General features: G+C 39.3%; 110 protein-coding genes and 1 pseudogene (1 of these 111 running past the window's edge). 72 read left to right on the plus strand and 39 right to left on the minus strand.

Annotation, left to right across the window (positions count from 1 at the left end):
* Nucleotides 1-1,361, minus strand: a 1,361-nt coding sequence (locus HR060_RS03635) for an Ig domain-containing protein (RefSeq protein WP_174198922.1), incomplete at its 3' end; no start/stop codon positions are given.
* A 171-nt stretch (nt 1,362-1,532) separates the two neighbouring features.
* On the opposite strand from HR060_RS03635, the gene HR060_RS03640 reads away from it, so the two are divergent.
* Both HR060_RS03640 and HR060_RS03645 read left to right on the plus strand, forming a co-directional pair.
* Complete coding sequence (locus HR060_RS03640) at nt 1,533-2,111, plus strand: acyltransferase (protein WP_174198923.1); 579 nt, start codon at nt 1,533-1,535, stop codon at nt 2,109-2,111.
* Nucleotides 2,104-3,357: a right-handed parallel beta-helix repeat-containing protein gene (locus tag HR060_RS03645; protein ID WP_174198924.1), complete on the plus strand. Its 1,254-nt coding sequence runs from the start codon at nt 2,104-2,106 to the stop codon at nt 3,355-3,357. Before HR060_RS03640 ends, HR060_RS03645 begins: the two co-directional genes overlap by 8 nt.
* Here the strand turns inward: HR060_RS03645 and xrtA are convergent.
* From xrtA to HR060_RS03665, 4 genes are read right to left on the minus strand one after another with little or no spacing between them, the layout of a single operon-like run.
* Nucleotides 3,314-4,798, minus strand: coding sequence for an exosortase A (gene xrtA / locus HR060_RS03650; RefSeq protein ID WP_174198925.1), 1,485 nt, complete (start codon nt 4,796-4,798; stop codon nt 3,314-3,316). The genes HR060_RS03645 and xrtA overlap by 44 nt on opposite strands.
* 7 nt (nt 4,799-4,805) lie before the next feature.
* Nucleotides 4,806-6,035 carry a TIGR03087 family PEP-CTERM/XrtA system glycosyltransferase gene (locus HR060_RS03655; RefSeq protein WP_174198926.1) on the minus strand — a complete coding sequence of 410 codons (1,230 nt, stop codon included), beginning with the start codon at nt 6,033-6,035 and terminating at the stop codon, nt 4,806-4,808.
* Nucleotide 6,036: 1 nt separating this feature from the next.
* The gene (locus HR060_RS03660) at nt 6,037-6,882 is read right to left on the minus strand and encodes an XrtA system polysaccharide deacetylase (protein ID WP_425487447.1); all 846 of its coding nucleotides are present in this window, start codon (nt 6,880-6,882) and stop codon (nt 6,037-6,039) included.
* Between the two features lie 3 nt (nt 6,883-6,885).
* Complete coding sequence (locus tag HR060_RS03665) at nt 6,886-8,307, minus strand: TIGR03013 family XrtA/PEP-CTERM system glycosyltransferase (RefSeq protein ID WP_174198927.1); 1,422 nt, start codon at nt 8,305-8,307, stop codon at nt 6,886-6,888.
* 186 nt (nt 8,308-8,493) lie between these two features.
* On the opposite strand from HR060_RS03665, the gene HR060_RS03670 reads away from it, so the two are divergent.
* The 12 genes and pseudogenes from HR060_RS03670 (at nt 8,494) to HR060_RS03725 (ending at nt 23,593) form a co-directional block, all read left to right on the plus strand.
* Nucleotides 8,494-9,135 carry an XrtA/PEP-CTERM system exopolysaccharide export protein gene (locus HR060_RS03670; protein WP_425487448.1) on the plus strand — a complete coding sequence of 214 codons (642 nt, stop codon included), beginning with the start codon at nt 8,494-8,496 and terminating at the stop codon, nt 9,133-9,135.
* Nucleotides 9,136-9,158: 23 nt separating this feature from the next.
* Complete coding sequence (locus HR060_RS03675; protein WP_174198928.1) at nt 9,159-10,772, plus strand: XrtA system polysaccharide chain length determinant; 1,614 nt, start codon at nt 9,159-9,161, stop codon at nt 10,770-10,772.
* Nucleotides 10,769-11,749, plus strand: coding sequence for an XrtA-associated tyrosine autokinase (locus HR060_RS03680; RefSeq protein WP_174198929.1), 981 nt, complete (start codon nt 10,769-10,771; stop codon nt 11,747-11,749). Before HR060_RS03675 ends, HR060_RS03680 begins: the two co-directional genes overlap by 4 nt.
* A gap of 22 nt (nt 11,750-11,771) precedes the next feature.
* Nucleotides 11,772-13,259, plus strand: coding sequence for an outer membrane beta-barrel protein (locus HR060_RS03685; protein ID WP_174198930.1), 1,488 nt, complete (start codon nt 11,772-11,774; stop codon nt 13,257-13,259).
* A gap of 332 nt (nt 13,260-13,591) precedes the next feature.
* Complete coding sequence (locus tag HR060_RS03690) at nt 13,592-14,050, plus strand: hypothetical protein (protein WP_174198931.1); 459 nt, start codon at nt 13,592-13,594, stop codon at nt 14,048-14,050.
* Between the two features lie 493 nt (nt 14,051-14,543).
* Nucleotides 14,544-15,140, plus strand: a complete 597-nt coding sequence (locus HR060_RS03695) for an HprK-related kinase A (protein ID WP_246283074.1) — start codon at nt 14,544-14,546, stop codon at nt 15,138-15,140.
* A 56-nt stretch (nt 15,141-15,196) separates the two neighbouring features.
* The gene (locus HR060_RS03700; protein ID WP_174198932.1) at nt 15,197-16,255 is read left to right on the plus strand and encodes a nucleotidyltransferase family protein; all 1,059 of its coding nucleotides are present in this window, start codon (nt 15,197-15,199) and stop codon (nt 16,253-16,255) included.
* A gap of 107 nt (nt 16,256-16,362) precedes the next feature.
* A complete protein-coding gene (gene prsK, locus HR060_RS03705) occupies nt 16,363-18,408 on the plus strand; it encodes an XrtA/PEP-CTERM system histidine kinase PrsK (protein WP_174198933.1) in 2,046 nt (681 codons plus the stop codon).
* Nucleotides 18,409-19,764: pseudogene (gene prsR / locus HR060_RS03710) on the plus strand (PEP-CTERM-box response regulator transcription factor).
* Between the two features lie 11 nt (nt 19,765-19,775).
* On the plus strand, nt 19,776-22,520 hold the full coding sequence (gene prsT, locus HR060_RS03715; protein WP_174198934.1) for an XrtA/PEP-CTERM system TPR-repeat protein PrsT: 2,745 nt from the start codon (nt 19,776-19,778) through the stop codon (nt 22,518-22,520).
* A 119-nt stretch (nt 22,521-22,639) separates the two neighbouring features.
* Nucleotides 22,640-23,218, plus strand: a complete 579-nt coding sequence (locus tag HR060_RS03720; protein WP_217434860.1) for a GNAT family N-acetyltransferase — start codon at nt 22,640-22,642, stop codon at nt 23,216-23,218.
* 105 nt (nt 23,219-23,323) lie between these two features.
* Nucleotides 23,324-23,593: a hypothetical protein gene (locus tag HR060_RS03725; RefSeq protein WP_174198935.1), complete on the plus strand. Its 270-nt coding sequence runs from the start codon at nt 23,324-23,326 to the stop codon at nt 23,591-23,593.
* 9 nt (nt 23,594-23,602) lie between these two features.
* Here the strand turns inward: HR060_RS03725 and HR060_RS03730 are convergent, their stop codons facing one another.
* The 5 genes from HR060_RS03730 to HR060_RS03750 are packed head-to-tail and all read right to left on the minus strand — an operon-like array spanning nt 23,603 to nt 27,126.
* Nucleotides 23,603-24,022, minus strand: coding sequence for a DUF2069 domain-containing protein (locus HR060_RS03730; protein ID WP_174198936.1), 420 nt, complete (start codon nt 24,020-24,022; stop codon nt 23,603-23,605).
* 18 nt (nt 24,023-24,040) lie between these two features.
* Nucleotides 24,041-24,622: an NAD(P)H:quinone oxidoreductase gene (gene wrbA / locus HR060_RS03735; RefSeq protein ID WP_174198937.1), complete on the minus strand. Its 582-nt coding sequence runs from the start codon at nt 24,620-24,622 to the stop codon at nt 24,041-24,043.
* On the minus strand, nt 24,622-24,969 hold the full coding sequence (arsC, locus tag HR060_RS03740) for an arsenate reductase (glutaredoxin) (RefSeq protein ID WP_174198938.1): 348 nt from the start codon (nt 24,967-24,969) through the stop codon (nt 24,622-24,624). The genes wrbA and arsC overlap by 1 nt, the downstream gene beginning before the upstream one ends.
* A 2-nt stretch (nt 24,970-24,971) precedes the next feature.
* Nucleotides 24,972-26,423, minus strand: coding sequence for a M48 family metalloprotease (locus HR060_RS03745; protein ID WP_174198939.1), 1,452 nt, complete (start codon nt 26,421-26,423; stop codon nt 24,972-24,974).
* Between the two features lie 40 nt (nt 26,424-26,463).
* Entirely contained in the window at nt 26,464-27,126 is a 663-nt protein-coding gene (locus HR060_RS03750) for a hypothetical protein (RefSeq protein WP_174198940.1), read from the minus strand.
* 87 nt (nt 27,127-27,213) lie between these two features.
* Between HR060_RS03750 and HR060_RS19845 the strand changes: the two genes are divergently transcribed.
* Together HR060_RS19845 and HR060_RS03760 are read left to right on the plus strand one after the other, a co-directional pair.
* On the plus strand, nt 27,214-27,441 hold the full coding sequence (locus HR060_RS19845; protein WP_174198941.1) for a sulfurtransferase TusA family protein: 228 nt from the start codon (nt 27,214-27,216) through the stop codon (nt 27,439-27,441).
* On the plus strand, nt 27,442-28,506 hold the full coding sequence (locus HR060_RS03760) for an AI-2E family transporter (protein WP_174198942.1): 1,065 nt from the start codon (nt 27,442-27,444) through the stop codon (nt 28,504-28,506).
* Between the two features lie 46 nt (nt 28,507-28,552).
* Here the strand turns inward: HR060_RS03760 and bcp are convergent, their stop codons facing one another.
* A complete protein-coding gene (gene bcp / locus HR060_RS03765) occupies nt 28,553-29,026 on the minus strand; it encodes a thioredoxin-dependent thiol peroxidase (protein WP_174198943.1) in 474 nt (157 codons plus the stop codon).
* Between the two features lie 8 nt (nt 29,027-29,034).
* Nucleotides 29,035-29,556, minus strand: a complete 522-nt coding sequence (locus HR060_RS03770; protein ID WP_174198944.1) for a glycine cleavage system transcriptional repressor — start codon at nt 29,554-29,556, stop codon at nt 29,035-29,037.
* A 145-nt stretch (nt 29,557-29,701) separates the two neighbouring features.
* On the opposite strand from HR060_RS03770, the gene dapA reads away from it, so the two are divergent.
* Both dapA and bamC read left to right on the plus strand, forming a co-directional pair.
* The gene (gene dapA / locus HR060_RS03775) at nt 29,702-30,580 is read left to right on the plus strand and encodes a 4-hydroxy-tetrahydrodipicolinate synthase (RefSeq protein ID WP_174198945.1); all 879 of its coding nucleotides are present in this window, start codon (nt 29,702-29,704) and stop codon (nt 30,578-30,580) included.
* Nucleotides 30,581-30,592: 12 nt separating this feature from the next.
* Nucleotides 30,593-31,675, plus strand: coding sequence for an outer membrane protein assembly factor BamC (gene bamC, locus HR060_RS03780; protein ID WP_174198946.1), 1,083 nt, complete (start codon nt 30,593-30,595; stop codon nt 31,673-31,675).
* Between the two features lie 74 nt (nt 31,676-31,749).
* Here the strand turns inward: bamC and HR060_RS03785 are convergent, their stop codons facing one another.
* Nucleotides 31,750-33,084 (minus strand): dicarboxylate/amino acid:cation symporter, encoded by a 1,335-nt coding sequence (locus tag HR060_RS03785; protein ID WP_174198947.1) that lies wholly within the window; start codon nt 33,082-33,084, stop codon nt 31,750-31,752.
* 149 nt (nt 33,085-33,233) lie between these two features.
* Here HR060_RS03785 and HR060_RS03790 point away from each other — a divergent pair, with 149 nt between their 5' ends.
* A complete protein-coding gene (locus HR060_RS03790) occupies nt 33,234-36,167 on the plus strand; it encodes an Ig-like domain-containing protein (protein WP_174198948.1) in 2,934 nt (977 codons plus the stop codon).
* A gap of 78 nt (nt 36,168-36,245) precedes the next feature.
* On the opposite strand, the gene astB is transcribed toward HR060_RS03790, so the two are convergent.
* On the minus strand, nt 36,246-37,577 hold the full coding sequence (gene astB, locus HR060_RS03795; RefSeq protein WP_174198949.1) for an N-succinylarginine dihydrolase: 1,332 nt from the start codon (nt 37,575-37,577) through the stop codon (nt 36,246-36,248).
* Between the two features lie 222 nt (nt 37,578-37,799).
* Here astB and topA point away from each other — a divergent pair, with 222 nt between their 5' ends.
* Entirely contained in the window at nt 37,800-40,460 is a 2,661-nt protein-coding gene (topA, locus tag HR060_RS03800; protein ID WP_174198950.1) for a type I DNA topoisomerase, read from the plus strand.
* 53 nt (nt 40,461-40,513) lie between these two features.
* Nucleotides 40,514-41,422: a hydrogen peroxide-inducible genes activator gene (locus HR060_RS03805; protein WP_174198951.1), complete on the plus strand. Its 909-nt coding sequence runs from the start codon at nt 40,514-40,516 to the stop codon at nt 41,420-41,422.
* Between the two features lie 6 nt (nt 41,423-41,428).
* On the opposite strand, the gene HR060_RS03810 is transcribed toward HR060_RS03805, so the two are convergent.
* On the minus strand, nt 41,429-42,301 hold the full coding sequence (locus HR060_RS03810) for an HDOD domain-containing protein (RefSeq protein ID WP_174198952.1): 873 nt from the start codon (nt 42,299-42,301) through the stop codon (nt 41,429-41,431).
* 169 nt (nt 42,302-42,470) lie between these two features.
* Between HR060_RS03810 and HR060_RS03815 the strand changes: the two genes are divergently transcribed.
* Nucleotides 42,471-43,409 (plus strand): LysR family transcriptional regulator, encoded by a 939-nt coding sequence (locus HR060_RS03815; protein WP_174198953.1) that lies wholly within the window; start codon nt 42,471-42,473, stop codon nt 43,407-43,409.
* 76 nt (nt 43,410-43,485) lie between these two features.
* Here the strand turns inward: HR060_RS03815 and HR060_RS03820 are convergent, their stop codons facing one another.
* From HR060_RS03820 to lolB, 3 genes are all read right to left on the minus strand, one after another.
* Nucleotides 43,486-44,433 carry a ribose-phosphate diphosphokinase gene (locus tag HR060_RS03820; protein ID WP_174198954.1) on the minus strand — a complete coding sequence of 316 codons (948 nt, stop codon included), beginning with the start codon at nt 44,431-44,433 and terminating at the stop codon, nt 43,486-43,488.
* Nucleotides 44,434-44,511: 78 nt separating this feature from the next.
* Complete coding sequence (ispE, locus tag HR060_RS03825) at nt 44,512-45,360, minus strand: 4-(cytidine 5'-diphospho)-2-C-methyl-D-erythritol kinase (RefSeq protein WP_174199108.1); 849 nt, start codon at nt 45,358-45,360, stop codon at nt 44,512-44,514.
* The gene (lolB, locus tag HR060_RS03830) at nt 45,360-45,929 is read right to left on the minus strand and encodes a lipoprotein insertase outer membrane protein LolB (protein ID WP_174198955.1); all 570 of its coding nucleotides are present in this window, start codon (nt 45,927-45,929) and stop codon (nt 45,360-45,362) included. The genes ispE and lolB overlap by 1 nt, the downstream gene beginning before the upstream one ends.
* A 125-nt stretch (nt 45,930-46,054) precedes the next feature.
* Between lolB and hemA the strand changes: the two genes are divergently transcribed.
* The 8 genes from hemA to kdsA all read left to right on the plus strand — a co-directional run bounded on the left by hemA (nt 46,055) and on the right by kdsA (nt 54,343).
* On the plus strand, nt 46,055-47,311 hold the full coding sequence (gene hemA / locus HR060_RS03835; RefSeq protein ID WP_174198956.1) for a glutamyl-tRNA reductase: 1,257 nt from the start codon (nt 46,055-46,057) through the stop codon (nt 47,309-47,311).
* 7 nt (nt 47,312-47,318) lie between these two features.
* On the plus strand, nt 47,319-48,407 hold the full coding sequence (prfA, locus tag HR060_RS03840; RefSeq protein WP_174198957.1) for a peptide chain release factor 1: 1,089 nt from the start codon (nt 47,319-47,321) through the stop codon (nt 48,405-48,407).
* A complete protein-coding gene (prmC, locus tag HR060_RS03845; protein ID WP_217434861.1) occupies nt 48,407-49,258 on the plus strand; it encodes a peptide chain release factor N(5)-glutamine methyltransferase in 852 nt (283 codons plus the stop codon). Before prfA ends, prmC begins: the two co-directional genes overlap by 1 nt.
* Before the next feature lie 117 nt (nt 49,259-49,375).
* Nucleotides 49,376-50,884: a DUF3369 domain-containing protein gene (locus HR060_RS03850; protein WP_174199110.1), complete on the plus strand. Its 1,509-nt coding sequence runs from the start codon at nt 49,376-49,378 to the stop codon at nt 50,882-50,884.
* Nucleotides 50,885-50,906: 22 nt separating this feature from the next.
* Nucleotides 50,907-51,284, plus strand: coding sequence for a SirB2 family protein (locus tag HR060_RS03855; RefSeq protein WP_174198958.1), 378 nt, complete (start codon nt 50,907-50,909; stop codon nt 51,282-51,284).
* Nucleotides 51,285-51,379: 95 nt separating this feature from the next.
* Nucleotides 51,380-52,201: a tetratricopeptide repeat protein gene (locus HR060_RS03860; RefSeq protein ID WP_174198959.1), complete on the plus strand. Its 822-nt coding sequence runs from the start codon at nt 51,380-51,382 to the stop codon at nt 52,199-52,201.
* A gap of 21 nt (nt 52,202-52,222) precedes the next feature.
* On the plus strand, nt 52,223-53,470 hold the full coding sequence (locus HR060_RS03865; RefSeq protein ID WP_174199111.1) for a DUF819 family protein: 1,248 nt from the start codon (nt 52,223-52,225) through the stop codon (nt 53,468-53,470).
* 18 nt (nt 53,471-53,488) lie between these two features.
* Nucleotides 53,489-54,343, plus strand: a complete 855-nt coding sequence (kdsA, locus tag HR060_RS03870; RefSeq protein WP_174198960.1) for a 3-deoxy-8-phosphooctulonate synthase — start codon at nt 53,489-53,491, stop codon at nt 54,341-54,343.
* A 23-nt stretch (nt 54,344-54,366) separates the two neighbouring features.
* Here kdsA and HR060_RS03875 read toward each other — a convergent pair whose 3' ends face one another.
* On the minus strand, nt 54,367-54,636 hold the full coding sequence (locus HR060_RS03875) for a hypothetical protein (protein ID WP_174198961.1): 270 nt from the start codon (nt 54,634-54,636) through the stop codon (nt 54,367-54,369).
* A 208-nt stretch (nt 54,637-54,844) separates the two neighbouring features.
* On the opposite strand from HR060_RS03875, the gene HR060_RS03880 reads away from it, so the two are divergent.
* The 18 genes from HR060_RS03880 (at nt 54,845) to HR060_RS03965 (ending at nt 72,782) form a co-directional block, all read left to right on the plus strand.
* Nucleotides 54,845-55,762 carry a transcriptional regulator GcvA gene (locus tag HR060_RS03880; protein ID WP_174198962.1) on the plus strand — a complete coding sequence of 306 codons (918 nt, stop codon included), beginning with the start codon at nt 54,845-54,847 and terminating at the stop codon, nt 55,760-55,762.
* Nucleotides 55,749-56,378 carry an alpha/beta family hydrolase gene (locus HR060_RS03885; protein ID WP_174198963.1) on the plus strand — a complete coding sequence of 210 codons (630 nt, stop codon included), beginning with the start codon at nt 55,749-55,751 and terminating at the stop codon, nt 56,376-56,378. Before HR060_RS03880 ends, HR060_RS03885 begins: the two co-directional genes overlap by 14 nt.
* On the plus strand, nt 56,365-56,742 hold the full coding sequence (locus HR060_RS03890; RefSeq protein WP_174198964.1) for a DUF423 domain-containing protein: 378 nt from the start codon (nt 56,365-56,367) through the stop codon (nt 56,740-56,742). The genes HR060_RS03885 and HR060_RS03890 overlap by 14 nt, the downstream gene beginning before the upstream one ends.
* Complete coding sequence (rlmM, locus tag HR060_RS03895) at nt 56,742-57,809, plus strand: 23S rRNA (cytidine(2498)-2'-O)-methyltransferase RlmM (RefSeq protein WP_174198965.1); 1,068 nt, start codon at nt 56,742-56,744, stop codon at nt 57,807-57,809. The genes HR060_RS03890 and rlmM overlap by 1 nt, the downstream gene beginning before the upstream one ends.
* Nucleotides 57,810-57,811: 2 nt before the next feature.
* Nucleotides 57,812-58,516, plus strand: a complete 705-nt coding sequence (gene cobB, locus HR060_RS03900; protein ID WP_174198966.1) for a Sir2 family NAD+-dependent deacetylase — start codon at nt 57,812-57,814, stop codon at nt 58,514-58,516.
* Between the two features lie 69 nt (nt 58,517-58,585).
* Entirely contained in the window at nt 58,586-59,149 is a 564-nt protein-coding gene (locus HR060_RS03905) for a YaeQ family protein (protein WP_174198967.1), read from the plus strand.
* 173 nt (nt 59,150-59,322) lie between these two features.
* Nucleotides 59,323-61,359 carry a DUF1302 domain-containing protein gene (locus HR060_RS03910; RefSeq protein ID WP_174198968.1) on the plus strand — a complete coding sequence of 679 codons (2,037 nt, stop codon included), beginning with the start codon at nt 59,323-59,325 and terminating at the stop codon, nt 61,357-61,359.
* Nucleotides 61,360-61,366: 7 nt separating this feature from the next.
* The gene (locus HR060_RS03915; protein WP_174198969.1) at nt 61,367-62,758 is read left to right on the plus strand and encodes a DUF1329 domain-containing protein; all 1,392 of its coding nucleotides are present in this window, start codon (nt 61,367-61,369) and stop codon (nt 62,756-62,758) included.
* Between the two features lie 100 nt (nt 62,759-62,858).
* The gene (locus HR060_RS03920; RefSeq protein WP_174198970.1) at nt 62,859-63,992 is read left to right on the plus strand and encodes a WD40/YVTN/BNR-like repeat-containing protein; all 1,134 of its coding nucleotides are present in this window, start codon (nt 62,859-62,861) and stop codon (nt 63,990-63,992) included.
* A gap of 7 nt (nt 63,993-63,999) precedes the next feature.
* Entirely contained in the window at nt 64,000-66,342 is a 2,343-nt protein-coding gene (locus HR060_RS03925) for an efflux RND transporter permease subunit (RefSeq protein WP_174198971.1), read from the plus strand.
* Between the two features lie 27 nt (nt 66,343-66,369).
* Nucleotides 66,370-67,200 carry a BPSS1780 family membrane protein gene (locus HR060_RS03930; RefSeq protein WP_174198972.1) on the plus strand — a complete coding sequence of 277 codons (831 nt, stop codon included), beginning with the start codon at nt 66,370-66,372 and terminating at the stop codon, nt 67,198-67,200.
* Between the two features lie 12 nt (nt 67,201-67,212).
* Nucleotides 67,213-67,767: an NAD(P)H nitroreductase gene (locus tag HR060_RS03935; protein WP_174198973.1), complete on the plus strand. Its 555-nt coding sequence runs from the start codon at nt 67,213-67,215 to the stop codon at nt 67,765-67,767.
* A gap of 135 nt (nt 67,768-67,902) precedes the next feature.
* Complete coding sequence (locus tag HR060_RS03940) at nt 67,903-69,348, plus strand: winged helix-turn-helix domain-containing protein (RefSeq protein WP_174198974.1); 1,446 nt, start codon at nt 67,903-67,905, stop codon at nt 69,346-69,348.
* A gap of 83 nt (nt 69,349-69,431) precedes the next feature.
* Nucleotides 69,432-70,580, plus strand: a complete 1,149-nt coding sequence (locus tag HR060_RS03945; protein WP_174198975.1) for an outer membrane protein assembly factor BamB family protein — start codon at nt 69,432-69,434, stop codon at nt 70,578-70,580.
* Nucleotides 70,581-70,711: 131 nt separating this feature from the next.
* Nucleotides 70,712-71,416: a tRNA (adenine(22)-N(1))-methyltransferase gene (locus HR060_RS03950; protein ID WP_174198976.1), complete on the plus strand. Its 705-nt coding sequence runs from the start codon at nt 70,712-70,714 to the stop codon at nt 71,414-71,416.
* Between the two features lie 209 nt (nt 71,417-71,625).
* On the plus strand, nt 71,626-72,150 hold the full coding sequence (locus tag HR060_RS03955) for a hypothetical protein (protein WP_174198977.1): 525 nt from the start codon (nt 71,626-71,628) through the stop codon (nt 72,148-72,150).
* The gene (locus tag HR060_RS03960) at nt 72,123-72,455 is read left to right on the plus strand and encodes a hypothetical protein (protein WP_174198978.1); all 333 of its coding nucleotides are present in this window, start codon (nt 72,123-72,125) and stop codon (nt 72,453-72,455) included. The genes HR060_RS03955 and HR060_RS03960 overlap by 28 nt, the downstream gene beginning before the upstream one ends.
* 57 nt (nt 72,456-72,512) lie before the next feature.
* On the plus strand, nt 72,513-72,782 hold the full coding sequence (locus tag HR060_RS03965; protein WP_174198979.1) for a hypothetical protein: 270 nt from the start codon (nt 72,513-72,515) through the stop codon (nt 72,780-72,782).
* Between the two features lie 262 nt (nt 72,783-73,044).
* On the opposite strand, the gene bioA is transcribed toward HR060_RS03965, so the two are convergent.
* Nucleotides 73,045-74,325 carry an adenosylmethionine--8-amino-7-oxononanoate transaminase gene (bioA, locus tag HR060_RS03970; RefSeq protein ID WP_174198980.1) on the minus strand — a complete coding sequence of 427 codons (1,281 nt, stop codon included), beginning with the start codon at nt 74,323-74,325 and terminating at the stop codon, nt 73,045-73,047.
* A 155-nt stretch (nt 74,326-74,480) separates the two neighbouring features.
* Here bioA and bioB point away from each other — a divergent pair, with 155 nt between their 5' ends.
* The 6 genes from bioB to HR060_RS04000 all read left to right on the plus strand — a co-directional run bounded on the left by bioB (nt 74,481) and on the right by HR060_RS04000 (nt 82,941).
* Entirely contained in the window at nt 74,481-75,521 is a 1,041-nt protein-coding gene (gene bioB, locus HR060_RS03975; protein ID WP_174198981.1) for a biotin synthase BioB, read from the plus strand.
* A gap of 23 nt (nt 75,522-75,544) precedes the next feature.
* On the plus strand, nt 75,545-76,738 hold the full coding sequence (gene bioF, locus HR060_RS03980) for an 8-amino-7-oxononanoate synthase (RefSeq protein ID WP_174198982.1): 1,194 nt from the start codon (nt 75,545-75,547) through the stop codon (nt 76,736-76,738).
* A gap of 34 nt (nt 76,739-76,772) precedes the next feature.
* Nucleotides 76,773-77,639: a methyltransferase domain-containing protein gene (locus tag HR060_RS03985; protein ID WP_174198983.1), complete on the plus strand. Its 867-nt coding sequence runs from the start codon at nt 76,773-76,775 to the stop codon at nt 77,637-77,639.
* Between the two features lie 3 nt (nt 77,640-77,642).
* Nucleotides 77,643-78,341: a dethiobiotin synthase gene (gene bioD / locus HR060_RS03990; protein WP_174198984.1), complete on the plus strand. Its 699-nt coding sequence runs from the start codon at nt 77,643-77,645 to the stop codon at nt 78,339-78,341.
* Between the two features lie 316 nt (nt 78,342-78,657).
* Nucleotides 78,658-80,304, plus strand: a complete 1,647-nt coding sequence (gene pgm, locus HR060_RS03995) for a phosphoglucomutase (alpha-D-glucose-1,6-bisphosphate-dependent) (RefSeq protein ID WP_174198985.1) — start codon at nt 78,658-78,660, stop codon at nt 80,302-80,304.
* Between the two features lie 57 nt (nt 80,305-80,361).
* On the plus strand, nt 80,362-82,941 hold the full coding sequence (locus HR060_RS04000) for a glycogen/starch/alpha-glucan phosphorylase (protein ID WP_174198986.1): 2,580 nt from the start codon (nt 80,362-80,364) through the stop codon (nt 82,939-82,941).
* A 43-nt stretch (nt 82,942-82,984) separates the two neighbouring features.
* On the opposite strand, the gene HR060_RS04005 is transcribed toward HR060_RS04000, so the two are convergent.
* Together HR060_RS04005 and HR060_RS04010 are read right to left on the minus strand one after the other, a co-directional pair.
* The gene (locus HR060_RS04005) at nt 82,985-84,091 is read right to left on the minus strand and encodes an ABC transporter substrate-binding protein (RefSeq protein WP_174198987.1); all 1,107 of its coding nucleotides are present in this window, start codon (nt 84,089-84,091) and stop codon (nt 82,985-82,987) included.
* Nucleotides 84,092-84,196: 105 nt separating this feature from the next.
* The gene (locus tag HR060_RS04010) at nt 84,197-85,495 is read right to left on the minus strand and encodes an NCS2 family permease (protein WP_174198988.1); all 1,299 of its coding nucleotides are present in this window, start codon (nt 85,493-85,495) and stop codon (nt 84,197-84,199) included.
* Nucleotides 85,496-85,592: 97 nt separating this feature from the next.
* Between HR060_RS04010 and HR060_RS04015 the strand changes: the two genes are divergently transcribed.
* The 4 genes from HR060_RS04015 (at nt 85,593) to HR060_RS04030 (ending at nt 91,434) form a co-directional block, all read left to right on the plus strand.
* Nucleotides 85,593-86,156 (plus strand): phosphoribosyltransferase, encoded by a 564-nt coding sequence (locus HR060_RS04015; protein ID WP_174199112.1) that lies wholly within the window; start codon nt 85,593-85,595, stop codon nt 86,154-86,156.
* A gap of 234 nt (nt 86,157-86,390) precedes the next feature.
* A complete protein-coding gene (locus tag HR060_RS04020) occupies nt 86,391-89,027 on the plus strand; it encodes a TonB-dependent receptor (RefSeq protein ID WP_174198989.1) in 2,637 nt (878 codons plus the stop codon).
* 62 nt (nt 89,028-89,089) lie between these two features.
* Entirely contained in the window at nt 89,090-90,568 is a 1,479-nt protein-coding gene (locus HR060_RS04025; protein WP_174198990.1) for a tryptophan halogenase family protein, read from the plus strand.
* Nucleotides 90,565-91,434 (plus strand): AraC family transcriptional regulator, encoded by an 870-nt coding sequence (locus HR060_RS04030; RefSeq protein ID WP_174198991.1) that lies wholly within the window; start codon nt 90,565-90,567, stop codon nt 91,432-91,434. The genes HR060_RS04025 and HR060_RS04030 overlap by 4 nt, the downstream gene beginning before the upstream one ends.
* Before the next feature lies 1 nt (nt 91,435).
* Here the strand turns inward: HR060_RS04030 and HR060_RS04035 are convergent, their stop codons facing one another.
* Genes HR060_RS04035 through HR060_RS04065 form a run of 7 tightly spaced genes read right to left on the minus strand, consistent with a single transcriptional unit; the run spans nt 91,436 to nt 95,271 of the window.
* The gene (locus HR060_RS04035; protein WP_174198992.1) at nt 91,436-91,606 is read right to left on the minus strand and encodes a hypothetical protein; all 171 of its coding nucleotides are present in this window, start codon (nt 91,604-91,606) and stop codon (nt 91,436-91,438) included.
* A gap of 28 nt (nt 91,607-91,634) precedes the next feature.
* Nucleotides 91,635-92,261, minus strand: coding sequence for a hypothetical protein (locus tag HR060_RS04040; RefSeq protein WP_174198993.1), 627 nt, complete (start codon nt 92,259-92,261; stop codon nt 91,635-91,637).
* Nucleotides 92,262-92,267: 6 nt separating this feature from the next.
* A complete protein-coding gene (locus HR060_RS04045) occupies nt 92,268-92,429 on the minus strand; it encodes a DUF2897 family protein (protein ID WP_174198994.1) in 162 nt (53 codons plus the stop codon).
* A 25-nt stretch (nt 92,430-92,454) separates the two neighbouring features.
* Nucleotides 92,455-93,195: a M15 family metallopeptidase gene (locus HR060_RS04050; RefSeq protein WP_174198995.1), complete on the minus strand. Its 741-nt coding sequence runs from the start codon at nt 93,193-93,195 to the stop codon at nt 92,455-92,457.
* Nucleotides 93,196-93,255: 60 nt separating this feature from the next.
* Entirely contained in the window at nt 93,256-94,398 is a 1,143-nt protein-coding gene (gene dapE, locus HR060_RS04055; protein ID WP_174198996.1) for a succinyl-diaminopimelate desuccinylase, read from the minus strand.
* Between the two features lie 4 nt (nt 94,399-94,402).
* Complete coding sequence (locus HR060_RS04060) at nt 94,403-94,750, minus strand: ArsC family reductase (RefSeq protein WP_174198997.1); 348 nt, start codon at nt 94,748-94,750, stop codon at nt 94,403-94,405.
* 8 nt (nt 94,751-94,758) lie between these two features.
* Nucleotides 94,759-95,271 carry a PTS sugar transporter subunit IIA gene (locus HR060_RS04065; protein ID WP_174198998.1) on the minus strand — a complete coding sequence of 171 codons (513 nt, stop codon included), beginning with the start codon at nt 95,269-95,271 and terminating at the stop codon, nt 94,759-94,761.
* A 131-nt stretch (nt 95,272-95,402) separates the two neighbouring features.
* On the opposite strand from HR060_RS04065, the gene HR060_RS04070 reads away from it, so the two are divergent.
* From HR060_RS04070 to sohB, 5 genes are all read left to right on the plus strand, one after another.
* Entirely contained in the window at nt 95,403-96,140 is a 738-nt protein-coding gene (locus tag HR060_RS04070; RefSeq protein ID WP_174198999.1) for a DUF1538 domain-containing protein, read from the plus strand.
* 13 nt (nt 96,141-96,153) lie between these two features.
* Nucleotides 96,154-96,942, plus strand: a complete 789-nt coding sequence (locus HR060_RS04075) for a DUF1538 domain-containing protein (RefSeq protein ID WP_174199000.1) — start codon at nt 96,154-96,156, stop codon at nt 96,940-96,942.
* Entirely contained in the window at nt 96,932-97,282 is a 351-nt protein-coding gene (locus HR060_RS04080; RefSeq protein WP_174199001.1) for a P-II family nitrogen regulator, read from the plus strand. The genes HR060_RS04075 and HR060_RS04080 overlap by 11 nt, the downstream gene beginning before the upstream one ends.
* Entirely contained in the window at nt 97,282-97,677 is a 396-nt protein-coding gene (locus HR060_RS04085) for a CBS domain-containing protein (RefSeq protein WP_174199002.1), read from the plus strand. Before HR060_RS04080 ends, HR060_RS04085 begins: the two co-directional genes overlap by 1 nt.
* Nucleotides 97,678-97,969: 292 nt before the next feature.
* A complete protein-coding gene (gene sohB / locus HR060_RS04090; protein WP_174199003.1) occupies nt 97,970-99,037 on the plus strand; it encodes a protease SohB in 1,068 nt (355 codons plus the stop codon).
* 65 nt (nt 99,038-99,102) lie between these two features.
* Here sohB and fur read toward each other — a convergent pair whose 3' ends face one another.
* Nucleotides 99,103-99,540, minus strand: coding sequence for a ferric iron uptake transcriptional regulator (gene fur, locus HR060_RS04095; RefSeq protein WP_174199004.1), 438 nt, complete (start codon nt 99,538-99,540; stop codon nt 99,103-99,105).
* Between the two features lie 119 nt (nt 99,541-99,659).
* Here fur and HR060_RS04100 point away from each other — a divergent pair, with 119 nt between their 5' ends.
* Nucleotides 99,660-100,136, plus strand: coding sequence for a DUF4442 domain-containing protein (locus HR060_RS04100; RefSeq protein ID WP_174199005.1), 477 nt, complete (start codon nt 99,660-99,662; stop codon nt 100,134-100,136).
* A gap of 48 nt (nt 100,137-100,184) precedes the next feature.
* On the opposite strand, the gene fldA is transcribed toward HR060_RS04100, so the two are convergent.
* The 3 genes from fldA to HR060_RS04115 all read right to left on the minus strand — a co-directional run bounded on the left by fldA (nt 100,185) and on the right by HR060_RS04115 (nt 101,751).
* On the minus strand, nt 100,185-100,706 hold the full coding sequence (gene fldA, locus HR060_RS04105) for a flavodoxin FldA (protein WP_174199006.1): 522 nt from the start codon (nt 100,704-100,706) through the stop codon (nt 100,185-100,187).
* Nucleotides 100,707-100,717: 11 nt separating this feature from the next.
* Entirely contained in the window at nt 100,718-100,918 is a 201-nt protein-coding gene (locus HR060_RS04110) for a DUF2788 domain-containing protein (protein WP_174199007.1), read from the minus strand.
* A gap of 71 nt (nt 100,919-100,989) precedes the next feature.
* Nucleotides 100,990-101,751 (minus strand): alpha/beta fold hydrolase, encoded by a 762-nt coding sequence (locus HR060_RS04115; protein WP_174199008.1) that lies wholly within the window; start codon nt 101,749-101,751, stop codon nt 100,990-100,992.
* Between the two features lie 144 nt (nt 101,752-101,895).
* On the opposite strand from HR060_RS04115, the gene HR060_RS04120 reads away from it, so the two are divergent.
* Entirely contained in the window at nt 101,896-102,573 is a 678-nt protein-coding gene (locus HR060_RS04120) for a hypothetical protein (RefSeq protein ID WP_174199009.1), read from the plus strand.
* An 8-nt stretch (nt 102,574-102,581) separates the two neighbouring features.
* Here HR060_RS04120 and HR060_RS04125 read toward each other — a convergent pair whose 3' ends face one another.
* The 4 genes from HR060_RS04125 to HR060_RS04140 all read right to left on the minus strand — a co-directional run bounded on the left by HR060_RS04125 (nt 102,582) and on the right by HR060_RS04140 (nt 106,303).
* Entirely contained in the window at nt 102,582-102,998 is a 417-nt protein-coding gene (locus HR060_RS04125) for a GNAT family N-acetyltransferase (protein ID WP_174199010.1), read from the minus strand.
* Nucleotides 102,999-103,046: 48 nt separating this feature from the next.
* Nucleotides 103,047-104,327: an HlyC/CorC family transporter gene (locus HR060_RS04130; protein WP_174199011.1), complete on the minus strand. Its 1,281-nt coding sequence runs from the start codon at nt 104,325-104,327 to the stop codon at nt 103,047-103,049.
* A gap of 127 nt (nt 104,328-104,454) precedes the next feature.
* Nucleotides 104,455-105,246 (minus strand): cytochrome C assembly family protein, encoded by a 792-nt coding sequence (locus tag HR060_RS04135; protein ID WP_174199012.1) that lies wholly within the window; start codon nt 105,244-105,246, stop codon nt 104,455-104,457.
* 19 nt (nt 105,247-105,265) lie between these two features.
* The gene (locus HR060_RS04140) at nt 105,266-106,303 is read right to left on the minus strand and encodes an SO_0444 family Cu/Zn efflux transporter (protein WP_174199013.1); all 1,038 of its coding nucleotides are present in this window, start codon (nt 106,301-106,303) and stop codon (nt 105,266-105,268) included.
* 164 nt (nt 106,304-106,467) lie between these two features.
* Between HR060_RS04140 and ffh the strand changes: the two genes are divergently transcribed.
* Both ffh and HR060_RS04150 read left to right on the plus strand, forming a co-directional pair.
* Nucleotides 106,468-107,892 carry a signal recognition particle protein gene (gene ffh / locus HR060_RS04145; RefSeq protein WP_174199014.1) on the plus strand — a complete coding sequence of 475 codons (1,425 nt, stop codon included), beginning with the start codon at nt 106,468-106,470 and terminating at the stop codon, nt 107,890-107,892.
* Nucleotides 107,893-108,062: 170 nt separating this feature from the next.
* Nucleotides 108,063-109,853 (plus strand): choice-of-anchor I family protein, encoded by a 1,791-nt coding sequence (locus HR060_RS04150; protein WP_174199015.1) that lies wholly within the window; start codon nt 108,063-108,065, stop codon nt 109,851-109,853.
* 121 nt (nt 109,854-109,974) lie between these two features.
* On the opposite strand, the gene HR060_RS04155 is transcribed toward HR060_RS04150, so the two are convergent.
* Nucleotides 109,975-110,820, minus strand: coding sequence for an MBL fold metallo-hydrolase (locus HR060_RS04155; RefSeq protein WP_174199016.1), 846 nt, complete (start codon nt 110,818-110,820; stop codon nt 109,975-109,977).
* A gap of 258 nt (nt 110,821-111,078) precedes the next feature.
* Between HR060_RS04155 and rpsP the strand changes: the two genes are divergently transcribed.
* The 5 genes from rpsP (at nt 111,079) to HR060_RS04180 (ending at nt 114,970) form a co-directional block, all read left to right on the plus strand.
* Nucleotides 111,079-111,324, plus strand: coding sequence for a 30S ribosomal protein S16 (gene rpsP, locus HR060_RS04160; RefSeq protein ID WP_174199017.1), 246 nt, complete (start codon nt 111,079-111,081; stop codon nt 111,322-111,324).
* Nucleotides 111,325-111,359: 35 nt separating this feature from the next.
* Complete coding sequence (rimM, locus tag HR060_RS04165) at nt 111,360-111,890, plus strand: ribosome maturation factor RimM (protein ID WP_174199018.1); 531 nt, start codon at nt 111,360-111,362, stop codon at nt 111,888-111,890.
* A gap of 3 nt (nt 111,891-111,893) precedes the next feature.
* Nucleotides 111,894-112,667 (plus strand): tRNA (guanosine(37)-N1)-methyltransferase TrmD, encoded by a 774-nt coding sequence (gene trmD, locus HR060_RS04170; RefSeq protein ID WP_174199019.1) that lies wholly within the window; start codon nt 111,894-111,896, stop codon nt 112,665-112,667.
* Nucleotides 112,668-112,689: 22 nt separating this feature from the next.
* Nucleotides 112,690-113,037 carry a 50S ribosomal protein L19 gene (gene rplS, locus HR060_RS04175; RefSeq protein ID WP_174199020.1) on the plus strand — a complete coding sequence of 116 codons (348 nt, stop codon included), beginning with the start codon at nt 112,690-112,692 and terminating at the stop codon, nt 113,035-113,037.
* Nucleotides 113,038-113,308: 271 nt separating this feature from the next.
* Nucleotides 113,309-114,970: an AMP-binding protein gene (locus HR060_RS04180; protein WP_174199021.1), complete on the plus strand. Its 1,662-nt coding sequence runs from the start codon at nt 113,309-113,311 to the stop codon at nt 114,968-114,970.
* Between the two features lie 34 nt (nt 114,971-115,004).
* Here the strand turns inward: HR060_RS04180 and HR060_RS04185 are convergent, their stop codons facing one another.
* Nucleotides 115,005-115,343, minus strand: partial view of a DUF3108 domain-containing protein gene (locus tag HR060_RS04185; RefSeq protein WP_174199022.1) — the end only. It continues 453 nt past the right edge of the window; only the last 339 of its 792 coding nucleotides appear in the window; the start codon falls outside the window, past its right edge — the gene reads right to left on this strand; its stop codon occupies nt 115,005-115,007.

Here is a 115,343-nt window from a genome sequence, read left to right on the forward strand (position 1 = left end):
TCAGTCTCAGTCTCAGTCTCAGTCTCAGTCTCAGTCTCAGTCTCAGTCTCAGTCTCAGTCTCAGTCTCAGTCTCAGTGTCAATCGGTGAAATGGGGAATAGTACTTTTTGGTCAACTAGCTCTTCGGCGTAGTCTTGTACTTTACTTAAATCAGTGACCTGATTACTTTTGTTTTCAGCAATAAAGTCACTAAAAATAGCTCTATCTACAATGTCACTTTTTGAAATATCTGCATAGTTGTAAACAGCATCTAGGACAACTTGCTCAGCCTCTGAAAAAATTTCATTAAAGCCTTCGCTATTTAGTTCTGCTGTTTTCCATGAAGGGTATTTAGCATCTAACTCTTTGTAGACGGCATCCGTTATAGGAGTGATGTATGTGATAACTTCATTTGGGTTAGATAAGTCAAGAGGTAAAGAGGCTAACATTACTGGAGTTTCTTGGAAGTTAATTTCTGGTCTTGAGTTATCAATTGCTCCTTCACCTAAGAAAGCTTTTAGGTAATTGATATTATTTTCGGTTATTAAAGTACCATCAATTAAAATTGAGTAATGACCATTCTCGTCACTAAAAGCAGCGGCTTCACCAAAATCTCTTTCATTGTTTAAGTTTGCATCAAAAAAAACAAATGCGCCTTCTATGTAACCATCGATAACACGTCCTGTTACCTCAACTAAATATTCGACTTTTAGAGAGTAGGTATCGACAACGTGGTTATCAGTCCCATCATTGACGATAAGCTGTATATTAGAGTGTCTTCCCGCATCCTCAATATTCGGTGTTCCGCTGATTGTTCTGGTTGTTTCGTTAAAAGATGCCCAAGCCGGTAAGTTAGCTACACTTACAGTTAAGTCATCATTGTCAGCATCGGATACATCAACTTGATATTCAAAGCTTTCACCTGCTCTTAGACTCTTATTTGGAATCGGGCTTGCAGTAGGTATCCTATTTGTGTTGAGTACGGTGATATCGAACAGGGGCAATGATAAATTTTTGTTTCCGTCTGATACTCTGATACGAATATTAGGGTAACTACCTTCACTTTCGTAAGAAGGGGTACCAAATAAAACACCAGTCGTTGAATTGAATTCAGCCCAGTCTGGCTTGTTGTCAATTGAAAAAGACAAATTGCTGCTGTTCAAGCCACTTACTCGAGGTTGAAAAGAGTAGACTTGTTGTTCATAGACAGAAGTTGTAGGAGAACCCGTAATTGAGGCGTTGTTGCCGTCACTGATGCCTGTGCTGCCACCAGAAGAACTACCGCCACCTCCACATGCTGATAAGAAGCTGATAATTGATATACAAAGGATTTGATTGAAATAGCGCATCATTAGTGTTTCTTTTTTATGCTTAGCCTGCATCAAACAACCTAAACTGCTTATTTATTAATACGAATGAAATGAGCTACCGCCTAAAAGCCCCTCAGCATGATTATAAATGTAATTAATATTTTGAAACAAGTGTAAATATTACTCTTGTTTGTGATTTGTCTTAGGGTATATTTGCAAAATCAGAAAAGGATTCAACTCACCATGAAAAAGATCGCCAAAAATATAATTCACTATTGCTTCATCGTTGCCGCTTTACCTTTAATTTTAATAGCAAGAGCAGCATCGTTATTGGGTATTACCTTATTTCCAGGTATGAGCCAATTCATCAGTATCATCCCAGGTAAATTTGGTAGCTTTTATCGTGTCGCTTTTTATCGCTTTACTTTGGAAAATTGTGACAGAGACTCATTTATTGGATTTAGTACAATTTTCTCTCAAAAAAATACAGAGATAGATTTAGGTGCCTACATTGGCCCCCAATGTAATATTGGCATGAGTAAAATAGGAAAAAACACATTAATTGGCAGTGGTGTTCATATCTTAAGCGGTAAAGGTCAACATAACTTCGATGACTTATCTAAACCTATTAAAGAGCAGGGAGGAAGTTTTGAGAAAGTTACTGTCGGTGAAGACTGTTGGGTTGGCAATGGGGCGTTGATAATGGCAAATGTCGGTGATGGAGCTATCGTAGCCGCAGGTAGTGTTGTTGTGAGTGATGTACCTGAATTTGCAATTGTAGCTGGCAACCCTGCTAAGGTGATCAGGTATAGAAATGAGTAAATTCTTAAGTAGGCCTACGACTATTAAGTTAACTCTAAGTTTATTCATTATTCTATCTATTGCATACACTTTACATGATGGCTATTCCTTCCCTGAAGCAATAGATAAAAATGATTATCCAGTTAATACGGCTTTTCATCCTGCTTTGTATGCAACGAGCGTCGATGCCTGGGCGGACCATACTTTTTCCGATGCAAAGAATTTCACCGTTAATTCTTCCGAGCAACTTTATAAGGTAATAGATAACCTTAACAGGCATAACCAGAAAGCCAACCTCGTTTTATCACCAGGTCAATATTATTTACCCCGACCTTTAATAATCAAAAATGATTATACAAAAATTTTAGGCCTGCCAACTTCACCTTCAGATGTTCACCTTTACGGAAAAGGTATGAGGCCTTCACAAAACGTTGAAAATTTAGTTGTAATTGAGGCGCACAATGTTGTTTTAGAAGGAGTTAGACTTTCGGGGGCTCCTAATCATATCGTGCAAATTCGTGGCGAGAATGGTGCAAGCCGCCCTGTAATACGCAATTGTATTATTGAAAATGGTTATGAGCAGCTCATTAAAGTCAGCTATGACATGACAAGAAAACCTGATGTTAAGTCACGTTCGGGGCTAATTGAAAACTGTGTCTTTGCTTACAGTAATAAAACAGCTCCTTACTATTACACTGGTGGTATTGATGCCCATGGAATTGAGTCATGGGTGATTCGTAATAACTTGTTTAAAAATATTGCGAGTCCAGATAAACATATTGCTGAGCATGCTATTCACTTATGGAATAACACCGCTAATAACCTGATACAAGACAATTTAATATTCAATTCTGATCGAGGAATTGGTCTTGGAATGTACGTAGGGAAGAAAGTTAACAAAAACCTTAAATATTCAAATTTTGCCGGGGTTATTTCTGGAAATGTGATTTTTCATCAGAATAATGGGAACCCTTTTGCTGATGTCGGGATAGTGATTGAAAACAGTTATAAAACGCTTATTGAAAAAAACACCATATACATCTTACATGATTATCCTAGAGCAATTGAAGTTAGGCATTCACAATCTCAGCAAGTTGTAGTGATAGAAAATATTCATAACAAGCTTATTCAAGTATCTAGTGGGGCGACTGCAAACATTCAAGCTAACTACAAAGACGAAGCTGATATTAGTAAATTGTTAAACAGTCGACTTTATCAATATCCTAGTTGGTTCCATCCATATTTAACAGAGTATCTATCTCCTTAGATAAGGTCTTACACGCAGACAATAATTGTTCGGTATTCATTACATCTAAACTTGAACAAGTAATTGAGTATGCTATGTCTGCTTGATTTAGTGTTTTTAGGTATGTGTCGTAAAGCTTAGCCTTTAGGGCACTTTCAGTCTGGAATTGGTGAAATTGATACCATTGAGCAATTGAGCGTTTTAGGCCTAATCCTGTTGTGATTTGGTACAGATTATAGTCCCAATTAGCAGTGTTAGGTTTTTCTAGCTTACCTACTAGGCTCCAATTATCTTGAGTATAAAACTGATTTAGCGAAGAAACGAGCTCACCTACTCGGTTATTGGGGTGATATATTGCAATGTGAAATTGAATGCCATTTTTTGTCAAAAAGATCTCTTTATCTGCATTATCAAACTTTATACCCCATTTTTCATCTTTCTTGTATTGATATTCATTAATTTTAAATTCAGTCAAGTTGTTGGCTGGTTTGTTTAATAATCCAGATAGCATTGAAAACTGCCAAGCGCCAGATATAAAAATCACCAAAATGAGGACAACCAAAACACTATTTAGTTTTGATTGGATATTCCATGATGGGTGTAAAGTATAACAAGCCTGTTGCTCGCTATTTACATTTCTAAAACGTTCTCCAACTAGGAAGATAATAATTAGGACTAATGCGTAAAAGAACCAACCATAAATGAGGTGATCGGCACCGACTGCGTATTTCATATCTGACCAGTGTGCAATCATTATAATACCGTAAACTCTCAATGCATTTGCAAAAATTGGAACGGCTGCGGCAAAAATGAAGAATAAAATTTTAGCTTTATTAGTTTGATAACTCAGGTGGGCATATAAGCTGCCAAATGCAATTGAGCTAATAAAGAAGCTGATACCAGAGCAGGCTTCAGCTACAAGAAACTTACCACTCGGAATGTCTATATAAAGCCCGTTTCTATATACGGGTATTTGCGTAAGGTGTAGAAGAAAAACGGCCATATCAGCTGTAATTGCTTGTAGCCATGGGATTAGTTGCTCTCCGACTGGTATGGCAAGCAGCATAAAGAACAGCGGAAAAGGAATAACAAGTGCTGCTCTGAAACCTATGCATGCAACAATAATCAATGGCAGTGAAGCAAATAAGGCGAAATGGGTGAATAGCTGTATTTGTCCAATAGCCCCAAAGACTTGTACAAAAATAAGTGGCACTAAAAGTACTAAAACCCATAGATTTGGCGCTAATTGAGCATTTATGAGCTGATCTCTTTTTCGATATATGAGATATAAACTGCCGGGTACAACTAAAAAACAATGATTAAAAATTTCTGACACAGCCCAAATTTCAGCAGCAGACAGAAGTGTTTGGTAGAAAAAAAAGCTCAGTGCAATAAATAAGACAGAGATTGCAACTGTTGTTTGTTTACTTAATCTAAAAGTAGCTGAAGCAGGGGGTGTCATCGCGTTTTTAACTATCCGTGTTTATATATGACAATAAAGGTTGAAGAACAGCACGCCATTGATAATGAGCCTTTATCCATTCTAAATTTTGAATCCCTATCGATTTTGTGTGATTTGTATCTTCAATTAACTTTTCAATAGCATTGAGAAATTGACCTGAGTCGTCACTTATAAAGTCCAATTGCTCTTGTGGGAATTCTATTCCTTCAGCTGCCATTTGAGTCATCACTACAGGTTTACTCATAGCCATGGCTTCAAGGACTTTGTTTTGTATCCCCCTAGCGATTCTAAGTGGAGCAATGCAAAGTGATGCGTGTTTGATGTAAGGTCTAATATCGTGAACTCTACCCGTTACAACTACATTGTCATATTTTTTGCTCAGGTTTTTTATCGTTTCTGAAGGGTTACCACCAACGATATAAAATTTAGTATTTTGATATTTGCTTTCTAATTGGGGCCAAATATTTTCTGCGAACCACAATACAGCTTCTTCATTAGCCCAATAATCCATAGCCCCTGTAAATACAATAAATTTTTGCTCATGCAAGTCAGGGTATTCTTCACATGTAAGTTCTATTGTTGGGTCGAAAAATTTAGTATCTACGCCGTTGAGAATCGGGTGAACTTTATCGCCAAAGCAAGCATTTATTTGTTTTTTAAATTGCTCGGCTTCATCAGGTGAAACAAATAAACTATTGGTAAATTGTTCGGCTATTTTATTTTCGTATTTGGCGAGCGTTTTGTATTCTCTGTTGTAAACAGCAGACATTGGAAATGGCTTATTCTCTGCATATTGACGCCACTTATCTGAATCAATATCAACAAAGTCTATAATTCTGTCTAGGCCTTGATACTTTTCACCTTCCACATACTGCGCCATTGAAGAACAGAAGATAAAAACTTTTTTTATATCGTGTTGTTCTATGGTTTGTTCTACCCAATTCGACATCTCTTCAGAATAAAAACAGGGAAGAGTAATGGGTTTTTGTTCAATGAATGCTTTAGCAGCCCCTTTTGCTTGTGAAACCGCACTTCTAGATAGGGGCAAACAGGTTTTAGAAGCTGTGAACTCATCTAGGCTAGCTTGATATTGGAAATCGTTAGGATCATCAATAAAGGTACCGAGGTGGATAGAGTAACGTTCACTAAGGAATTTTAATATATTGAATGAACGAATCTTGTCTCCCTTATTGGGTGGATAAGGGATTCTATGAGATAAAAATAATAATGCTTCCATGCTAAGACTCGTCTGAAAAATAAACCTTACTCATTGTTTGCCACTCATAATCTTTAAGCAACTTGACTAATTTGGCTTCCATTCTGGAGAGGTTGACGTAATGTCTAAACTTCGATTTCATTGACGCCTCTTTGATCAATGGTTGTTCAGGATCAATTTCCCAAGGGTGAAAGTAAAAGCTATAAGGTTTAGCTTCTTCTTGATGAAAACGATCAATGCGCTTTTTAGATAACCAGTATGGGAATAAGCGGAAATAGCCACCTCCACCAATGCCTTTGGTTTGTTCACCTTTTTTTAAAGTAGGAATAGGCAATTCATATATGCCTTCATCTCTTAAATGTTTAAAGCGCGGCCAATGAGGCACACCGTAGTGATCGTGCTCAATAGGGTAAGTACTTGAGCTATATTTGAATCCGAGTTCGATTAACGTTTCATAAACCCATTGGTTAGAATCATTAAAAGAAAAGCTGGGGGCACGGTATCCAATTACAGGTGCACCAGAGATATCTTCAAGTTTCCTTTTACTATCACTAACATCTTTTTTGAATGCCTGAGGAGACATCTCCGTGGCTCTTTGGTGGTTATAACCATGAGATGCTATTTCGTGGCCCTCATCGACAATACGCTTAATGAGGTTAGGGCAGCGCTCAGCAACCCAACCTAGCGTGAAAAATGTCGACTTGGCACTATGTTCAGCGAATAAATCGAGTAAACGATTAGTGCTCATTTCAACTCTGAGCTCTAATTCATCCCAATTTTGAGGTTTAATTACTTTGTTAAAGGCAGAGACATGGAAGTAATCTTCAACATCTACTGTCATAGCATTCGTAATAGCAGGCTTTTTCACTGTTTATCGCCCTTTTCCGAAAAGTACTATCTCAACGGTACGAATCAGGATTAATAAATCCAACATGATACTTCTGTGCTTAATGTAGTATAAATCAAACTTTAATTTTTCGATTGAGTCTTCTTTACTCGCACCGTAAGGGTATTTCAGCTGTGCCCAACCTGTGAGGCCTGGTCTAACATTGTGTCTGTGGGTGTAATATGGGCTTTCTTTTATTAATTCTTTTACGAATTCTGGGCGCTCAGGACGCGGCCCTACAAAACCCATTTCACCTCTAAAAACGTTAAACAATTGAGGTAGTTCGTCGATACGGTACTTTCGGATAAACGCACCGACTTTAGTTACCCTGTTATCCTTTTGAGTAGCCCATTGTGCGCCATTTTTTTCAGCATCGGGTCTCATTGAGCGGAACTTGTAAATACTAAATGGTGCGCCGTTAATACCAACACGTACCTGTTTGTAAAAAACGGATGCTTTATTTTTTCGCCCATCTTCTAGATAGATAGCGATTACAGTAAATACCATAAGAGGCCAAGTAAACATGAAGATAAAGAGCGCTAAAAACATGTTTAATAGATAATCAAATGTCTCTTTAAGGTGGTTTTTACTATTGAAACCATTTGAGTAAATAACCCAACTAGGGTACATCAGGTTTACTGCAATTTGCCCTGTTTCCTCTTCCATGAAATCGAGAATATCAACTATTTCTACCCCTCTTATTTTACACTCAAATAACAAATCTACAGGGAGAGTATTTCTTCTTTCATCTGGAGCGATGACTATTTCATCAACATCGTTTTCGGTGACAAAAGCAACAAGGTTATCGATTGAGCCCATGTTGATAATGTTTTCATTGGTAAGCTCGTCTGTTTTGTCGCCTTCAATAGCGAAGAAACCCAAGAGTTCGAAGTTCTTTCGATCGACGATTCGACGCATGCGTTTTTGTATAATCGATGCGCGTTCACCAGCTCCAATAACTAATACTTTTTTCTTAGCATAGCCAAGTATTTTTGATGTTAGTGTTAGGTAACGAACATAGAAGATAACAAAAATTGCTAGTATTAATGCGGGGAGAGTGCCTGCTCGATAAATAGCATCGCCTGGTATGAAGCTTAATGGGTAAACAATTAATTCAAGAAGGAAGAATGTCAGAGCAGCGCTAACAAATACACGTCTAAATAATGCTCTCACCGTATCTCTTAATTTAGAATCGTAAAGCCCAACTGCTAAGTTTGTTAAAGTTAAGACGGTTGTAAGAATGACGTTATTGGTAAATAAAGCATTGTAGTTAATGAACGTTGAATCAGTCTGGTAGAACTCAACTAAGAAAAACACAACACAATTTGCAATCGATAAACAAAGTAAATCTAGTAAAAACAGTCCTCTACTTTTTATGTTTTTATCGGCGCCTTTAAAGCTTTTCATCTAACCTTTCCCTATAATTCGCTTTAGCTAATATTTCCTTGTCAAATAAAACCACTTTGTAAGTTAAGTGAAATATTAGTTCTATTAAGTGCATAGTATATCTAAATATTTGTTGTAACTAAACATTACAAAATGCAATTTTTTAATCTATAATCCTAACTTGGATAAAATATCAAAGGAATTTGTATGCGTTCTATTGCTTCAACAGCTCAGCTTTTTAGTATGGGTGCTCTTACTTTAGCGTTATCTTTATCTGGCTGTTCAAGCCATCCCACGCTACCTACAGCAACGATTCAACCATCGGCAACTACTCAAGTAGATGATTACAACTATTTAATTGGTCCAAATGATACCTTAGAAGTGTTTGTTTGGCGTAACCCTGAGATATCTGGCAGTTTTATAGTTAGACCAGACGGTAAAATTTTAACACCTCTTGTTGAAGAAATTGACGTAGCAGGCTTAAAGCCATCACAAGTTGCTGAAAGAATCACCAAAGAATTAGCCAATTATGTTCGTGAACCTAAGGTCACGGTCAGCGTGACCAATTTTAATGGCCCATTCAGTGAGCAAGTAAGAGTAATTGGTGAAGCGTCAACACCTAAAGCGATTAACTATAGCGAGCATATGACTTTACTTGACCTTGTAATACAAGTTGGTGGCTTAACTGAATATGCTGATGGCAATGATGCAGTACTAATTAGAATACAAGATGGTAAAAGAGTAGAATACGCTCTGAGAGTTGATGATTTAGTAAAAGATGGTGATATCAGTGCAAATGTTGATATCTTGCCAGGCGATATAGTTATTATCCCTGAAGCTTGGTTCTAAAATTTTAGGAAGCAGTTTATAAAATGGAAGAAATTCAAAATACGCTGAGGTTATTTCGCCAATACCTCAAGGGTATATGGGTAAAGAAGCGATTTATCATAATCAGTACATGGTTAATCTGCCCTATTGGTTTTTTACTCGTGTCGGGCATGCCTGATAAATATGAATCCTCGGCAAAAGTTCATGCGGATACTCGGTCATTACTCAAGCCTCTTTTGAGAGGCTTGGCGGTGCAAACCAATCCAGATGCTGAAATTAAGTTAATTGCAAGAACATTACTTTCACGGCCAAATGTTGAAGCAATTGCTCGAGAGACCGATCTTGATATCCAAGCAACGACAACTAATGCCTATGAATCGCTTATTAAAAGCTTGCAACAAGGGATTAAAGTAAAGTCTGCAGGTCGACAAAACCTCTACACAATCTCTTTTCTGCATCAAGACCCTAACGTTGCTGAAAAAGTTGTTACTGCAACATTGAATAAATTTGTTGAAAGTACATTAGGCCAAAACAGACAAGATTCAGATACTGCAACTAAGTTTTTATCTGAACAAATAGAAGAGTACGTTCAGCGTCTTGAGATAGCTGAAAAACGCCTTGCAGATTTTAAGCGCAATTACACCGGTATGCTACCGGGCGAGAACTCCGGTTATTACTCTCAAGTTGCAGCGCTTACAAAGCAAGTGGAGTCGGTTGACCTAGAAATTCAAGAAAAGCGCACGATGTTGGACAATGTTAAAAAACGTATCCAGTCAATTACTGTGCCGAGTAACACAGGCTCTAATGCAATACAGACTCAGTATGACGACCGCATTGACTTACTAAAAGCCAACCTTGATGAGCTGTTAATACGTTTTACAGACAACCACCCTGATGTTAAAGAAACAAAACGACGTCTTGGGTACCTTGAAAAACAACGCCAAAATGAGCTTGATGCACTTGCCAGTGTCGCTGTAGATGGTGATATTCCTACAGGTCAACTTAGCGAAAATGTCATCGTTCAGCAACTTAGTCTGCAACTTAGTGAGATTGAAGCTGAGTTAGTTTCTTTGAGAGTGAGAAAGAAGCGTCATAGTGATGATCTAGCTGAATTAAACAGTAAGATTGATATATTACCCGACATTGAAGCTAAATTGACGGCGTTAAATCGTGATTATGAAATTACTAAAAATAAGTACGAAGAGTTACTCAATCGCCGAGAATCTGCTGAACTATCAAGAAAAGCCGATCAAAGTGCTGAAGATATTCAATTTAAAGTTATCGAGCCACCAAGAGTACCTCAGCAACCAACTGGTCCTAAACGACTAATTTTCTACACCCTTGTTTTAATTCTTGGGTTTGGTTCAGGTTTAGCTGTCGCATTTGTTGTATCTCAAATAAATCCTTTAGTCACATCAATTGAAGAGTTATCTAAAGCCACGGGACGCCCTGTTTTTGGGTTCGTTTCACACGTGGATATTGAAAATATTGCTAAGACTAATCGTAAAAGAATGATTGTTTTCGTTTTTTCAAGTCTAGTTATCTTAACTCTTTTCCTTGCCTTCGTGGGAAGTGAAATTGTTTACAGTGAAAGCTTGTTGAAAAAGTCTGGTGCATTACTCGAACTTTCTCGTAGCATTTTAGGGAGCTTGTTATGACCGATATAAATAAAGTGCTTCAAACAAAGAAGACATTGAAAGAAGAGTTAAAACAACAGGCAAAAGCCCGTGAAGAAATCGCAAAATCTATTGAAGCAAAAAATACAACAGATGCTGTATTTAGTGCTCAAGATGACTACAGTGATGCAGAAGAGCTACACTTTACAGCCACAGGAGAATCAGAGTCTAAAGCTCCGGGCTCTTCAGTAGACAGTGACGAAAATACCAAACAACTTAATCAAAATGCTAAGCATGTTTTTATAGATATCAACCGCCTTGAGGAACGAGGTTTTGTTGCACTTAATGAAAAACGTACTCACATTAATGAAGAGTATCGAGGTATTAAGCGCAAATTACTTAATAATGCTTTTGGTGCACTATCAAATACGATGGAACGTGGAAACTTGATAGTTGTAACGAGTGCTAGGCCCAATGAAGGTAAGACTTTTAATGCCATCAATCTAGCTTTGAGCATTGCACTTGAAAAAGATAAAACAGTTTTATTTGTTGATGCCGATGTACTTAAGCCTAGTGTCAGTAATGAATTAGAAATCAATCCTCAGGAAGGTCTAATTGAGTACTTATCTGGTGAAGTCAACGATGTTTCAGATATTATTTATCAAACTAATATCGATACTCTTAGAATTATTCCAGCAGGTAAAACTCACCATTTGTCTAATGAGTTATTAGCAAGTGAGAGAATGGTGCAATTAGTTGAAGAGTTTTCGACCCGATACCCAGATCGTGTTGTGGTTTTTGATGCACCTCCATTGCTCGGTGTAAATGAGACAACTATTTTAGCTGAACTATCTGGCCAAGCAGTGATTGTTGTTGAGTCAAATAAGTCAAAGTTAGCTGAAGTAAGAGAAGCAGTTTCACTGTTGCCTGAAAATTTAGCAGTTGGTTTTGTCATGAACAAGGCACTAGATACAAGTGATAGAGGTTATGGTTATTACTACGGCTACGGTCAGGAATAACTTTTCGATTTAAGGCAAAGGAATGAGTTCAAAGATACCCTGTCGTTTTATTTTACTCACTGGCCTAAGTGTCAGTTGCAGTGCATTTTCAGGCGACCTAAAAATATCTCCAGAGATTTCTTCATCTATATATTTTCTAGACAAAGTAGAATCTTTGGATTTAGATTACGAGGATCAAACTGCATATGAGTTAAAACCAAGCTTAGCATTAACTTACAGTAGCTATGCACTTGATTCAAAAGCAAATATTAGCCATAACTACATTGAAAACTCCGCCAGTGGTGCTGAAAGCCAGAATATTACTGAAGCGGAATTGGAAAATAAACTATACCTCTTAGATAAGCGTGTTACATTCGAACTCGGCGCTGACAGAAGCTTTCAAAATATCGACTCAACGAATCCATTTTTTACTGATCCCATTTATGGTCAATCCAATTTCACTGATGTGGATGAGTTTAGTACAGGCCTAGTGTTTAATAATTTGAACAAAAAAAATTGGCAAATTTCAAGTAGTGTAAGAGCGACTAAAACCGATGTCGATATAGAGAGAGACGAGTTGCAATCTGAGCAGCCTGTTTATTCTAATTTGGTGAACGCTACACGATTACAAAGCAGTGTAATCCTAGGTTATAGTTCAAATCGATTTTATTCATACTTCAATGGTGTTTATACCAAAACTGATAAAGAGGACTTTAGCGACCAAGAGTCCCAAAGGGCAAGTTTTAATGCTGGGGTGCCTATCTGGCATGGATTGGGTTTAGCTATCAATGCCAGCCATGAAAAAAATGATGCAAATAGAGGTAATATTGATAATGCTGATATTAGCTATGACTCTTGGGGTGCTGGTTTAACATGGCGCTTTTCAAAGCGCTCTTATGCTGAAGTTACCTATAATCAAGATGACCAAAGCGGTAATAGTGAGTTTGTTGCATACAGGTTAAACTGGCAACCATCAAATAGAACTAAACTAAGTGCTGAATATTCAAAACGCTTTTATGGTGATGCATACAATGTTGATTTTAGTTGGCAAGGTAAGCGCATCAAATCACAACTAAGTTACATTGAAGAAGTGACGTCAATTAGTCAAATTATTCCTTCAGAAGAAAGTAATAATGGATATATCTTAGTCGATCGAATTTCATTGAATAAGACAGGACAATTTAGTGTCAGCTTCAAACAAAGGCGATTAAATACTGAGATAAAGCTATCTTCAACAGATAGAGAGCAACTTGATAATTCAGATGGGCAAATTGTTTATTCTGCAACTTTAACTTCTACTTTACAGGTTGGAAGAAAAAACAGCGCGAGAGTATCTTTAAGTTATTCTGATTCGGATTACAAACTTCAAAATAGGCAAGAAGAAACTACCACAGCTGAAGCTAGCTTTAAAAGAAATATTAACCCTCAAACTGACGTTAGCTTAAACTACCGCATAAGTTCTAGAGATTCTAATTTACAGTACTCCAATTTTGAAAGGCGCATTTGGTTGTCCTTTAACCATAAATTTTAGTCCTCAATTGTATATTTAATTTACAGTTGATAAGTTCGTTGTATTTATATTTTAGATACAACGACTTATAAACTTGTTCAATACATGCAATCTACTCACTAGCTAAGTCAAGTTTGTCACTGGCAGTGTTTGGCAGTTATATACCACGGTTAATATGGCTTTGTGATAGGAGTAAGCCGACAAAGAAAATAATGTTTATGTTACAAAGCTAGGGCAATTCTTAAAAAAGGCTGGGCCTGGTGTAGTTTTAGCTTCTCTTCCTGCCCAGTCTGTTTGGGCCACCCAGGCTGGCCTTAATATGGGCTCAATCGGAGCTCAGTGCATGCTTCAACATGGTCTCAAAGCCAAACAAAGTTATTCTTTCAGATGGCTTCTGTGCTCAAAAATTTAAACCTAGTTCTATTGATAGAAATAGCGTCTTTACTTCCCATTTCAGTGGTATTCCAATCGGTTTAAAATTAAACCAGCAAGGTCAGTGCACATTAGGCAAAGGAAAAGATTTAATTTTAGTTAATCCCAACCAAATTAGTCTATTTCATTGCCTTTGGTATTCAGGTGAGGGCAAAGGTAAAATTGGCGGCCCAAAAAATGTTAATACTCAAATGGTTGCAATGTTACTTAATGCTGCTAATCATGGTCTTAATGGGATACATTATCCAATCCTTTCTCAATTTGGTGGACCTTACGCTAACTTGCAGACATTTGCTCAGTTCTTGTACCAAAGTGCTTTGATTGACCCTCAAGGTGTAGGGCAAACCTTATCTGACACGATAGATTCTTTCCATGCATAATCTTCAGGTATTTTGTGAAAGAGCTTGTTACTAGTAAAGATTTGATTGTTCATATATTTGAAGATAAGTCAGGTTCAAGCTTCTTTCACGTTACTTCTGGACAGTGTTTAACCTTTAACCTTTGTTGGTCAGAAGTTAAAAGTAAATACGATTCAGGTACTTGCCCTTCGAATGATGCGTTAAGAATGATCAACACTCTAATTAAGCATAATTTTATAAGCGAAATATAATTTGGATAGCCAATACTTTTTAGATTTATCACCATTTAACTTTCAAATTACCACTAACTCTAAATTAGTCACAGAAAATTTAAAGAGGTTGTATCTAGACAAATTATCTGAATACCGTGGCCAAGTTTATGATTATCAGGTTAATGTATCAAAACCTGCTGGTTTAAGAGGGCTTTTAAAAAAGCAATGTGAGTTCAAATCTGACCAGTTTGAACCATTTAAGCCTTTAAAATACAACCATGCTTGCCTTTTTAGAATGGGGAATGAACTTGACTATAGCCAATCACGAAATGCAATTCGTTGTTCTGCATGCTGCTGTTTTAGCTAAAGGCCAAGATGCCGTTGTATTTCCTGCACCACCTGGCTCGGGGAAAAGTACGCTCACAACTTACCTAGCTTTTTCCGGGTGGCGGCTAATGTCTGATGAGATGACTCTACTAAAACCTCATTCATTGTCAGTAACCCCTTTTGTCAGACCTATTTGTTTAAAAAATCAATCAATCCAGCTAGCAAAGCAGTGGTTTCCTGATGGAACGTTCTCGACTATTGCACGTGATACACACAAAGGTGACGTTATCCATTTAAGCCCGCCTGATAATGCTTGGGATAATCAATCTCAACAGGCGGAGATCAAAGCAATCATATTTCCTCAATATCAGGCCAATACTAAATTTGAAGTGTATATTCTTAATGAAGCTCAAGCTTTTTCTAGTCTATCTAAAAATGCATTTAACTATGGGGTTGCAGGCGATATTGGTTTTAAAAGTTTGGTTAATGCAGCTCAAAAAGTGCCATGCTTTGAAGTTAATTACAACAATATTGCTGATTTAGAAGGGGTTATCGAGACGGAGATCTTTTGATGGGAAAGAAAAAATTAGGCGAACCGTCATATATATAACTTGTTGTAGATATATATTTGCACCCTGAAACAGCAATTAGCATTTCAGATGAAAAGTGGAGCCATATCTTACTTATTCTAAGGCATCAGCAAGTACTGGCTCGTTACTACTATATTCTCAATAAAGCCCAAGTATTTGAGCAACTTAGCCCATACGTTAAAAGACATTTGCTCAATAGTAAAGTTCTCGCTGATAAACAAAAAAGGCAAATATTTTTTGAAACTGAGCAGTTATCCAAGGCTTTATATACTTTAGATATTAATCCCATTTTCTTAAAAGGCGCTGCTTATACACTGATTAACAATTTTGTATCTGAGGGGCGTAAGTATAGTTATATAGATATCTTAGTATCGGAAGAACAACTTAATTACGTTGAACAAAGCTTAATTATTGATAATTGGTTTGGTGAAGAAATCAGTGCTTATGATCAGCACTACTATCGAAAATGGGCACATGAAATACCTCCTTTGATACACGCTGAAAGAGGTACTACATTAGATGTGCATCAAAATTGGGTACCAGTGGTATCAAACCGATCGATTGATCCAACTGTACTCAATGGATATATAGAAGAGACGAAAGGCGGTTACTTAGTACTAAAGCCTGAAGCCATGATTGCTCATAGCTTAATTCACCTTTTTTTTGATGAAGACTTTAAGCATGGATACAGAGATTTACTGGATTTAGATATCTTATTTAAACAGCATTGCACTGCGCTTTTTCATCAAAACTTAGTAGAGCTAATGGATAAACTTGGCTTTAGTTTTGAATTGTTTTTAAGTTATCGATACTGCAAGCAGTTACTTTCTACTCCCATACCTGAAGAAGCTTACCAAGCATTAGCTGTAAGGTATAAAAATAAAAAATTAATCCTATTGGATTATATATTTAACCGAGTGCTTGGGCCCAGTCACCCTAAGTACGACGAAAAACCTATCAATTTAGCTTTAATGATGGCTTTTATCAGAGGCCATTATTTAAAAATGCCGATACCGACTTTAATGTTTCATTGTAGCTATAAATCGACTATTTATTTAATTGAGTTAATCTTTGGAAAAAACGTTTTTCTCAAATAAAATAGTAAATAATTAATATTCGAATAAAATTGAGTACTAGCACTCGAAAACTCTTTTAAACATCAGTAATATTACGTTTCGCAATATAAAAATAAGAGACGCAACAAATGGAATTATTGTCGGGAGTAGGTTATTCGCTTGCAAGCGTTGCTTTCTTATTAACGGGTTTTTTATTACTCACTACTCAAACTCAACACTATATAAAAAACTGCTTACTTTGTTTCTGCACACTCACTTGTATATGGTCTGGGGTCTACTCGTACACAAGCTTCAATAGTCAAGATGCAATTCTGTATATTCCGCTATTAGAAACGATTAAAAATGTTGCTTGGTTGCTTTTAATAACCGGTATTTTAAACACCAATATTACAAGCTTTAGGCAGCACCTGACGAATACTGTTTTTTTATTACCTGCACTTGTTTTTTCATTACCCACATTTGCCATTTATTTTTTTAATTTGCCGACAAGTGTCAGCCATCAATTACTGATATTAGCATCGGTAATATCGCCTTTATTACAACTAATTTTCATCGAACAGCTTTATCGCAAATCTGAAAATGACCTCTGGGGCTACAAGCCTTTTATTATTGCTATAGCCACAGCCAGTATCTTTGATTTTTATATTTTTTCTGAGAGTCTTTTGGTACAAAAATTTGAGCCGCATTACTTAACAGCAAGAGCGTATGTCTATTTGGTCGTTGTTCCATTTATCGTGTTATCGATTAAGCGCATACAATCTTGGAACCTAAGAATATACGTATCTAGGGAAATCGTATTACAAAGCTCTTTGTTAATGCTAGCTGGGTTGTACTTCTTGCTTATGGCAGCAGTGGGATATTTTATTAACAGTATTGGGGCGACCTGGTCAGGTGCTATGCAAGTGATATTTAGTTGTATAGCTATATTATTTATCCTGACTGTATTCATTTCAGACAACTTTCGAAAAGCGTTTAAAATTTACATTGGCAAACACTTTTTTGCTAACCAATTTGATTATCGTGAAGAGTGGCTTAAATTAACTAAAACGCTCGAGTCTTCATCTAACCACCAAACGTGTTATCAAGCTGGTTTGCGAGGCATGCTAAATGCAATTCAATATAATCGAGGGGCTTATTACCGGGTGTCAAAATCAGGTGTTGAGTCTATGGCCAACATTAACATGTCTTTAAATGTAAACGCATTGAATGAAATTGTTGCCATCTTACCTGTAATCAAAGAATCGCATTGGATCTTCGATATTGAAGCTATCAAGACGGGACATTCTGACTATAAAGATATGAATTTGTCAGTGGAGAATCTGCATACGGCAAAAATTAATATTCTTATTCCGGTATTTGTCGCTAATCAGCTACATGGTTTATTTTTGTTAGGTGTAGATAATCACACCACTAAATTGAAATTAAACTGGGAGATCAGGGATTATATTAATGCGATCACTTCACAAATTGGCAGTTACTTCAGTTTGCAAGAAACCAGCAGCGCACTGGCTGAGAATGCCCAGTTTGCCGCATTTAACAGAATGTCTGCTTTTGTTGTACACGATCTCAAAAATGTTGTCGCGCAGATCAATTTGATTATTCAAAATAGTCAACACCATAAACACAACCCTGAATTCATTGATGATACGTTTGAGACACTCGAGCATACTCAAGCAAGAATGACTAAAATGCTCGACTTACTGATGAATAAACAAGTAACGGATGAACAGAAACAGTTCAGTAATTTAAATATACTGATTGAAAAATTACTAAAAACAAAATTTGAAAATACGTCTCCTTTACCGGACTTTGCTGCTGCAGATTGGGCAGAGATGGCAATAGACCCTGATCGCTTTTCCCATGTACTTGCACACCTTATTGATAATGCTCAACAAGCATGTGATGAATCTGGGCAAGTCAATATCAATTTGCATAAGACTGATAGCCATGTACACATAGAAATTACCGATACGGGTTGCGGCATGTCAGATGATTTCATTCAAAACAGACTATTTAAGCCATTTGACACAACTAAAGGCAACGCCGGTATGGGAATTGGTGCTTACGATGCGAAGGTTTTTGCAGAGTCCTATAGCGGTCAGTTAAATGTTGATAGCCAGTTGGGAGAAGGAACCAAAATGACAATGATTTTAGCTTTTAACAAGGAGCAATAAGTGGATACGCTACTAATAGTAGAAGATGATTTAGGCATACAAAAATAATTAAAGTGGAGTTTTCCTAACTACCAAGTTGTGTTTGCTGAAGATAGAAAGTCTGCAATTGCTGCCATCAGAAGACATGAACCTAAAGTGATCACGCTAGATTTAGGCCTTCCCCCAGATCCTGCCAATGCTAGTGAAGGTTTAGCGACGTTGACTGAAATCATCAAATTGGCACCACATACTAAAGTTATTGTTATTACAGGTAATACCGATAAAGCCAATGCACTGAAATCAATTGAGTTAGGTGCCTATGATTTTTATCAAAAGCCAATTGATAATGACACAATAGGCTATGTCGTTAATCGAGCATTTAAACTATACGATTTAGAAGCAGAAAACCGAAAACAGCAAAGCGGCCAAGGGCCATTTAGCCGAGTTATTGGTAATAGTCCTCAAATACTGCATGCTTGTAAAATTGCAGAAAGGGTCGCTAAAACTGACATTACTACTTTGTTATCTGGTGAAAGTGGAACGGGTAAAGAAGTATTTGCACAAACTATCCATGAAGCCAGTTCTAGAGCCGAAAAACCTTTCATTGCTATCAATTGTGCTTCGATTCCAGAAAACTTGCTGGAAAGTGAGTTATTTGGTTATGAAAAAGGCGCATTTACTGGCGCGAATAAAACGACCAAAGGTAAGGTTGAATTTGCTCATGGCGGTACATTATTTTTAGATGAAATTGGTGATATGCCGATTGCACTGCAAGCTAAAATGCTTAGATTCCTTCAGGAGCGGGTGATAGAAAGGGTTGGTGGGCGCAGTGAAATTCCAGTCGATGTGCGTGTCATCTGTGCTACCCACCGTGATTTACCTAAGATGTTTGCCGATGAGCTATTTCGGGAGGATTTATATTACCGTGTGGCAGAAATGACTATTAATATTCCGCCATTAAGAGACCGTGAAGCCGATATCATTTTATTGGCGAAGCACTTTTTAAACGCGTTTAACAAAGAATTTGGCAGAAGTATTAAAGGCTTTAGTGATGATGCCATTCAAGCATTAATGCAACACAGTTGGTCAGGTAACATCCGTGAGTTACAAAATAAACTAAAATCTGCGGTTATTATGGCTGAGGCCAATAATATTACATCATTAGATTTGGGGCTTATGTATACAGAAACTCAAGATGAACCCGAATCTTTCAATTTAAAAGCCGTTCGTGAAAAAGCTGAAAGTCAGGCGATTCGTAAAGCCCATACATTAGCCAAAGAAAATATCTCAAAAACGGCCGAACTCCTTGGTGTGACTCGCCCAACACTTTACAATTTAATCGACAAGTATCAATTAGACGATATCAAAAATAATTAAAGGACTAACTGATGAAAGCGCTCAAACACACTGCGATAACTATAGGTTTATGTATTGCCTTGGCAGGTTGTGGTCAAAAATCATTTGAACAGCATTACGCTGATGCTCAACAATTTGTTAAAGAAAGTGATTATAACGCTGCAACGATCGAACTAAAAAATGCAATTATTCAAGAGCCAGAAAATGCTCCTGCAAGGGCTTTACTAGGTGAGATTTATTTTGTAAAGGCTGACTTTAACTCGGCAGAAAAAGAGCTAGAAAGAGCTATAAAGTTGGGCCACGAGAACGATAATACATACAAACTCCTTGCCCGTAGTTACTATTTTAATAACAACTTAGTAAAGCTTGAAGACACAGTTAAAATAAAGCCATTACCTGTTTTAAAGTACTACTTAGCCTTATCTGAAATCAAAGAAGGCAACGTTGAAAATGCAATAACGCTGTTTTCAGATTTAGAAACTACACATATTGACTATATAGCCAAGCTAGCTTCAGCTTTCATAGCATTAAATAAGAAACAAACCGACCAAGCTATCGCCTCAATTGAAGCTGCCTTGGCATCAGAGTCTGATAACTTTGAATCGTTACTAATCAAAGGTCAGTTAGGCAGTCAAGCAGGAAAATCTGAACTAGCTGTTGCAGCATACACCCGTTTGACGGAGCTATTTCCACTACATACATATTTTCAGTTGAGGTTAGCATCAGCTTTCATCGCTGATGCCCGATTTGACAAGGCTAAACCGTTACTTAAACAACTTGAATCTATTTCCCCTGATAATGGTCTCGTAAACCAAATGTTAGGGCAGTTAGCTTTTGAAGAAAAAGATTTCAAAGAGTCTAAAGAACGTGCTGAGAAGTCGTTACAAGCTCAATTTAAAACGGCCATTAATTATATGGTTGCTGGGGTGAGTGCATATAACCTTGAACAATTTGAACAAGCTTACAGTCATTTAGAAGTATTCAAAGGCAAGTTAGCTCCAGAACATCCGGTTCATAAATTGCTCATCGATTTGCAATTCAAATTGGGTTATCAAGATGACGCGTTAAAAACACTGAATGCTCTAGATGCTGAGGGTTTAGTTGATACCAATATGTTGATTGCAGCGAGTAATGCTTTGTTAGAGCGAGGCGATGAACAAAAAGCAAGTGAGCTGTTACAGTCATCCATTGATAAAGGCACGGCTCAACCGAATGATTTGGTCAAGCAAGGCTTATTGCAATTAAAGCTCGATCAAACTGATGCGGGTATTGCATCAATTGAAAAAGCCGTTTCATTGTCAACCGATTCTTCAAAAGCTGAGCAAGTTCTTGCTGCGACATACTTGGCTAATGGCGATTACGAAAAAGTGATCGAAATTACCAAGCCTTGGCTTGATAGTGATGATATTGATTTGAAAAACCGTGCTTTGCTATTACTAAGTGCTATGGATAGTGATAAAGGCCAATATGAAAGTGCTAAATCTAAATTACAGCAGGTTTTAGCCACAGATAAGCAAAATATCGCTGCACTTTATCAAATGGCTCAATATTACTTTGAGCAACAGCAGTTTAATGATGCGAAAAATAATGTTGAATTAATTTTAACTAAACAACCAGAGCATCAAGCCAGTTATAAGCTATTACTTCGTGTAGCTAAGCAAGATAAAAAACTTGCTCCAAATGTACGTGCATATCTTGAAAAAGAAGTTGTTAATTTATCTGAAAAAGCACAAACGCTAAAAACACAAGCACAAGCAAGTTTTTATATTACCCATCAGTATTATGCTGAAGCTCAAGCCCCGCTAAGAGAACTCGTTGACAAAGGTGTAAAAGGGGCTGAGCTTTTACAGGGGGTGGTTAATATTCGTCTAGGGCAAGAGCAACAAGCTATTCAAGTTTTTGAGAAACTCCTTATTAAAGAGCCCAATAATTTTGCTGCATTGACGCAACTTTTACCTTTATATGAATTTAAAGGGTTATACGCGGACGCTATTTCAACCTTAGAGCGTGCGCAAAAGAAAAGTGATAATAGCGGTTTAGATCTCTATCACGCATATTTCCGTTCTTTAAAACAAGACCATGTCTCTGAAAGAGAACTAAAGGTTTTTCAAGCCAATGAATCAACGGCCAATCATCCTGTCTTGTTCAAAACTATGGGCAATATTGCTTTAACCAAAGCACAGTATGAATCGGCTAAAGGTTATTATCAAAAGGCTTACGGTTTAGAAAAAACGCCAATAAACGTTGCGAATTATGCCAGAGCAACTTTCCAATCTGGTGATGTTGATTCAGCAATTTCTATTCTAGAGGCACATAAAAAAGTTCAAGATGTTCCTTTAGTCAGCACATTGTTATCAGAGTATTATCTGGCAAAAGGTAATACATCAGAAGCAATTAAGAGTTATGAGCAGTTATTAGTAAAAGATAAAAACAACGTTGTTGCGTTAAACAACTTAGCTTATCTAACTTTACAGTCTAAACAGTATGAAAAAGCGCTTGAATATGCTCAACAAGCTTTTGAGCTACTTCCTCAGAATCCTGCCGTTTTAGATACTTATGCTCAAGCACTTGCTAAAAATGGTAAGGTAGATAAAGCGTTAGGCTATGCTGAACAGGCGGCACGTAAAATGCCCGAGCATAATGAAATAGTCATCAACAAAGCCAAGATTCTTATTCAATTGGAAAGAAAAGGTGAAGCTAAAAAAGTGCTTTCTGGTCTGCGTAATCTGTCTAATAAAGAGCAACAAGAAGTCGACGCACTCAATCAATCGCTCTAATTGTTAAAAAACGACCTTAAAAAAGCCTTATTGAATATTCGATAAGGCTTTTTTTATTTTGTGATAAAAATACATAGCCCAGTAAATAAATCGATTGATAAAGGGAGTAGGAGTACATTATGTTTTCTCCAATTATTCTAGAAAATGACCGAGTCAGATTAGAGCCCGTTGCTCATTGTCACATCAGTGGCTTAGAACAAGTGATAAACGAAGGAAAGCTCGATAAGCTCTTTTTTACATTTGTTCCCAGCCCCAATCAACTCAATCATTTTGTTAATGATGCTGAAAAGCTGCTAAGCAGTAACACTGGTATAGCTTTCACCATTTTTGATAAATCGCAGATGAGGATTATTGGCTCAACACGATTATTCCGTGCTGATTTAGCACATAAAAGAGCGGAGATAGGTTTTACATTTATTAGCCCCTCTAGCCAAGGATCTGGAATAAATATTGAAATGAAGAGGCTTATGTTAACTTATGCATTCGAACAATTAGACCTCAATAGAATTGAGTTTTTGACTGACTTTCTTAACCACAGATCTCGTCGTGCAATACTGAAACTAGGTGCAAAAGAAGAGGGAGTTATCAGAAACCATATGGTAATGAGAGATGGACGTATTCGTGATTCAATCGTTTATAGCATTATTAAAAATGAATGGCCTGGTGTTAAACAACATCTAGCATTTAACAGAGCTTAACAATCACACTATTGCTTACACTATATTTATTACATTTTTATTAATGCGTGGAGTTTTTTGGCTACAATATAAATAACCCAGCCAAATAAGGTGTAATTTAAGTTGATGAAAAGATTAGTATTCGTTTTGACTGCCTTTTTGTCTATTGGTTGTAGTCAGTCAATTGACGTTGATAAAAAAGTAACGGCCACGTTCCCAGAGAAAAATACTGGGCAAACTACAGAAACTTCAAAGACAGATGATACCGCAAATTCAGAATCACGGAAAAACAGTGAAGAAGGTATCAAGTCTTGCCAATTTAAATTTAATCGATACTCGAGCCGTTCGGCGCTAGAACAGATGAATTGTCAAAGCCGCTTAAGTCGAGCATCTTAAGCGGTTCTTTTACTTCTTATTTAATTTTTTTAACCCTAACCCCATGTATTGACCTTGCCAACGGGCATAATAACAAGCACCGTAGAAGAACAGGCTAGCCAAAACTAATTCAATAATAGCTAAATATCGCTCATCAGGCTCGGCATAAATCATGGTTAAGCTATGTAAAAAGTAAAACATAGTTAAAAAATTAACCCAAGCATAGGTATAAGGTTTTCCTTGTATTAAACCTTTCATAGGGAAAAATAAAGGTAACCACCAAAGTGTTAGTAAAAAGGCGCTAGATATAGCCTCATGAGGTGCTAAGACTAGATGCCACATTGGCACTAATATAAAAAGTCCCCAGTAGCCGGTTAGGGCAATTCTTTTTGCTTGCTGAATTTTGATTAATTGCTTATCGACGTCAAAGTCTTTTTTTTGCTCGGTCATGATCTTTTCTAAATGTTACTAAGCTAAGCGTATAGATAAACTTGCGATACGTTTCCCAAGCGCTCGAGCTAAAGCTATTTCATCTGAACTTAACGATTGCCCTTTAAAGTCAACATGGCTCGCGCCATAAGGGCTACCGCCAGTGGTAGTATCGTGCAGTTCAGCTTCTGTATAAGGTAGTCCAGAGATGATCATACCATGATGCAGCAAAGGCAGCATCATCGTTAGTAAAGTTGTTTCTTGTCCGCCGTGTAAAGATGAAGATGATGTAAAAACAGCCGCGGGTTTATTGACCAAAGCGCCTTTTAGCCATATATCACTCCAACTATCTATAAAGTATTTTAGCGGTGCAGCCATGTTGCCAAATCGTGTTGGACTGCCCAAAATTAACCCATCACAATCAGTTATGTCTTGTTTAGATGCGTATAAATCTCCAGTATTGGGTATGGCGGCACTAATGGCCTCAACTTCGGTTGACACTTTAGGCACCGTTCTGACGATAGCTTCCGCGCCTGCTAATTCAACGCCGGAAGCGATATGTTCAGCTAGCGCCTTTGTTGACCCATTAGTTGAGTAATAAAGGACAAGGACTTTTGCCATTACAAAATCTCAAGTACTTGCTCTGGAGGTCTTCCTAGTGCTGCTTTTTCACCGTTTACGACGATAGGGCGTTCAATTAATTTAGGGAAATTAATCATAGCTGAAATTAACTTATCTTCGTCTTGTTCGAGCTTTAAATTATTGTCTTTGTAATCAGCCTCTTTAGTACGCATCAATTCGCGTGCAGAATTGAAACCAAGTTTTACGAGTAAAGCTTTTAACTCGTCACTTGAAGGTACATCTTTAAGGTATTGTATGATTACAGGAGTAATGCCTTTTTCTTCAAGTAATGCCAAGGTTTGACGGCTCTTAGAGCAACGTGGATTGTGATAAATTTCAACTGTCATGATTATAAGCTCTTTATCATTGCTTCTTCTTCTCGAAGCTGTTTGATTCTTGCAGAAATACGCTTTTTATCTGCAAGGTGGTTTTTTGGTGTTTTGTTATGTGCTGTATGCAGTTCATCAATCGCTTGAGGGAAAGCCAATTTTTGGGCATATACTTCAGCTTTTGTTTGATGGTAATGGCTAGACATTTCGGCGCCTTTATAAGCATCTGTTAGTAAAAGCCATGCTAAGTGGTTTCCTTTATCATAAAGGGTAAAATCTTTTAGCATATCAATCGCACGTTTATAATCTTTTTGCATGATTAACATGTTGGCGTGATTTAAAACGATGACCTGATTATTAGGTTGTTTTGCCGCCATATCCAAAAGCATTTTATCGGCTTTATCAAACGCTTTTAAGCCAATGTAAGTATCAGTTAGCGCATCAATGAAATAGAGGTTATCGCTATCCAAGGATCTCAATTGCGATAATATCTCTTCAGCCTGACGATACTTTTTATTTTCTAAATAAGCTAAAGCTAAGCCGTAATTTAAATAAACCGTTTCATAGTCACTGGCATGCTTTAATCGCTCGGTCAATTTTTCAATATGATAGTCAGCATCTTGGCGATACCTAACTGCTAAACGAATTTTCACTAATTGAAAATCTAAGCTTTCTGGGTACATTCTATGAGGCAGGGTATCGACGCGACTTTTAATGTCAGCCATACGAGATTCTGGCAAAGGGTGAGAATAAAGCATGGGAGGTAATTTCGAGCTATAACGCGTTTTTTCAGCCATTCGGCCAAAAAACGTTTCAGCACCTTTGGGATCAAAACCTGCTGCGGTCAAAGTATCAAGGCCGATGCGATCGGCTTCTTTTTCGTTATGTCTGGTGTAGTTTAGTTGTAACTGTTGCTGTCCTGCGACAGTTGACATAAGGGCTGCACTACCTACTGTTGGGTTAACAATCGTGGCAACGATTGCACCTATCATTGCAGCAGTACTAAGCGGTGTTACTTGCTGCATTTTTTCTGTGCGCCTGGCTATATGCCTTTGTGTCACGTGTGCAATTTCGTGCGCAACAACAGAAGCTAATTCACTTTCAGTTTGCGCCTCAAACATCGTTTGATTATGAATAACTACAGTACCGCCAAATGTTGCAAAAGCATTGATACTGTTGGCATTGATGACACTGAAATCAAAATTAAATTTAACGTTATCTGATTTAGCAAGGAGTCGATTGCCCAAATCATTTATATATTCATCTACAATAGGGTCTTGAATAATAGGCGCTGAACCTTGCAATTGTCTTCGAATGACATTGCCCATTAGCCTTTCTTTTTCTAGGCTAAGAACACTAGCAGCAGCTGTGCCAATTTCTGGTAAATCATTTTTTGCTGATATTGAGCTTGCCGCAGCCACAGATACAGTTAAGCCGAACACTAGGCTGATTGCTTTTATTAGGGTTTTCAAAAAATGGTCCGATTTAAAAATTAATAACTGAAAAAAATATCTAGTCTTGGCTAGGTGTTTGTAAGCCGTTGATAACTAGGCCTTGCAGGTCGTCATCATCGAGCCTTTTCTGTTGCTCTTGATAATACTGACGAATGCTGACCCCATCAACTTTAACTATGTCGACTTGTGTTTTGAGATAACCTATTAGGTCTTCTACCAGCTCAATTGTGTACTCTATGAGCGCTATATCACCTTTGTCGCCTTGAGTGCAGGTAAACGTAATAAACTTATGGAGCTGATTCACGCGACATAATAGTTTCATTGTCATCGGGTCCCAAACGTTAAACTCCACTAATCGATGGTTTTTAATAAATTGGTCGATTTCTTTATCTTTAGCATAAGGAAAGCAATGTATTTCAAAACCGCGATCCGTAAAAAGTTGATATAAGGCAATACGTGGCTTTTTATTAGTATGGACATTGTTATCTCCATCGATGTAGCCGTCGAGTAGATCCAAGTTCCAGTTGTGTTTGTCTAAAATGCGTTTTAATGCATTATCAAACCCCATGGAATTGAGGTTTTCAACTTCGCTAACAGAGGATGCAATGAGGTGATAAAAAGCTGGCATCTCCCCCCAATTTAACTGCTTTTTATAGCGGTTAATATCCTTTAATTTAGGATTTTCAGGTAATATTGGGCGATTGATAGAGCTCGATGACATCTTGATCCTCTAAGTGAAATTCTAGATACTGGACAACTAAAACAAATAATAGTTCCAACTCGGTTGAACTCACTAAAGTAAATCAACATGCAACACTTTCTGGATGCGACATCATTAAAATGTCCTATGCCTTTATTGAAGCTTAAGTTATTGCTCAAAAAGTGCGAGCTGTGCGACACAATTGAATTGCTGGTTGCCGATAACGCTTCTGTTAAGGATATTCCAGCGTGGGCTGAAAAGAAAGGCTATCTTGTGCAATGCAACAAAATTAATAATCACGTTGTTTCAATTATGATCAAGTTTAAGGAATGTTAGGTGTTTGAAATTATAAAAAGTTGGTATCAAAACCGATTTTCTGACCCTGATGCGGTGACATTAGCTTTAATTATATTACTGTCTTTTGCCATTGCTTTTTTTGTCGGCGATATACTTGCGCCCGTTTTTGTTGCCATTGTTATTGCTTATTTGCTGGAATGGCCAGTAAGTAAACTTTGCCAATTGGGCTGTCGTCGAACATTTGCTGTAGTTGGGGTACTGATTCTCTTTTTATGGCTAACCATCATGATGTTTGTGGGCCTAGTTCCGCTAATATGGCAACAAGCCAGCCATTTAATAAATGAATCGCCACAAATACTTGCGCAGGCACAAGACGCGCTTTTAACTATTCCTGAAGAATATCCAACCCTCGTTAGTGCAGAGCAGGTGACTCATGTTATAGAAGGCGTGAGTGACAAGATAATAAGTGCCAGCCAAAGTTTAATTACTGCATCATTTGAATCATTAGTTACTTTGATGGCGTTGTTAATTTATTTGGTGTTAGTTCCGTTAATGGTCTTTTTTATGCTCAAAGATAAATCTGAACTGGTTGCGGGTATTGTGAGGTTTTTACCTAATCAAAGAAAGTTAGCAGTCAAGGTTTGGCATGAAATGAACGGTCAGATTGGCAACTATATACAAGGTAAAGTTATTGAGATCCTCATCGTGGGTATTGCCAGTGTAATTGTCTTTTTATTACTTGATTTAAGGTATGCCGTATTACTTGGTGTTGCCGTTGGTCTTTCTGTTTTAATTCCGTATATTGGTGCTGCAGTGGTGACGATCCCCGTTGCTGTTGTCGCGCTTTTTCAATTTGGTATATCCGCTGAGTTTTGGTATGTGATGATCGCTTACGGCATTATTCAAGCTATAGATGGTAATGTGATCGTACCTTTACTGTTTTCGCAAGCGGTGAATCTCCACCCTGTTGTTATTATCATTGCCGTTTTATTTTTCGGTGGGCTTTGGGGCTTTTGGGGCATATTTTTTGCGATACCTCTAGCCACATTAATCAAAGCTATTTTAAATGCTTGGCCAAATATGGATACCGAACAAGAGGCATAAAAAAAAGCGGCATAGCCGCTTTTTTTATTTGTTTTAAACGAGTGAGTTAGCTGTTTTCAGAAAGATGCTTTAATACAACTTCGTGATGATCTTTTGTTTTGAACTTATCAAAAACATGACTGATTTTACCGTCCAGACCGACTAAAAAACTGATTCGATGTATGCCATCGTACTCTTTACCCATAAACTTTTTCAAACCCCAAACCCCAAAAGCGTCGGCAACAGCGTGGTCTTCATCAGAAAGTAAATCAAAGTTTAGCTCTTGCTTGTTGATGAAGTTCGTTAATCGTTTTACCGGATCTGGGCTAATACCAAAAACAACAGTATTGTGATCGGCAAGTTCTTGTTTAGAATCTCGCAAGCCACATGCCTGTACAGTACATCCTGGCGTTGAAGCTTTCGGGTAAAAGTAAACTAGTACTTGTTTGTTTCCTACAAAGTCAGCTAAGTTAATAGTTTCATCATTTTGATTTTTTAGGGAGAAAAGAGGGGCGATATCACCTGCTTTTAACGTGTTCATATTATTCCTTAAAGCGCTAATTCGTAATTTATATTGTGGGCTTGCATCAACTCATCAAGTGCACTCGAAAAAGACTGGGCATCAAAATCTTCTGGTTTGAAGAAGCTCAATTCAGCTTGCCCTTTGCTTTCGCCACTTTCTTCGGTTGAACCTTCACATCTAAGATTGGCTAAGCTCAGGCCCTGTTCAGAGAAAAAATCTGTGATGATCGCAAGCGAACCCGTTTTGTCTTCGGTGTGACATTTAACGTAGCCAGCGTGCTTTTCGATCTCCTGTTTTCTGTGATTGCTTGTGCGTTTTACAACACTCATCAGCTCTAATTGAGTTGACAGTTGAATGAATGCGCTTTCAAAGCGACTGATTCGCATTGCACTGCCTTCAACTAACATTACATACGTAAATTCTTGGCCCATAATAGCCATGCGGCTGTATAGAATATTTAATTCATTACCAGCAGCTAGTTGAGTGATCTGATTTACCATACCACGGCGATTGGTGCCGATGGATGTAACTACAAGTTGTTGACCCATAAAACCAAGATATTTGTTGAAAAATGAACGATTCGACAAGTGTATCACAAATAATTAATATTTTACGCCTTTGTTATGACCACAATTCTTGTCTTTATTGAGCTTGACCATTAGTATAATGCGCTTGATTTTAGGGGAGCCATAAATGATCCGAGGAAGTATTGTTGCATTGGTCACGCCAATGACAACTTCGGGCAGTGTAGACTATCCGACACTAGAGAAATTAGTCGAATTCCATGTTGCTGCTGGTACACATGGTATTGTTGCGGTTGGTACGACAGGTGAATCAGCCACTTTACCTGTTGATGAGCATATAAAAGTTATTGAAACTGTCGTTAGAAGTGCGCAGGGCAAAGTCAAAGTGATTGCCGGTAATGGTGCGAACTCAACTGCAGAAGCGGTTGAATTGACTCAGAAAATTGCACCATTGGGTGTTGATGCATTTTTGAACGTCACGCCTTATTACAACAAACCATCACAAAAAGGGTTAATTGCTCATTACAAAGCAATTGCAGAAAGCTCTGAAGTACCACAGATTCTATATAACGTGCCTGGCCGTACTGCTGTTGACATGTTACCTGAGACTGTTGCAACGTTGGCGAGCCATCCAAATATTATTGGGATAAAAGAAGCAACAGGTGACTTAAAGCGTTTAAAAGCGATCCAAGCGCTTGTTGATGATGAGTTTTTATTGTACAGCGGTGATGATGAGACAGGGCTTGAGTTTTTGAAGCTTGGTGGACACGGTGTTATCTCAGTAACAAACAACGTTGTACCTGCACAAATGGCGCGTATTTGTAACTTAGCTGAAGCCGGTCAGTTTGAAGAGGCTGAAAAAATTAATGCATCTTTAACGGCACTTCATCAGGCTATGTTTGTCGAATCTAATCCTGTACCTGTAAAGTGGGCATTATACAGAATGGGAATTTTACCTGAATGTGTATATCGCTTACCACTTGTAGAACCAGAAAATGAAGCTCAAGTTCAAATTGAACAAGCACTAAAAGAATTAGAATTAATATAGTGGAGTAAACACTTGAAGCATTCTCAAATAGCAATTGCCGTAGCCACTGGGCTTTTATTAAGCGCATGCAGCTCTGCACCAAGAAAAGCAGAAGATGGTTTTAAACACAAAGAGGCAACAAGTGTCAAAACTATCGTTGTTGCAGATGGGCAAACTCTGCCAAATCATAATGACGTTTATGATATACCTGCACAAACGCTTGAAGGTAAACTTGCGGAAAATGTTTCTGTTTTACCACCTCGATTATTACTACCCATCTCACCGGGCACGAGTGTTGATGAGAAAAACCCAAAAACGGTAATTTGGTTTGAACAAACTGAAGATATTGCTGATTTAGAAGCGACTATCTGGAAAGCTATCGAATCCTACTTTGCCGAGCACAATGTCGAATTTGTAAAATTAGACAAAGAAAGTGGTTATGTTGAGACGAGCTGGGTTCCGCATGATTTAGTCACTGGCTGGTGGCTTTGGGAGTCATCGACGACAGTCGAGAGTCGCCGCTTTTCTTTTCAACTTGATATGAAACCTCATGGCCGAACAGGTTCTCTGTCTGTTAGCTTTTTAGAGCGCCGTGCAGAAGGTTTAAATAGTTTAGATGCACTCGATTTAGACGAAGAAGTTGGTTTAGGCACAGATATGCTAAACAGCGTAGTGGGTCACTATGATTACAAATTACGTTTGGCAGCAGAGCAGCGTCGTGTTGAATATTCTCAAGGTGTACAACTTTCGCAAATCATCACGAGTAATGACATTCACCAGTTTGCTGTTGATGCTAAGTTTGCTCACAGTTGGTTGAGAGTCCTTGATGCGCTTACAGAACTGAACGTACTCATTACCGACTTGAACAAGATTGAAGGTCGTATTTATATGCGTATTAATGAGCCGGATACTGGTCTTTGGGCAAGCTTGTTTGGTGATGATGATGCAGCCGATCTTGAAATTGAACCGGGTGATTACGTTGTTGAAGTGATTCGGGATTCTGAAACGAATACATTTATTCAAGTCAACAATGCTAACTTAGAGCCTGTTAGCAAAGCGCTAATGGATAAAATCTTTACACCTGTTGCTGAATTAATGGCTGAAGATATCGATTAGTCATAATACTTCATATTGCGAAGACATAAAAAAACCAGTCATTGACTGGTTTTTTTATGTCTTGAAGTGCTTATTTAGCCTTTTTGAGGAAAATGCACTTCTTCATCTTTTAGTCCTGCATGCATGTCATTAAATACTGTTTCATCAAGCTCGCCTTCAGATTTTGCAACAACACAGGTCACCATACAATCACCACTGACGTTCAACGCGGTTCTAAGCATATCGAGTAATCTGTCAACACCAATAATAAGTGCGATCCCCTCTACCGGTAGATTAACTTGAGTCAGTACCATTGCGAGCATGATCAGTCCAACTCCTGGAACACCTGCCGTTCCAATAGATGCAAGTGTCGCAGTAAAGACAACCATTAGGTAGTCATTAAGCGTTAGATCAACGGCAAAAAACTGAGCGATAAAAACCGTTGCTACACCCTGCATGATAGCGGTTCCATCCATGTTTATGGTACTGCCAAGCGGTATGGTAAATGAAGCTGTTGAATTTCTTGCGCCTAATTTATGCGTTGCTGTCTCTAGTGATACTGGGATCGTGGCACTACTGCTTGCTGTACCGAAGGCAAACATGGCAGCTTCTCGCATCTTGGTAAAAAAGATAACAGGGCTCAGTCCTGTTAGAAATTTTAAAAAGAGGCTGTAAGTAATAAAACCGTGAAGTAACAATGCAACAACAACGAGCATGAAATATTTCAGTAATGCGCCAATTGCATTCATATCGATATAAGTAAACAACTTGGCCATTAAACAGAACACACCGTACGGTGCTAAGTTCATTAAGATAGTCACTATGCGCATAATGACATTATTCAAATCTTCGAACTGGGCCGCAATACGTTTTCCTTTAGGACCAATTAAAGCGGTTGCGATCCCGAATAAAACGGCGAAGACAATAATTTGAAGCATATTGCCTTTTGCCATCGCTTCGATTGGGTTAGTCGGGAACATATCAATGAAAATTTGCACCAATGAAGGGGCTTCTTTGGCGTTGAAGTTACCACTGCTGACCTGTTCAATCCCTTCACCTGGCTTGAAGATTAGTGCAAGTGTTAACGCTAGCGTGATAGCAAGCGCAGTAGTTAAAATATAAAGACCTACACTTTTACCACCCAATCTTCCTAGCTTCTTTGGGTCTGTTAGCGAACAGGTACCACATACTATGGATACAAATACTAATGGCACGACCAACATTTTAAGTGAGTTGATAAAGATTTGACCGCCTGCATGTAAAATTCCATCAACAAAAAAGCCTTTTATCGAAATATCAATAATGCCTAGAGGAATTAAAAAGTCTTCTGTTTCAGATACAAATTGTCTGAAAATTAAGCCTAAACCGATACCAGCAAGCATGCCGAGAAAAATTCGAACGGTTAGGTTAGAGGTGTCAAATTTGAACATAAATTACCTAAAGTCGCACCGCACTTTGGCGGCAGTTACAAAAAAGAGTTAATTATAGATTGATTTTCATATCTTAAAGAATAAAGTATAGGGTTTAATAATAATAAATATAGATATATAACAAGTCTAAAATAAATATGGAGTTAACTATGCCAAAAATGCGCCTTACGTGGTTGGCATCATTCCTTTCACTGACGTTAGTTGCCTGTGGTGGCGGTGGCGGTATTGAAGGTTCGAGCAGTGGCTTAACAGGTGGTGGTTCTAATTCAGGAACTGAAACGAGTACAGATACTCAATCAACATACGCTTTAACTGCCAACCTGACTGATGCTGAAGGTAATGTCATTACTCAAGTATCTTCAACTGAACCTGGTATTTTTAACGTTACGCTAACGCAATCAGGCACACCTGTGGCTGGTCAGTTAATTTCTGTTTCATCAGACTTGGGTGTATTACAAGTTGGAAATGGCAAAATTTTAACTAAATCAGATGGTACAGCCAAAGTCACTGTCCGAGCAGGGACACAAGCTGGTGCTGGTTCTTTTACTGCCACTTACAATGATACCAATACAACAATTAACTTTGAGTCTTTGGGTGATGATCTAGATGATGTCGCCGGTAGCTCAAATTACACGCTCTCACTACAATTATTAGAAGTAGACGGTGTTACTAGCCTTTACAACGTATCTGATGATGTACCTGGTACTTTAGTCGCTACATTATTAGATGACAATAACCAACCTGTTCCTTACCGAGTGATAGAGTTTAGCTCTAGCTTAGGTGTTATTTTCCCTGCAACAGGTACCGCATTAACAAACGAAGATGGTCAAGCAATTGTTCAGCTTGAAGCGGGTGACACTAAAGGTGCAACACAAGCTTTTGCCAACTTTGGTGATGTACAAGCTAATGTCCACTATGCAACCGAAGGTGATGATTTTGGCGGCGAAGAGCCGGTTGATATCAATACTAGGCTATATGATTGTAATGATGCTAATGCTGACTCGAGTAACTTACTAACTTGTACTCGTACGAATAATGTCACGCTAACTCGACCAGGCACATTAGAAGTTATCGTCTCTCGTGAAGGTTCAAATGGTCAAGACCCAATTGAAAATATTCTCGTCACGGCATCAACTGATAACGGTAACATCACACCGAGCAACGGCCGTGTTTTAACGAATGAACAAGGTCGAGCGCTAATTTCTGTATTTGCAGGCCAAGATGATGGCGCAGGTGTTATCTCATTAGGTGCAAATGGCACCGATGTTACGCAAACATTCCAAATTGGTGCGGCTAATATTGGCTTGAGTATTCTTACTGGTTTAGCGCCAAATGAGCGTTTAGCCGTAGGCTCTACTGCATTAATCACAGTTGCCATTATTGATGAGTCAACTGGTCAGCCATATTCAACACCAGTAACTATTAACTTTACATCTGCTTGTGCTTCAGGAACTAACCCAACCGCGACAATAGACACACAAGCGACTACTTTTAACGGTATTGCCACTGCTACTTATGCTGCTAACGGTTGTGAGATTGACAACATTACTGCGACTGCGATTGCAGGGACAACATTAACAGCTTCTGTCGAAATTCAAATGGAAGATGTCCCTACTACATCGATTCAATATGAAGGAATTAGTATAAATGGAGACAATGAAGCTCGAATTATTTCTTTCCCAAGTTCAGGTCAAGCAGAAGTAGCTGAAGTCAGCTTTAGGGTACTTGATGCAAATTCAAACCCTGCTAATAGTGCGGAGATATGTTTTGAATTATCAACGGATGTTGGTGGTATTGAGATTTTCCCAAACACATTAGAAGATGGCCCTGTAACCACTACCAACGACGGTATGGTAAAAGCGATTGTTAAATCGGGTCACGTAGCAACACCTGTTCGAGTTGTTGCAAGCTTAGCGAAACCAAATGGCAGTTGTGTTGATAGTACAGAATCTTCACTGAGAGTGCGCGCTGTATCTGATCAGTTAACAGTATCTTCTGGTATCCCTGATCAAAATAGCTTTACAACAGCAACTGAGTTTTTTGCAGTAGAAGCCTGGGGTATAGCAGGTGTTGAAAATCCAGTTACCGTATATTTATCTGATCGTTACAACAACCCGGTACCTGATGGTACTGCAGTTAGTTTTGTTACATCATCCGGACAAATTGAACCAAGCTGTATAACAGAAAATGGTGCTTGTTCGCTCAATTGGAGAAGTGCATCACCTGTTTATGCCAGTGGTTTAGCAAACGGTTTTTGTGATTTTAACCGAAACTTAATCATTGATGCTGGAGAGAGACAGGTAGGTACTACTATTTGCGTAAATAATGGTGAATTATTTGACATGATAGACCCTGCTTATGGTAAATCAGCACACACAAGTATATTGGCCTACGCTGTCGGTGAAGAAACTTTTATCGATGCAAATGGCAATGGTTATTTTGATGAAGGTGAAGCCTTTGGTGATCGTGATGAATTATTCATTGATTACAATATGGATGGTTTTTTCTGTGGCAGAAAAGCCGATGGTAGCCCTTCTGAAGGTGCCGAATCAGATGCCGTATGTCAAAGCCCTGGTGGTCAGTTTGAGTATTCACTCGATTACAACCAAAATGGCACTTTTGATAAGGCAGATGGCTTATTCAATGGCATAACGTGTTCTGAACGTAATGAGCTACTTGGTATATGTAGTAGGTCGCTTAAACACATTGGTGGTACTATATCTCGACCAATATCATCAGGTACGCCAGCCAATCCAGTCATAGTGAATAGTAATACTGGCCAGATAATCACGTCTGTTAATTTAGTAACAACGCCTTCTGTTGTTCTCGATATTTTCATTGTTGATGAAAACCATAATCCAATGCCTGATAAAACGAGAATATCTGTCTCTAGCAGTAATGGTTTATTGGAAGGTGCCACAGAGCAAGAATACTCTTACGGTGACCCATTCTCGATTCTACTTACTGAAGAAAAAGCGGGAGAGGGTAACGAAAAATTTAGCGGTCAGCTCAGCATTAAAATCACTACGGAAGCGGGTACAGAAACCAACATTGGTATGTTAACTATTACGGATGACAGGTAATTTTGTATCAAATTAGCTAAACTAAAAAAGGCCATCATTTGATGGCCTTTTTTATATCTAGTGTGAAGTGATTATTTGCTAAAACTCTTCATTTATCTCAAAAAATTCAGCAAGTGCTTGATTGGCTTTTTGTATTTGCTGATACGTATCAACGTTTGCCAATGATGCTAAATCGAGAGTTTCTGGATAATGTTGCTCAACAATCACTTTAAGTGCATCTATTTTTGCTTCATCTAATACAAAGTTGGGGTTAACCGCAGCAAGTTCGGCTTCGTTTAAGCAAACGCGTAGCCTTAAACAAGCTGGTCCACCACCGTTTCGCATACTTTGCTTAACATCTTGATATACAACTTTGGCTATAGGGTTATCCAAATTAACAAGTTCGGTTAAATAGTCATGTACCGCAAGTGTTTGTTGGCATTCTGTTGGCGCGATTAAAGCCATTTCGTTATCGTTTAAAGCGATTAGTTGGGTATTAAACAAATACGATTTTACAGCATCCGATACGGAAACTTGCTCTCTTGGCACTTCAACAAAATAAAGTGGTTTGTCACTTATTTTTGCCCACTTTTCATTTAACTCCGTTTGCACGGCTTTTGTATCTTCAAATGCATCTTGATGATAAAAAAGTACGTTTAAATTACCGACAGCAATCACATCGTTATGAAACACCCCTGCATCAATGACATCTGGGTTTTGTTTGATATATACCGTTTGTTCAGCCGTTAATTGGTGTGCTCGTGCAATCGCCTGACAAGCCTCAAGAGTTTGTCTAGCTGGGAATTTTTTAGGTGCATTTTCTGGCTCTTTTATCGACTGGCCATATACAAACAGACTCAAACCAGCTTTACCATACTCAGGTGTAAGTCGAGTATGGTTTGCGGCACCTTCATCAGCAAAATGCTGATGAGCGGGTAGTGGGTCATGATGGTGGAAAAAATGCGTATTATTGAAAATATGCTTTAAGTTTCGCTGTGTCTGCACCGCTTCAATAGAACGATGAAATTGGCTGACTAAATTAGCAGGAGTAAAGTTTACTTTGTTATCCTGGGTATCTGGGCTTGCAGAAACCGTCGCTGCATTAGCAACCCACATATTGGATGCAGAATACGCTGAAGCAAGTAACGCGGGCTCATGCTCGTACGCTGCTTTTAACATTTGCTCGATATCACCATTAAAACCAAGTTGCTGCAATGTTGTTAAATTAGGTCGGGCTAAAGGCGGTAAAACACCTTGCTTAAGACCTAATTTAATCAAGGTACGCATTTTTTCTAACCCCTGTAAAGCAGCGGCTTTTGGTGTCGATGTTAAGTTAGCATTGTTTTTTGAGGCTAGATTACCTAGCGATAAACCTGCATAATTATGGCTTGGCCCAACTAGGCCATCAAAGTTGATTTCGTAGTATTTCATAGTGAAGACTTATAAAAATAATTAAAAAAAGCTTTTAATAGTGAAAAAAAACACTATATTTAGCTTGATTATATCCCCTCTAAGCCTTATTGCTATTGGGTTAAAACGCGAACTTTACAAAAATCCCTTGCGACTGAGCAAAATTGCAGATATACCTAATAAGTATCAAAGTAAGACACTTTTTATTGCATTATTAGTCAAAAAAGAATTTTCAAATAATTTATGACCAAATCGTTAGTTATCGTCGAGTCGCCTGCAAAAGCGAAAACGATCAATAAATATTTAGGCAATGACTACATTGTTAAATCAAGTGTAGGTCATGTGCGTGATCTTCCAACATCTGGCCGTGCAAATAAGGCAAAAGCTGGTTCTACAGCTGCTGAAACAAAGGGCATGACACCAGAGCAAAAGGCTGAATATAAAAAGAAAAAAGAAAAGAAAGCTTTATTCAATCGAATGGGTATTAACCCAGAAAAAGACTGGGCGGCAGATTATGAAGTACTACCAGGCAAGGAAAAGGTAGTTGCTGAATTACAAAAACTCGCTAAAGATGCTGACACTATCTATCTCGCAACCGATTTGGATAGAGAAGGGGAAGCCATTGCTTGGCACCTAAAAGAGCTGATTGGTGGCGAAGAAGATCAATACCGTCGTGTGGTTTTTAATGAAATTACAAAGTCAGCTATCCAAAATGCTTTCTCTGAACCTGAAGAATTAAATATTGATCGCGTTAATGCACAGCAAGCTCGTCGCTTTTTAGACCGAGTTGTTGGTTTTATGGTTTCACCTCTTCTGTGGAAAAAAGTCGCTCGTGGCTTATCAGCAGGTCGTGTTCAATCTGTTGCTGTTCGCTTGGTGGTTGAGAAAGAACGTGCCATTAAAGCTTTCATTCCAGAAGAATTTTGGGAAGTAACCGCGGATACGCAAACACAAGCTGCCCAAGCGTTAAACCTTTTTGTAAACAAGTTTAATGGCGAAAACTTTAGGCCTAATAGCGAAGCTGAAACAAACAAGGCGTTAGATTCACTTAACGCTAACCCATTTGTGGTTGCCAAGCGCGAAGATAGACCTACATCTAGCAAACCTTCCGCTCCTTTTATCACATCAACGATGCAGCAAGCGGCAAGTACTCGCCTTGGGTTTGGTGTTAAAAAGACCATGATGTTAGCTCAGCGTTTATACGAAGGCGGTTACATCACTTATATGCGTACAGACTCAACGAACCTGAGCTCTGAAGCGCTAGCGTCTTGTAGAACTTACATCGAGTCAGAATTAGGTAAAAACTACCTACCAGAAAAAGTCAACTTATACGGCAGTAAAGAGGGCGCACAAGAAGCGCACGAAGCAATACGCCCTTCTGATGTCAATGTATTGTCTGGCCACTTAGCGAATATGGATGCCGATGCTAAGCGTTTGTATGAACTGATTTGGCGTCAATTTGTTGCATGTCAGATGGTACCGGCTAAATACGACAGTTCGACTATTACTGTTGATTCAGGTGATTACCAATTAAAAGCTAAAGGCCGAGTACTCGTTTTTGATGGTTGGACGAGAATTCAACCGCCTGTATCTAAAAAAGGTAATGAAGATCAGTTATTACCTGATGTGAAGGCAGGTGAAGTATTAACCTTAGAGAAATTAAACCCTAAGCAGAACTTTACGAAGCCACCAGCAAGATTCAGTGAAGCGGCGCTTGTTAAAGAGTTAGAAAAACAAGGTATTGGTCGTCCATCTACATACGCCTCTATTATTTCAACAATTCAAGACCGCGGTTATGTTCGGTTAGAAAATAAACGCTTTTATGCTGAAAAAATGGGTGAGATTGTTACGGATCGTTTATCTGAAAATTTTGAAGATCTGATGCGTTATGACTTCACTGCTAAGATGGAGCAGCGTCTAGATGACATCGCTGAAGGCGATCGTTCATGGAAAGATGTACTAAACAAATTCTATAAGCATTTTACCGATACGCTAACTAATGCAGAGCTTCCACCTGAAGAGGGTGGTATGCGAACCAACCAAGCTATTGCGACGGATATTGAATGTGAAAAGTGTGGTCGTCATATGACGGTGCGCACTGCATCGACAGGTGTATTCTTAGGTTGTAGTGGCTATCAATTGCCGCCAAAAGAGCGCTGTACGCATACAATGAACTTAACGCCAGGTGAAGAAGCGGTTGCTGCAGATGCTGATGAAAGCGCAGAAACAAATGCTTTAATGGCTAAAGAGCGTTGTGATTTATGTGGTACCGCTATGGACAGCTATCTTATAGATGAAACACGTAAACTACACGTTTGTGGTAATTCACCAATTTGTGAAGGCATCAAAGTAGAGAAGGGTAGCTTTAAAATTAAAGGTTACGATGGCCCTGTCCTTGACTGTGATAAGTGTGGTGCAGAAATGCAGCTTAAAAATGGTCGATTTGGCAAGTACTTTGGGTGTACAAACGAAGAATGTAAAAATACACGTAAGCTGCTTAAAAGTGGCGAGCCTGCTCCACCTAAAGAAGATCCAGTCCACATTCCAGAGTTGGAATGTGAAAAGTCTGAAGCTTATTTCGTATTAAGAGATGGTGCGGCGGGTATATTTTTAGCAGCGCATACGTTCCCTAAATCAAGAGAAACGCGCGCTCCTAAAGTGTCTGAACTTAAACGTTTTAGGGATCGAATTTCGAGTAAATTCTATTATCTTGCAGACGGACCTGAAAAAGATCCTGAAGGCAATCCTGCAATTGTTAGATTTAGCCGAAAAACTAAATCTCAGTACTTGATGTCAGAGACCCCAGAAGGTAAAGCATCAGGCTGGAGTGCATTTTTCCGTGAAGGAGAATGGCAAGAAGAGCAGAAAAAGAAACGCGCTCCTGCTAAGAAAAAAGCATCATAAATAAAAGGCGAGTTTAACTCGCCTTTTTTGATCAAAAATAACTCACCAAAATAATGAAAAAATTACCTAGTATCAGAAATCTACAATATCTTATTCGATTGTATGAATATCAGAATTTCAACAAGGCAGCTAAAGCCTGCTTTGTCAGTCAGTCGACACTTAGCACTGGTATTCAAAATTTAGAAGAGCAACTTGATAAACAATTGATTGAAAGAGACAACAAATCTTTTATTTTTACTGCCTTTGGTGAGCAAGTCGTTAATCAAGCTAAAGATATAGTTCAAAGAGTGGCTGAATTAGCCGATAGGAACCTCGCAGGCCAAGAAATGGTGGGCCAATTGAGAGTTGGTTGTATTCCAACTATTGCGCCTTTTATCATTAAATATTTGTACCAAGATATTCAAAAAATTTATCCAGATTTTGAGCCTGAACTTAAAGAAGATACTACGGATAACTTACTAAAATTATTAGATGCCGGTGAGCTAGATTGTTTGATTTTAGCGCTACCGGTTGAGATTGGGAATTTTAAAACGCGTTTGATAGGGAAAGATAAATTTTGGCTGGTTGCACATCAACAATTTTTAGACCTAAACCTAGCTAAAAACTCACAGAGCTTCAAAAGCTTTGAACAATTGCCAAATCAAAGTATTTATCTGTTAGAAAAAGAACATTGTATGACACAACATGCCATTTCTGCATGCCAACTCGTTAACAGTGAAAAAATAAACCCGTTAGCTGCAACGAGTTTACAAACTTTAGTTCAATTGGCAAATTGTCAATTAGGAGCGACCTTTATCCCTCAAATAGCCATTGATACAGGGTTATTAAAAGGGACTGAATTAGTGGCGATTGAACCGACAAAACTTGCGTTTAGAGAGATTGGTTTAGTATGGCGTGGCACCACACAGCGCAGTGCCACTTTTGTTAAATTTGCCGATACGATGGCAAGCTTATTTGATTAGTTATATTTAAGACTTGTGGTAAAGCGTATCAATACCATAACCGAATAATACCTCGCCCAAATCATCTAACTGATATTCTTCAATTTCTAGGATATCTAGGATAATTTGCTTGTTCTTCTCCCATTCATGATCGATTTCTGATTGGCCTAAAATTTTAGATAAGCTTGTCATGTGTTCAGCTAATTTGAGTACACAAAATAACTGTTTTTCATCAAATGAGCCTGTAGTTAATATGACTGATGACGAATGGTGATAAGCAATAACATTGCTTAATAGCGCTGATAACCCCCAATTTTGAGAAATTAAAAAACCTAACACTTCATGAGATGATTCAAAGCTGGCTTCCTCAAATTCGCCTATGCTCGAAGTGTTTTGCCGGTAAGATTGCTCGACAACTTGCGGGTAGTCATCATTTTGCATGTAGATTAATGCCATGCCTGCATTGTGAAACATGCCTAATGTGAAAGCATCATCTGACTCTTCAATATCAAAGTAACTTGCTAAAGCTGAACATGTGTTAGCAATGAGTTCAGAGCTTGACCAAAGGCTTGTTAAAAAGTCATCTTCAGGTGATTGTGAAAGTGTATACCTTAATAAAATACTTCGAACTAACTTGACGACCTTATCTATGCCGAGAAAATTACAAGCGTGCTCAACACTGCTGACCTTACTGGATAAGCCAAAAACAGCTGAGTTGACAACTTTTAATGTAAAACCAGCAACACCTACGTCTTGGTTAATTAGATTACTGATATTGTGAATATTAGGCTCTGCGCTTTCTAGTTCTGCTTGTAGCGCAATTAATAGTTTTGGACGAGGTGGGATTGTAAATCCATCTAATGCTTTATCAACATCCGCCATATTCAATGGTCTGGCCATAAATACTCCTTAGAATTCTTGCAGTTATAAGTGTAAGCCATTTTGGTTTATTTGCTCACTATAGAGAGGGATAATTAACGTAAGATGAATATTTAGTTTTCCTATAGGGGCTGATGATTTCATAAATTTCATTTATACTGTTTTAACTGCTTAATTAGGGACAGACAGTTTGAATATTGCCAATATAGACCTGAATTTATTGATCTATTTAGATGTTTTGCTACGAGAGCAAAACGTAACGCGTGCAGCTAGCCAGCTCAACATTACTCAACCTGCTATGAGTAATGGGTTAAAACGTTTGCGCAATTTATTAAATGATCCCATTCTTGTTCGCACCAGTGACGGTATGTCTCCAACAGAAAAAGCTCGTAAGCTCCAACCCGTAGTGCGCAAAGTACTGTTAGAGCTAGAGCAGGCTTTACAACCCTCTGAGCAGTTTGTCGCACAAGAGAGCGATAGGGTGTATCGCATCATGGCAAGCGATTACGCTGCATCCACTTTGTTACCTCCTTTATTATCTCGCTTGCAAGTTGAAGCCCCACACGTATCTTTGGATATCATGACGCCGAGTGATGTGACCTTCCATGATGTAGAAGCGGGTAAAATTGATATGGCAATCAATCGTTTTGAAGATTTGCCTATTTCGTTTCATCAAAAACAAGTTTGGATGGATGATTTTGTGTGTTTAACGCATAAAGATCACCCAGCAGCGGATGATCTCACTTTAGAAAACTATCTTGCTTCACAGCATATCTGGGTGAGTAAAACAGGCTTCGGTGTCGGTGTTGGGATGGACACCAAGGATGTTCAAAAGCTAGGTTGGGTAGATGAAGCATTGGCTGCTATCGGTAAACAGAGGAAGATATGTGTATTTACACGTAATTATCATGTTGCAATTCAGCTCGCCTTAGAGAAAAAACTATTGGTTACTGTGCCTAAACGCGCCTGCCATAGCTATCTTAACGATGGTAATTTAGTGATCCGTAAGCCGCCATTCGAGTTACCTCAGCTCGAGCTTAAAATGATCTGGAGCCCTTTACTGCATCATGATGCCAGCCATATCTGGCTTAGACGCCTGATAAATGAGGTCGCGTTGCAAGCTAAATAATACAAGCTAAAGCAAGACATAAAAAAACCGCTTTAACAGCGGTTTTTTTATATTTAATGTTCTAGCTAGACTCTATTTAGTCTTCAAACATTGCCGAGATTGACTCTTCGTTGCTTACACGACGCATTGCTTCAGCAAGCATAGTGCTTAACGTTAATTGCTCAACTTTCTTCAACTTTGCCATTTCTTTTGATAATGGAATCGAGTCAGTCACGATTAACTTATCAATTTGTGAATCTTTAATGTTTTCTACTGCGTTACCAGAGAATACAGGGTGAGTTGCATAAGCGTAAACTTGTTTTGCACCACGCTCTTTAAGCGCTGCAGCTGCTTTTGATAACGTGCCGCCTGTATCAATCATGTCATCGACGATAATGCAATCACGGCCTTCGATTTCACCAATGATATGCATTACTTGAGCAACATTCGCACGAGGGCGTCTTTTGTCAATGATTGCTAAATCACAGTCATCAAATTGCTTAGCGATAGCACGAGCTCTTACAACGCCACCAATATCTGGAGAAACCACTACAGGATTTTCGAAGTTTTGTTCACGCATATGCTCAAGTAAAATAGGGCTACCAAATACGTTATCAACTGGAACGTCGAAGAAACCTTGGATTTGTTCAGCGTGTAAATCAACCATCAATACGCGGTCTACACCGACATTCGAAATGAAGTCAGCTACTACTTTTGCTGTGATAGGTACACGAGCTGAACGGACACGACGGTCTTGACGTGCGTAACCAAAATAAGGGATAACCGCAGTGATACGACCAGCAGATGCGCGACGCAATGCATCGATCATTACAATCAATTCCATTAAGTTGTCATTTGTTGGTGCACAAGTTGACTGAATGATAAACACATCAGAACCACGTACGTTTTCGTTGATTTGTACGCTGATCTCACCATCGCTAAAGCGACCTACGTCGCAAGAACCTAGTTGTGTGTATAGGCGATTTGCTATTTTTTTAGCAAGCTCTGGCGTTGCGTTACCAGCAAAGATTTTCATGTCAGGCACGGCTAAAACCTCAGGGATGTATAATGTCGGGTCAAATACTCGTTCAAGTTTAGTTGCACTTAAACAAATAATAAAAAACTAGTTAAATTGTTTCGCTATGTATTGATGGCAGCTGGATGTATTCATGGCTTTTACAGAAAAGCAATCGACATATTCGGGCTTGTGATTGAGGCAGTTTTCCAACTCCGTAACACTTTGGAAAACAGCAAAACAACATGCACCTGTGCCTGTCATACGAGACGGCGCGTATTCTACCAACCAGCTTAAGGTTTTTGCAACAAAGTTATAACGTTTAGCGGCAATTGGTTGGCAAACATTTGTTGTATTTTCAAAATGATAGTCATTTAGCGCAATTTTTTCGCAATTGCGCTTCAAATCGGGATCAGTAAAAATGGCTGCTGTTGAAATATGAGTTTCTTTTGGCATCGCTAAAAGTAGATGGGGTTGTGTTAGCTCTGCTTTCAATAAGTTTTCACCAACACCTTCAGCAAAAGCACTGAAGCCGTATACAAAAATAGGTACATCAGCACCAAGTGATAAACCAATTTCGGCTAGGTGTGGTAAGGAAAAGTTTAATTTCCACAATTTATTGAGCATTAAAAGACATGTTGCTGCATTAGAAGAGCCACCGCCTAAACCTGCGCCTGTTGGTATATTTTTTTCAACATTGATGTTGATACCACATTTATTTTCACTGATATGTTGTAATGCTAACGCTGCTTGGTATATCAGGTTTTGCTCAGCGCTGACACCCGCTAAGTCGCCTGTTAATGCAATCTTATCGTCATTTCTTAACTCAAAAGTCAGATAATCATTCAAATCAACAAACTGAAAAAGCGTTTGTAACTCATGATAACCGTCTTGGCGGCGATTAGTAATATGAAGAAACCAGTTAATTTTAGCTGGTGAAGGACAACGGTACTGCATTAATTCAACGTCCAATCGTTAATTGCCATATTAATTTTTAATTTGTATTGCTTGAGGGTTAAGCGGTGCGGTAATTGTAATTTATGTACAGTGCGATATTTATCATAATCTACCATCCATTCCTCTTCAGAGCTGACTCTAGCCAAAACACGTTTAGGAAGCTCTGTGTCTGGGTGTTTTGCCATAACGACACCGCGAACATTACCCGTTACCCATTTAGATAGGCGTCTCAATGGGATTTTCCAGCCTGTAACTTCCTGTAAAAGGAGTTCTGGTTCATTGGACTGATAAGTTTTACCATCTGCCTCTATGGTTATCGATTGATAATTGCCTTTGATGCTAGCTACTTCTACACCCAAAAATGTCGTAAAACGAATATCGTATTCATCTTTGGTTTGCTGCCAATAAAAATTAATCGAATCTTTATCTTTAGGCGTTAAGATTGCAATCTTTCCTTTCAGCTCAAAATCTTGAATTTGGCCTATATGTGTTAACTGTTCTGCAGTAAGCGGTTCTTGTGTGGTTTGACAGCCACTAAGTAACAACATAAAAGCCAAGAAAGCGAACATGCCCAATTGTTTAAATAAATGGTTACGAGTATTTGACGATATCGCTTTCTTTCTGTGTAACCTTCTCGTAAAATTAGCCGCTTTTATATCTTTAGCGTCCCTTATTATTTTTATTAAGCGAAACAATGGCCTTATTCTCCTTTGGTGTTAGTCACAAAACAGCTCCGGTTAGTATACGGGAGAAAGTTGTATTTTCCAGTGACTTACTCGATGAAGCAGTGGAGAGTATAAGGGCTAGGTGCGATATCGACGAAGTTGTTGTAGTTTCTACCTGTAACCGCACTGAGGTTTATCTATTTGGCTCGTCATTTGGCTCTAGTCACGCACTGGATTGGTTAGCCGATTTTTTCTCTCTCAATGCAGCTGAATTAAAACCTGTTATTTACTTTAAACAAGAAGCAGATGCGGTCGAGCATATTATGTCGGTTGCTTGTGGCTTAGATTCGCTTGTTTTAGGTGAACCGCAGATTTTAGGACAGTTAAAACAAGCTTTCTCGCAAGCTAAAACACGCGGTCATGCGTTGACAATGATGGAGCGGTTATTTCAGCATGTATTCACCGTAGCTAAAGATGTTCGAACACACACAGAAATAGGCTCATCTGCTGTATCCGTGGCCTTTGCTGCTGTTAATTTAGCGAAACACATATTTGCAGATCTAAAGCAGTCTAATGTTCTTCTTGTTGGAGCAGGGGAGACGATTGAACTTGTCGCTCGTCACCTAACCGAAGCCGGTTGTGAGAATTTAACTGTCGCTAATCGCACTTTAGTTAGAGCTCAAGAGTTAGCCAGTGAGTTTGGTGCTAATACAGCAACTTTAAATGAGATCCCGAAGTTACTTGCTCAAACAGATGTGGTTGTTTCTTCAACTGCTAGTACCTTACCTATAATAGGAAAAGGCATGGTAGAACAAGCCTTAAAGCAGCGCCTCAACCAACCTATGCTGATGGTTGATATTGCTGTACCTAGGGATATTGAAGAGCAAGTAAATGAAGTCGATAATGTTTACTTGTATACCGTCGACGATTTAATGGGCATCGTTGAGAAAAACCAGAAACAAAGAGAGCAAGCGGCTAAACAAGCGCTTGTTTACATTGAAAGAGAACAAGCAAGATATTTTGCTTGGCTCGAATCATTAAAATCGGTCGACTATGTCCGAAGTTATCGTCAAACCTGTGAGCAAGTGAAAGATGAAAGCTTGCAAAGAGCGCTAAAGCAGATTGAGCAAGGCATTGAGGCAGAGCAAGTTTTATTAGAACTGGCAAACCGATTAACCAACAAGTTAATGCATGCTCCGACAAAAATGATTCGCGAGGCGGCAACCGCTGATGATGCTGAAACGATTAATTTAATAGCCGACCAATTCGGCTTGGTAAAAAAGTAAGTACCTTATGAAAGATTCAATTTTACGTAAATTAGAAATCCTAGTTGAACGCTATGAAGAAGTTCAAGCTTTGCTAGGCGATCCTGATGTGATTGGCGATCAAGATAAATTCAGAAGCTTATCGAAAGAGTTTTCACAATTAGAGTCTGTGGTTAAAGCATTCCAGTCTTATCAGCAGGCAGAAGAAGATTTAGCTTCTGCGCATGAAATGTTGGAAGAAGACGATGCCGAAATGCGAGAAATGGCACAAGAAGAAATCAAAGCAGCAAAAGCTGACATTGAGCGTCTTCAAGATGAGCTTCAAATCTTGTTATTACCACGTGATCCTAATGATGACTACAACTGCTATGTTGAAATTCGTGCTGGTGCTGGTGGTGACGAAGCGGCAATCTTTGCTGGTGACTTGTACCGTATGTACTCACGTTTTGCTGAAACTCAGGGATGGCGTGTAGAACTAATGAATAGCAATGAAGGTGAACACGGCGGTTATAAAGAGGTGGTTGCTTTAGTTTCTGGCGATAGCGTTTACGGTCGAATGAAATTTGAGTCAGGTGGGCACCGTGTACAACGTGTACCTGAAACTGAATCGCAGGGTCGTATTCATACATCTGCTTGTACAGTTGCTATTTTACCTGAAGTTCCGGAATCAGAAGCAATTGAAATTAATCCCGCTGACTTACGTATTGATACTTTCCGTGCATCAGGTGCTGGTGGTCAGCACGTAAACAAAACTGACTCTGCTATTCGTATTACTCACTTACCGACAGGCGTTGTGGTTGAATGTCAGGATGAGCGTTCCCAACACAAGAACAAAGCCAGAGCTTTATCTGTATTACAAGCACGTTTACAAGCGGCTGAAGATGAAAAGCGTCAAGCAGAAGAAGATTCTACACGTCGCTTATTGGTGGGTAGTGGTGATCGTTCAGAGCGTATCCGTACTTACAATTACCCACAAGGTCGTGTGACTGACCATCGAATTAACTTAACGTTATACAAGTTAAGTGATGTCGTTGAAGGTGATTTAAATGCATTGCTTGATCCTATTGTTCAAGAGCACCAAGCTGATCAGCTAGCGGCACTTGCCGATAACGATTAATGAAAATGAGATATGATGAAGCAGTTAATTGGGCAAGTCATCAATTTACTGCTTCAGATACAGCCAAGCTAGACGCAGAGCTTTTATTGCTCGACTGTATTGCACAGGATAATCGGAGCTACCTATTTACTTGGCCCGATAAACGTCTTACCGACGCTCAGCTTACTCAGTTTCAAGGTTTTGTAAAAAGAAGAGTAAGTGGTGAGCCTATTGCCTATATTTTAGGGTATCGTGAGTTTTGGTCACTTAAATTAGCTGTTTCTTCAGATACTCTGATCCCTAGACCTGATACTGAAACCCTAGTAGATAAAGCGCTTGAGTTAATTGCTCAAACCCCTTTTGAGAAAAAGACACTGCTTGATTTAGGTACGGGTACCGGTGCTATTGCATTAGCCCTTAAATCTGAATTACCTAACTGGCAAATTTTTGCAACTGATTTTAATCAAGGCGCTGTCGCATTAGCGAAAAGCAATTCACGTGCACTTGAACTTGGCATAGATGTCAGACATGGCTCTTGGTTTGAACCTTTCCAACCATCTCAGTCTTCTTTTGATTTGATTGTCTCAAATCCTCCTTATATTGAGCTTAATGATCCTCATCTCAATCAGGGAGATGTTAAGTTTGAACCCGATTCAGCGTTATCTAGTGGTGTCGATGGGCTAGATGATATACGTTTGATTATTGAACAGGCTAAATTATACTTGGCACCAGGTGGGTACTTGCTACTAGAACATGGTTATGACCAAGCGGTTTCAGTTCAAACTATCTTTGCTCAATTTGGCTACAGTCACATTGCCAGTTGCCAAGATTTGTCAGGAAATGACAGAATTACCTTCGCAAAACTTTTATAAATCGCCACCAACCTGCTAAAGTCTAAACAGAAAAACGATATATAAAGTAGATTGCTATTCTGCTGTACTTTTTGCAAGGATTTTACGGTGACAGATTTTTTATTTGCCGATGATGACATGGATAACGATGCCATCGAGGATCACGAAGATAACTGGAAAATCATCATAGTTGATGATGAACCAGAAGTGCATGCCGTCACTAAGCTAGCGTTAAGTGATTTTGAGTTTCAAAACAAAGGTCTTGAATTTATTAGTGCCTATTCAGGGAAAGAAGCTGAAGAGGTATTACTCTCTCACCCAGATGCAGCAATTGTATTACTCGATGTGGTGATGGAAACCGATGATGCGGGTCTTAAAGTAGCCGAGTTTATTCGCCAACAAGCTGATAATCATTTTGTCAGAATTATTCTTCGAACCGGTCAACCAGGCCAAGCCCCTGAACGACAAGTCATCGTCAATTATGATATCAATGACTATAAGTCAAAAACTGAATTAACAGCTCAAAAGCTATTTACAGTCGTTATGGCGAGTCTTCGCTCATATCGAGATATCATTGCAATTGAAGAAAACCGCAAAGGCTTGGAAAAGATCATCAAAGCATCCACTGATTTATTTTCAGTTCAATCGATGGAATCTTTCATCGGCGGTATTGTTCAGCAGCTTACCTCAGTTATTAGCTCCAGTGACAAAGCCATGTATGCAACAACTTTAGTGGCAAACTCAGAGTCATATTCAAATGATCTAGTTGTAATTGCAGGTCAAGGTGAATTCTCTGATGCTGAAGGAAAGCCCGTCAAAGAAGTGTTATCTGCTGAGATGATGCAGTCCTTCAACCAAGCTTTAAATAACCGCGAAATTGTTTATGGTAATGACTATGTCATTGCTTATTGCAACAGTAAATCATCTCAAGGCTCATTACTTTATATTGCTGGTATCAACACTGAATTATCAGATAACGATAGGTATTTGATTGAACTGTTTACGTCTCATGTACAACTTGCATTTGATAACGTGTTACTGACCCGTGATCTAGAAGATACACAACGTGAAATTGTTATGCGTTTAAGTGAAGCGGTAGAGCACCGTTCTAAAGAAACGGGCAACCATGTAAAGCGTGTGTCTCTATATAGTCAGTTAATTGCACTTAAACTGGGTATTGAAGAGCGTGAAGCAGAACAAATTATGTTTGCTTCTCCATTACATGATGTTGGCAAGGTTGGCGTGGCTGACAGCATCTTACATAAGCCTGCAAGGCTTGATAGTGAAGAGCGAGCATTGATGGAAGAGCATGCTCAGATTGGTTATGAAATTCTAAAAGACAGTAAACGCCCAATTATCAAAGCAAGCGCCATCATTGCTCAAGATCATCATGAACATTGGGATGGCTCAGGTTATCCAAAAGGCAAAAAAGGTGAAGAAATTCATGTTTACGGCCGCATTGTTGCTTTAGCAGATGTATATGATGCGCTACGAAACAGACGTTGCTATAAAGATGCCTGGTCAGTTGATAAAACAATAGATTACATTCGTTCGCAAAGCGGTTTACAATTTGATCCCAAGGTGGTTGAAATCTTCATCGATAACATAGATGAATTTGAGTCGATTTTAACTCAACATCCGGATTAACTTTTAGACCTGAAACGAAACTATGCCATATATTGCAATAAAACATACTCACTTAACGCTAGTACTGATTAGCGTTATCCTTTTTTCATTACGCTTTTTTTGGTTAATGAGACAAAGCCCAACACTTCAAGCGAAGTGGGTGAAAATTTTGCCACACGCCATCGATACTTTACTGTTATTATCGGCTGTTGGTTTAATGATGACGATACAACAATATCCTTTCCAAGTACCTTGGTTAACTGAAAAGTTAATTGCTGTTATTCTCTATATCGTTTGTGGCGTAGCCACCTTTAAGTGGGCAAAAAACAATAAAGCCCGAATTGTTGCTTTTATTCTCTCTTGGAGCTGGGTAGTGGTAGCAGCGAAAATTGCGGTGACTAAACAAGCACTCATTTTTTAATAAGCCATTTAGCTTGTTATTTATTGGCAAGTATTGAAAAATGGATTTTCACCTTCATATAAGTATGATCAAATAATCGAGTAGCTTGAATTTCCGTGTCGAATTTACCAAATCACAATTTTGATTCTTTATTTTTCCTTTATACCAATCAACTATCTGAACAGATGGATGATGAATTAGTGCAGGTGGCCGTTGAAGAATACATCGCGTTATCTGAACTTTTGATTAATAAAACGTCAGAATGTGTGGGCTTGGATGGGCAATTAGAAAAAGTAAGGCTACTTCTCGATTTCTTCTACATCGATAACATCTTCTCAATTCCAGAAAGAGTCGGTATCAAATTTGATGCTAGGCACTACAGCGTATTTGATGTACTCAGCTTTAAGACAGGGCAATCCAATGTGCTTGCTATGCTATTAGCCGATTTTTCTCGTACAGTTGGCTTTAAGACTGAGCTTGTTCAAGCACCAAATACTGCATTGGTGCGTATCGAAGTGGATGATAATGAATACATCTTTATCGAAGCTTCTACAGGTAACTCGCTTGATTGGCCTCAAATTCAAGCTTTATATCAAGATAAATTAGAAGATGGACAAAAAGAAATCGCGGTTGAAGCTAGCTTAGATGAAGATTGGGTTCGTCAAATTTTGATCAGTTACAAATCAATTTTACTGACACAAAGCGATTATCAAAAAGCGTTAGCCGTTTGTGAAGCGTTAGTTAAATCTGAACCTGATAACCCTTACCACAGAAGAGATCGTGGTTATTTATTAGAGCAATTGGAATGCAAACCCTTAGCTGTAGCTGATTACCGCTATTTTGTAGAAAATTGCCCGGATGATCCTGTTGCTAAGTTACTTAAATCTCAGCTGGAACAAAACACTGGTTTTAATTCAGATGAGCCAACTTTTCATTAATTTCCTTCATTCAAATCTATGATCTTTGACTCTGCTATCTTTACCAATGATGCAACCATCTTTGGTATTTTGATGGCCTTTTTAGGCCTTGTTTTTTATACCCACAACTTAAATAACAGCTTTTGGCGAAAGTTCTACACCATATTCCCAACTGTTTTGGTGTGTTATTTTTTACCTTCATTATTAAATACTTTTGGCATCATTGATGCCAGTCAGTCCAATATCTATTATGTGGCTAGCCGATACTTACTGCCTGCTGCAATTGTCTTGCTAACACTCAGTATCGATATTAAAGCAATTATTGCTTTAGGCCCTAAGCTGCTGATCATGTTTTTAATTGGTACATTGGGTATTGTCATTGGTGGGCCTATTGCCTTAATGATCATGGGAACGATTTCACCTGATATGTTATCAACTACAGGGCCAGATGCCGTGTGGCGTGGGATGACAACAGTAGCAGGTAGTTGGATTGGTGGCGGTGCTAACCAAGCTGCGATGAAAGAGATCTATCAAGCGGGCGATAATATTTTCTCTGCTATGATTGCTGTCGATGTCATTGTCGGTAATATTTGGTTAGCAGTTCTTCTATTTTTAGCTAGCCGTTCAAAAGCATTTGATAACTTTACTGGGGCTGATACTTCTGCTGTTGAAGAGTTAAAAGTCAAAGCTGAAGCAATAGAAAAAGCGAACAATAAACCCACTAGCCTCGATAACCTTGTGGGGATGCTTAGTATCACATTTGCGACCGTTGCTGTGAGCCATATTGCAGCAGACTTTCTTACCCCTTGGTTTATTGAACACGTTCCTAATGGTGCACAATTTAGCTTACACAGTAAGTTCTTTTGGATGATTATTACTGCGACAACAATAGGTATGAGTTTATCATTCACACGTGCTCGCCAGCATGAAGCATATGGTGCCTCTAAAATTGGTCGCCTATTTATTTTTATTTTGGTTGCATCAATCGGTATGAAGATGAATGTGTTGGCCATAGCGGATAGCCCAATATATTTCTTCTTAGGCGCAATTTGGTTAAGTGTCCATGCTATTTTATTACTGGTTTCAGCTAAGCTTCTAAAAGCGCCACTGTTTTATATGGCTGTTGGCAGTCAGGCTAATGTAGGTGGTGCGGCTTCCGCGCCAGTGGTTGCAAGTGCATTTCATCCAGCATTAGCGCCAGTCGGTGTATTATTAGCAGTACTCGGTTATGCAGTTGGTACATATGCGGCATGGTTCTGTGGTCAGGTACTGCAGATAATTGCACAATAATTTAAACAAGAGAGAACCATGAATCAAAAATCTATCTTTGTCAGAGACATTGAAGTTAACAACGATAAACCATTTGTTTTATTTGGTGGTATGAATGTACTGGAATCACGTGATTTAGCGATGCAAATTGCTGAAGCTTATAAGGAAGTGACAGATAAACTCGGTATTCCTTATGTATTTAAAGCTTCTTTTGATAAAGCAAACCGCTCTTCAATTAATTCTTACCGAGGTCCTGGTATGGAAGAGGGCTTGAAGATTTTTGAAGAAATCAAGCAAACATTCGATGTTCCAGTGATCACTGATGTTCACGAAATTGAGCAATGCGTACCGACAGCAGAAGTAGCCGATGTAATTCAGTTACCTGCTTTTTTAGCGCGTCAAACCGATTTAGTGCGTGCGATGGCAGAAACAGGTGCTGTTATTAACGTTAAAAAGCCCCAATTTATGAGTCCGCCACAAGTTAAAAACATTGTCAGTAAGTTTGCTGAATGTGGTAACGAAAAAGTTATGTTGTGTGAGCGTGGTGCTTGTCATGGTTACGATAACCTAGTGGTTGATATGTTAGGTTTTGGTGTGATGAAAGAGGTATCAAACGGTAGCCCAATTATCTTTGATGTAACACACGCTCTTCAATGTCGTGATCCTATGGGGGATGCTTCTGGTGGTCGTCGCCATCAAACGGCTGAATTAGCACGTGCTGGTATGGCTACAAAATTGGCAGGTTTATTTATGGAATCGCACCCTGAGCCAGATATGGCTAAATGTGATGGTCCTTCTGCTTTCCCACTTGATCAGTTAGAAACTTTCTTAAGTCAGATTAAACAATTAGATGATTTGGTGAAAGGATTTGCTGAGCTAGATATTGCTCGATAAGTAAGTAAAGATTAGAGCAAATCTTAAAATGGGATTTGCTCTAAGTTGTTTTCTGCAACAATTTCAGTCGCTTTAGTTGTATTCATCACATCGTAGTTATCTACAACGATTAATTTAACTGGCTTTACCGTCGTTTCTTTTTCAATATCTGCTTTTACAGCTTCAATATTTAGCTCAATTGTTTGTTTAGCAAACTCAATTAACTCTGGATTTACTTCTACTTTTTCTTCGTTAGCTGTCGCACCAAATGCCACTATACTTGCAGCTAATACTAGTTTTTTAATTGTTAACATAATAGAATTTCCTATATTAGTAATATTAATGTAATTAAATTTCATGATATCAAGTTCAACAAGGCGAAATTTCATTTTCTAATAAGGAAACTTGTGAAAACGCTTTGTTTTTCTTTGATGTGTGTACTTTATAACTATTGTTTGACTATTAAAAATGACTTATTTTTATATCACGCATTAGAAAAACTAATGAGTAAGTTGGTTTGTTTTGAAAAGGTTACCCCCGTTAAATGCACTGAAAGCCTTTGAGGCTGCGGCTCGGCACTTAAGTTTCACTAAAGCGGCTGATGAATTGTTTGTCACTCAAGCCGCGGTCTCTCATCAAATTAAGTCACTTGAGGAACATTTAGGCTTAAAACTTTTTATGAGAAAGAACCGAGCCTTGTTACTGACAGAGGAAGGTCAGGCTTATCATCTAGACATTAAAGATATTTTTAATCACCTGTATGAAGCGACAGAAAGGTTACTTGCAAGAGGAGATAAAGGCTCTATTACGATCAGCTTACCGCCGAGTTTTGCGATACAGTGGTTAGTACCTAGGCTAAATTTATTTTCTGAAGATCACCCAGATATTGATGTACGTATTAAAGCGGTTGATGCGGATGATGGCCATTTATCTGATGATGTTGATGTCGCTATTTATTTCGGTCCGGGAAGCTGGCAAGGCTTAGATGCTCACAAGTTACATACTGAATATCTCACCCCAGTGTGTTCTCCAAATTTACTGACTTCAGATAAGCCTTTAGATACCTTAGATGACCTTCATCATCATACGTTGTTACACGACAGCAATCGTAAATATTGGAAGTTATGGGTTAGAAAGTTTGGCTTAAAAGGTATTAACGTTAATCATGGTCCGATATTTAGTCACTCTTCAATGGTTTTACAAGCTGCTGTTTTTGGTCAGGGGGTTGCTTTAGGCCACTCAGTATTAGCCCGACCTGAAATAGAAGCTGGCCGTTTAATCGAGCCTTTTAAAGAAGTATTAATTACTAAAAATGCTTATTACTTAGTTTGTCGAGAAAGCCAAAAAGATCTGGGTAAAATCGCTATATTCCGTGATTGGATGTTGGCATTAATTAAAGAAGAACAAGAACCATTATTAGAGCAACATGACAGTGAATAATTTTTTTAAAGCAGACCAACCCATTGCGCATTGTATTTTAGCTCATGGTGCAGGTGCTGGGTCGGATAGTGACTTCATGCAGTCGATGGCTAGAGCACTTGCTGAGCAAAATATTGATGTAACACTCTTTGACTTTCCATATATGCAAGTTATCAAAGAAACTGGCAAGAAACGCCCACCAGGGAAGTTTGATAAGTTAATTGATGCATTTGTAGAGCAAGTCGAGCACGTTAACAATACCACTAATTTGCCGATTCTTATTGGCGGCAAATCTATGGGGGGGCGCGTTGCATCTCATTTAGCCACTCAAGCTTTGGGGATCAAAATGGGCTTTGCACTCGGTTATCCTTTCCATCCGCCTGGTAAGCCTGAGAAGTTGCGCTTGGATCACCTTCCTCAATTAACATCTCCCTTTTTAGTTGTCCAAGGTGAGCGCGATACGTTTGGCAAAAAAATGGAAGTTGAAAGTTATGCACTGCCCGATATTTTGTCAGTTGTTTGGTGTGAAAGTGGGGATCACAGCCTCAAACCATTAAAATCAAGTGGTATTACACATCAAGAGCACTTAGACTACGCCGCCAAGCAAATCCGAGAGTTTTTAGATGAAACTTTATAGCTGCTTTTTAGCAATCGCGGCAATAAGTGGTTTTCTAGGTGTAAGTTTAGGGGCATTTGGTGCGCATGCTTTAAAAGATACGATTAGTGCAAATTTAATGAGCGCTTATCAAGTAGGCGTCCAATACCATTTTTATCATACGCTAGCTTTATTATTAGTGGCCAGCTTAGTAAAAAATAACCCATCGGTTTGGCTTAAACGTGCAGGGTGGGGTTTTACTTTAGGTATTAGCCTTTTTTCCGGTAGTTTATACGCAATGGCGTTAACCGGAGTGACTAAACTTGGAATGATTACTCCACTCGGTGGATTAGCATTTATCTTTGCTTGGTTATTTTTATTTATACACGCGATTAAGGAGTCGTAATGTCAGTTTATTTTCTTTATTGTCGACCGGGGTTCGAGAAAGACCTCGCGGCTGAAATTCAGCATAAAGCCGCTGAGAAAGAAATTTATGGCTATTGTCGTGTTAAGGATAATGCTGGTTTTATCGAATTTGATGCAACAGAGCACGAGCCTGGTCTACTTTTCAAAGTACTTAAACTTGATGATGTGATTTTTGCCAGGCAATGGTTTAGGCAAGTGGCAGAGTTGGGTGATTTGGACGAAGGCGATCGTATTACCCCAATCATTCAAGCTCTGGAGAATGAAATTTTTACTGATATTAGTATCGATTATCCTGATACTAATGATGGTAAGGCCTTAGCAAAATTTGCTAAGAAATTTACTTTACCGCTTAGCAAAGCATTAGAAAAACGTGGTTTACTGAAAAAAAATACCAAACGTCGCTTACATTTGTTTATGCAAAGCTCTGATTGCATTTACCTTGGCTTTAGTGTGTTTTCAAACGCCAGTAGGCATCACCTTGGTATTCACCGTTTAAAATCGCCAAAAGATGCTCCTAGTCGTTCTACTTTAAAATTAGAAGAAGCATTTCATCACTTTATTCCAAAAGAAGAGTGGGATACCCGTTTAGGCTCAGGGCTTCACGGTGTTGACTTGGGCGCATCACCAGGTGGCTGGACATACCAACTGGTGCAACGCAGTATGTTTGTAGCTGCGATTGACAACGGCCCAATGGACACCCGTTTAATGGAAACAGGCCAAGTTAGGCACTATCAAGAGGATGGTTTTGTATTTCGCCCTCGACGCGGCAACAACTATTGGCTAATTTGCGATATGGTTGAAAAACCCACTCGCGTGGCTAAGTTGATGGCTCAATGGTTAGCTGATGGCGATTGTAAGGAAGCAATGTTCAATCTTAAACTTCCAATGAAGCAAAGATTCAATAGTGTTTTGGAATGCTTTGATGTCATTGAAAACGAATTAGCTGAATTGGATATTCGATATAGTCTAAAAGCTAAGCATTTGTACCACGATAGGGAAGAGATCACCGTTCATCTTTACTGTACAAAAAGGTACGATGGTTTATAACCATGAATATTGTGATTTTAACTGGGGCTGGTATTTCTGCAGAATCGGGTATTCAAACTTTTCGTGCCAGTGACGGGCTCTGGGAAGAACACCGAATTGAAGACGTAGCAACACCAGAAGGGTTTCACAAAGACCCAAAGTTAGTACATCAATTTTACAATGCGCGTCGTGCCCAGTTAAAACACAGTGATATCAAACCCAATCAAGCACACCTCGCATTAGCTGAACTTGCTCAATTAAAGCATGTTAAGGTCACTTTAGTTACTCAAAATGTTGATAATTTACATGAACGTGGCGGTAGCGAGGATGTCATTCACATGCATGGTGAATTAATTAAAGCCTTTTGCCATTTTTGTGGTCATCTGTTTGAAACGACGAACAATTTAACGTTTGACCAAACGTGTCAACATTGTAAGCGAAAATTTGGCATTAGGCCTGATATTGTGTGGTTTGGAGAAATGCCTAAATTTATGCAGCAAATAGAATCGGCTCTTTATCAAGCCGATATTTTTGTTGCCATTGGAACATCTGGCCAAGTTTATCCTGCTGCCGGGTTTGTCGATTTAGCTAACCAGTTCGGAGCTAAAACGGTAGAGATTAATCTTGAGCCTAGTGGCAGCAATCACCTTTTTCAGCAGAGCTATATTGGCCCCGCAAGCGAGCAAGTACCGCTGTTCGTCGACGATATTAAAAGGCAAATCAATTAACTAGCGTATTTGGCCAATTCGCGAAAAAGTTAAAATCACACTATATTTACAAGCAGTAAAGCAAACTTTGTGAGTTTGACCATGGCGGCTGGCGATCTTTTAATAAAAGCTGAAATCGACGTATCTCGAATCGATGCGCATGCCTTCGAACATATCGAAAACCAGCTTGTTAAACCTTACTGTCAATCAGAGCATCAGTTTATTCAAAAACTAATCGCCTATGCTTTGCTGCATCACAATGACATATCCATCAATCAGGGGAATAATGATGAGCCTGAACTTTTTATTAGGCGCAACCAAACTCAATTTAGTCATTGGATTGAGCTCGGTGAATTAACGGAAGAAAAATTAGAAAAAGCAGAAGCAAAAAGTGAGCATGTCTGGCTATTTTGTGATGAAAATGATCATGTAGCTAAACTCAAACAAAAAATAAATAAGCACCCCAAATTACAGTTGGTTGAGCTTGAATCAAAAATGGTCGATGGCTTAGCTCAGCAGATTGCAAGAAACATGGCTTGGACCTTAATATTGGACCAAGACCAATTATCCATCGCATCGGGTGATCAATTCTGGTCCAGTAAAATCAATATCTATCATCCGTTAACTATTCCCTTTTACGATATTATCCACTGAAGATGGCGTCTTACTTTTGTTTACATTTTTATCGCTAATCATTTGAAATAAAAGGCGAATAAAAACTGGTAAGCCAGAAAAGCAGTGTTAATATTATTGTAATACAGTCTGTTAGCTACCCAGCTAACTGTAAAAACAAAATTAAAACAATCACAGCGCTTCGGGAGTCATACATGGCCAACCACTGCAACCGAAAGCACTTTTGCTTAAACAAAACAGCTGCTGCTGTGTTGTTAGCGAGTGCATCAACTAGCCTTCAAGCGGCTGAGTTTACGATCGGTGATGACATAACCGTCACTTTCGATTCAACTTTCTCTATTGGTACTAGCTACCGTGTTGAAGATAGAAACTTTGACGAACAAATCGGTAAATCTAACCACCCTAGATTTAACTGGGACGGGTATTCTATTTCAAATCCCATATACTCTTCCGGTGATATTTGGTCTCAGCCGGGTTCATTTTCTAATAACGGTGATTTAGGTAATTTAAATCACGATCCGAATGAAGCTTTTTCAACCTTGATCAAAGGCACCCACGAGCTCGATATTAATGCGGGTGATTACGGCTTTTTTGGCCGTTTTATGTATTTTTATGATGACGCTGCTCAAGACGCAAAAGCATGGGAAAATCCGCTAACTGGCAAAAAGTACGATTTGTGTGCTGATGATGAAGCAAAAGAGCAGGTCTGTGAAGATATCCGATTACTCGATGCTTTTGTTTACGCTGACTTCACCCTTGGAGAAGATATTCCTGTATCGGTTCGCATAGGTGAGCAAGTAGTGAGCTGGGGGGAAAGCACATTAATTTCCCATGGTATTAACTCCATCAACCCTGTTGATATTGCACGCTTAAAAGCGCCTGGTGCTGAATTGAAAGAAGCATTTATCCCTGTTGGTATGGTTTGGGCTTCTATCGGCTTAACTGAAAGTTTCTCGGTTGATTTTTACTATCAATACGAATGGGAAAAAACCTTATTACCGGCACCTGGTAGTTACTTCTCTACTAATGACTTTGCCGGCGCAGGTGGCTATCTAAACAATATTCAACTAGGTTTTACTTCAAACCCAGACATAAATGCTGAATTCGTCGCATCTGAATTAAACAACTTAGCCGCTGCTGCCAATGCTGGACTTGTGCCGCTTGAAACAGTTGCAGCTGTGCTGAGTGGATATGGTACTAAAGTCGCTGTTCGTGGTAAAAATACCGATATTGAGCCAGATGAAGATGGCCAGTACGGTATCAAATTAAGCTACTTTGCAGAAAGTCTAAACGAAACCGAGTTTAGCTTTTACCATATGAATTACCATAGTCGCCGCCCACTAATTTCAGGTCGCGCATCCAACTTTACAACTGAAAGCGTGATGCAAGATGTACAAAACCTATTACTGAACGGTGCTGATGCGCAAAGCTTGCAAAATTTCTCTGTCTTTACACAAGCGATATTAGAGTACCCTGAAGATATTAAACTCTACGGTTTTAGTTTTAACACCAGTATCGGCGAAACAGCCCTAGCGGGTGAAATTGCTCACCGCCAAGACGAGCCGCTACAAATTGATGATGTAGAGTTACTTTATGCCGCGATGCCTGAACAATTAGCCAATACTGGCAATCCTGAATATGCTGCACTTGCCGGTATTTCTCAGATTGAGAATATTAGTTCGGGTGAGATTGCTCAAGGCTATATCTTAAGAGATACCACACAAATTCAAGCAACGGTTACGCATTTATTCGGTCCAACACTTGGTGCTGATTCACTCGCATTACTTGCTGAAGTGGGGTATGTCTATATTGATAATATGCCTGATACTCAAGAGTTACACTTAAACGGTCCTGGTACAGCTCAAATTGGTTATGATGATTATAAGCAAGGCGTGAGAGCTTCATTATCTGGTGGTACTGAGCCTAATCCGTTCCCAACAGAGGATGCATGGGGGTATCGCTTGGTATCTAAACTGACCTACAACAATGTGATGGGGCAAGTGAATGTATCACCACGTGTTGTGTTCTCTCATGATGTTGATGGTATCACTCCCGATCCTATGTTTTTGTTTGTCGAAGAGAGAAAGTCAGCCAGTTTAGGGGTGACAGTAGATTATCAAAATAAACTCTCTGCTGACTTTACTTACAACACTTTCTGGGATGGTGTTGGTACAACCAATAATTTTGAAGATCGAGACTATGTTTCGTTCAGCGTCAAATATTCAATTTGAGGTTATTATGCTTAACCAACTAAAAAATATAAAAACGGGTCCGCTAGCAATTGCGCTAACTCTTGCATTAAGTGCGACCGTATCTACTTCAGCATTTGGTAAAATTACTGAGCAAGAAGCCAATCGTCTAGGTCAAGATTTAACGGCACTCGGTGCTGAAAAAGCAGGTAATGCAGATGGCTCAATTCCTGCTTGGACAGGTGGCATTACTAAAACCCCTGATGGCTTTAAAGCAGGGCAGCATCATTCTAATATTTTTGCTGATGACAAAGCGCTATTTGTTATTGATAGCAAAAACTATCAACAGTACGCTGCATTTTTAAGCCCAGGTCAACAAGCTTTATTCAAGTTGTATCCTGATACGTTCAAGATGCCTGTTTATCCAACTAGAAGAACGGCGTCTTATCCTCAATATGTTTACGATGCTACCAAGCAATATGCTACAACGGCAGAACTTGTCGAACAGGGTAATGGTGTAACGGGCACTGCTAGAGGCATTCCTTTCCCTATTCCTGAAAATGGCCTAGAAGCGATTTGGAACCATATTTTACGTTACCGCGGTGAAAAAATAACCCGAAATGGTGGCCAAGCCATGCCAACTGCGGGAGGGGATTACACGTTTATTGGTTTTGACGACAAGGTCATTTTCCAATACTCGTTACCAGAGTCGACCCCAGAACAGTTAGCTCAGTCCAATATACTGTTTAAATTATCGCAACAAGTTACTTCTCCCGCTCGCTTAAGAGGCACTGCTTTGTTAGTGCATGAAACCATGGATCAGGTTAAAACGCCACGTAATGCTTGGACTTATAACACAGGTCAAAGAAGGGTAAGAAAAGCACCCAATGTAGCTTACGATGCGCCAGGTACCGCATCAGATGGTTTGCGTACTAATGATGACTTGGATATGTTTAATGGCTCGCCAAACCGCTATAACTGGACGTTAAAAGGCAAACAAGAATTATATATTCCTTATAACAGTTATAAGCTTCATCAGCAGGGCATTGACTACGATGATATTTTGCATCCTGGTCATATCAACCCAGAGTTAACTCGATTTGAAAAGCACCGTGTTTGGGTTGTCGAAGCGACGTTAAAAGAAGATATGCGCCACTTATACAAAAAACGCGTTTTCTTCATTGACGAAGATAGCTGGCAAATACATGTGGCCGATGTATATGACAACCGTGATGAGCTTTATCGTGTGAATATGGCACACGGCTTGAATTACTACGAAGTGCCAACACACTGGTCGACGTTGGATGTTTATCATGATTTATCATCTCGTCGTTATTTAGCTATTGGCTTAGATAACAATGAAAAAATGTACGACTTTGACGCCGATATTACAGGTAAAGACTTTACAACTCAGGCATTAAGACGAGCAGGTCGTCGATAGACAATTATTGTTATTTTCATAAAGCGGCATTAATCTAGGTTAATGCCGCTTTTTGTTTTTCTATACTTTATATGAAGTTATTCGTTTTTGGAGCTAAGGTTTGATTGCAGCCTTTCAATTTAAATTAGGTTTATTGGTAAAACTTACCGTATTAATCACTTTTTTTTGCGCTAATGCTTTATTTGCTAAACCTGCTGAAATTCAACCGTTAGCCAGTCAGAGTTTACTTACGGATATTATCCAGTTTAATTTTCAGCAACAGCCAGTTTTCATCGCTGTGGGAGAAAGAGGCCATATATTAAGAGCTGAACAGGGTAAAACTGAGCAACTTGATTGGCAGCAAGTTGCTAATCCTAAAAGTGATATGTTGACTAAAGTCTTTTCATTGCAAAGTAATACCTCCCTCGTTTGGGCTGTTGGTCACAACGGACTCATTTTGCACAGTAAAGACGCGGGGCTTAATTGGCACGTGCAACATTTCGCTCCCGAACTCGATAAACCACTAATGGATATTTTCTTTTTTAATGAGCAACACGGTGTAGCTGTAGGAGCCTATGGTTTGTATTTGATGACTCATGATGGTGGTGCTAGTTGGCAAAGTCAGCAACATGAGAGCTTATTAACTCGAGACGATAGGGAATATCTGGCCGAAGTAAGGCTCGAAAGTGAAGAGGATTATTTAGACGAGTTATCGGCAATTTTACCTCATATGAACCAATTGGCTTTTGACGGTAACAGTTTATGGTTAGCCGGTGAGCGTGGGCTAGTTGCTACCAGTAAAGACAAAGGTCAATCTTGGCAACGTCAAGATATTGAGTACGACGGTTCGATGTTTACCATCAAAGCAGATACAGAAAATGCGCATAGCATTGTTGTTGCAGGTCTTCGAGGTAACTTTTTTAGGACCAAAAATGCAGGCCGTATTTGGTATGCGTCACACTTACCAGAACCGTCAAATATTAATGCAATAAAAATACTCGAGCAGGGAATTTTATTATTTACTCATAGTCAGCAAGTTTGGTATTGGCATCGTCAGTCAAAAAGGCTCACCGCTGCATTTAAAACGCAGAGTAAAACCCAGTTAGGGGCGATTAAATATCAAGACAAACTCATTACAATTGGTGATCAAGGTTTTGAAGCATTTGTTTTTAATGAAAAAAACTTTGAACAAGCCCACAGGTTTATACCTTCTTCGGTACCCGTCTCCTCTATGCAAAATCAGCTAACTAAGTGATCGTTTTATGTCTATTTTTTCCATTATCAATTTTGTTGAGCAACTGATTTTCCGTCATAGACAGTTTGTTATTCTCTTTTTTGCTCTGATGACGTGTGTTTTGGGTTATCAAGCCAGTCAAATTAAACTCGACGCTGCATTTACTAAAAATATCCCGCTAAAACATGAATATATGCAGACTTATTTGCAGTATCAGCAAGACTTTGGCGGGGCAAATAATGTACTTATCTCTTTGTGTGATAGCAGTGGCGATATATACAATCCCGCATTTTTCGATAGCCTGAAAAAAGTACATGATCAGCTATTTTTTATCCAAGGTGTTAGCCGTTCCAGTGTAAAGTCATTATTCTCACCTTCAGTTCGGTTTACTCAAGTTGTAGAGGATGGCTTTGCTGGTGGCCCCGTCATACCAGCAAATTTTAAAGCTGATAATGCGGGTTTAAATCAAGTTAAGCGAAATGTTGAATTATCTGGCCAAGTTGGTCGAATTGTGGCTAATGACTACAGCTGCGCGATGGTCAGTGCGCAGCTTTTAGAGTTTGACCCGCAAACGGGTGAATCATTAGATACCATCAAAATAGCTAAAGAGCTTGAAAATACGATCCGAGGTGAATTTGAAACCGATAGTATTTCTGTTCATATAATTGGTTTTGCCAAGATGGTTGGGGATGTTGCAGCTGGGGCGAAAGGCGTCATTTTGTTTTTTATCGTTGCCATCATTATTACCACGTTGTTTGTTTATTACTTCTGTAAGTCACTGAAATTAACACTGTTCCCAATCGCTTGTTCGCTCATCGCTATGATTTGGAAAGTTGGTATTTTATCTTCACTAGGCTTTGGCATTGACCCTATGTCTATCTTGTTGCCGTTTTTGATATTTGCCATAGGTGTAAGTCACGGTGTACAAATGATTAATGCGGTGGTCAAGAATTTAGCGACGGGGAGCGAAATAAAGCACGCTTCGCAACAAGCATTTAAAGTTTTGGCGTTGCCTGGGTTAATCGCGCTGGTCTCAGATTGCATTGGCTTTTTGACGATTTTGAGTATCGATATTGGAATCATCAAAGAGCTCGCCATTTCTGCATCAATAGGGGTAGGTGTAATTATCCTTACTAACTTAATATTGATGCCTGTGGCCTTATCATTTGTTAAAGACGCCTCTTTGAGTCGATTCTTGCAGAGACAACAGGATGCTCAAGCGCTTCAGCAACAGCAAACTCACTGCATTAATCGAGGCTGGCAAAAATTACATGCTATCTGCAAAGTGAAAAATGCGGCTTTGATCACGGCCTTGTCCTTTGTCGTTTTTGTTGTTTGTTATGGTTATTCTAATAATTTGAAAGTAGGGGATTTACATGCCGGCGCCCCTGCGCTTCATACTGATTCTCGCTATAACCAAGATACGTTCTTAATCACAGAAAAGTATGCAGTCAGTGTCGATATTCTATCAATTATCGCAGAGTCTGAACCTGACGCTTGTACCCAGTTTGACACTATGTCTGCTATTGATGATTTTCAGTGGCGTTTAAGTAATGTTGAGGGCGTTCAATCGAGCGTGAGCTTAACTAGTGTGGCGAAAATTATAAATTCAGGTTTTAATGAGGCTAACCCAAAATGGCGAGTATTATCATCCAATGTTGATACACTCGCCCAATCTGTTGCTAGGGTGCCGACAAGCTCTGGTCTGTTAAATGGCGACTGTTCTGCAATACCTATTATTCTATTTTTAACGGACCACAAAGCTGAAACGATGGCGCGCGTTATCGATGTAGTTAAAGTACAAAAAGCAGAGTTTGAATCTGAACAACTCACTTTCAGACTTGCTTCTGGTCCTGCAGGTGTAATGGCAGCAACAAACGAAGCGGTGACAGAAGCACAAGTGCCAATGATGTTATATGTCTATGGTGCCGTTATTATCCTTTGTTTACTCAGTTTTAAATCCATTAAAGCTACTATCGCTGTCGTATTACCTTTATATTTAGTGTCTATTATGGCACAAGCTTTGATGACCTATATGCAAATTGGTTTAACAGTATATACCTTGCCAGTGATTGCCCTTGGTGTGGGTATTGGTGTTGATTACGGCATCTATATCTTGACGACAATGAATGATTACATTCGTCGTGGAGAGTCGATTGAACGCGCTTATATTGATGCACTAAAAGAGCGTGGTGGGGCCGTTATTTTCACTGGTATTACACTAGCTGTAGGGGTGAGTACTTGGTTATTTAGTGATTTAAAATTCCAAGTTGATATGGGGATCCTCTTGACCTTTATGTTTTTGCTCAATATGCTCGGCGCCATTATTTTATTGCCTGCATTAGTTCGTTTAATGTGGCCAAAGCAGTAATTATTTTTAGGAATTTATTTCACCCCGATGTTTGATAATAACAACCGTTCTGATAACAAAATCGCTGATCAATTAACAGGTCAGGTCAAAACTTGCAGCTTTAGCCAAGGCATGAATTGGCTAAAACTAGGGTTTAACCTGTTTAAACTTAACCCTTTACAATGGATGCTCTCTACGCTTTCTGTGTTACTGCTATCACTTGCACTAATGGCTATCCCGGTTGTGGGCTCGATCATCGCTTCGATTCTATGGGCAGGCTTTTATGTTATTGCGCGTAATTTAGATAGGGGCGATAAGTTTAACCCAATGGATATTATACAGACGGTAAAAACCTCAGGGTTGAAATTAGCGGGGTTAACACTGATTAATTTGGTTGTGATGTCGGTTTGTTTTGCCATTATGTTGGGCGACTTTCCTATTAATGACCCTGAACAATTAAAGCAGCTTTCTGATACTGAAATATTAAAATTAGCGGAGCAATTTGTACTGGCAATGTTTATCTACTTAATTCCTGCCGCTGCATTTGTATTCTCGCCTATATTGCTCGCTTTACAGCCGCAAGTCAGTTTAATCAATACGATTATTCAAAGTTTTAGGGCCTGTTTGTTAAATGTTTTAGCCATGCTAGGTTTTGGATTAGCAATGATAGGGCTCGCTTTTCCTGCCCTTGTTTTGATTACTCTGAACTTAACATTATTAGTCCCTTTATATTTTATGCTGCTGGTACCTATTACGATGTGTGCGCTCTATTGTGCGTATAAAGATATTTATTGTCAGGTTAATGAAGATCCAAATAGCTCTGATAACGACATCAACAGCTCAAACGATTCGAATAATTCAGATGTGATGCAGGCTTAGGAGAGAATAAAAATGGATGCACTTTCACTATTATTAAAACGTCAGTCATACAACCAATTAACCGAGCCTGCGCCTGAAGGTATTTGCCTTGAGAATATTTTACAAGCCGGGGTTACTGTTCCCGATCATGGTGGTTTAACACCTTGGCGTTTTATCGTATTTCGTGGTCAAGCGTTAGATGATCTAGGCGAGATTTACGCTGAAGCAAGAGAGGCACAAGGTGCCGATTGTGAAAAAATCAGTAAAGCCCGGAACATGCCATTAAGAGCGCCTTTAGTCATCGCAATTATTGCCGATGTAAAAGATAGCCCAAAAATTCCAAGACTTGAACAATTAGTAGCAGCAGGCTGCAGTGCACAAGCCATGCAAATGGCTGCGTTTGCTCAAGGTTATCAAGGTATTTGGCGAACGGGCGATCTCGCTTATGATGCGCATGTTAAAAAACAACTTAAGTTAAAAGAAGCTGATGAGATCATTGGCTTCTTATACTTAGGAACGGCAAAAAGCGAACCGCCAGTTAAAACGAGAAAACCAGCAGCAGAATTTGTTGAATACTGGTTAGAGTAAGTTCGATCGCTCAATGTTGAATCCAAATATCGAGCGATATTTATCCATTCGCGTATTGTGTTATTTCCTCGTACTTGCCTGCGTAACATCGTATTATTCTTGTATCGCAAAATGTAATTTATAGCCTCTGTTTTTATGTCGATAGATAGCCTTGAAAAATTCAAACTTAAGCATTGGTTAGTCGATCCGATCAATAGCACTATCACTTCTGATGACGGCGAAACAAAAAAGCTTGAACGCAGATTAATTCGAGTTTTACAGGCTTTAGCAATAGCAAAAGAGCAGACGCTGAGTAAAGAAGCTTTACTTGAAGAGGTTTGGGCGGGAAAAGTCGTATCAGATGAAACCATTTCCGTAGCAATAAGTGGCTTGCGAAAGGCGTTAGGTTGCAATGCTAAATCGCCCATTTTTATTGCTACCATTACAGGTTTCGGTTTTAGGTTATTGCCTAAAGTAGAACAAATACAAACTGAGTTAAGCTCCCTAGCTGCTGATAAACATATTGTCGGTAAGCCTAAACGCGTTCAATTCACGATTGCAGCGTCTATCATAGTTATTTTTTCTGTGGTTTGGATTTATTTTGCAAAACCCAAATATGATTACAATGCTGTTCCACAAAATTTACTGGCTAATGAACAATACGCCAAAGCTATTTTTTTAATACAACAACCTGATCGAGAAAGCTTAGCGCAAGGTGAAGAGCTTCTAGCAAGCCTTTATGAGCAAATGCCCAACGATCCACATGTGATAAATGCCTATGGCAAATCAATATTGTTTCAGGTTAATTGGCAGGGGAGTACGACTGAACGAGATCAAGTTTTAGAACAGGCTAAAAGTATTTTCAATCAAGGTTATGCAATTGCTCCTCAGTTTGCTGATCTATTGATGCAGTTAGGCCTTATTGCTATCTATCAATCTAATGTGATTATGGCAGAGCGTTACTTACGTGAGAGTATCCAAATTGCACCAAAAGACCCTCTCAGCCACAAGCTTTATGCGTCAATGGCCATTGCATTAGGTGATACCGAGGCTGCTTTACATCATATTCAAGTTCATCGAAACCTATCGCCAAAAGAGTATTCTGCTGAAAATATTGCATGGGTTTACAATATGTCTAAAGAATACGACAAGGCAATATCTGAACTCGCTAAACTAAAAGCAATAAATCCGAATAGCATTAGTTACCACACCGCCGGGCTGAAGTTATATGAAAATATGGGCGATGAAAAAACGGCTTATCAGCATTATCGCGCAAACTTTGAGCTAGTGGGGTATTCAGAACAAGAGCTCAGAGCGGCTGATAGCGCTTTTAACCAAGGTGGTTTAAAACAGTTAAATGCTTGGCTTGCTAATGTTAAAAAGGAGAAACTGAATATTGGTCAGTACTGGCCGCCTATTTCAACTGCACGTTATCATATTACCGCTGGAGAATATGATAAAGCCATGAAAAATTTAGAAAAAGCAGTTGCAGATAACAATAATTTGATACTTTGGCTCAATGTTGATCCAAAGTATCAACCGCTCAAAAGTAATCCACAATTTCAAAGAATTATTAAACAGTTAAGATTACCTAAAGAATAGCTTCTTAACCCTTTCTTAAAGTCTATCGATAATTTTCATCCTATATTGCGGTTAGTTTTAACTAGTAATACAGGAAAATAATAATGACCAAACAACTATGGATATTTGGTTTAGCGATAGGCTTAAGTGCATGTGGTGGTGGGTCAGGAGATGCTTCCCCAAGCATAGGCTCGAAACCACTAACAAGTTCAGAAATCAAGCAGCGCGTTGAACAGCAAGAGCAAACTATTCGAAGTCAAAGTTTGTGGTTTATTGATACCGGCGCTCCTATTCATGCAACTGCCGCCGTTGCAGATAACAAAGTGTTTATTGGCAATGATGAAGGAAATCTTTTTGCTTTAGCTACAGACACTGGTGAGATTATTTGGCAATTGGCTATAGGCTCAAACATATCGGGTGATATTGTCGCTCACAATGACAGCATTATTTTTTTAACAGAGGGTGCTGAATTAATTGCTTTGAATATTCACGATGGTAGTGATGTCTGGCGATTAGATACCAGAGCCGAAAGAATTCTCGATACCTGGGACTATCACAACAATCACCCTTTAATCGTCAATAACGAACTTTATTTGGTGTCTAAAAGTGGCTATGTTATGGCCATTAATCCTAATACTGGTGAGTTGTTGTGGGAGAAAAATATAGGTGAGCGTTTATTAGGACGCCCCGCTCTTTATGATAATACATTGTCATTTGCCTCAGAAACGGGCCTTTATAATTTCGATATAAACCGAAAAGAAATTAATTGGTACAACGATACAACGGGTTATTCGAGCTCACCAGCAGTCGCAGAAGGCGTTGTAATAACGGGTAGCCGCAATGCTTATGCACAAGCTGTTGATTTACAAACTGGTGAAAATGTTTGGGATGTACAACACGGCGGTAACTGGGTGACAGGGGAAGCAATTTATCATCAAGGAAATTTCTATATTGGCACTTCGGATGACCATTTACTTGAGTCAATCAATGCAAAGACAGGTGAGGTGAACTGGAATATCGATGCTGGTGGTAATGTTTTTGCACGCCCTGTCATCTATCAAGATAAGGTATTGATTACCGCAGGCAGTGCATATGTAGATCAAAGTAAGGGCTATCTCACGGTTGTAGATTTCTCAGGTGAAGTGCATTGGCAATTAGAGGCTACAAATTTTTTAAATACGGTCACCGTTGAACAAGGTGTTATCTACACTGGCAATGAAAGCGGTTATTTCTACGCTTTACCCCTTGAATAAACGTACGTTTGTAACATCAAATCAAAGGCAAGCCTTAATTTTGCTTGGCTTGCCTTTGTTAAACACTATATTCTTCTTTTAAAAGAAAACCGTTAAACTAGGCGCGATTTTTTTTAAAACGTAGATTTATCTTGAAACTTAGTAAACGTTTAACGCACATAGAGCAAGTCGCTCTAGCTCATATCAATGAGTATCAGCATATATGGGATACGTGCTGCGATCACGGTTATTTAGGCGCTTCAATTCTATCTAAAAATCCCCAGATGCAGGTTAATTTTGTTGATTGTGTGCCTAGCTTAATCTCTCAAATTGAACAGAACCTGCAAAAATTTCACCCTAACAGTAATGCCAAAACGCATTGTGTCGATTTAAAAAAACTGGATTTATTGCAAAGCTCAATGCCTGAAGAAGGTAAGCACCTGGTGATCATTGCAGGGGTTGGCGGTGAGTTAATGAGTGAGTTTATCAGCAATATACTGCTAAATAATCAAGGGATAGCAATAGACTTTATTTTGTGTCCGGTTAACTACTGTTATCACTTAAGAGAATCACTTGAGCACGCTAATTTAGGCTTAATTGATGAGTGGTTAATAAAAGAAAATAATCGCTTTTATGAAATACTCTATACGTCTAATGATAGCCACCAACATCATCTTTTACCCAGTAAAGTTGGAGAGAAAATCTGGCAAAGTGATGACTCAAAACAAAATTTAATTGCTAAAGAATATTTGAATAAACTGCTGTGTCATTATCGAAAAGTCGAGTTTGGTGGTCAGCTTGATGCCGCAGATATCGTTCGCGCTTATGAACAAGTTAAAGTTTGTGAAAAGAGATAGCCATTCAGATAAGTAAAAGCCCAGCGGTTAAACCGGGCTATTAAGTGAAAGTGTGGCTAGATAGAACATCTAGCCACACAATGAGAATTAAAACCACATACAAAACAATTAGATAAGATATATCCATCAGTAAAAAACAACCTAATAATCATACGAGGATTTTCGATAAACACTTAATAAATATGATTATAAATAACAAGGATAAAGTTATGCTATTTGAAAATAAACACAGGAATGATTTAACCCCGAAACAACGACTTGAAAATGATTTTGATTTTTTAAATCGCTCCAGTATGCCTGCCGCACAAAAAGTTAGAGATTTCTATAACCTATGGCTATCAAGATTTCCAGAAGAAGAGGCATTGGAATTAATATCAAGAATACAATCTAAAGATGAACAAAATTGCAAGTCGGCAACTTTTGAGATTGTTCTTTACGCGATACTAATTACTAAAGGTTATTCTGTTTCAATTCATCCAGAACTTGATAATGGAAGTAAAAAACGTCCCGACTTCCTTGTTCAAACTCAAAGTGGTGAAGAGTTTTATCTTGAGGCAATTTTGGCTTCTGATAAGGACAGCGATGAAATTGCTGCTCAGAAAAGAGGAGATCAGGTTTTAAAAATCATTGATAAAATCGACTGTCCAAATTTTTTCTTGATTTGCAAATCAAAGGAAAGCCAAAGGCACCTCCTAGCGGAAAACGATTGGCAAAAGAAATATCTAAATGGCTAGACAGCCTAGATCCAGATGAAGTGGCAGTGAAAGCAAAAGAGAGTATAAAAAACTTACCAAAGTATCATTGGAAAAATGATGAATGGGAAATTGATATTAAGGCCATCCCTAGAAAAAAAGAAAAGAGATTGTCAGGGAAAAAAGCTATAGGAATTGAAGGCAATGGTGCTGAATATGTAAATGAATGGGAGCCGCTAAAGAATGCAATTTGTAAGAAAGGAAATAGGTATGGGAGGCTAAATAAGCCTTTGGTTGTTGCGGTTAATATGGATACCCATGCACTAGACCCTATAGACGAAATGTAAGCCTTGTTTGGACAGGAGGAGTTTTTAATATCAAGTGTCTAAAAAGGCGAGCCTGAAATGAGAAGAAAGCCAAATGGAGCATGGGTTGGTATAAAAGGGCCTCAATACACTAGGGTCAATGGTGCATGGATATTTGAAAACATAAGCCCATGGAGACTAAAGGGTTGTAATAACACTCTATATCTTAATCCTTTTAGCGAAACAGAAATTACAAGCGAGATTCTTGATTTTCCTCACGCTAAAGTAAGCGGAAATGAAATGGAATGGTGCTCTGGTATTGATATTTTTGAACTCTTAACTACTGAGGCGCTTGAGGCTACTAGTTGAGATATTGATATATATGGCTTCCTCGTATGATTATCCGTGTTAGTCACATAGCTAGAGGCATTGTTTTTATTGGAGCTTAAATAAAAAATGGCCACTTAAATTAATAAATAAATAGCCACAGTTTGACTTAATAGCCCGCGGTTAAACTGGGATATTTTATTGAAAATATAGCTATAGAACGATGAATTTTTCACATCTTAATTATGTAACCTACGCATATCTGAGCATGGGTTAGACATTTTTCGTTTTTGGGATGATAAAGCTATGACTGTTCGAAATAGTATTCGATGGCATGGGCTAGCTTTTCTACTTCTGCTAGACCTGCAATATAGGGCGGCATAATATAGACAAGCTTTCCGAATGGCCTAATCCAGACACCTTGTTCAACAAACACTTTTTGAATTTGGGCTACATTGACAGGCTCATGTGTCTCAACTACACCAATTGCACCAAGACATCTGACATCGGCAATTTTAGGATTTGTTTTCAAAGGTAATAAGCACTTTGTTAACCACTTTTCTAGTTGTGCTACTTTTTTTTGCCAGTCAGAAGCTAATAGTAAGTCAATTGAAGCAACTGCGGTTGCACAGGCAAGGGGGTTTCCCATAAATGTTGGGCCATGCATAAACACGCCCGCTTCGCCATTACAAATGCCTGTTGCAATTTTTTCGGTTGTTAACGTTGCCGCTAAACTCATCATGCCACCTGTTAGGGTCTTACCTAAACACAAAATATCGGGTGAGATACCTGCCCACTCACAGGCAAATAACTTACCGGTACGACCAAACCCCGTGGCAATTTCATCGGCAATGAGCAGAACATCATATTTATCGCAAAGTGCACGAGCTTGAACCAAGTACTCAGGATGATAGAAATACATGCCACCAGTACCTTGAACTACAGGCTCTAGGATTAAAGCAGCCGCTTCGTGGTGATGGTTTTTTAAGGTGTTTTCTAATGCAGTCATGGCATTGGCTTGCCATGTTTGATTGATTTTTACACTGGGGCGCTCAACAAATATTTGTTTTTGTAAGTTATTAGCAAACAACGTGTGCATACCTGTGATTGGGTCGCATACAGACATCGCTGCAAACGTATCACCATGATAGCCTTTTTCTAAAGCGAGAAATTTTGATTTTTCTGCTTTACCTTGGCTATGCCAATATTGCAGCGCCATTTTCATCGACACCTCAACCGCAACCGAGCCTGAATCAGAGATAAATATTTTGTCTAAACCTTCTGGGGTGAGCTTAACTAACCGCTTTGATAGTTCAATCGCCGGGTTATGCGTTATTCCACCAAACATCACATGGGCCATTTTATCTATTTGCGCTTTCATCGAATCGTTGAGTACTGGATGGTTATAACCATGCAGCGTCGACCACCATGAAGACATACCATCAACTAATTCAGAGCCATCTTCTAATTGCAAGTAACACCCTTTTGCTGCCACAACACCGTATACAGGAAGTGGCTCGGTTAATGATGTGTAAGGGTGCCAGATATGGTCTTGGTCAAATTGATAGTCAATTTTTTGGGTCATAGCGCAATCAACCTTAAAGTTTGCATTATAAATAGATAGTTTTGGTTAATTATTGTTCGTTAGTAAACCTTGAGTGGGTTTTAAGTTGACAGTTTACAAACTCGGTTTAAACTGTCCAGAAATTTTAAGAACAAGAATCTATTTTGGGTGCACCTATGCAAGCAGAAGTAAGACATGATTGGTCATTAGCTGAAGTTAATGCCTTATTTGAATTACCTTTTAACGACTTATTATTTAAAGCGCAAACGGTTCACCGCCAGCACTTTGACCCGAACGAAGTACAAGTTTCAACTTTACTTTCAATTAAAACGGGTGCTTGTCCTGAAGATTGTAAGTACTGCCCGCAAAGTGCACGTTACGATACCGATCTTGAAAAAGAAAAGTTGATGGAAGTTGAAGCCGTTTTAGAGAAAGCGCGAATTGCTAAGAAAAATGGCTCGACACGTTTTTGTATGGGCGCAGCTTGGCGTAACCCTAAAGATAGAGACATGCCTTATATCATCAAGATGATCAAAGGTGTTAAAGAACTCAACTTAGAAAGTTGTATGACGCTAGGTATGCTAACGCGTGAGCAATCTATGGCGCTTAAAGAAGCGGGTTTAGATTATTACAACCATAACTTAGACACATCACCTGAATACTATGGTGACATCATCACTACACGTACTTACAAAGACCGCTTAGACACATTAGAGAATGTGCGTGCAGCAGGGATGAAGGTATGTTCTGGTGGTATTGTGGGTATGGGTGAAAAAGCGAATGACCGTTCAGGTTTATTACTCAACTTAGCGAACTTGCCAGAGCAACCTGATTCAGTGCCAATCAACATGTTAGTAAAAGTTGAAGGTACACCTATGGCTGATTTAGAAGACTTTGATCATTTTGAATTTGTTCGTACTATCGCTGTTGCGCGTATCATGATGCCTAAATCACACGTGCGTTTATCTGCCGGTCGTACTGAAATGAACGAACAAATGCAGGCATTGTGTTTCTTTGCTGGTGCTAACTCGATTTTCTACGGTGAGAAGTTGCTGACTACTGAAAACCCTGAAGCAAACCAAGATATGGAGTTGTTTGCTAAATTGGGTATTAATCCAGAAAAACGTCAAGGATACTCAGATGAAGTCGTAGAAGCAGTAGCAATGGAAGCGGTTGTTGAAAACAGCCAGCCAAGCATGTTCTACGAAGCGTCTTAATCAGTCAACGCTGTAAATCTCATATGATGCGACACCGCATTGAAAAAGCGCTTGCTGAACGTCAGCAAGCGTTTTTGTATCGACAACGCCAAGTAGTTGAACCCGCAGGGCGTACTTTGTTGCATCAACAACAAAGCTATTTAAATTTTGCCGGTAATGATTATTTAGGGCTAGCGGCTAGCCAAGAATTAAAAAATGCCTTTATTAAAGGGGTTGAGTTATTTGGTTGTGGCAGTACAGGCTCGCCCTTAGTAAACGGTTTTCATACTGTTTATCGTGATCTCGAGCAACAAATCGCTGATTGGCTAGGTTTTGAGAGTGTCTTGTTGTTTTCCACAGGTTTCAGTGCCAATTCTACTTTACTCAAAACGCTCTTTGGTAAAGGCGATACCATTATCCAAGATAAGCTTAATCACGCATCTTTAATTGATGGCGGCCTTGCATCTGCTGCTGCGCATTATCGTTTTAATCACAATGATACAGACCACCTAAAAGGCCGTTTAGATAAACTGGCTAGTGCGCCATCCAACCTTGAAGCGATCACAACGGCTATTGTCAGTGAAGGGGTGTTTAGTATGGATGGTGATTCTGCTCCTGTTGCACAATTAAAGCAGCTCGCTCAGCAATACCAGAGCATGCTAGTACTAGATGATGCCCACGGTATCGGTGTTAAAGGCCAAAACGGGCAGGGCACTTGGTTTGATGAAAGATGTCAAAACCAGCCCGATATTCTTGTCGCTACGTTTGGTAAGGCACTCGGTTTATCGGGAGCCTTTATTGCTGCGGACAATTACATCACAGATTATCTTGTGCAATTTGCAAGAAGCTATATCTACAGTACTGCATTGCCACCGGCACAAGCCTATGCAATGCAAGCATCAATTGAGCTTGTCAAATCACAGAATTGGCGTCGTGAAAAGTTAAACAACAATATTGCTCTGTTTAGAGAATTAATGGCACAGACTGATTTTGAGCTATTAACATCAAGTTCCGCTATTCAGCCAGTGATCATTGGCGATGCGGATAAAACCCTGCATCTAGCTGAGTACTTGCAAAGTCGAGGTATTTGGGCAAAGGCTATTCGTCCACCGACTGTACCCGCCAATTCAAGTAGAGTTCGCATTACTTTAAGTGCCGATCATGAAGTAGCCGACATAAAACAGCTAGTGTCGACTTTTCAATCTGCCTGTGCCGCTTTTAACCAAGGTTCAGTTTAGCGCTGAACAGCGTTTAGATTTTTAAAATTTGAGTATGTATTTAACGTCAACGCAAAAAAAACAAGTGGCCGCGTCTTTTTCTAAAGCCGCAACCCAATACGATAATTATGCACGTCTGCAACATTGGACGGTAAAACAAGTTTGCCAACGCTTAGGTTTAGCTGATTCCGATTTATCAACTATTCGATTACTCGATTTAGGTTGTGGCACGGCCAATATCATCAAACAATTAACTAACGATTTTCCGGAAAAAGCATGGCTATACACAGGTATTGATATTTCGGCGGGTATGTTAAGTGCGGCTGAACAAAAGCTTAAAACGCTTAATGGTCATCAAATAGAGGCCAATTTTGCGATAGAAGATGTTGAACAATTTAGTGACTCAACGCAATTGATGGCAAAACAATATGACTATTGTGTGAGTTCATTAGCTATTCAGTGGTGTGACTTAGACAAAGTGTGTCAGCAATTAGCACAATTTTTACAATTAAACCCAAGTGCTGAAATAGTAATGAGTACCTTGTTAGAAGGTTCATTGGCCGAACTAAATCAGGCGTGGCAATCAGTAGACCCAGCTCATAGCCATGTGAATGAGTTTTTATCGTTTCAGGTATTAAAGCAAGCACTAATCCAAGCAAGCTTGAGATACGGTTTTAGCTTTGAATTAGAACAAGATTGGCACCACTTATCTTATTCGTCTGCATTAGCTGTGATGCAAGAATTAAAACATATTGGTGCTAATCAAGTGGTCACACAAAATGCTAAACAGTTTTATTTAACCAAAGAGAAACTGAAGCAGCTTGAGCAAGCTTACCCTGATAACGATGATGGCGAGGGCACACCCCAGACAACAAAAATAGCCAGTTGGCACTTGGGTTTTATCAAGATTAGACGAGCTTAAAAGATGAAAAATTACTTTATCACGGCCACAGACACTGACTCTGGCAAAACGTTCATTACGGATCTAATTCTGGCTGGCTTAAAGGTAAAGGGTAATCAGGTCGTTGGCTTTAAACCTATTTCAGCGGGTTGCAACCAAACACCTGAAGGGCTAAGAAATGAAGATGCCTTGATTTTACAAGCCCAATCGAATGTTGAACTTGATTACCAAGTCATTAACCCAATTGCATTTGAGCCGCCCATAGCACCACATATCGCTGCCAGTTTGGTCGATACTTCACTGTCAATGAGCTTGGTAGATAGGGCATTTAACAACATTGAGCAATGCGCTTTAAATCAAAATACTGATTATTTGTTTACAGAAGGGGCTGGTGGTTGGTTACTGCCATTAAATACAGAGCAAACACTTGCTGATTGGGTTGCTAGCAGACAGATAGACGTTATTTTTGTTGTTGGTTTAAAGCTAGGCTGCTTAAACCATGCGTTATTAACTTATCAAGCCATCAAAGCGGCAGGGGTGAAAGTTAAAGCTTGGGTGGCTAATCAGGTATCCGAGGAGAGTATGCCATATCAAGCAGAGAACATCGCTCACTTAAAATCGGTATTTGATGCGCCGTGTTTAGGTGTTGTACCTTTTTGTGAAAATGACGGGAAAACAAGCCAACAAATTGCCGGGAAATACCTCGATTTATCATCACTCTAATCTTTTAAGCGGTGATAAATTGTTCAATTGTAAATCTTATCGCCGTTTGTTCAAAAACCTGATGTCAAAAATTTGCAATCCAGCGAAGATAGACTTTATTTATTATCGACTTAATAGCCTTAGTTGAGCTAAGCACATAATAAAAAAATATAAAGCTATCCCTTTGACCTGCTTGTTTTTTATGTGTAGTAGTCGCATTATCATTGAATAAAAGTCATTCGTGTTAATCACCCAAGAATTAAAACGAGGCTGTTATTAAATGCTTATCGAAAAGATAGATGCATAGCATTAAAAAATTAGGATTTAAGGATAAAAAATGGCGTTACACCCAAGAGCAGGACAAAAAACACAGGCAAGTGATCTTACTAATATCCCTCGACTCGTCAGCCAATACTACCTCAACAAACCCGATGTAAATGATAAGAGCCAACAAGTTAGCTTTGGTACATCAGGCCATCGTGGCAGTGCGGCAAAAAATACATTTAACGAAAACCATATTGCAGCGATAAGCCAAGCTTTAGCAGAGTATCGTCAAGAGCAAGGTATCAATGGGCCTTTGTACATAGGTATGGATACTCATGCGTTATCTGAATGTGCATTTGCCACGGCCGTTGAAGTGTTAGTCGCAAATGGCGTGGATGTTTATGTACAACAAGGTCGAGGTTATACGCCTACACCTGTTATTTCGAATGCCATTTTAACGTACAACCAAGATAAAACGTCAGGCTTGGCAGATGGCGTTGTGATCACGCCATCTCATAACCCACCTGAAGATGGCGGTTTTAAATATAATCCACCTAATGGTGGACCTGCTGATACAGATATCACCAATGCTATCCAAGCGCGTGCCAATGCTTTGTTAGCTGAAGGTGGTGTGGGCATTCAGCAATTAGCATTTAACCAAGCGATAGAAAAAGTCACTGAGTACGATTTTGTTCAACCTTATGTTGATGGTTTAAAAGATGTCATCGATATGGACGCAATTGCTAAAGCTGGCGTACGTATTGGTGTTGATCCATTAGGTGGTTCAGGTATTGCTTACTGGGATGTTATTGCACAAACCTATGGCTTACAAATTACCAAAGTGAACGATATCGTCGATCCAACATTCTCTTTTATGAGTTTGGATAAAGATGGCAAAATTCGCATGGATTGCTCTTCGCCTTATGCAATGGCTGGTCTAATAGGCTTAAAAGAACAATTTGATGTCGCGGTAGGTAATGATCCTGATTATGATCGACATGGCATTGTGACGCGCAGTGCAGGTTTGATGAACCCAAATCATTATTTAGCAGTCGCTATTAATTATTTATTCCAACATCGTCCAGATTGGAGTAAAGATGCAGCGATTGGTAAGACGTTAGTGTCTAGTTCTATGATTGACCGCGTGGCAAAATCGATTGGCCGTGAGTTAAAGGAAGTCCCTGTCGGCTTTAAATGGTTTGTTGATGGCCTACATTCAGGTGATTGTGCGTTTGGCGGTGAAGAAAGTGCAGGTGCATCCTTCTTAGCTAAAGACGGTAAAGCTTGGAGTACGGATAAAGACGGTATCATCATGGCTTTACTTGCAGCTGAAATCATTGCCGTTACAGGTCAAGATCCAGCGCAGCACTACAAAGCACTGACTCAGCAATTTGGTGCGCCAGTTTATAAACGCACTGAAGCGGCTGCATCGCTAGAACAAAAACAAGTATTGAAAAACTTATCGGCAGATGATGTTGAAGCAGCCACTTTGGCTGGTGATCCGATTATTGCTAAACTAACCCATGCACCAGGTAATGGTGCGGCTATCGGTGGATTAAAAGTGGTTACCGACAATGGTTGGTTTGCAGCGCGTCCATCAGGGACTGAAGATATATATAAAATTTATTGCGAGAGCTTTTTAGGTGATGAGCATATTGCGCAAATAGCAAAAGAGGCGCAAGAGATTGTAAATCAAACTTTCAAAAAAGCGGGTTTATAAATTTATGTTACCAGGCTGCATTTATGCAGCCTTTTTTATGCTTAGAGGACAAGTAAAATGGCAACAGTAAAATCGACAAAAACGACAGGGAAAAAAGCAGCCCCAGCTAAGAGCAGTAAAGCAAAAGCAGAATCAGCACCAGCAAAAGCGCCGAGCCAATCAAAGCCGGCACATATCATCGATGTTCCAAAAACAGTAGAAGAGTTAAAAGTTAGCATTCTTCGTCATCTTCACACTACCCAAGGCACAGATTCAGAAAAAGCCAGTAAAAAAGCTTGGTGGGGGGCAACTGCTTCTGCAATTAACGAAGTCGTATTTGAGCGTGTCACGCAAACCCAGAAAAAACAGCGTAAAACAGATACCCGTGCTGTCCATTATTTATCACTTGAGTATCTAATGGGCCGTCTACTGAAAAATAACTTATGTAGCCTAGATTTAATGGGCGTTGCCGAGCAGGCACTCACTGAGTTGGGCTGTGACTTCCACGAAATTTATGACGAAGAGCCAGATATGGCTTTAGGTAATGGTGGTTTAGGTCGTTTAGCGGCTTGTTACATTGACTCATTGGCGACATTAAATTATCCAGCAATTGGCTATGGTATTCATTACGAGCATGGCTTGTTTAATCAATCTTTCTTGGGTGGACGACAAGTCGAGCGCCCAGACTCTTGGCGTGAATATGGAAACCCTTGGGAAATTTGTCGCCCGGAGTCGGTCCAAGAAATTCCATTATACGGTTATGTTGAGACGCGTTATAACGAGCAAGGTGAAATTGAAAAAGAGTGGCACCCTGGTCGAATCATCAAAGGTGTACCTTGGGATATCCCAATTGTTGGTTATGGCGAGAGCAATGTAAATATTCTGCGTTTATGGGAGTCACGTGCATCTGACTTCTTTAACTGGGATGTATTCAACGCAGGTGGTTATCTAGACTCTCATGTTGAGAATGTACAAGCTGAAACTATTTCCAAAGTACTTTACCCAAATGATACGACCGATGCCGGTAAAGAGCTTCGTTTAATTCAGCAGTACTTTTTCACGGCTTGTTCAATAAAAGACATTGTTCGTCGTTACAAGCGCGCGCATGGTGATGATTGGAGCAAATTTGCGGATCAGGTAGTCATGCAACTTAACGATACTCACCCTGCTGTTGCTATCCCAGAAATGATGCGAATTTTAATCGATAGAGCAGGCATGGAGTGGGACGATGCTTGGGCGCTTTGTCAAAAAGTATTTGCTTATACTAACCATACGTTATTGCCTGAAGCGTTAGAAAAGTGGCCAGTCCATTTATTCGAACGTGTGTTACCGCGCCACTTAGAGATCATCTATGAAATTAATGCACGTTTCTTAGATGGTATTGTTAGTAAAGTATTTGCTGATGATGAGCATTTAGATGCCATTAAATCTAAGCTTTCGATTATCGAAGAAGGCGATCATAAAATGGTTCGCATGGGCAACTTATCAGTCATTGGTAGCTTCAAAGTGAACGGTGTTGCACAAATTCACTCTGAGCTTGTTAAATCCGATTTATTCCCTGAGTTTTATCGCATTTGGCCTGAAAAGTTCACTAACGTGACAAATGGTGTCACACCACGTCGTTGGTTGAAAGCGTGTAACCCTAAACTATCAGAATTAATCGACAAACATATCGATGCTGATTGGCCTGTCCATCTTGATAAATTACAAGGCTTAGCAAAAAAGGCAAAGAACAAAACGTTCCAAAACGCCTTTATGAAAATTAAGCACGATAATAAAGTTGAACTCGCTAAAACGATCAAAGAGTTAACCGATGTTGATGTTGATCCTAATGCTATTTTTGATATTCAAATCAAGCGTTTGCATGAGTATAAGCGTCAGCAACTTAATCTTATTCACATCATGGCCTTGTATCGCCGCTTATTACAAAACCCAGATTTAGACGTACCTAAGCGCGTCTTTATCTTTGGTGCAAAAGCTGCGCCTGGTTATCACATGGCTAAAGAAATCATCTATGCCATCAATAAAGTTGCCGATCGTATTAACTTAGATGAGCGCATCAAAGACAAACTCAAAGTGGTGTTGTTGCCTAACTATCGCGTTTCTCTTGCTGAGAAAATGATCCCCGCTGCCGATGTATCAGAGCAAATCTCTACTGCTGGTAAAGAGGCATCTGGTACAGGCAACATGAAGCTTGCACTTAACGGTGCGGTCACTGTAGGCACACTTGATGGTGCAAATATTGAAATTGCTGAAGAAGTAGGTGATGACAACATTGTTATCTTTGGTTTAACGGTTGCTCAAGTTAAAGAGCTTAAAGGTGAAGGCTATAATCCTTGGGATTACTATTATGCAAACCCAGAGCTCAAAGCTGTTCTAGATTGGTTTGATACGGATTACTTTACACCGGGTAAACCGGGTGAGTTAGCCGATGTTAAACGTAGTATGTTGGACTATGGTGATGAATACCTTTGTTTAGCTGATTACCAGAGTTATTCTCAAGCGCACAAACGCGTTGATGAGCTTTTTAGAGATAAAGCTAAATGGGCTGAGATGGCTATTATCAATACTGCTAAGATGGGTAAGTTCAACTCCGACCGCTCGATTGAAGATTATGTTCGCGATATCTGGAAGTTAGAAAGCTGCCAAGCAGTGTAATCGGTATCTAGAATTGAAAAAAGCCAGCATCTGCTGGTTTTTTTTATATAGCGTTGGGATAAAAATTAAGGTAAACCCGATTTAAACCCTGGTGATTAAGCTGGGTGTAATTGATCTTGAATTCGCCTAAATCTTGATGAAAATGCTCAAACGCTTGTAATAAGCAATCTCTGTCTAACTCCTTTTCACATAAGGAGGCAACTTCGGCAAACGTGTAAGCGTTGAGGTACCCTTCGAGATGAACGCGATCGGGGGCAATCACGCCGACTTGTCTCATATCTTCTTCAAAACGCTGGCATATTGGTGCATTACATTTTGAGGGTTCAGGAACCACTTCAGTGACGAGTAATTTTGCTTTTACATCAATCGCCGCAAATAAGTCGGCACTAGAGACAAATGAAACACTGGTATAATAAGGGTTAAAGTTAACAGCAGCGGCTTGATTAATAAATTTAGCCAATGGCTTATAGGTGCCGACAAAAACAATCGCATCCACTTTGTGTTTGCGTAATTTTGCTAATGCTCGAGCAATATCTTCAGTATTTCGTCGATATCGGGTGATAACTTTCGCTTCGAGGTTATATTTTTTTAAAGCCAACTGGTGTGCTTTTTCTAAAGTGATCCCAAATTCATCTGCCTGAATGAGTAAACCAATTCGTTTAATACCTTGCTCTTCGACTAGGTACTCAATTTGTCGCATCGCTTCTTGTTGATAGCTAGCTCTTAAATTAAATACTTGTTTTTTAACGGGTTGGCGAAGAAATTCTGCCCCTGTCAGCGGCATTAAAAATGGCACTCTGCTTTTTTCAATCATTGGCATCACTGCATACGCAGTGGGAGTACCTACATAACCAAATAAAGCCAGTGGTCCTTCGTGAAGTAATTTTTTTGTATTGGCGACCGTTTTTTCTGGTTCATAGCCATCGTCATAAGCTCTAATTTTTATCTGTTGTCCGTATAAACCGCCTTGACGATTTAACGTTGAAAAAAAGCCTTGTGCACCTTGTTTGAGTTTGATGCCGAGTTGAGCGGTGGGGCCGGTTTGGGCGTTTGACATACCAAGAATGATATCTGAAGCGCTATGAGCCTGAGAAAAAGCAAAGTTGATGAAGATAAAAAATAGGTAAATAAAATAGCGGCGAAGCAGCATTAACGATTGTCCCTAATCCATATTTAAGCCGTTATTTTACATTTAACTGGTTTTAAATCGCAAGTTAGCCGATTTTATCTTCATTTTTACCCATTTTGTTGTTTTTTAACCAATTAAATGAAAAGCCAATAAAGCAGCTGCCAGTACCATCATAAACAAATTGAGGTCTTTGTATTGCCCAGTTAAGATCTTGATCAAAACATAGCTGATGATCCCAAGTGCAATACCGTTTGCAATAGAGAAGGTAAAAGGCATAGCCACAACGGTTAAAAATGCTGGAACTGATTCATCCATTTTCATCCAATCGAGATCTCTCGCCCCGAGCATCATCATTGCGCCCACTACAATTAAAGCGGGGGCCGTTGCTAATGCGGGAATAGAAATAAAAAGCGGAGCGAAAAATAACGCTAATAAAAATAATACTCCAACAGTGATGGCTGTTAGTCCTGTTCTACCACCAGATTCTATCCCAGTTGCAGATTCGACATAGGTAGTGACAGTACTCGTACCCAGTAATGCTCCTGATGTCGTACCAATGGCATCGGCAACAAATGCTTTTTCCGAGTTAGGAAGTTCTCCTTTTTCATTGAGAAGGCCTGCTGCTCTTCCTGTTCCAATCAGTGTGCCTGCGGTATCGAACATATCTACAAACAAAAAGGCGACGACTACGGTGACAAATGCAGCACTGAATACCTGACTAAAATCAACAGCCATCAAGCTTTCTGATGGGAGGGCAGGCCATGCAATAAATTGCTCGGGTAACGGACTTAAGCCTGTTAACCAAGCGATAGTTGTCAATATGACAATACTGAGTAAGATAGCTGCTTTAAGAGCTTTGAAAAGTAGGGCGCCTGTTAATATGATGCCAAAAAAGGATAGTAATACACTTGGGCTATTCAAATCACCAAGTGTTACTAACGTAGCTGGGTGAGCGACAGTCAAACCAGCATTTTTAAAGCCAATAATGGCTAAGAACAGGCCAATACCCGTCATGGTCGCAATTTTTAAACAGTTGGGTATTGCATTTATCATTTTAGAGCGAAAGCCTGTAAAGGCGAGCAACAAAAATATAATGCCTTCGACAAACACTGCTGCCAGTGCCACTTGCCAGCTAATCCCCATGCCTTGAACAACACCAAAAGTAAAATAGGCGTTCAAACCCATACCAGGTGCGAGTGCTAGGGGGAAGTTACCGTAGATACCCATAACAAAACAGGCGATAGTTGAAGCGACACAAGTGGCAAAAATGATATCTTGTTGTGGAATACCTGAAATACTCAGTAATTGCGGGTTAACAAACAAAATATATGCCATGGTCAAAAACGTGGTTAATCCTGCTTTTAACTCTGTTTTTATGTCGGTATTAAACTGTTCTAATTTAAAAAACGCGACTAAGCCTTGCATGTTAAACCCTTAAAATCACCAAACTTGCTTGTAAATTTAGCACCTAATCAAAACAGCAGACTATAATTTGCAAATTAAGTTTAACCGAGAGCAGAAAATGGCAGAAAAGTACTACATCAGCGCAGAAGAATTGTTGGTTGATTCATTTAAGTTAGGCTTAGAGATTTTTAAAAGTGAATTTAGGCCTGATTTTATAGTGGGCGTGTGGCGCGGAGGCACCCCTGTTGGTATCGCCGTTCAGGAAATTTTGCACGTGTGTGGCGTCAAAACAGACCATATCAGTATTCGAACCTCTTCTTATACCGCCATTGGTGAGCGAGGTAAGGAAGTGAGAGTACATGGTTTGGACTATATTATTCGTAATATTAATGCCGATGATTCGTTGTTATTGGTCGATGATGTTTTTGATTCAGGCCTAAGTATTAAAGCGATTCTTGATACGTTAAAAGAAAAGTGTCGTCGCAATACGCCTGAAGATATCCGAATTGCTACGCCTTGGTTTAAACCTGAAAATAATCAAACCAGTTTGACGCCACATTATTTTTTAAAAAAATCGACTGATTGGTTGGTTTTTCCTCATGAATTAGATGGCCTTACCCATGATGAATTAGTAAAAAACAAGCCCGCGATTAAGGCTCTTTTTGACGAATACGGTTTGTAGTTACAAAACGATTTTTAGCAAAATTAAAGTGGATAAAAAGCCGAGTTTAACTCGGCTTTTTTGCTGACGACATTTTTATGAATTCAGATGAATTTGTATCGTTTGATTAAAAAATACCTGAATTTTTTATTAGTATTGATAGGTTTTTGCTAGAAAATAATAGTTTTGTGTTACTTTTTTATCATTGTCAACGCTAGTCTATTTTCAGCTTTTCAAGGGAAAATAGGACTGGCTATGAAAATTTATAACAATAAACCCGCTTTAAAACTCTCAAGTATTGCAGTAACACTTGCCTCAATTTTAGGTACTTCTTTGAGTACTTCAGCCATTGCAAATGAAGCTGAAGCCGACGATACGGAAGTTATCCAAGTTAGAGGCATTCGAGGTTCATTAAAAGAGTCTCTTAACACGAAACGTTTTTCTAACTCGATTGTTGACGCTATCACATCAGAAGATATTGGTAAATTTCCGGATAAAAACATTGGTGATGCACTTCAACGTATCTCAGGTGTGACCGTTGACCGCCAATATGGCGAAGTAAATGGCGTAACAATTCGTGGTACGGCACCAGAACAATCTCGTATCTTACTAAATGGTCAAACTGTAGCCAGTGTAGACTGGTATGATTTAGGTGATGCTACACGTACGTTTAATTTAGAGCTATTGTCAGCCGAGCAGGTGTCTGGGATTGAAGTTTACAAAAGCCCTGAAGCACGTATTGAAGAAGGGGCTTTAGGTGGTACGGTTAATTTAAAAACCCGTCAACCATTGAATATTGAAGCTCATACTTATATGGCTTCTGTAGAAGGCTCGCGTAGTTCGTTATACGAAGAAAACGATATTAGTTATTCTGGTTTAGCTAGTTGGAAAAATGAAGATGAGAGCTTTGGTATTTTAGCTGCTTACTCTATTGAAAAGTTAACCAGCGGTCGACATGTACGTGAATCTATCGGTGAGTATAAACAGCAATTTGAAGCTGACCCTGTATCGGGTGAAGAAGCGCTCGTGGGTGCATGGTCAATTGGTTCACAGGCATTTAAAGCCGAACGTGAAAGAACCAGTATGCAGTTAACCGCACAATTTGCACCCACGGAGGAATTAAAGTTCACACTTGATTACTTTAATTTTGAATTTGATAACCCGCATGTAAACCACAATTTTTTAACTGTTATGGGTAGAGGTGCTGGCGCTGAAAATGTGGTTAATAACGCTAGAGGCGGAACCGTTTCAGCTACTATTTTACCAGCTTATGCATCAATTATTTATAACCCTGTTGTTCGCCATGCCGTTAATATGGAGGTAGATGTAACGAATTTCACTGCTGAATATCAAGGTGATAATTATGTGCTTTCTGGGGTAATTGGCCAATCAACTTCTGAAGGTGGTACGCAAGGTGGTTCGTCTTCATGGTGGATACCAGCAACCGATGAAGGGGATAAGATAAACGATCCTAATTATCCTGACGGGCAAACCAGTGTCGACGGTGGCTTTAGTTATAATGCAGACGGCCCTTATCAAGTGACGTTAACATCTCTAGATGCGACTGATGCCAGTCAGTTAAAGTTTGCACACGAAGCAAACTACGAAACAACAGTGCAAGATCACGAAGTCAATTATGCGCAAGCGGATATCAAATTTGATGTCGACTTTAGTATTTTCACGTCAATTGCGACAGGTATCAAATTAAATAGCAGTAAGTTTGAAAGGGATGCTTACAAAAGAGAACCTGAAGATGTTATTGGATTTGTCCCTGAACCTAATTTAGCTAACTGGACTGGAGGCACCTTCACAGGTTTACACAGCGAAAGTCGAAGCGGAGGCTTAGATTCTTATGCTTATTTGGATGAAGATAAATGGTGGGGCTTTATTTCTGAAAAATATCGCAATGGCGAGCTTATCGAAACAAGAAATCTTGGCAATAGTTTCATTGTAGATGAAGATATGACCGCACTTTATGTTCAAGCTGAATTTGAAAGTGATGATTTTAGGGGTAATGTTGGTGTTAGATATGTCGATACTGAACAAACTTCAGAAGGTTTTGCCGACGGTAATCCATTTAAAGAAACGGTTGATTACGATAACGTTTTACCAAGTTTAAACCTTGCTTATAACTTGAATGAAGACATGATTGTGCGTTTTGCTGCTTCATCTGTAATGGCACGCAATAACTATACTGACTTAAAACCTGGTCTTTCAATTAATGCTAACTTTGGTACTGCTACGGGAGGGAACCCAGACCTAAAACCTTACGAAGCAGATCAAGCTGATATTGCTTTTGAATGGTATTTCTCAGAAGAGTCGATGTTATCAACTGCACTCTTTACTAAATCTGTAGAAAATGTCGTTTCAAAATCAGTTGAAGAGGAATACGTAGAAAATTGTGGTCCAGAAGAGGACGAGTGGGATGAGTGTGAAGTTAAGCGTCCCAGAAATACAGGTGATGGCACGGTTAACGGTATTGAATTCCAAGTTCAACATATTTTTGAGTCGGGCTTTGGTGCTATCGCAAACTATACCTATGTCGACAGTGAATTGGATACACCGGAAGGAAAATCTATGGTGCCAGGCGTATCTGAAAATTCATTTAACTTTTCGGTCTTTTTCGAAAATGACGTCATTAGCTCTCGCGTTGCCTACAACTGGCGTGATGAATGGATTGGTGTGGGTGCTGCTCAAGAAGTACTAAATGATGCTTATAGTCAGTGGGATGCATCTATCACATGGCATGCGATGGAAAACCTAGACATTTCATTAGAAGGCGTTAACTTAACTAATGAAGTCGTTGAATCAAACGATATCAATTATGGTTTAACACAAAATACCATTGAATTTGGCTCGCGTTATTATTTAAATGCTAGCTATAAGTTCTAAACTTTTGTTGTTAGGAGCACGCTCTATAGCGTGCTCCTTTGTTGTTTTTTAAAGGGAATTGAATGCTCGCATATCGTCGAATAATTATTGTGGGCGGTGGAACATCTGGCTGGATGACAGCCGCTGCTTTGTGCAATACCCCCGCGTTTAACCAAAGTAAAATAACCCTTATTGAATCGAAACAAATTGGCACCATAGGTGTTGGAGAAGGGTCTACACCTTATCTTAAACGTTTTATGGAACAACTTGGTTTTGATGAAATTTCATGGATGAGAGCTTGTGATGCCACATATAAAACAGGGATAAAGTTCACTCATTGGAATAATGATAAATCTCACTATTTCCATCCTTTTTACACGGCGATTGATGTAAAAGCCGCTGAAGTTTTTTTTAACCAAGCTAATGCCAGAAGGCGAGGACAGGGTGAGCAAGTTAATGGTGATGACTACTTTGTAGCAAGCTTGTTAGCGAGAGATAATTGCCTGCCCGTGCCTGTTAAAACGTACCCTGTGACTAATGAGTATGGTTTTCATTTTAATGCCAGTAAATTAGCAAAACTATTAGCTGACTTTTCACGATCAAAAGGTGTTGATGTTATTGATGCCAAAGTAGAGAAGGTTAATCAGTTGCCATCTGGTGATATTGATAGCCTTATCTTGGATGATGGGGCTTGCCATCAAGCTGATTTATTTATCGATTGTACTGGCTTTAAAGGCTTGTTAATCAACCAAATCAGTCCTAATCAATTTACATCGTTTAAGCAAGACTTACTCAATGACAGCGCGGTTACCATCAGCACACAAGATATTACACAAAAGGTGTATACCGAGTCGTCAGCAATGGAGGCGGGTTGGCGTTGGCAAATACCGCTAACAAGTAGAACCGGTTATGGCTATGTCTATAGCAGTGAACATAAATCTCCCGAGCAAGCGGAACAAGAACTGGTAACTAGTTTGAATATTCAAGGTGGAGTCCAGTGTCGACATTTATCGATGAAAGTTGGCCAGCAAAATAAGGCTTGGGTAGGGAATGTACTCGCTGTGGGGTTATCACAAAGCTTTATTGAGCCTTTAGAAGCGACCGCTTTAATGGTTACACAGTTTTCTATTGAATCTTTTATTAAAGCTCACGTGGGGCAATCAATTACTAACGAGCAAAACCGAAATCAATTTAACGCTGAATTATCCAAGTTAATTTATGGGGTTAAAGATTACATTTTAGCTCATTATCTGACGAGTAAACGCAGAGAAAATCTGTATTGGCAAAGTGTTACCGATATTGATAAGGCGGATACCAGATTGGAAGCTATTTTAGCTGCATGGTCATCGGGCGCCGATTTTGATGCTTGTCTTAATCACTATGAAAATGAGTTGGCTTATTTTAGACCCTCTTGGTACGCCTTATTGGCAGGTATGGATTATAGAAATGATCAACTTGTCGTACCTCATCAAACGGTTTCAGCTGATATTATTGAAGCGGCTAAAAAATATACCCATGATTTATATCGACATTTTTATCAAGTAAGGCAGTATTCTCTATGAAGGCAATGTGCGGGAAAATGATCCCTTCAGATAGCTGCTCTTGGCGATTTGATAAATTTGATTACCAAGCTGTTGAGTTTAATTGGCACTATCATACGGAGTATGAAATCTGTTTAACACTCAATAGTAATGGGGCAAAACACATTGGCGATCATGTTGATTACTATTGCCGTCCTGATTTAGTTTTACTGGGCCCCAATTTGCCTCATAGCTGGCATTGTAAGTTAGATGATGAAAACAAGCCGATCACAATTTATGTAGCACAAATTCCTGCCCATTGGTTGGATAACCTAGTGGCCAGCCATTCAGAATTCAAAGTTTTTAAAAATATCCTTAAATTATCGCTTAGAGGAATCGAGTTCGGTCAAGCAATCACCGCTGAATCAGTGGCGATATTTAAAGCAATGGTCAAAGCAGAGCCAATAGAGAAATTTATATTACTTATTCAGTTGCTGCATTTAATGGTAAAAGATGATGAGGCGAGAGTGCTTTCAAGCAGTTATTTTACCTTCGGTGATAAGACAGATATCTCGGTGGATAAGCTTGATAAAGTCATTAACTACATCTACCAAAACTATACTGAGCCGCTTTGTGCCGAAGAGCTTGCTTCGCTTGTTCATATGAGTACAAACCACTTTCATCGAATCTTTAAAGAACGAACTGAGCAGACACTTAATCAATTTATTAATCGTTTGCGAATCGGTAAAGCTTGTAAGATGTTACTCAACACCAATGCTTTGATCTCTACCATTAGCGATCAGTGCGGATTTAATAATATCTCTAACTTTAATCGCCGCTTTAGGATGATGAAAGGAGTTACCCCTAAAGAATTTAGACGAAGCATCAAGGCGCCATCACCACTTTAAATTAGTAGTTCCAGCGATAATTATTTTCAATGCTTTGTCGAATCAGTGGCCAATCCAATTGGCCACTATATTCTTTGTGATGCAAAATGAGCTGGGCTATGTGTTTATTTTTCCTCATCAAGTTATCTAATAACTTGATAGCTTGCCGTCCTTGTTCAGATCGACTACACACTAAATAACCTTTACTTAATGTTTGGTGTTTAGATAAATGCAAAGAGCTTTGTGCCCTTAGGCGCAAATAAAGTCGCTTGTTTCGTGTATTCATTGATGGCATCGACGCGAGCTATGGCTAACATATCAATTAATTTTCTCGATGACATATCGCCACTTCGCGTCAGGACTACTTTTGAGTTATTACTGACAAACTTATCAATGATAGGTGAGTAAGAGCGACCATTAACCACGCCAACGATGAAATCTGGTTGCCAGCTATACAGGTGTTCTAGATTAATGGTGTCTTGTTCAATGGGATAAATTGTAATCAATCTAAGCGGTGTCTCATGACCTATAGGTTTCTGAGTAAAAATCGCTTTTTGGCTTCGCTCCGGGGTTTTGATCTTATTCAATAAACAGGCGTTTTCTTGTTTTTCAAGTAGTACCCATTGCCTAGCCATATTGGCACTGACTAATCTGATGTTTAATTGGTCTTGGCTTTGCGCTTCTAAATATCTTAGATTTCTAAGCGGTAAGGTGTTTTTGTCAACGATGGTATCTAATGGAAAATCAACCAATAAATCGATTTGTAACTCAGACGCTTTAGCTTGATTACATAAGGCTAAATAGACCAGAACAAGCGCAAATAGTAGAGGTTTCAAACTCGTGAGCATTACAAACTAGTCGTCTTTATCTTGCCAGTTTTCGGCGTTTTTCTTTTTTATTTCCTGCCAATTATCAGGCAACTTAAAACCTTGTTTATTACGTAAAAAAAGAATGTTGCCAATGACAAATGCAAAAGCGACCACTATAGCCACTATCAACCATATATTAGAGCTCAAGTCTGTGCCTCTTTATTGTCTGTAATTACGGAGCTTTAGCGATATTTAGCGCATATTGGCTAATTAAGCTGTCTATTTGAGTTATATTAGCTTGAATGTCGGCATTTAGGTAGTGCTTGATTACCGCTGCTGTTTTATCGGAAAATGCCTGGTAGAAATGCTTACTAATAGGATAAAAGCTGATGTGCCAAGGCTCAAAGGCAACGCCTTTTTGCGCTGCAATTTCAGGCGTATAAGGGTGGTAAAAACCGTATTTGGCCATATTTTCACAGAGCCAGAGATACAAGTTGTGACATGGACCTCCCGGTAGGTATTCAGCACTGATTAATTGTAATTCATCACGGCTGACAGCGCTTATATCAAAAACATCAAAGTCAGTGCCCCAATGGTGACGGCTTAAACCAGGAAAAGCAGAATAACGAGCTATTGCGGACAATTTCTGCTCTTCAGTTAGTCTGGTTAAATCGATTTGCTCATCTTTCTCATTGAGGACTACTCGTCTCCCTCTATATTTATCTAACCAGATTGTTTGCTGGCGTTCAAAAGAGCGATAGGAGCTGGCGAGCCTGCAATCGAAACCTGCTTCAAAAGCTGCCGATTGCAGTGCTGTTATTGCAGGCGTGACTAAAGGGTGGCAAAAATGATTGGGGAAAAGTTCAATAAGCTGAGTTTGATCAATACCGACTAATGTTTGCTGTGATATGGGGTGCAGCTCAAAATGGCTGTCGATATCTTTGATGGTTTGGGTAAGTGAAAAGGCCGTCATATACAAAAAAGGCTAGTATCAAAAATACTAGCCTAGCTAATTAAGGATATGAAAGATAGTTTAGTTAGCGAGTAAGTTAATTAAAATTTGCTCGTACATATCTGCTAATTTCTCCAAATCTTCCACTTTTACACATTCGTTAATTTTGTGGATAGTCGCATTGCAAGGGCCAAGCTCAACAACTTCTGCACCTGTAGGCGCAATAAAGCGTCCGTCAGATGTACCACCAGTCGTTAATAACTCTGGCTTGTAATGGACAACACTGTCTACTGCTTTGACAGCGGCTTCTACTAAGGCACCTTTGTCAGTTAAAAATGGTAGGCCGTTATAAGTCCAATCAATAGTGTAATCTAAGCCGTGTGCATCCAAGATACCTAATACGCGTTGTACAAGCTCATCTGCCGTCACTTCTGTTGAATATCGGAAGTTAAATTGAATATGCACTTCGCCCGGTACTACATTTGTAGCGCCAGTACCACCATTGATATTTGATACTTGGAAGCTGGTCGGCGGGAAATAATCATTGCCACTATCCCATTTTATTTGAGATAACTCAGCGAGGGCCGGACTGGCTAAATGAATTGGGTTTTTTGCAAGGTGTGGGTAAGCAACGTGTCCTTGAACACCCTTAACAATTAAATCACCACTCAACGAACCTCGGCGACCGTTCTTGATCACATCACCTACTTTGTTGGTACTTGAGGGTTCACCTACTAATGCCCAGGTAATTTTCTCATTACGTGCTTCAAGTGTATCGATAACACGTGTTGTACCATTGATAAATGGACCTTCCTCATCTGATGTGATCAAGTATGCAATAGAACCTTTGTGATCGGGATACTTATCGACAAAGCGTTCAGTTGCGATAATCATTGCAGCTAAACTGCCTTTCATATCAGCAGCACCGCGACCGTGAAGGTAACCATCAACGATAGTTGGCTCAAATGGCGGTGTATGCCATTTATCTTCAGGGCCCGAAGGGACGACATCAGTGTGACCAGCAAAACAAAATACTGGACCTTCATTGCCGCGTCTTGCCCAAAAGTTGGTTGTATCTTCAAAAACCATGGTTTCAATGTCAAAACCTTTTGCTTTTAAACGGTCAGACATTAATGGCTGACAACCTGCATCTTCTGGCGTGACGGATTTACGACTTATAAGGTCTTTGGTAAGTTCGATTACGGGGCTTTGCTGATCTGACATTTTTTTACTTATTAAATTTGACTTGATACTCGTCGGCTTTAAAACCAACACTGACTTTGTCTGCGTATTCTAACACAGGACGCTTAATTAACGTTGGATTATTCAACAATAATTCAGCAACATTATCGGCATTTAAATTCTCTTTTACCTCTGCATCTAGTTGTCTGTAGCTTGTGCCTCGTTTATTCAATAAAACATCCCATTGAACTTGTGTTAACCAAGCATTGATTTTTTCGATGGTAATTCCTTGTGCTCTAAAATCGTGAAATTGGTAATCCAAATCGTTTTGCTCTAACCATTTTTTCGCTTTTTTCACTGAGTCACAGTTCTTAATGCCGTAAAGTGTTGTCATAAATTTTCCTAAATTCGGTAATAAAGAAGCGCATCGTCTTTGGCTCTGACTTGATGATAACAAGGGTAAATAGCCGTTAACTTATCGCCATTGGTAATTGTTAAAAAAGAGGTTAAATCATCTAGCTCACTTTTTAAGTAAGCTAAATCAAATTCAAACAGTAATTGCCCTGCTTTGACCTGTTGACCTTGTTCTACTTTGGGTTTAAAACCTGTAGACATCAAGGTTTCGGTATTGATTGCAAACTCAATATGTAGCTTTAAACCTCTATGCGTTTTGATATTAATTCGGTGACAGCAGGGTGTCATATACTCGATAACACCTGTTGCAGGACTAAAAAATTGATACCCATGTGGTAAAAAACACAAACCCGGTCCAAAAAAGCCATCTTTTACCATCGCTCGTGGGTGTTGGTTCAGAGAAGTAACTTTACCGTGACAAGGCGAGACGAGTTTGGCACAACCTTGGATATCGGCAGCACTAAAGTCTGCATTTATTTCTGGACCTTGAAGGTAGCTCATTGATGTATATCAATTATTATCTATTATTAACGGTGAAATAGTTTACTACGATCTATTTGCAATCAAAAATAATAAAGTCGCAGTTCGGTATTCCCATATCAATTAATAATAAGTGCTGAGTGAGCCTCTTGATGCAAAAGCAATTGTTCGTGTTTTTAAAAGCCCTGCTTGGCAGTTTTAAAGACCTTCTTCCCATTATCCTCGTTATCGCATTTTTTCAATTGGTGATCCTCAATCAACCTTTGCCCAACGTTATGGATATTATCTTTGGTTTAGCACTTGTGGTGCTGGGGTTAACTTTTTTTATTTACGGTTTAGAAATGGGGCTTTTTCCACTCGGCGAATCTATGGCACAGGCTTTTGCTAAAAAAGGCAATGTTGCTTGGTTGATGGTTTTTGCTTTTTGTTTAGGTTTTGGCACCACAGTAGCTGAGCCATCCCTTATCGCTGTCGCCGCTGAAGCTTCAAGAGTGGCAGCTGCGGGTAATGTCATTGAACAAACGCCTACGGCGATTAAAGACTATGCCAATGGTTTGCGCTTTATGGTTGCGCTTGCGGTTGGTATAGCGATAGTCGTCGGTGTATTGAGGATATTAAAAGGTTGGCCCATCCATTATCTGATTATTGGTGGTTATGTGATTGTGGTCATTATGACTGGGTTTGCGCCAGATTGGATTATCGGTATTGCCTATGACTCTGGTGGTGTCACGACATCGACTATTACCGTACCACTTGTTACTGCACTGGGTGTTGGTTTAGCTTCGTCAATTAAAGGTCGCAATCCAATGTTAGATGGTTTTGGTCTCATTGCCTTTGCTTCATTGACCCCCATGATGTTTGTCATGCTCTATGGACTAATACTGAATTAAGGATAAATTAACTATGCAAGCTGCTATAGAGTTTTTTAACGTCTTTAAAACCACGATTATTGATGTACTTCCCATCATCTCAATTATTTTGTTTTTCCAAATTGCGGTCATTCGAAAACCCATTCCTAATATTAAACGCGTTGGTTTTGGTTTTTTCTATGTATTACTGGGTTTAGCGCTATTTTTAATGGGGTTAGAAAAAGCACTTTTTCCATTAGGGAAGATGATGGCAGAGCAACTGACCGCGCCTGAATTTATCCTTGGAACAGATACCTTACCTGATGTGATCAAATGGCAAGATTATTATTGGGTGTATATTTTCGCAGCTGCCATTGGCTTTAGTACCACGATCGCTGAACCTTCTTTAATAGCCGTTGCAATAAAGGCTAATGAAGTATCAGGTGGAGCGATAAATGCGACGAGCCTGAGAATTGCAGTTGCTCTTGGCGTTGCGATCGGGATTGCTTTAGGAAGCTATCGCATAGTAGTTGGCGATCCAATTCACTACTACATCATTGGCGGTTATATCGTTGTTGTCATTCAAACAATGTGCTGTCCAAAAATGATCATTCCGCTGGCTTATGATTCTGGTGGGGTGACAACCTCAACAGTCACAGTGCCATTAGTTGCGGCACTAGGGTTAGGGCTCGCTGCAACCATCCCAGGGAGAAGTGCATTAATTGATGGGTTTGGTTTAATTGCCTTTGCCAGCTTATTCCCAATTATCGCGGTTATGGGGTATGCCCAACTATCAGCCTTTAAAACACATTTAGCCGAGAAGGAAAACAAAGATGAAATTTAAATTGATTCTTGCCTTTGTCGAAGACGAGGTGACGGATGAAGTCATGAAAGAAGCAAGAAGCGCAGGTGCTACCGGGGCGACAGTCATTAGCAATGCAAGAGGCGAGGGCGTTGAACCACAACGTACATTCTTTGGCCTAGAGTTAGAGTCTCATCGTAATGTCTTGTTATTTGTTGTTGAAGAGCACATGTCAAAAGCGATTTTAGAGCATATAGCCACAGTTGCAGGTTTTGATAAAGAGCCAGGTAAGGGAATTGCTATTTTGGTTAATGTGGAAGATGCCGTTGGCGTTGCCCATCAAGTTGAACGTTTGAAAGCGAAAATTGAGGATGATTTATAATGAGCGATAAAAAAACACTCAGAGTCAGGGATGTCATGTTAACTGATACCTATTGCATTGCTGATGGTATGTTAACCGTCGCTGAAGCCATCGAAATGGCAAAACAAAATAATGCAGCCACTATTTTTATTGCTAAGCGCAGTGACGATGATGAATGGGGCATGGTCAAACTGTCTGATATTGCCAGAGAAGTCTTAGCTAAAGATCGCGCGCCAGAGCGGGTAAACTTATATGAAATTATGACTAAGCCGGTACTGAGTGTTAAATCAGGTATGTTAGTTAAGTACAGTGCACGTCTGTTTGATAGTTTTGATATTAATACTGCGCCTGTTATTGATGACAATGAAATCTTAGGTGTGCTGAGTTATACCGAAATGGTACTTAAAAGCCATTGATGTGGATTGTATATAACTATCAGTTTATTAACACAAACTGTGGATAAACTTGTTAGCTTCTTGGGTTGTGTTTGTTAATTTATTGATTTTTAAGTTTTTTATCTGTTGGTTAAAAAAGTTTCAGGTAATTTTTTGAGCAGTTATAGTAACTTTATCTGCGCTTTATTTAGTCAAAAAAACAAGGTTTTAGTATTTTTTGTTGATAAAGTTGCGATCTTATGTAAATTTATCCACTTCCTGAGATTGATATATGTCTATCAAAGTAAGATTTTTATAAAAATTAAGGTGTTTAATGGAATTTCTATACGAATATGGTTTGTTTTTAGCTAAGGCAATCACCTTAGTCATAGCCATTATTGCTGTATTAACGGTTATTGCCGCGAATGCAATGAAGCAAAAAGGAGATAAAAAAGGTGAGTTAACGATCACTAATTTAACGGAATCGTTTAGTGACTTAAAACACCATCTTCAAGAAGAGCTATTATCAAAAGAAGCTTTAAAAGCCCTTGAAAAAAAAGAAAAAGAGCAAGCGAAAGCCGATAAAAAAGCTGAGAAAGAGAAACTAAAATCAAAAGAAAAATCAGGCGAAAGTGATGAAGACGAAGCTTCGCGATTATTTGTCATTGATTTTAACGGCAGTATGGATGCGCACGAAGCTGAAAACTTAAGAGAAGAAGTGAATGCGGTACTGTCCGTTATTAATCCACAAGATGAAGTACTTGTCCGATTAGAAAGCCCTGGCGGAGTTGTTCACGGTTATGGGCTAGCTGCTTCACAGTTAGCGAGATTCAGAGAACGAGATATAAAACTAACCGCTGCAGTTGATAAAGTAGCAGCAAGTGGTGGTTATATGATGGCAAGTGTTGCTAACACCATTTTGGCCGCTCCTTTTTCTATAATTGGCTCAATTGGTGTAATTGCACAAATACCAAATTTTCACCGTTTATTGAAAAAACACGATATCGATTTTGAGCAGATGACTGCTGGTGAATTCAAACGCACGTTGACCTTATTTGGTGAAAATACGGATGCGGGTCGTGACAAATTTAAAGAAGAGTTAGAGGAAACCCATCAGCTGTTTAAGGGCCATATCAACCAATTCAGGCCTGAACTTAATTTGGATAAAGTGGCTACGGGTGAACATTGGTATGGGACTCAGGCAAAATCCCTAGGTCTAATTGACGAAGTTCAAACCAGTGACGACTTCTTAATGGCTAAAGCTGAAGAAAAAGATGTATTTTTAGTTAAGTACCAAACGAAGAAAACGTTCGCAGAAAAATTACCTATTGCAGCTGCAGCGACAATTGATAATACGCTTGGCCGTGTTATGAATAGGCTAGATAACTTACGCCATTCGTAAGTTGAATAGCAGATATAAAAAAACCAGCATTTTGCTGGTTTTTTTATATCTAGAAAAAGCTAAAATTAGCTTTCTTGGTGATTTGCACACTCATCTTCGTCTTCACATTCACCGTATAGGTAAAGGCTGTGAGCAGTTAAACGCAAACCGTGTTGCTTAGCCATTAACTCTTGTCTTTCTTCGATTACATCATCAGCAAACTCAATTACTTTGCCACACTTTAAGCAAACAAGGTGATCGTGATGCTGTTTAGCACTTAATTCAAATACTGATTTACCACCTTCAAAGTGGTGACGTGTAACAATACCAGCGTCATCAAATTGGTTTAATACGCGATATACAGTCGCTAGGCCGATTTCTTCGCCTTTATCGAGTAAAACTTTGTAAAGCTCTTCAGCACTGATGTGTTGGTTCTCTTCAGATTGAAGAATTTCTAGAATTTTTACTCGAGGAAGGGTTACTTTTAAACCCGCTTTTTTTAGTTCTAAGTTATGATCAGACATAGAAAATATCGCAATTAACAAATATAACCTAATTATAAGCGTATTTGTTTGAGCTACAATCATTTATGCTCAATATCCTTAAAATAGTTTGAATTTATTGTCTTTTTAATCGAGATTTCATGAAGTTATTATTTAAATACCCTTGGTTACTTCGCTGGGGGATGAATATTTGGCCGCCGTTTTTTTTCTCTGGTATTAAAATTAGTCGGCTGAAAACGGATTTTAGTTACGCCCAAACCATGCTCAAGTGGCGAAGTTGGAACCTGAATGCTAATAGAAGCCAATATGGTGGTAGTATGGCGAGTATGACGGATCCTATGTATTCGATATTATTGATTGGTACATTGGGCCATGACTACTTTGTCTGGGACAAAAGTTTTGAAATAGACTTTATTAAACCAGGTGTGGGTAAGTTAACGGCAGAGTTTGAAGTGACTGAGCAGCATATTGCTGAAATTAAGAAGCAGACCGCTGATGGGGAGAAGTATTGCCCAACGTTTGATGTTTATATAAAAAATGCATCTGATGAAGTGATATGCCATGTTAAAAAAACACTTTATATTCGTTTGAAACCGCATGCCAGACCAAAGATTTAGGTATAAAAAAAGCCAGTTAAAAACTGGCTTTTTACGAATGAGATTCAATTAAAGATCGTTTAAGCACATTTCTTCGCGAAGTTGATCACACCAAGCTTTTACGCGTTGGTCTGTTAGCTCTGGCTGTCTGTCTTCATCGATGCCTAAACCAACAAATGTATTATCGTCAACTAATGCTTTTGATGCTTCAAATTCATAACCATCTGTTGATGTATGGCCTACAATTGTGGCGCCTTTTGGTTCGATAATATCTCTGATCATGCCCATCGCATCTAAGAAATATTCAGCATAGTCTTCTTGGTCGCCACAACCAAAAATCGCTGCAAGCTTGTCGCTAAAGTCTAACTCTTCTAAATCCGGGAAGAAGTCATCCCAGTCACATTGAGCTTCACCGTAGTACCAAGTAGGGATACCAAATAATAAGAAATCGTACTTGTCGATGTCGTCCTTTGATGCTTTTGCAATGTCATAGACGTCGACTAAGTCTTTACCTAAATTTTTTTGGATCATTTTAGCAATTGCTTCTGTATTGCCTGTATCACTACCAAAAAATATACCAATTACTGACATAATGCGTTCCGTTATGATTCTAAGAAAACTTGGATAATGCCTTTAGCTAAAAAGCCAAAACAGCCTAGGAATAACACCAACCAAACTGCAAGTTTACCAAAAAAAGGCACTTTACCGCTGTTTAATACGTCGCGAATGGCTAGAAATATCAAAAGAAATAGCCCTGATAATGCAAGGTAAAAACCGAGTGTTTCAACTTGTTCAAATGTCATTGTCTGATGGGTGTTAAAAAATTTGCGCGCATTCTAGCATAAAACTGTTTATACATGCGTATTTTGATCAACTATTCTGCAAGAAAATCTTTAACTATCTTATTAAAAATAACTGTTTTTTCAGCATGCAGCCAGTGTCCGGCACCTTGAATGACTTTTGCTTTGGCTTTTGGAAATAAATCAATGACCACTTTTTGATGAGCAGCGGTGACGTAATCAGATTCTGAGCCTTTAATAAAAAGGCTAGGTGCATTGAATTGACCTGTTAAATCAGGGAAACCTATCACGTGATCATAATTGGCGATGATATTTGTTAAATTCATCTTCCATTGGAAGCCTTGGCTGCCTTTGGTAAGATTCCTTAGTAAAAATTGACGTACACCTGCTTCTGATACATAGGTAGATAACGTCGCATCGGCATCATTTCGATTTGTCATTTCAGTCAGTGATATGGCTCGTAGGCCCGCGAAAATTTGTTGGTGCCTTGGCGGGTAGGTTACCGGGGCGATATCCGCTACGATCAGCTTGTTGACTCGTTGTGGTTGATAAAGTGCCATCGTCATTGCTGCTTTGCCGCCCATTGAGTGGCCGAGCAGGTTAAAGTTCTCAATGCCTAAATGATCGAGTAGCTGAAAAACTTGTTCTGCTATGAAGGGGTAGTCCATTTTTTCATGGTGATAAGATTGACCATGGTTAGGTAAATCTACTGATATACAACGGTGCGTCTTATTGAAAGAACGTGCCACCATATTCAGATTATCTAAACTTCCCAGTAAACCATGGATCAGCACTAGGACTGGGCCTTGGCCTTTATCAGAATAATTTAACAACATATTTTTATCTGTGATCATAACAAAAGTACATTTTAACTTAATTCACTCGAGTAGGGGTACTATTAAGTATTAGTTCAGGTATTTACTTGAGTTCTCACGACTAAGCTTTAAAATTTAGCCTAAGTTATTGTTTTGGATATTTTTATGCAGACTCTCAATGCTAAGCCTTATTACTTGGCGCTTGCGATTATAAACTTAATTGTGATTGCTACTTTTATCACCGCAGGTCAGCTACAAGGTGATGCCCTTATTTTCTTTATTAAGGAAGGTGGCTTAATAGAAAGCTTATCGGCTTATGGGTATTTAATCGTAGTGGCTTATATGCTTTTTAAAGGCGGTTTAGCCTATGTTGAGAAATATTGGTACTTTGTCGTTGTACTTTTATCTTTTTCTGCAAGAGAGCTCGATTTTGACAAACGCTTTACCGAGGTCGGTGTGTTAAAAAGCAAGTTTTTAGTCAGCACTGATGTGAGTATCACGGCAAAAATTATTGGCTTTAGCATTGTTTTACTCGTGTTGTTTGCACTGTTTAAGATTGCAAGAAACTACACAAAGCTATTTTTCTCTCGAGTATTTAAATTTCCTGTTATTGAATTATCTGTTGGCTGTGCAGGTGCGTTCCTAGTGATTTCAAAGACGCTTGATGGCTTGGCTCGAAAATTATCAAGTCTGGATATTTTTATTAGTAAAGACGCCGATACCTTAGCCAGTTTAATCGAAGAATCGATGGAGCTCGGTGTTCCTTACCTGCTTTTAGTGGCTACCTGTTATTTCTTTGCTCAGCAGGCTCTGAAAAACCAGCAAAATTCGTCTGCTGATTAATATTTATATCACCCCGTCTTTTTGTGTAAAGTCACCCAATTGCGGTGACTTTTTACTTTCCAGCCATATTTTTGATAGAAGTTTAATGCATCATTATTTTTATTGACCGCAAGGAATATCTGCTCAGCGCCCGCTTGTTTTAAAATGGCTTCAGCTTTTTTTAATAAGTTTTTTCCTATACCCAGTCGCTGGAAGTTAGGTTTAACGTAAAGACTATATAAACCACTTTCTTTGATAGAGACGATTGCAAAACCTATGATCTGGTTTTCTTGCAAACAGACAATACCTTCACCATACTTTTCAATATATAGCTGGTAGCTTTGTTGGATATTTTTTTCGGTGCTGGGGTCGGTTGATGTGAGTCGAATAGCAATTATTTCTTCAATATCGGCTGGCACTGCTTTTCGGTACGAGAAAATTGTCATGCTTTATAGACCCATTAAAAAAGGCACCTCAAAGGTGCCTTTAGAACGCTATTTTTCTTCTGCACTTTTATAAAGTTCAGGGTGAATTCTAACGCGTTTGATAGCGTTATCCGCTACCTCAATAATATCTACCGGATAACCATATAAACGTATAGATACATCTTGCTGAGGTATCTCTTCCATATATTCGAGAATTAATCCATTGAGTGTTCTTGGGCCATTAGTAGGAAGTTCCCAACCTAAATCTTTTGTCAAATCGCGAATATTGGCGCCGCCGTCAATTAGGTAGGTACCATCCTCTTGTTTATCAATATCTTCGTTTGATATTGCCGTCATATTTGTAGTGAAATCGCCTACGATTTCTTCAAGAATATCCTCTAAAGTGATTAAACCTTGTATATCACCGTACTCATCAACAACTAAACCTAAACGCACTTTATTGCGACGGAATTTAAGTAACTGAACATTTAATGGTGTGCCTTCAGGCACAAAATAAAGCTCTCGAGCTGCTCGTAACAAGGCTTCTTTAGCAAAAGACGTTTTGGAGCTGAGGCGTAAAACATCCCGCGCATGGACAAAGCCTACAGCATCATCAATGGTATCCCGGTAGAGTAATAGACGAGTGTGTTTACCGTGGTTAAGCTGTTTAACGATATCTTTCCAGTCATCATTGATATCAATACCTAAGATTTCATTTCTTGGTACCATGATATCTTCAACGGTAACTTTTTCTAAATCCAGTATGCTAATTAGCATATCTTGGTGAGAGCGAGGGATCATTGACCCCGCTTCATTAACCACTGTTCTGAGCTCTTCCTGGCTCAATGTCGTGCCTTCTGATTGACTCGTATCAATTCTTAATAGCTTTAGTAAACCATTGGTGATTGCATTGAGTGCCCAAACAAAAGGGTAGAATAATGTCAGCATCGGCTTGAGGATAACCGACGCAGGGTAAGCAATTTTTTCAGGGAAAAAAGCCGCAAGTGTTTTTGGGGTAACTTCCGCGAAGATAAGTACAATAACCGTTAATGCTAATGTTGCAATCGCTACACCCGCATCTCCGAATAGGCGCATACCTATAATTGTTGCGATGGCTGAAGCGGCGATATTAACTAGGTTATTACCAATAAGAATCAAGCCGATTAAGCGGTCTGGTCTATCGAGTAAACCACTTACACGCATTGCACCACGGTTTTTGTTTTGAACTAAGTGTCTTAAACGGTATTTATTTAAAGACATCATGCCCGTTTCAGAGCTTGAGAAAAATGCAGAAACGCAGATAAGTACACCAAGAACTATGGTCAGAGTACTCGTGGAAATGTCGTCCAAAAAAGGAACCCTTCTATTATTTAAAAGATAGCTCGGCGACTAGCTGTGAATTCCTTAATTTAGCTAGGCCGGCCCCAGTATTACTTGCCAAAATAATCGACAGGCAAAAAGTAAGATGAGTTTACACCTAATTTAAGACAATTTCACGAATAAAGCGTGAGCCGAAATAACCAATCGTTAATAAGGTAGAACCAATTGCTGTGAGTAATAATACGCGGTTGCCACGCCAGCCGAGTTTGTAGTGACCAAACAACAAGCTAGTAAAACACAGCCATGCTAAGCTGGCGAGGATGGTTTTGTGCGCTTGGCCTGACCCCCAGAAGTTATCCAAAAAGGCGTAGCCAATAACGATTGATACCGTTAAAAGTAAGGTGCCTATAGCCAAAATACGAAATATTTGCGCTTCAATAAGGTTAAGTGCTGGTATCGGCAAACTCAATACACTTAAATCGTGTTGCTTGAGTTTATGACTAATAAAACTGTATTGAATGGATAGTAACGTTGAAATAATCAGTAACGCGTACGCGATAAGCGCCAAGCTGATGTGTAACATGGTATCCGCTGTCCAGTTTGTTGTTGTCGCTAAATCAGCCGGCACAAATAAATCGAGTGATAGAACGAGGGCAGAAACAACAAAACAAACTGGCAGCACAAAATAATTGTGATATTGCTTAGCAAACGCGATGGCGATTGAGGTGATGACGACACAGATTAAATTGACGACAAGTAATAAATTGTAGCCATTAGCATCTTCGATATTGAAATTGAACGCGATAAAATTTAAATGCGCTAATAAAGCGACCAAACCGGGAAGAAAAGCTTGAGGTAGCGCTATTTTCTTGTTTTTGAAGAAGATTAATAAAAGCGCTACTGCACTGGCAAAATAGGCAACAATTCCAGCTATTGCTAATGCTTGCATGAGACGTTAAATCCTTATTTTATTTAGTGTTATTTTTAAAAAATTGCCAAGGACTAATGGCCAATAGCACTAATATACCTAAACTCAACTGACTATACCAAGTTTGATGGTCATGAGCATCAAACGTACTTTGAAATTCAAAGTTTAATAACTCGTTATTAATTAAGTAATCGAGCGTCAAGCCAGAGCCAATCGCACCGATAACCAAGGCCAGAAGATAAGCGATTAGCACACCTGTACCCATTTCTTTTTTGATTACACCTAGTGTTGCCGCATTACAAGCAGGGCCTGCCAATAGAAAAACTAAAACGGTCCCCGGGGATACACCTGTTAATAACAAACTTGCGGCAATGGGTGTAGAAGCGGTTGCACAAATATACATTGGGAAACCAATTAGCATGGCAATAAACATCGCACCAATCCCCTGGCCATAATGTGCCATGGTTTCAGCTGGTACAAATGTTTGCACAGCGCCTGCGATGAATAAGCCAATTAATAGCCATTTTTTTAAATCGGCAAACAAATCGGTAAAGGCGTAAATCAGGCCTGTTGAGAGTTTTTTTAGCGGCGATAGTGCTTTTTCTTCCCCAGAAGCACATGACTTCTTACAGCAGCTTTTAACAGCGGTCGTGTTTAAAGCTTGCTCTTTTACAAACAAACTAAATATACCAGCAAGAATACCTGTGATAGCTGCCGCAATAGGTCTTGCTACTGCCATTATTGGACCTAGTAGTGCATAGCTAACTGCAATTGAATCGACCCCTGTAGTGGGTGTTGAAACTAAAAATGCATTAGTTGCAGCGTTACTTGCTCCATTTCTTTTTAAGCCCAGTGCGACCGGTAATACTGAGCATGAACACAATGGCAGAGGGACACCATAGGCAACCCCTTTAACAGCAGAGGATAGCGTGGCTGGTTTGAGTTGTTTTTCGATGAATTTTGCAGGTATGTAGCTTTTGATTAAGCCTGCAATTAAAAGGCCTAACAATAACCAAGGAGCGGCATCAAGCGAGAGTAAATAAAGTTGTTCGAGATAAAGTGAAAGTGTTTCGTTCAAGGCATTCACCGGAAAATAAATACGCTCAACTGTGAGCTGTCTAGCCAGATTAAAGCATTTGTGCTGATTTGTCTTTCTTTTGTCTGTATAATCAGAAGGAATTGACGAAAGTATATTAAACAATGAGTTTTGTTTTGACGACTCATTGATTTGCAGGAAAGCCCATGTTTCAAAGTTTATCTGACCGCCTTGGTCAAACGCTGAAAAATATCACTGGTAAAGGCCGCTTAACCGAAGAAAACATCAAAGATACGTTACGCGAAGTGCGTATGGCTTTATTAGAAGCCGATGTTGCCTTACCTGTTATCAAAGAATTTATTAAAAATGTTAAAGAGCAGGCACTGGGTGTAGAGGTTAACAAAAGCCTTAACCCAGGTCAGGCGTTTGTAAAAATTGTTAATGCTGAACTTGTCAAAGCGATGGGTGAAGCAAATGAAGATCTTAACCTAGCCGCACAAAAACCAGCGGTTATTTTAATGGCTGGTTTGCAAGGTGCTGGTAAAACGACCTCTGTTGGTAAGTTAGCCAAATATCTTAAAGAACGTGAGAAGAAAAAGGTACTTGTTGTTTCTGCTGACGTTTACCGCCCTGCGGCCATTAAACAGCTAGAAACTTTAGCCGAAGATATCGGGGTTGAGTGTTTCCCTAGTAACATCGAACAAAAGCCTGTCGATATTGTAAATGGCGCTATTTCTCATGCCAAAATTCAATTCTATGACGTATTAATTGTCGATACAGCAGGTCGTTTACATGTCGATACTGACATGATGGATGAAATCAAAGACTTACACGCTGCGATTGAACCTGTCGAAACGCTATTTGTCGTGGATGCAATGACAGGTCAAGATGCGGCCAATACGGCTAAAGCTTTCCACGAAGCGCTGCCTTTAACAGGTGTTATCTTAACCAAAGCTGACGGTGATGCTCGTGGTGGTGCTGCTTTATCAATTCGCCAAATTACAGGTAAACCAATTAAGTTTATCGGTATGGGCGAGAAGACTGATGCACTTGAACCATTCCACCCAGAGCGTATTGCCTCTCGAATTTTAGGTATGGGTGATGTACTCAGCCTAATTGAAGAGGTTGAGCGCAAGGTAGATAAAGACAAAGCCATGAAGATGGCAACTAAGTTGAAAAAAGGTAAAGGTTTTGACTTAGAAGACTTTAGAGACCAGTTGCAGCAAATGAAAAATATGGGTGGCATGATGTCATTAATGGATAAGCTACCTGGTATGTCAGGGATGAAAGAGCAAATCCAAGACAAAGTTAATGACAAACAATTTAACCAGCTTGAAGCCATTATCAACTCAATGACACCAGCAGAGCGTCAGCGTCCAGATCTAATAAAAGGTTCAAGAAAACGCCGTATCGCAGCAGGTTCTGGTACTCAAATTCAAGATGTAAACAAGTTACTTAAGCAATTTACCCAAATGCAAAAAATGATGAAGAAAATGTCGAATAAAGGCGGCATGGCCAAAATGATGAAAGGCATGAAGGGAATGTTACCACCAGGCATGGGTGGTATGGGCGGCATGGGAGGACCAGGCGGCCCAGGTGGATTTGGCGGTGGCGGTCCATTCGGTCGATAGTATTTTTTCAACAAACCAGTGTTCGCACTGGTTTTTTTATGCCTGAGTTTAATTAATTGACCGTCATTTTATTTTCACAGTTTTGTCATTTTTTGTACCTTTAATTGTCATCCAAGTCACTTAATTTTCCTGCCAACTTCAATAACAAGAATAAAAGTAGGCAAACCAAAATGAAATTTAAATATTCTGCGATCGCCCTATGCATGGCGGTATCTTTATCAGCTTGTGATGGTGATGATGGTGCAACAGGTGCAGTTGGCCCACAAGGCATTCAAGGTGCTCAAGGTGAAACTGGACAAGCAGGGATGAATGCTGCTTCAGGTATCAACGCTAGCTTGATTGGCCGAGCAGTGTTAAATGTTGAATCTCCAGAAGGGGCAGCAGAAATTGTTGCTTACCAAAAATCATCGGGTTGGGTTTATGCGATTAACAGCTCAGGCGATCAAGCAACAGTAGAGATTATTGATATTACTCAGGCTCAAGCATCTGCATTATCTGTGGATGCAGAAGGTATCGTTAATAACACCAATTTAGAGATTGCGATCACCTTAGATCTTTCTGCTAATACGCCAGGTGATGCCAATAGTATTTCGATTTCCGATGAACTTGAATTACTCGCAGTTGCTATGGCTGCTGATGAAACAGATGGTCGTGGCTATATTGCTTTTTATGATATTTCAGGTGCACAACCTACTTTTGTAAAGAATGTCATGGTAGGCGTTTTACCTGATATGGTGACCTTCTCTCCTGATAGTACAAAAGTAATTGCTGCTAATGAAGGTGAACCAAGTGGCGACTACACAGTTGACCCTGAAGGTTCTATTTCAATTATTGATATTACCAACGGCGTTGTAGCTGATTCAGCTACTCAGCTTGGTTTTTCTTCTTACAACAGCAAAAAAGCAGAACTTGTTGATAAAGGTGTGATGTTTCCAAATCCTACTGGCCGCACGATAAATGGCGTCACTATTAATACAAGCGTCGCGATGGATTTAGAGCCTGAATATGTAGCCGTCACAGAAGACAGTAAAACGGCGTTTGTTGCTATGCAAGAAAACAACGCATTAGCAGTGGTTGACCTTACAACTAACACGTTAGTTGATATTCTGGGTTTAGGTTTTAAAGATTGGAGCGAGCATTTAATTGATGCATCAGACAAAGATGGTGGTATCAATTTCCGTCAATATCAAAATCTATACGGTATGTATCAGCCTGATACTATCGCATCTTACTCATGGAACGGTGCTCACTTCATCGTAACCGCTAATGAAGGCGACGGTCGTGAATACTTCTTTGATGCGGCAGATGAAGCGGATTGCCTTACTAAAGGTGGTTTAGACTTTGATGAAGACGATGGTTGTTTATCTTATACCGATGAAAGCCGAGTTGAAGATTTAGCTTTAGATGCAGATGCTTTTGTTGGTATTAACAATGATGATGACGATCTAGGTCGTTTGAAAGTATCAATTGAAAAAGGCGATATTGATAACGATGGTGTTTACGAAGAGCTTTATACTTACGGTGCTCGCTCATTCACTATTTGGGATAGCAACGGTTTAAAAGTTTTCGATTCTGGTGATGATGTGGCTATGGTAACAGCTGCTATTCACGGTGCGGCATTTAACAATGATGAAGATACCAATGAAGGTGATACTCGCTCTGATGCCAAAGGGGCTGAGCCTGAGGCACTCGCTATTGGTAAAGTTGAAGACCGCACTTATGCCTTTGTCGGTTTAGAGCGAATGAGTGGTGTATTAGTTTACGATGTAACGAATCCATTCAGCGCGCAATTTGTTGAGTACTTTCACAACCGTGGTACGGTGGAAGGTGCTGATATTACCGGTGATTTAGCGCCAGAAGGGATGAAATTTATTGAAGCAACTGATACTTCACCCGCTATGTTAATTATCGGTAATGAAATATCAGGCTCAGTTGCTGTTTGGGAAATTACCGCTAAATAGAACTTGCATGATTTTAATAAAAGCCGCTTGAGTAAAGACAAGCGGCTTTTTTAATTGGCATCATTTGATTGTGTAATTGCTGATGTTTTCTTTAGCTTTATTGTTTAACCAATGTTGCAAATCAATAAAGTGTTGAGATCCACTTGCCTTCATTGATAAATGACCAACTCCATTGCTGCCATTTCTGACTCAAACCTTTATCTATACTTTGTTCTAAACTTAGGCCTGCTGATTTCATTTTATTAACTTCACTTAGCGTGCTAAGCAGCATATTGTGATATCGCATTAAATCAGCTTTATTAGCGACGGGGCCGTGACCGGGAATAATGGTCGTATCATTATCGACTTGTGTAAGTAAGTCTTCGATGCGTTCAATATAAGCTGAAACCTGACCACCGCCATCTTTATCAATAAAAGGAAACATGGCATTGAAAAATAGATCGCCAGTATGGAGAACATTTGCTTGTTCAAACCACACAACACTATCTCCATCGGTATGGCCTTGACCTAAATGTTCAACGCGAATCGTCTGATTATTGAAGTGTAGTTTAACGCCGTGCTCATAAGTTAATACGGGTAGAGAATGGCGCAAATTATCTGGCTTATGGCTCAGTCTGGCTCTGACATTTTCATGGGCAATAATAGGGGCATGCTCACCAAACGCTTCGTTACCACCTGTGTGGTCGCCATGGTGATGTGTATTAATAATGAATTTTATTTCATTATTTTGATTGCCAATATCAGATAATACTTGCTCTATTTTATCAGCCAATGGCGCAAATTGGTCATCTATCATTAAAAGGCCATCTTCACCGCTAAGTACGCCAATATTGCCGCCATAACCAAACAATACGTATATACCATTTCCAACTGTTTGTGCTTTAATTTCTACATGCTTGAATTGATCATTGGCACAGAGATTAAAATTAAGGATTAACATAGAAAAAAGCAGTAGCGATCGTTTCATTACGTTACCCTAAATTGGTAAAAAATTTCAGACTAGAGCTTCAAGCTTAGTCCTATAGTAAAGACAATTCGACTTTGAATTGAGCGAATATATTGATATTCCCTAACACCTTAAATGCTAAGGTTTTGATTCCTTTTTTATTCTTGCAAAAAACATTGAAGACTGTATAATTCGCGGGCTTTTTTTACCCTTTGGGGTGAACTAAGCAAGCCAATTTTTATTAAACAGTAATTTTAACTATTAACAATTGAGGACGATATGGTAACTATTCGTTTATCTCGTGGCGGTTCTAAAAAGCGTCCATTCTACCAAGTGGTAGTTGCAGACAGCCGTAAAGCCCGCGACGGTCGTTTTATCGAGAAAGTGGGTTTCTTCAACCCAGTTGCTCAAGGTAATGCAGAGCGTTTACGTTTAGATTTAGAGCGTGTTGAACACTGGATCGGTCAAGGTGCACAAACTTCTGACCGTGTAGCACGTTTAATCAAAGACGCAAAAGCTGCTTAATTTGAACCTGTATTTGATTGGTCGAGGTTAATTGCATGTCAGCATCAGAAAATAAGGTCATTCTTGGTCGCTTAGGCGCTGTTTATGGCATTAAAGGCTGGCTTAAAGTGCAAGCTTACACCGATTATGCAGAGAATATTTTTGACTACGGTGCTTGGCTTATTGGTCGAGAACAATCGTGGCAAGAAGCAAACATTGTCGAATGGCGTCGACATAACAAGGGCCTCATCGTCAAATTAGCTGACGTTGATGTTCGTGAGAAAGCCCAATTGCTAACAGGTATGGAAATAGCTGTACTTGAGTCGCAATTGCCTGAGTTAGCAGACGACGAGTACTACTGGCGTGATTTAGTCGGTATGGCTGTCGTTAATACAAAAGGCTACAACATGGGAGCCGTTAAATCCTTAATGGAAACGGGTTCAAATGATGTGCTAGTAGTTAAAGCTAACGCCAATGATGCTTTTGGTAAGTCGGAACGTTTAATTCCCTTTATTGAATCACAAATGGTTCAAAGCGTGGATAAAGCGAATCGTGTTATTACCGTTGATTGGGAAGCGGATTTTTAATCTATGCCTGCATTAAATTGGGTTGGGGTGGTGAGCCTTTTCCCTGAGATGTTTGATGCTATCAGTCAGCACGGTGTAACCGGACGAGCCATAAAAAAAGGCATGATTGATTTTCATCGTTGGAATCCTAGAGATTTTACCCACGACAAACATAGGACTGTTGATGACAGACCTTATGGTGGGGGACCTGGGATGTTAATGATGGTGCAACCTTTGCGCGATGCTATAGAGGCTGCGAAAGCAGAAGCAGGAGAGGGTGTTAAGACAATTTATTTGTCTCCTCAAGGGCGAAAGTTAGATCAGCAAGGTGCTATTGAATTAGCAAAAAATGAAAAAATCATTTTAGTTGCAGGTCGCTATGAAGGCATTGATGAACGACTTATAGAGTCTGATATCGATGAAGAGTGGTCGATTGGTGATTATGTGTTAAGCGGTGGTGAACTTGCTGCTATGACTTTAATCGACAGTGTATCGCGTTTAGTGCCAGGAGTATTAGGACACAATTTATCGGCAGAGCAAGACTCTTTCTCTAACGGTTTATTAGATTGTCCACATTATACTCGACCAGAAGTGCTTGATGATAAATCGGTACCTGCTGTATTACTCAGCGGTAACCACAAAAACATTGAGCAATGGCGAATGAAACAGGCTTTGGGACGGACTTGGTTGAGACGTCCAGAATTATTGAAAACCCTAGCTCTGACATCTGAGCAGGTTGAGTTATTGGAAAGCTTTAAGCAAGATTTTCAAACTCAAGATTGTAAAACCGATGATTAACTAGGTAATAGGTAGGTTTATAATGAGCAATATTATTGCTGCTCTTGAACAAGAGCAATTAAAAACTGATTTACCGGAGTTCGCTCCAGGTGACACAGTTGTTGTACAAGTAAAAGTAAAAGAAGGTGATCGTGAGCGTTTACAGGCGTATGAAGGCGTAGTAATTGCTAAGCGTAACCGTGGTTTACACTCATCATTAACTGTTCGTAAAATTTCGGGCGGCGAAGGTGTTGAGCGTACTTTCCAAACTCACAGCCCTCTTGTTGATAGTATTACAGTTAAGCGTCGTGGTGCAGTTCGTCGTGCTAAGTTATATTACTTACGCGAGCGTACTGGTAAAGCAGCACGTATCAAAGAAAAGCTTAACTAATTGGCTTTTAGAAAAGGCTCGCAATGCGGGCCTTTTTCTTATCTATTTCTCAAGACCCTTTTACTCCTCCATCTCTTTCTTCAAACATAATGACTCTAAAATTGCTCTGGCGTATCGAGCGATGCTATATTGTGACTGCCCACGGAAATTGACACATTAAAGACAAAATATTCTGCTAACCTTTCCTATAATTTGCAGAATAATCTTAAATTTGTGTAATAATTTAAGAACTTAGCTCAACTTATATCTCACACATTCCAAGGAGCGTAGAGTGGAAAAACTTTGGCTAAATAGCTATCCATCAGATATACCAGCAGAAGTTGATATAGAGCATTACCCATCATTGGTCGATATTGTTGAGCAATCTGCTAAGAAATATGCAAATTCTCAAGCGTATATCAGCATGGGAAAAGGTCTCACCTACACTGAAGTCGAAACATTAAGCCGTCACTTTGCCAGTTATTTACAAAATCACTTAGGTGTCCAAAAAGGCGATAAAGTGGCTATTATGATGCCAAACTGTTTACAGTATCCTATCGCATTATTTGGCTGTCTACGCGCAGGCGCAGTTGTAGTTAACGTCAACCCGTTATACACAGCGAGAGAGTTGAAACATCAACTTAATGATTCCGGTACCGAAACTATCATTATCATTGAGAACTTTGCCCATACACTTGAAAAAATAATTGGTGAAACACCTGTTCAAAATATTATCACGACAGAACTCGGTGATATGTTAGGAACGGTCAAAGGCTTTATTGTAAATACTGTTGTTCGCTATGTGAAAAAGATGGTGCCGGCATTTAAATTCGATCATTCTGAAGACTTTAAACGCGCTCTTGCCATTGGTTCATCTCTTCCTTATCAAAGACCTGAATTGAACCACGATGACTTGGCATTTTTACAATATACAGGTGGTACTACAGGTGTTGCGAAAGGCGCGATGTTATCGCATGGCAATATGGTGGGTAATCTACAACAAGTATCAGCTTGGTTAGATCCGATACTAGAATATAACAAAGAATTTATTGTTACTGCATTACCGCTTTATCATATCTTTGCTTTGACTGCAAATGCACTGACTTTCTTTAAATATGGTGCAACTAATTTATTGATCACTAACCCTCGCGATATGCCGGGTTTTGTTAAAGAGCTCTCTAAATACCAGCCAACAATTCTGACAGGTGTAAACACTTTATTTAATGGTTTGTTAAATGCCAAAGGCTTTGATGAGTTAGATTTTTCTAAATTCAAAGTTTCTTTAGGTGGTGGTATGGCTGTTCAACGTCCTGTTGCAGAGCGTTGGCAGCAAGTGACGAAATCACCTCTACTTGAGGCATATGGTTTAACCGAGTGTTGCCCCGCCGTGACCATCAATCCAATGGAATTAGATGGTTATAACGGCAGTATTGGCTTACCTATCCCATCTACTGAACTTCGTATTGTTGATGATGCGGGTCAAGAGGTTGCGCTTGGTGAGCACGGTGAATTACAAGTTAAAGGCCCTCAGGTCATGAAAGGTTATTACAACCGCCCTGAAGCAACCGCGGAAGTAATGGACGGGGAGTGGTTCTCAACAGGCGATATGGCAACAGTTGATGAGCAAGGTTTTTTCTACATTGTAGACAGGAAAAAAGACATGATACTCGTGTCGGGATTCAATGTTTATCCTAATGAAGTAGAAGAAGTGATTGCTATGCATGATAAAGTACTTGAAGTTGCTGCTGTTGGGGTTGCAGATGAAAGGTGCGGTGAAGTTGTCAAAGTGTTTATTGTCAAAAAAGATGAGTCACTGACAGCAGATGAAATTAAAGCGCACAGTAAAGAGAACCTAACTGCTTATAAAGTACCAAAACTCATTGAATTTAAAGAGGACTTACCAAAAACAAATGTTGGTAAAATCCTGAGAAGAGAGTTACGCGAAGCGAGTTAACTAGCAAAAAAAGAGCACTTAAAGTGCTCTTTTTTTATTTAAATTTTGCTGATTTAAGTTGTGCATCTAACTGTTCATCACCATTTTTCGTCTGCCTTATTCTCACCAGCAAATTGCCTAACTCAGGTGCAAACCACAGTTCAGTAACACGTTTTTTATTATTGCGCTGTCGAACGAGCTTGATGGTATCTAAATCACCGGCAGGTAATGTAAGTTTTTCTTTACCTACTTTGACGAATTCGTAGTGTTTTTCTTTCTTTTCATCGTCGATAAAATAGTAAGAAAAAGATTGTTTGCCTTGTTCTAGGTCGAGTTTAAGCTGTAATTGGTAACTGATTTGATCTAACCAATGCACTTCCTCTTCACATTCAAC

Source organism: Marinifaba aquimaris (assembly GCF_013328345.1).
GTDB lineage: Bacteria > Pseudomonadota > Gammaproteobacteria > Enterobacterales > Alteromonadaceae > Marinifaba > Marinifaba aquimaris.

What these genes read in the sequence shown, in the direction of transcription:
- HR060_RS03770 (WP_174198944.1), bottom strand. Translation starts at nt 29,556, where the DNA reads ATGGGTCAACAACTTGTAGTTACATCCATCGGCACCAATCGCCGTGGT.
- rimM (WP_174199018.1), top strand. Translation starts at nt 111,360, where the DNA reads ATGTCAGCATCAGAAAATAAGGTCATTCTTGGTCGCTTAGGCGCTGTT.
- sohB (WP_174199003.1), top strand. Translation starts at nt 97,970, where the DNA reads ATGGAATTTCTATACGAATATGGTTTGTTTTTAGCTAAGGCAATCACC.
- kdsA (WP_174198960.1), top strand. Translation starts at nt 53,489, where the DNA reads ATGAATCAAAAATCTATCTTTGTCAGAGACATTGAAGTTAACAACGAT.
- HR060_RS03725 (WP_174198935.1), top strand. Translation starts at nt 23,324, where the DNA reads ATGAAAAGATTAGTATTCGTTTTGACTGCCTTTTTGTCTATTGGTTGT.
- astB (WP_174198949.1), bottom strand. Translation starts at nt 37,577, where the DNA reads ATGAAATACTACGAAATCAACTTTGATGGCCTAGTTGGGCCAAGCCAT.
- HR060_RS03930 (WP_174198972.1), top strand. Translation starts at nt 66,370, where the DNA reads ATGTTTGATAATAACAACCGTTCTGATAACAAAATCGCTGATCAATTA.
- HR060_RS04150 (WP_174199015.1), top strand. Translation starts at nt 108,063, where the DNA reads ATGAAATTTAAATATTCTGCGATCGCCCTATGCATGGCGGTATCTTTA.
- HR060_RS03915 (WP_174198969.1), top strand. Translation starts at nt 61,367, where the DNA reads ATGCTTAACCAACTAAAAAATATAAAAACGGGTCCGCTAGCAATTGCG.
- hemA (WP_174198956.1), top strand. Translation starts at nt 46,055, where the DNA reads ATGGCCTTATTCTCCTTTGGTGTTAGTCACAAAACAGCTCCGGTTAGT.
- HR060_RS03750 (WP_174198940.1), bottom strand. Translation starts at nt 27,126, where the DNA reads ATGTCATCGAGCTCTATCAATCGCCCAATATTACCTGAAAATCCTAAA.
- HR060_RS03730 (WP_174198936.1), bottom strand. Translation starts at nt 24,022, where the DNA reads ATGACCGAGCAAAAAAAAGACTTTGACGTCGATAAGCAATTAATCAAA.
- fldA (WP_174199006.1), bottom strand. Translation starts at nt 100,706, where the DNA reads ATGTCAGTAATTGGTATATTTTTTGGTAGTGATACAGGCAATACAGAA.
- bioF (WP_174198982.1), top strand. Translation starts at nt 75,545, where the DNA reads ATGATGCGACACCGCATTGAAAAAGCGCTTGCTGAACGTCAGCAAGCG.
- bcp (WP_174198943.1), bottom strand. Translation starts at nt 29,026, where the DNA reads ATGAACACGTTAAAAGCAGGTGATATCGCCCCTCTTTTCTCCCTAAAA.
- HR060_RS03955 (WP_174198977.1), top strand. Translation starts at nt 71,626, where the DNA reads ATGCTATTTGAAAATAAACACAGGAATGATTTAACCCCGAAACAACGA.
- HR060_RS03925 (WP_174198971.1), top strand. Translation starts at nt 64,000, where the DNA reads ATGTCTATTTTTTCCATTATCAATTTTGTTGAGCAACTGATTTTCCGT.
- rpsP (WP_174199017.1), top strand. Translation starts at nt 111,079, where the DNA reads ATGGTAACTATTCGTTTATCTCGTGGCGGTTCTAAAAAGCGTCCATTC.
- HR060_RS04135 (WP_174199012.1), bottom strand. Translation starts at nt 105,246, where the DNA reads ATGCAAGCATTAGCAATAGCTGGAATTGTTGCCTATTTTGCCAGTGCA.
- HR060_RS03685 (WP_174198930.1), top strand. Translation starts at nt 11,772, where the DNA reads ATGAGTTCAAAGATACCCTGTCGTTTTATTTTACTCACTGGCCTAAGT.
- HR060_RS03850 (WP_174199110.1), top strand. Translation starts at nt 49,376, where the DNA reads ATGGATAACGATGCCATCGAGGATCACGAAGATAACTGGAAAATCATC.
- dapA (WP_174198945.1), top strand. Translation starts at nt 29,702, where the DNA reads ATGATCCGAGGAAGTATTGTTGCATTGGTCACGCCAATGACAACTTCG.
- prfA (WP_174198957.1), top strand. Translation starts at nt 47,319, where the DNA reads ATGAAAGATTCAATTTTACGTAAATTAGAAATCCTAGTTGAACGCTAT.
- HR060_RS03690 (WP_174198931.1), top strand. Translation starts at nt 13,592, where the DNA reads ATGGTCTCAAAGCCAAACAAAGTTATTCTTTCAGATGGCTTCTGTGCT.
- HR060_RS04155 (WP_174199016.1), bottom strand. Translation starts at nt 110,820, where the DNA reads ATGAAACGATCGCTACTGCTTTTTTCTATGTTAATCCTTAATTTTAAT.
- rplS (WP_174199020.1), top strand. Translation starts at nt 112,690, where the DNA reads ATGAGCAATATTATTGCTGCTCTTGAACAAGAGCAATTAAAAACTGAT.
- prsT (WP_174198934.1), top strand. Translation starts at nt 19,776, where the DNA reads ATGAAAGCGCTCAAACACACTGCGATAACTATAGGTTTATGTATTGCC.
- topA (WP_174198950.1), top strand. Translation starts at nt 37,800, where the DNA reads ATGACCAAATCGTTAGTTATCGTCGAGTCGCCTGCAAAAGCGAAAACG.
- dapE (WP_174198996.1), bottom strand. Translation starts at nt 94,398, where the DNA reads ATGTCAGATCAGCAAAGCCCCGTAATCGAACTTACCAAAGACCTTATA.
- bioB (WP_174198981.1), top strand. Translation starts at nt 74,481, where the DNA reads ATGCAAGCAGAAGTAAGACATGATTGGTCATTAGCTGAAGTTAATGCC.
- HR060_RS04080 (WP_174199001.1), top strand. Translation starts at nt 96,932, where the DNA reads ATGAAATTTAAATTGATTCTTGCCTTTGTCGAAGACGAGGTGACGGAT.
- prsK (WP_174198933.1), top strand. Translation starts at nt 16,363, where the DNA reads ATGGAATTATTGTCGGGAGTAGGTTATTCGCTTGCAAGCGTTGCTTTC.
- HR060_RS04115 (WP_174199008.1), bottom strand. Translation starts at nt 101,751, where the DNA reads ATGTTGTTAAATTATTCTGATAAAGGCCAAGGCCCAGTCCTAGTGCTG.
- HR060_RS03910 (WP_174198968.1), top strand. Translation starts at nt 59,323, where the DNA reads ATGGCCAACCACTGCAACCGAAAGCACTTTTGCTTAAACAAAACAGCT.
- HR060_RS04005 (WP_174198987.1), bottom strand. Translation starts at nt 84,091, where the DNA reads ATGCTGCTTCGCCGCTATTTTATTTACCTATTTTTTATCTTCATCAAC.
- HR060_RS03890 (WP_174198964.1), top strand. Translation starts at nt 56,365, where the DNA reads ATGAAACTTTATAGCTGCTTTTTAGCAATCGCGGCAATAAGTGGTTTT.
- fur (WP_174199004.1), bottom strand. Translation starts at nt 99,540, where the DNA reads ATGTCTGATCATAACTTAGAACTAAAAAAAGCGGGTTTAAAAGTAACC.
- HR060_RS04120 (WP_174199009.1), top strand. Translation starts at nt 101,896, where the DNA reads ATGCAGACTCTCAATGCTAAGCCTTATTACTTGGCGCTTGCGATTATA.
- bioD (WP_174198984.1), top strand. Translation starts at nt 77,643, where the DNA reads ATGAAAAATTACTTTATCACGGCCACAGACACTGACTCTGGCAAAACG.
- HR060_RS03935 (WP_174198973.1), top strand. Translation starts at nt 67,213, where the DNA reads ATGGATGCACTTTCACTATTATTAAAACGTCAGTCATACAACCAATTA.
- HR060_RS04030 (WP_174198991.1), top strand. Translation starts at nt 90,565, where the DNA reads ATGAAGGCAATGTGCGGGAAAATGATCCCTTCAGATAGCTGCTCTTGG.
- prmC (WP_217434861.1), top strand. Translation starts at nt 48,407, where the DNA reads ATGAAAATGAGATATGATGAAGCAGTTAATTGGGCAAGTCATCAATTT.
- HR060_RS03940 (WP_174198974.1), top strand. Translation starts at nt 67,903, where the DNA reads ATGTCGATAGATAGCCTTGAAAAATTCAAACTTAAGCATTGGTTAGTC.
- HR060_RS03810 (WP_174198952.1), bottom strand. Translation starts at nt 42,301, where the DNA reads ATGGCCAGACCATTGAATATGGCGGATGTTGATAAAGCATTAGATGGA.
- HR060_RS03855 (WP_174198958.1), top strand. Translation starts at nt 50,907, where the DNA reads ATGCCATATATTGCAATAAAACATACTCACTTAACGCTAGTACTGATT.
- HR060_RS03720 (WP_217434860.1), top strand. Translation starts at nt 22,640, where the DNA reads ATGTTTTCTCCAATTATTCTAGAAAATGACCGAGTCAGATTAGAGCCC.
- bioA (WP_174198980.1), bottom strand. Translation starts at nt 74,325, where the DNA reads ATGACCCAAAAAATTGACTATCAATTTGACCAAGACCATATCTGGCAC.
- HR060_RS03675 (WP_174198928.1), top strand. Translation starts at nt 9,159, where the DNA reads ATGGAAGAAATTCAAAATACGCTGAGGTTATTTCGCCAATACCTCAAG.
- HR060_RS04050 (WP_174198995.1), bottom strand. Translation starts at nt 93,195, where the DNA reads ATGACGGCCTTTTCACTTACCCAAACCATCAAAGATATCGACAGCCAT.
- HR060_RS03885 (WP_174198963.1), top strand. Translation starts at nt 55,749, where the DNA reads ATGACAGTGAATAATTTTTTTAAAGCAGACCAACCCATTGCGCATTGT.
- ffh (WP_174199014.1), top strand. Translation starts at nt 106,468, where the DNA reads ATGTTTCAAAGTTTATCTGACCGCCTTGGTCAAACGCTGAAAAATATC.
- arsC (WP_174198938.1), bottom strand. Translation starts at nt 24,969, where the DNA reads ATGACAGTTGAAATTTATCACAATCCACGTTGCTCTAAGAGCCGTCAA.
- HR060_RS03665 (WP_174198927.1), bottom strand. Translation starts at nt 8,307, where the DNA reads ATGAAAAGCTTTAAAGGCGCCGATAAAAACATAAAAAGTAGAGGACTG.
- wrbA (WP_174198937.1), bottom strand. Translation starts at nt 24,622, where the DNA reads ATGGCAAAAGTCCTTGTCCTTTATTACTCAACTAATGGGTCAACAAAG.
- HR060_RS04075 (WP_174199000.1), top strand. Translation starts at nt 96,154, where the DNA reads ATGCAAGCTGCTATAGAGTTTTTTAACGTCTTTAAAACCACGATTATT.
- HR060_RS03640 (WP_174198923.1), top strand. Translation starts at nt 1,533, where the DNA reads ATGAAAAAGATCGCCAAAAATATAATTCACTATTGCTTCATCGTTGCC.
- cobB (WP_174198966.1), top strand. Translation starts at nt 57,812, where the DNA reads ATGAATATTGTGATTTTAACTGGGGCTGGTATTTCTGCAGAATCGGGT.
- HR060_RS03805 (WP_174198951.1), top strand. Translation starts at nt 40,514, where the DNA reads ATGAAAAAATTACCTAGTATCAGAAATCTACAATATCTTATTCGATTG.
- ispE (WP_174199108.1), bottom strand. Translation starts at nt 45,360, where the DNA reads ATGCAGTACCGTTGTCCTTCACCAGCTAAAATTAACTGGTTTCTTCAT.
- pgm (WP_174198985.1), top strand. Translation starts at nt 78,658, where the DNA reads ATGGCGTTACACCCAAGAGCAGGACAAAAAACACAGGCAAGTGATCTT.
- HR060_RS04100 (WP_174199005.1), top strand. Translation starts at nt 99,660, where the DNA reads ATGAAGTTATTATTTAAATACCCTTGGTTACTTCGCTGGGGGATGAAT.
- HR060_RS03695 (WP_246283074.1), top strand. Translation starts at nt 14,544, where the DNA reads ATGAACTTGACTATAGCCAATCACGAAATGCAATTCGTTGTTCTGCAT.
- HR060_RS04085 (WP_174199002.1), top strand. Translation starts at nt 97,282, where the DNA reads ATGAGCGATAAAAAAACACTCAGAGTCAGGGATGTCATGTTAACTGAT.
- HR060_RS03965 (WP_174198979.1), top strand. Translation starts at nt 72,513, where the DNA reads ATGAGAAGAAAGCCAAATGGAGCATGGGTTGGTATAAAAGGGCCTCAA.
- HR060_RS04015 (WP_174199112.1), top strand. Translation starts at nt 85,593, where the DNA reads ATGGCAGAAAAGTACTACATCAGCGCAGAAGAATTGTTGGTTGATTCA.
- trmD (WP_174199019.1), top strand. Translation starts at nt 111,894, where the DNA reads ATGCCTGCATTAAATTGGGTTGGGGTGGTGAGCCTTTTCCCTGAGATG.
- HR060_RS03680 (WP_174198929.1), top strand. Translation starts at nt 10,769, where the DNA reads ATGACCGATATAAATAAAGTGCTTCAAACAAAGAAGACATTGAAAGAA.
- HR060_RS03790 (WP_174198948.1), top strand. Translation starts at nt 33,234, where the DNA reads ATGCCAAAAATGCGCCTTACGTGGTTGGCATCATTCCTTTCACTGACG.
- HR060_RS04060 (WP_174198997.1), bottom strand. Translation starts at nt 94,750, where the DNA reads ATGACAACACTTTACGGCATTAAGAACTGTGACTCAGTGAAAAAAGCG.
- lolB (WP_174198955.1), bottom strand. Translation starts at nt 45,929, where the DNA reads ATGTTCGCTTTCTTGGCTTTTATGTTGTTACTTAGTGGCTGTCAAACC.
- HR060_RS04065 (WP_174198998.1), bottom strand. Translation starts at nt 95,271, where the DNA reads ATGAGCTACCTTCAAGGTCCAGAAATAAATGCAGACTTTAGTGCTGCC.
- HR060_RS04040 (WP_174198993.1), bottom strand. Translation starts at nt 92,261, where the DNA reads ATGCTCACGAGTTTGAAACCTCTACTATTTGCGCTTGTTCTGGTCTAT.
- HR060_RS04025 (WP_174198990.1), top strand. Translation starts at nt 89,090, where the DNA reads ATGCTCGCATATCGTCGAATAATTATTGTGGGCGGTGGAACATCTGGC.
- HR060_RS04000 (WP_174198986.1), top strand. Translation starts at nt 80,362, where the DNA reads ATGGCAACAGTAAAATCGACAAAAACGACAGGGAAAAAAGCAGCCCCA.
- HR060_RS04020 (WP_174198989.1), top strand. Translation starts at nt 86,391, where the DNA reads ATGAAAATTTATAACAATAAACCCGCTTTAAAACTCTCAAGTATTGCA.
- xrtA (WP_174198925.1), bottom strand. Translation starts at nt 4,798, where the DNA reads ATGACACCCCCTGCTTCAGCTACTTTTAGATTAAGTAAACAAACAACA.
- HR060_RS04110 (WP_174199007.1), bottom strand. Translation starts at nt 100,918, where the DNA reads ATGACATTTGAACAAGTTGAAACACTCGGTTTTTACCTTGCATTATCA.
- HR060_RS04070 (WP_174198999.1), top strand. Translation starts at nt 95,403, where the DNA reads ATGCAAAAGCAATTGTTCGTGTTTTTAAAAGCCCTGCTTGGCAGTTTT.
- HR060_RS19845 (WP_174198941.1), top strand. Translation starts at nt 27,214, where the DNA reads ATGCAACACTTTCTGGATGCGACATCATTAAAATGTCCTATGCCTTTA.
- rlmM (WP_174198965.1), top strand. Translation starts at nt 56,742, where the DNA reads ATGTCAGTTTATTTTCTTTATTGTCGACCGGGGTTCGAGAAAGACCTC.
- HR060_RS03985 (WP_174198983.1), top strand. Translation starts at nt 76,773, where the DNA reads ATGTATTTAACGTCAACGCAAAAAAAACAAGTGGCCGCGTCTTTTTCT.
- HR060_RS03945 (WP_174198975.1), top strand. Translation starts at nt 69,432, where the DNA reads ATGACCAAACAACTATGGATATTTGGTTTAGCGATAGGCTTAAGTGCA.
- HR060_RS03785 (WP_174198947.1), bottom strand. Translation starts at nt 33,084, where the DNA reads ATGTTCAAATTTGACACCTCTAACCTAACCGTTCGAATTTTTCTCGGC.
- HR060_RS03645 (WP_174198924.1), top strand. Translation starts at nt 2,104, where the DNA reads ATGAGTAAATTCTTAAGTAGGCCTACGACTATTAAGTTAACTCTAAGT.
- HR060_RS03655 (WP_174198926.1), bottom strand. Translation starts at nt 6,035, where the DNA reads ATGGAAGCATTATTATTTTTATCTCATAGAATCCCTTATCCACCCAAT.
- HR060_RS03670 (WP_425487448.1), top strand. Translation starts at nt 8,494, where the DNA reads ATGCGTTCTATTGCTTCAACAGCTCAGCTTTTTAGTATGGGTGCTCTT.
- HR060_RS04125 (WP_174199010.1), bottom strand. Translation starts at nt 102,998, where the DNA reads ATGACAATTTTCTCGTACCGAAAAGCAGTGCCAGCCGATATTGAAGAA.
- HR060_RS04010 (WP_174198988.1), bottom strand. Translation starts at nt 85,495, where the DNA reads ATGCAAGGCTTAGTCGCGTTTTTTAAATTAGAACAGTTTAATACCGAC.
- HR060_RS03875 (WP_174198961.1), bottom strand. Translation starts at nt 54,636, where the DNA reads ATGTTAACAATTAAAAAACTAGTATTAGCTGCAAGTATAGTGGCATTT.